The sequence below is a fragment of the Bradyrhizobium sp. 195 genome, from assembly GCF_023101665.1.
GTDB lineage: Bacteria > Pseudomonadota > Alphaproteobacteria > Rhizobiales > Xanthobacteraceae > Bradyrhizobium.
In genome coordinates this window covers 7,214,626-7,329,968 of the sequence record NZ_CP082161.1, presented here as the reverse complement: position 1 = coordinate 7,329,968, position 115,343 = coordinate 7,214,626, and the positions used below count along the sequence as shown (strand labels likewise).

Genomic DNA, 115,343 nt, shown 5'->3' with positions numbered 1-115,343 from the left:
TCGCAGTCGTGAAGAACACGCCGAGCGCCTGCACCAGCTCGTCCTTCTCCATGCCGATCGCCTGCATGAACGGCATCGAGGGGATCACCTGCACCCCGGTCGAGGCCGAGATCACGCCGGTGACGACACCGACCACGCCGCCGACCCATTTCTCGTTCTCAGGCGCGACGCGGAACTGGAACTTGTTCAGACCGATCACGGCATAGATGATCAGCAGCACGCCGAGCACGATCGTGCCATAGCGCGCATGCGGGCCGGTCAGCGCGCCGGCATTGAGCCAGCAGCCGATCACGGTGCCGATCATCAGCGGCCATAGCCGCCTCAGGATGTCGCGCAAATACGGGCCGACGAAGGTCTGCCAGATATTGGTGACGATGGCGGGCACGATCACGATGGCGATGGCGCGGCTCGGGGCCATGCTCACCGCGAGCAGGCCCATGGATACCGTGGGCAGGCCGAGCCCGACCACGCCCTTGACGAATCCGGCGAGCAGGAAGACGGCGGCGATGACGATGAGAAGCGGGTCGATCATGTCTGCACATTGACCGAAGCCGCGCGCCGGCACAATCTGGAGGTTACGGAGAGTACCTTCGCTCAGGACGAAGGCTGAGGAGAGACCTGCCATGCGCTTCGACCTCGTCGATCTCCAGCTCTTCATCGCGGTTGCCGACCAGCGCAGCATCACCCGCGGCGCGGAGCGCTCGCACCTGGCGCTTGCCTCGGCCAGCGCGCGCATCAAGGGGCTCGAGGACGCGCTCGGCGTCGCGCTGCTCAAGCGCGGGCGCCGCGGCGTCGAACTGACCGCGGCCGGCGAAAGCCTGCTCGATCATGCGCGGCTCGTCATCCACCAGATCGATGCCATGCGCGGCGATCTCGCCGGGTTTGCCAGCGGCGTCCGCGCCAGCGTGCATTTCCTCGCCAACACCTCGGGCCTGTCGGAGCATCTGCCGAAGGCGCTCGCCGGCTTCCTGCGCGAGCATCGCGACGTCGCGATCGACATCGAGGAGCGCGAGAGCACCGACATCGCAGCTGCTATCACCGCAGGTGCGGCAGATCTCGGCTTTGCCGCCGAGCACGCGCTGCCTGAGCATATCGAGCGCTTCGTCTTCAGCGAGGACCGCCTGACACTGGTGACATCGAAGCGCGGCCCGTTCGCGGGCCGCCGCCAGATCGATTTTCAGGAAGCGGGGACCTGTGACTTCGTCGGTCTGACCAGCGCCACCGCGCTCCAGATGCACATTTCGAAACATGCGGCCCGGCTCGGCATGCGCCCGCATTTTCGCGCGCGGCTGCGCGACTTCGACGCGATCTGCCAGATGGTTGCCGCCGACGTCGGCGTTGCGCTCATGCCCGAAGCCGCCGCCCGCCGCTGCGCAAAACTGATGCCGCTCGCCATGGTTCGGCTACGCGACGCCTTCGCCAACCGAAGGCTCGTGATTTGCGCGCGCAGCTTCAATGCGCTGCCAAGGCCGGCGAAAATGCTGGTGGAGCATTTAAGGGCGGTGGCGGTGTGAGGGATTGTTGCCGCTAGTGTGGGCCTACGCTGCGGCCGCATGCACAGCTGCGCTCCCTCCCCTTGCGGGGGAGGGCGGGGGAGAGGGGTAGCCCAGCAAAAGGTGTAACTGTTGCGAAGATGAAGCTCTTTGCGCAGTCGATGGAGTCCCCGTGTGGACCCCTCTCCCTAGCCCTCCCCCGCAAGGGGGGAGGGAACGTACCTGTCGTGTGGTAAGGGCGTTCGTCTATTGCGGCCCTACTTCGCCGTCTCGATCCCGGCTTCCTTGATCACCTTGGCCCACTTCTGGGTCTCGTCCGCGATGAACTGGCGGAAATGCTCGGGCTCGTCGCCGATCAGCGTCGCGCCCTGCGCGGCGAGCTTCTCCTTCACCGCCGGATCCGCCATCGCCTTGGTTGTCAGGCCATGCAGCGCCGCGACGATCTCCCTCGGCGTGCCCTTCGGCGCGACCATGCCGTACCAGTTCTCGATGTGGAGGCCGGCAAAACCCGCTTCCGCGGTGGTCGGCACCTCAGGCGCCGTCGGCGCGCGCGCGGCCGAGCCGATTGCGATCGGCCGCAGCGCGCCCGCCTTGACCTGCGGCAGCAGCACCGGCAGGTCGAGGAACGTCATCTGCACCTGCTGGCCGAGCAGATCATTCACGGCCGGCGCGGCACCGCGATAGGGCACGTGCACGATGTCGATCTTGGCCGTCAGCTTGAACAATTCGCCGGCCAGATGCGGCAGGCTGCCGGCACCGGATGATGCGAAGTTGAGCTTTCCGGGCTGCGCCTTGGCCAGCGCAATCAGCTCGCCGATGTCCTTTGCGGGCACGTTGGTGGCGACCACGAGCATTTCGGGCACGGTCGCAACCAGCGTCACCGGCGTGAGATCGGCCAGCGTGTCGTAGGCGACTTTCTCCATGCTCGGACTGATCGCGAGGGCGCCGGCGCTGGAGATCGCGATGGTGTAGCCGTCGGGCGTGGCCTTGGAGACGGCATCGGTGCCGAGCACGCCGCCCTGGCCGCCGCGATTGTCGATCAGCACCGGCTGGCCCGAGAGCTCCGACATGCGTTGGCCGATCACACGCGCGATGATGTCGTTGGGACCGCCGGCCGGGAACGGCACGATCAGCTTGATCGGTTTCGCGGGAAAATTCTGCGCCGACGCAATTGATGGCAGCAGCAGGAACAAACCAAGGAGCAGCCTGCGTGAGATGGTCATGCAAGCCCTCCGCCCGCGTTGTTATTGGTTGAGAAGCCTCAAGGCTTCTTCGTGGACCCTGGCGTCGCCGGCCGCGATGATGCGGCCGCCGCCCTGGGCCGGCTTGCCTTCCCAGGTGGTGACGACGCCGCCGGCGCCGGTCACGATCGGAATCAGGGCTGCGATGTCGTAAGGCTTCAGCTCGGTCTCGACCACGAGATCGACGTGGCCCGCCGCCAGCATGCAGTAGGAGTAGCAGTCGCCGCCATAGCGCGACAGCCGGGCGCCCTTTTCGATCCGGCCGAAGATGGCGCGGTCGCGCTCATTCATCAGCAGAGGGCTGGTGGTGTAGGTCGTCGCCTCCGACAGCGAGGCGCAGCGGCGAACCTGGAGCCGGCGCTCGCCGGAAGGACCCTTGTAGTTGGCCGAGCCGTTGTCGCCGGAGAAGCGCTCGCCGATGAAGGGCTGGTGCATCATGCCGTAGACCGGGGCGCCCTTGTGCAGCAGTGCGATCAGCGTGCCCCAGATCGGAAAGCCGCCGATGAAGGATTTGGTGCCGTCGATGGGGTCGAGCACCCAGACATAGTCGGCGTCCTCGCGCTCATTGCCGAATTCCTCGCCGACGATGCCGTGCTGGGGGAAGCTCGCCTTGATCAGCCGCCGCATCACCGCCTCCGCGGCGCGGTCGGCCTCCGTCACGGGGTCGAAATCCCTGGTCTTGCTCTTGTCGTCGATCGACAGCGAGGTGCGGAAGAACGGCAGGATGGTTTCGCCGGAGGCGGTGGCGAGCCGTCCGATGAAGGCGGAGAAGTCGATCACCGTCATAGGCCGAATCCTCAAAGCGAAAGTTGGATGAAGCTCGCCTCTTGCCTAGCTCAATTCGGCAGGATCTTGCAGCGCTGTCTTGGTTTGCTCCCTGGTATTTTGAATGCCGCGGCCGGCTGCCTCATCTCAGTCATCTCCTGGCCAAATATCGATCACGGCGTTGAATACTTAGTTCCGACCATGCCTCGTTCGTATGCAAACACCTATCAACCCATTGAATTTCCTTATCAAAGAAACTGAATCTGGGTTTCCGTGGAAGCAACTGAGCCATGTGCGTATTGCATGGGAAACGGCTCAAAAGCCCTTGCACTTTGTGCGTCGCGGTCGCATATTGTTGCGGTGCGGTAGCGCTTGGCGTTACCGCTGCCCTCCTTGGGCGTTTCCTCCCTAGACTTGGGCCGCTGGCGTCATTCGCGAGCGGCCCTTTTTTCTTGCGGCCTACTGCACCCTTGGCTTTCAGTTCAGCGCGCGCAAATGGGCGAAGCGAAGACGCGTTCGCGCCAACCGCAGACCACACGATCTCAAGAAGAAAAGCCGGAGCCTATTCCGCCGCGGCCTGGAACGGGCCAAGGTCGCCGAATGGAATCGTCGTCGCCAGCACGTCGGCGAGAACGCCGAAGTCAGTCGCCACTTGCGCAAAACGTGGACTGCGCTCGCGCCGCCGCTCGTCCATGTAGATCGCGCGGTTGAGCTCGAGCTGCACCGCGTGCAGGCCGCTCGCGGGATTGCCGTAATGCTCGGTGATGAAGCCGCCGGCGTAGGGCTTGTTGCGGCCGATCGAATAGCCGAGGCCGGTCATGGTCTCCTCGACCCGGTCGGGCAGAAGTGGCGTGCAGCTCGTGCCGTAGCGGTCGCCGATCACGACGTCGGGGCGGCGCGGCTCGTCGCGGGATACGCCGACCGAGGGCATCGAGTGGCAGTCGACCAGCACCACCGTGCCGAACATCTGGTGCACCTTGTTGATCAGTCGGCGCAGCGCGCGGTGATAGGGCTTGTACAGCGTCTCGATCCGCCCCAGCGCATCGTCGACCAGGATGCGGTCGCGGTAGATCTCCTGGCCGTCGCCGACCACGCGCGGAATTGTGCCGAGGCCGCCGGCGACCCGCATCGAGCGGGTATTGGCAAAGCTCGGCAGCCGGCCGGTGAACATGCGCGGGTCAAGCTCATAGGGCTCGCGATTGACGTCGACATAAGAGCGGGGAAAATTGACCCTGACGGTCGGAAAGCCGCGCTCGCTCAAATGGCCGATCAACTCGTCCATGAACGAATCTTCGGACCGCCGCAGCGTCGGCAAGTCGATCCGCGAGGCCGCCAGAAATTCGTCCGGATAGGTCGAGCCGGAATGGGGTGAGTTGAAGATGACAGGCGCGCGCCATTGCGCGGGCTCCACGATCTCGAAGGCTGGCGACACCTCGCCGTCAAACCGGGTCATCTTCTCAGGCTTCGTCCCTTCGCCGCAGGATCCGGGCCTCGGATCGCATGATTCGGCCGATGGATGCGGCTCTTATGTGTCGTCATTGTCCGGAATCGCAACCATTCTGCCAAGCGAAAAGATGTGATCGGCACTGGAACATGTCTTAACCGTCTGGGCAGGGAAGCGGGGACGCGCCGGCGGGGCTCGATTGCTTCGAGCCGCATTCCGGTTCACAAAGAGCCGGCAGCGGGAGCCCGCTTGGGTTAAGATTTTCACCCCAAATTTACCCTCTGTCGGGCTTAGTAACCTCTGCTGATATCCTCTGGGGATCGACGTTTCCTGCCATGCCAAAAATCCTGCTCGCCGAAGACGACAACGACATGCGCCGTTTCCTGGTCAAGGCGCTGGAAAACGCCGGTTTTCAGGTCTCGTCCCATGACAACGGCATGGCCGCCTATCAACGGCTGCGGGAAGAGCCGTTCGAGATGCTGCTGACTGACATCGTGATGCCGGAGATGGACGGCATCGAGCTCGCCCGCCGGGCTTCGGAACTCGACCCCGACATCAAGATCATGTTCATCACCGGCTTCGCCGCGGTGGCCCTGAACTCGGATTCGGACGCCCCCAAGAACGCCAAAGTGCTGTCCAAGCCCGTGCATCTGCGCGAATTGGTCAGCGAAGTGAACAAGATGCTGGCGGCCTGAATCGGCCCCGTTCCGTCCTTGCGCCGGCTCCCCTGAGCCGTTATAGGGACCCCACCCGATCTAGACGACCTCTAGGGCACGTAGCTCAGCGGGAGAGCACTACCTTGACATGGTAGGGGTCACAGGTTCGATCCCTGTCGTGCCCACCATCTTCTTCAAGGGTTTAGCCATCATCTGGCTGACCCTTGAAAAGATTATTCCCACGAACTTTCCACGAGACTCGTCGTGGATGGGCGTCGGATGTCGAGCGAGACGAATTGGATTCCCCATCAAGCCCCCCGTTACTCCGATGGTAACGCTGGCCCGTTCGTAATCCCCACGGCTCATACACTAGCCCGTCATCTTCTCTCTTACGGCCCCGCGACCAATGATCCGCTTGCCTGAACGCTCTCCTTAGCGAGGAGTAGGAGGTCCTATGGTCTGCGAACGACGGAAGCCGAATTGCTCTGAGTCATAGTCCAAGCGCGATCTCGGCCCAATTCAACATGCGATCGCTATTGAGGAAGGCCAGCACCGCCGGCTCCAGTGACGCGGGCGCGCCCGGTCCAACCAAAACCGTCGCGGCCACCATGTCGCAGCGCTGATTGAAGGCGAGTGAGAGCGCGGCGTTGCGATTTCCCTCGACGCGATAGGCCCGGCTGCGGCCGCGCATCCGACCGACTACGATTTCTCGGCCGGCACCGATCGGCGTTACCTTGCCAATCAGCGCCAAGTCGCCCATTTGCTCGAGGTCGCCGTCTTCGGCGACGCCGGTGACGCAATTGCAAAAGCCGAGCTTGGCGCGAACGTACAGCTGGACCTCGCCGCCGCAATCGTGGGGCTTGCAGCGGAACGCCTTTCCCTTCCCCCAGGGATCTGCGCCGAAAGGCCAGTCGGTCTCCGTCCACACCGGGCGGACCTCGCCGGATGCCGCTGTTGCGCGTGCCGGTTCGTCAGATCGCAATATCCAGACCACAGCGGCTGCGCAGAGCAGTGCGGTGGCTGCGCTGATCGCAACGAATTTGCTTGCCAGGCGCATGGCAGATGCCGCTGAACTTTTGCTAATTTTGAGCCATGAACTTCCGTGCGGCCGCGAGGTCCTCCCGCGAGGAGTCGCCATTGCGCGCCATGTCGACGACTTTGGCGTAGTATTGGCGTGCCTTCGCGATGTCACCCGCCTTCTCGGCCGCGTGAGCGGCGCCGATCGTCGCGCCAAAGCGGTTCGGTTCCTTGCGCATCGTGGCCTCGAACGCGGCCAATGCCTCTGTCGCCATGCCGCGCTCGAGCAGCATGGTGCCGTAAAGCTCGCGTGCCGGCGCAAGCGGTCCCGGCGTCACGATGGATTTTTCGGTCTTGTCTTCGGCATCGGCGGCAAGGCGCATTGCTTCCAACGCATCCGCCTGTTTTTCCCGGGCGTTGAGCTGCCAAGCGGTGGCGACCTGCCGCTGAATGTCGACGATCTCGGCCCAATAGGCGTCCTTGTCCTGCTGCAGCTTGTCCCGCAGTTCCGCCAGCTTGGCGATGTCCGCCGTCGCTGCGTCTGCGTTGCCGGAGCGCGCCGCGCCAAGGGCGCGGGCGAAATAGGAGATCGCATCGACATAGGCAAACCGGCTCGGCTCGACCTTCAGCGCGGCCGCGCCCTGCCAATCGCCTCGCTCGACCATATAGCGCGCCTGGCTGGCCGCTAGCGCGTAGGGACCGGCGCGGACGGCCGGCGCATACGCCGTGGTCGCGACCATGTCCGCGATGACGTCGCGGGCTCGGCTGTCCTGCGCAAGCTGGAGCAGGGCGTAGACCATATAGTCGTCGGCATGCAGCTGCTCGCTGGGGTCCTTGCCCTCCTTGGCAGCCTTAGCGGAACGGCTATTGGCTTCGATCGATTCATTCCAGTAGCCGACGCGCGTAAAGATGTGCGACGGCATATGCAAAGCGTGCGGCGCCGCAGGCGCGATCTCGGAATAGCGCTTGGCAGCGTCGAGACCTTGCTCTGCGATCGCCGGATAGTCGTAGAGGTGGATCAAGTAATGCGCGACGCCCGGGTGCCGCGGCTGTCGCTTGAAGATCGGCTCCAGGATCGCAGCGCCCTTGAGCCGGTTGGCGTAGGTTTTGTCGTTTGGTGACGCCGTGACATTCAGCGTGATGGCATAGGCGATCTGCGCCTCGTCATCATCGGGATAGCGCGTGGCGACGGCTTCGGTGGCCTTGAGATAAGCCTGCGCGCGTTGGCCAAACGTCGTCTTCTCGTCACCCGAATAGAAGGCAAGCAGCGCGTCGATATAGTCGCGCTCGCGTTCGCTCTTGGTGCCGAGTGCCTTCGCCTTCTGCAGCGCGGCGAGGCCCTCAGTGAGGTTTTCCTTCGGCGCGGGAAAATGCGGATTGTACAGCAGGCTGAGGGCAATGCCCCAATAGGCGATCGCGCATTCGGGATCGGCCTGCAACGTCTCCTCGAAAATCTCTTTCGCGGGCCGGTACCAGAACGAGTGCTGATAGCGCATCCCGCGGTCGAAGCGGCGCTGCGCCACCTCGTTGCAGGAGGTCTGGAAGTGAACCCTGCCGAACTGCTCGTCGGTCCCGTTCTCCGCGTGTGCGGCAGGCGTGGCGGAGATCGAGCACAGGGTGGCGAGGGTGAGAAGAGAGACGGTCCTCAAGGCGAGCGTGCGCATCGGCCCCTCCGTTTCTGTTCAGAAAAATTTGTTCAGATGACCGATAAGGCCAAGGCGCCTAAGTTCGCAGTGCTGAAATTGGCGGTGGCAATTGCGTTGTTGGAAGGATTTGCCCATTCGCGATGCGAGTCAATAGGAGCGGGCAGAATTGCATTAGGGAAGCACGGCTGTCAGGCTCCAACTTCCCGTGCGCGAAATCGTGGTGCGGATAGCGAGGCCTAGGCCGCCAAAGACATGCACACCAAGTCTGAGGATGTCTGCCCATGGTGGAAGACCGAAAGCTCCCGGGTAAAGGGCCCACTGACGTGAATGATCCATTGCGGTATGCGACATCGCGCCGCTTCGCGACGGAGAATTGCACTTCACTGAGTGCGACGAACGTCAAGCACTGATACTCTGCACCCCATCGTCCTCAAGCAGCCATGAGGAACGAATGAAGCGGCGGGACATCATAGCGGCTACTGCGGCGGTGCTCGTTTCACCTCGGCATTCGCTCGCGCAAACAAAACCTCGCCGAATTGGCTTCCTTGGCCGTTGGGCAGATGATCCGGCCCGCGATCCAAGTCATGCTGCATGGCTGCGGCTTGCGAGAGAAGGGCTGGATTGAGGGCAAGAACCTGCTTGTCGAATATCGTATGCAAGCAGGACAAGCCACATTGGGGCGCGCCGAGATGCGCGAGCGGCTGGCCCGGCTTTATCCGGATATCCACACCCCGGCGACCCGATGCCGGCGCTCTTCAGCGGCCCAGGCCCGCGCCCGACGCCCACGCCACCCTGCTGAAGCTGCCACCCCTTCAAATTATTTTTTGTGCCGCGACCCCGGCGCCGGGTTTGCGCCCTCTTGTCTGGGTGAATGCGCCATAGCGGCGCGTCACGAACCGGAGCACAGAACCATGTGGTATAGGAAGAACGTTGGCGGGTGGGAGCGCGCGGCCAGGCTGATCGGCGGGGGCTTGATGCTCATCTGCGGCGTGGTTGCGCTGCACGCTTCGCCGCTCGGGCTACTGCTCAGCGGCACGGGTGTCGTGACGCTGGTCACCGGCGTGTTCGGCTATTGCCCTGCCTGCGCCATCGCCGGGCGCGAGCCACTGAAGGGGTGACTGCCTTGGCGCGCGTATCAGACGATCTCTTGTTCGCGGCACAGTCGGGTGACCGGCACGCGCTGACACAGCTAATGGTGGCGCTGCAGCCGGACATTCGACGCTACGCCCGGCGCCTTTGCTACCGCGCCTCGGTTATCGAGGATGTGGTGCAAGAAGCACTCATCGTCGTGTACCGGCGCGTGGGCACGATCCGCAGTCCAGCCGCACTCGCCGGCTGGCTGCTGACCGTCATCGCGCGCCTTTGCATGCTGCCGGCGCTGATGCTGATGCGCGGAGTCGAGGAGCTCGCCAGCCTGGAAGCGTCACGCGAGCTCGCAAAGGTCCCGCCGGACGAGTTGCGCATAGACTTGGTCAATGCGATCGAGTCGCTTTCGCCGTCGCATCGCGAAGTGCTGCTGCTGCGAGATCTCGAAGATCTGACGATTTGGGAAATCGCCGGGCGGCTCGGCGTGACGCGCGAAGCGGCCAAAAGCCGCCTGCGCCGCGCCCGCGCACTGGTGCGCGAATACCTGCTCGGCACAAAGGACAGCGGACGAGAGAGCACATGAATTACTTTCGTGGAGTCGGCATGTTCGGGAGCGCCTTCCTGGGCGCACACCTGATGCGCGGCGCAGCTGCGGCGGCGCTACTCGCTTGGGCCATCGTCCACCAGACCGCGCACCCTTGGCTGTCCTTGGGCGCGGGCATTGCCGCCCTCGTCGCGCTACGCGGATGCCCGATGTGCTGGACCGTGGGCCTGGTCGAGACGTTTTCGCAAGGCCATCGCGATTCAACCGCTGAACGCGCTGACCGGACATGGCCGCATTAACATTGCGACAGGACGGGAGGACGCATGTCGAAGATCACAGCAATCCTGGGATCCGCGCTGTTTTTCATCGTTGCACCGGCGATGTTGGCGGGCGTCATCCCATGGTTGATCACGCATTGGGAATTTCGGCCACCCTTTTTAGCCGCCGAGGCGACACGCTTGGCTGGGCTCGCGTTCATTATTGCCGGCGTGCCTGGATTGTTAGATTCGTTTGCGCGCTTTGCATTACAGGGTCTGGGCACGCCCGCGCCGATCGCGCCACCACGCAATCTCGTGGTGAGCGGATTATATCGCTATGTGCGCAATCCGATTTATGTTGCAGTGGTTGCCGTCATTCTTGGTCAGGCGGTGTTATTCGCTGACTGGCATCTCCTTGGCTACTGCGCGTTGATCTGGCTCTTTTTTCACATTTTCGTAATTGCCTATGAGGAGCCGACGCTCCGCCAAAGCTTCGGAGCCGAGTATGAAAGCTATTGCGCCAACGTGCCGCGCTGGCTTCCCCGACTCACTCCGCGAGCCATCTAACCGATTTGATGCTCGGTGAAGTCGAAACGTCTGAATCTGGCGCGTGGCCGCCGTTCGCCTAACCGGTCGCGATGTCCGCTTGGGGGAGGTGAGCCGAGCAGGCCATCTAGCGAGCGCGGGCATGTTCTCTTTCTTGTGTTGTAGGTTGGCGATCTCGAATGCAGAGTTTGCCGCCGCCGTGCATGCCCTTAGTGGCGGACTAGCGGCCGCCGAAGGGACGCGGCCGCGAGGGCGGCGATCGTCCGCCGCGCATGGCTCGACCGGCTGATCGCATAACCGACCACCCGGCGCGACACGCGTCGAGAATGACGGCGACGTAGACGAAGGCGGCCACGATCGCGATGCAGGCAATGTCGGCGACCCACAGCTGATCGGGTCCGTCACGGTCATGTCCTTCGCTCGGTCGGGGAAGATCGGCTGGTCGTAATCGCAATCAGTCGTTGCAACATGGCGGCTGACGCTTGAACTCGATGCTGTGAATGCGGTGCTTGGCCATGGGCCTTCGTCCTCGAAAGCCCGATAGCCGTCAAATCGTAAATTCGCCCCTATCCGGCCCCAGGGCCCACTCCAGATTGACACATCGGAACTGGCGTGAACGCCGGAGCGGGATCTCAAAAGCGACCGTGCGGGATCGTCACGACGCGATGCCCGGATGGGCTGGCACCGTGAAGTGGAAAGTCGCGCCATGGGGCGCATTGGAGGTCACCCACAAGCGCCCGGCATGCGCTTCGATGATCGAGCGGCAGATCGACAGTCCCATCCCCAGACCGTCAGGCTTCGTCGTGTAGAAGGGGTCGAATATGCGCTTGAGAGCGTCTGGGGCCAATCCTGGTCCCGAATCCTTCACCGCGACGATAATGCCGTCAGATTCCGCCCGAGCGGTCGTAATGAGCACGCTTCTCGATCCCCTCGCGACGGTGGCCATGGCTTGGATGGCATTGACCATCAGGTTGAGGATCACCTGCTGCAATTGGACGCGATCACCTTCGACGAGTGGCAAACCGTCTCCGAGTTCCGTCTGCATCGCGACGTCGTTCTTCAACGCTTCGCTGCGGGCGAGCTCAATCACGTCCCGGATCGCCTCGTTGATATCCAGGCGATCCTTCAGTGGCGGTGCTTTTTTGATGAGATCACGTATCCGCCCGATGATGTCGCGGGCTCTATCATTGTCGTTCACAACATAACCGAGCATGTCCCTGGCTCTCCCAACATCCGGCGGGTTTCTGTTCAAGTAACGCAGGGCGGCATCGGCATTCATCGATGCTCCAGCGATCGGCTGGCTTACTTCATGGGCGATCGAGGCCGTGAGCTCACCCATGGTGGCGAGGCGGTTCGCATGCGCCAATTCCCCTTGCGCCTCCCGCAAGGTCTCTTCGGCCTGCTTGCGCGCGGTGGTGTCCCGTCCGACGCCGCGGTAACCGATGAAGCGCCCTGCATTGTCGAGGACCGGCAGTCCCGAGATGGACACGTAGCGTTTGCCGCCGTCAGACGTAGGCCGCGCCAGCTCGAAATCACGGAACGGCAGGTGGGCATCGAGCGTCTCCCGGTGCTTGCGCCAGGCCTCCGCGTCAGGCTCCAAATAGGGCGCTTCCCACCACGTCTGCCCAATTTCAGAGCCAGGCGCCGGCGCGTCGGCAAGACCTTGGCCGAACTCCTGGCGGGTGAAGCGATGCTGCGCATCGGATTCCCAGTAGACGTCGAAGGAGAATTGTACAAGGGTGCGAAAGCGCTCCTCGCTCTGCCGCAGTGCTTCTTCCGACCGCTTGCGCTCCGTCAGGTCGACGACAAAAGAGACGCCGTAATCTCGTCGTTCGTCGAATGCAGCCATGCCGATCAATACGGGCACGCGGCTGCCGTCCTTGCGGAAATATTCCTTCTCGAACGGCTGCACGCTCCCCATCATCTTTAGCTCCGGAATCCACAATTGCACGTGGCGGTCGAGCCACTCCGGCGGTGTAAGGTCAGTCCAGCGCAGGCGGCCCGAAATGAGATCCGCGCGATCGTATCCTACGATGCGGAGAAACGCATCATTCGCCTCCAGAATCCGACCTCCAAGCTCCCAGATGATAATCCCGATGATGTTGGCCTCGACCAGACGCCGAATCCTAGCCTCGCGATCTGCGAGATCCTGGTACAAGTGAGCATTCTCCAGCGCGATTGCCGCCTGCGAGGCGAGCAGCTTTAGCACCGCGATCCGACCCGGCGCGAAGACATGCGCAGCCAGATTGTTTTCCAGGTACAGCACGCCGATGAAATTGGCATGAGCGATCACCGGCAGGCCGAGAACAGAGCGCGCTTGTCGCTGAATGATGTAGGGATCCCCTGAAAACGGTTTCTGGGCTGCGGCATCATCGAGGATGATGCTCTCCCGCGTACGCAAGATGTAGTTGAGGATCGCCTCCGGCAGGAGCGCTGCAGTCACGGGCTCGTCGCGCAGTTGCACGACAACCGTGTCGCCGTCGGTGGTCGCTTCGGCGGCAATTCGCAACTCAGCACCGTGCGACAGAATCAACAGGCCGCGCTCGGCGCCCGCGTGCTCGATAGCGGTGCGCATGACGGTGCTGAGCAGCTTCTCCCGGACGATTGCGCCCGAGACCGCTTGCGACAACTTGATGACTGTGGCGAGGTCGAGCTGCTCCAGGGGGGCCCCGATCGTGCTCGTCGGGCCGGGCGCCGGTGTTTCCTCTGCCAGGTGGGCATAGACGCGGTCGAGTTGCCGCACCTTGCCATCAGCTCCCCACCGCAAATAAGCACGCCGAGCGTCGGCCAAGTACGCACGAGCGATTCTCTCAAACCCGCGCGCCGCGTAGAAGCGTGCGGCGAGTTCGTTGGCAAGCGCGTCGTTTTGAACAAAGCCATTGGCGCGGGCCGAGCGGATAGCTTGTTCATAGAGGCGCTCGGCATCGAGCTCGCGGCCCTCCAAGCGGGCGACCTCCGCCTCGACAAGAGCAGCGCGATTCTCGAAATTCTCCGGACAATTCTTTGCCCAGGTTTGGATCTGTCTCCGGTGCGCCGCCAGTGCCGCGAGATACTCCCGGTGCTGGGCAGGCGCGGCGGAAGCGCAGGCCATCGCGAGCGACAATGCACCATAGAATTCGTATTCGGCGGTTTCGAGCTGGGATATAGACGTCCACAGCAGCCGCTGCGCCCTTTGTGACGCCTCAATCGCAGCCGCGTAGTCGCCTGCAAAAAAGCGCGCCTGCTGCTTTCGGATCCAATACCAGCAATCCGCTCGCATGAGGTTGGCATTCTCGGCGAACCGGCGCTCCGTCTGAAGCTCTTCAAACTGCTCATCGTCGAAAGAGCCGAATTTCGACGTCAGCCCCCGCAGGGTTCGGACGAGCTGCAGTTGGCTGACGACAACATCAACGACCAGCCCGAACTGTGCCGTTTTCGCAAACGCGAGGCCACTCTCGACTTCGCGTTGCACCTCGGCGAGCGGGTCACCAGCCGCGAGCAGATTCGAATTCAGATTGACGCGGGCGTACGCGGCGAACGTGAGGTCGCCGGTTTTTTTTGCGACATCGAAAGCCCGAAGCAGCGAATCACGCGCAGTCCGGACATGTCGCGTCCATGGCGCGAGGTGCGCTCCGAAGAGCATGTAGGTCTGCGCATGAAATCGCGTCAATCCGCGCCGTTCGACCAATTCATATCCGAGCAGACCAAATTGAAATCCCGCCTCGTAGTCGCCGAAGCGAGGACCGGCAATCATCCCAAGCCTCATATAGGCAACGCACGAGGCATCGCAGTTTCCGTGCTCAAGGCTGAGATTAACCGCTCGACAAACGGTCAAGGAAAAGAGGTTTAAATCCGTGAATAGTGCAGGCGGCAGCAGCCTGGTCAGCACGCCCAGAGTCGCGAGAGACACCGGATCACTCATTATGGGCAGATCGATCAGAGCTTCGATACGGCGCCCGCCAAGTTGGGACCGGACGCGGTCGTATTCACTTCGCGCCTCCTCCTCCGTGGGATGGGGGGGCCAATCGATGGTCAGGTGGCGGAGGTAATCGAGAGCAACAGCAATTGCATCGCTACTCCGATCGAGCCTGGTGTACAGGTCGATGCGCAGGCATGAGACTGTGGCTAACTCGACAGGACCGGCCGCACAGGCTGAGAGAGCCATCAGGCGTCGTTCCGCTTCCGCCAGCGCGCCGGTCAGAAACTCGCATTCTGCCCGGTTGATCTCCAGCGAGAAGGCAAGTTCATACCTGCTCTCCCAGCAATCCTCCGGCAACAGGGCCGCGCCGGCATTGAGATAGGTCAGTGCCGAGTCATAGGCGGTGGACGCTTTGGCGCGCTTGGCTGCGAGCAGGTTGAGCTCGGTCAGCTTCGCTTGTTCGTCTTGTGAGGTGATCAACGCAACGCCGCGGTTGAGCTGATTGACAATGTCGAAGATCACGTCCCCGTGCTGTTCTGTGGGACTATTCGCCGCGAGCAGCCGGCCGATGGCGAGATGGGCTTCCGCACGCTCGGCTTCCGGTTTGCTTGAATAGGCGGCTTCCTGCACGCGGTCGTGGGTGAATCTGTAGGAGCCTTGCCGTCGCTCGACCAGCTCCTCGTGCGCGGCTTCCCACAGCGCCGCGTCGACTTCAGCCGCCGATCTCCCCAGAACAAGGACCAACAGCGGGATCGTGGCGGTGTTACCGAGACAGGCTAGCTGCTGCAACGCTGCCTGCGTGTTGGCCGGAAGGCGTGCGAGTTTGCCGACCATGAGGTCCACCACATTATCGGTATACTCCTTGGCGCGAATGAGATCGAGATCCCACGTCCAGCACGACGACGTATGATCGAACGCAAGCAAACGCTCCTCGACGAGTTCGTAAAGAAACTGGATGGCGAAGAACGGATTGCCGCCCGCTTTCTCCTGCACTAACTGCACCAGGGACGCGGCATAACTCGGCTCGCAACGCAAGGAGTCGGCGATCAGCTGCCCGACATGCTCGGTGGCAAGCGGCGCCAGCGCGATCTCCTCAACGATGCCGCTGCGGTTCTTGATGGCGGCGATCTTGCGCCGGAGAGGATGCGCGGCGTCGACCTCGTTATCGCGGTAAGCGCCGATCATCAGCAGATGGCTCACATCCGCCTGAGTCAACAGATCCTCGAGCAGGTCCAGCGTCGCTGAGTCGAGCCATTGCAGGTCGTCGAGGAATAGCGCCAGCGGATGCTCCGGTCGCGCGAACACGCCGATGAACTGCCGCACCACTTGGTGGAAGCGTCTTTGCGCATCCTGCAGAGCCAGGTCGGGTACCCGCGGCGGCTCGCCGATGATGAGCTTCAACTCGGGGACGAGGTCGACCAATAGCCCGCCGTTCGGGCCTAACGCCTTGTGCAGGGCATCGCGCCAGGGCGCCAGCTCGACCTCGCTCTTCGCCAGAAGGCCTCGGAGCAGGCTGCGGAAGGCCTGCGCCAGTGTGGCATAGGGAATGTCGCGCTTGTATTGGTCGAATTTGCCGTCGGCGAACAGGCCGCGCGAGGGCACCAGCACCTTGTGCAGCTCGTTGACGACAGCTGACTTGCCGATGCCGGCGTATCCCGAGACCAACACCAGCTCAGGCGTGCCGCTCTGGACCATGCGGTCGAAGGCCGCAAGCAAGACTTCGATGTCTCGCGCGCGCCCATAGAGCGTCTCGGGGATGAGCAGCCGGTCCGGGATGTCGCGCTCGCCCAGAGGGAAGTCGTCGATCCCCTGCCGAGCCTCCCAGGCGGCGAGGCAGCGCCGGAGATCGCTCTCCAGACCGGTCGCGGTCTGATAGCGCTCCTCGGCGGTCTTGGCGAGCAGCTTCATGATGATGGCCGAAAGGGAATTGGGCACTTGCTTTCGACGCTCGCCGGGCGGCACAGGCCTCCTGGCGATATGGCAGTGCACCCATTCCATCGGATCGGCTGCGGTAAACGGGGGCGCGCCGGCGAGCATCTGATAGAAGGTGACGCCCAGCGCGTATAGATCACTGCGCGCATCGATCGAGCGGTTCATTCGTCCGGTCTGCTCGGGTGCCATATAGGCGAGGGTGCCGGCGATGGTTTCAGGCGGTTCGGGTAATTGGCGCTCGCGCGGGAGTCGCGAGGCAATGCCGAAACCCGTGAGTTTGACTCCGCCGGTCGCGCGATTCACGATGATGTTGTGCGGCTTAATGTCTTTGTGCACGAGCCCACGCTGATGGACCTTGCCAAGAGCCGCCGTGATGTGGAGGGCGAGATGCAAGAATGTTCCCACTTGCATGGGCGCTTGGAGCTGGCGCTCCAGCGGCTCGCCGCCGGGATCCTCGAGCAGCAGCACGGGCCGGCTGCCCTCACTGACAAGTTCGAGCGGCCGCAAGGCCCACGCGCCGTCGAGTTCGTCCTTTAGTGCATATTCGTGAGCCAGGCGATCCCGGCTCGTTGATGGGGCGTGCTCGGCGGGAAGCACGGCTAGCACAGTTTTGCGGCCACCATCGGAGCCCTGGCGCGATGCCCGGCAAAAGATGCGGTCGTCGTCCTCCCATAACACCTGGAAGTCGCTGTCCATGCGCGCCGAACCGAAAGACTGGGTTCAACTGCTGGCCTCTACGGCACCCGATGTCGGGTGGCTAGATACCTGTTGAGCTCGTTGGATAAAATCGAGCTTGCCACAGATGGAGCGGCGTGGCCAGCCGAGTTAAGCTCGACTACCAACGGAGCGGTCCTGAATTCTGGCTGCCGATCAAGTGCGGCGAGGTCCTACGTCCGGAATGAACGCGTTGCCGCAATGGGGCGCCCGCTTTCTTCAGGAGCTGCCGTCATTCGGATATCCATTGTTATGGAAGAAATCTGCGAATGGCCGATTGGTGTCCGGCCTAGAAACCGAACATGCATGAGAGTCAGAAGCGGAAGCCCTAGCTGGCCGCCTTAGCCGCGAGAGCGGACCCCGGCGAATCCAGTTATTATGTCTACGAGGCGTCATGCATGAGAGCGATCATGCGGCCAGCTCGTGGAGGAGGGCCTTCGCCCGCTTCAGGTCCGGCGTGTCGAACCCCTCGGTGAACCAGCCGTAGACTGAAGCGAGGAGCTTTCGCGCCTCATCCCGCTTGCCTTGCTCGCTCCACAGGCGCGCCATGCTCGTCGCAGCGCGCAACTCCCAGGATTTCGCCTGCTGCGTACGCGCGACGGCGAGCGCTCGCTCGAAGTAGGCTTCTGACTTAGCTACATCCGGCACCGGCGACATAAGTGCAATTTCACCAGCAATTCGACAGGTTTCTGGCTGCCACCAGTATGACCTTGTCGTCGCGGACGCTGCGAAGGCCTCGTCGACACAGTCCCAGGCTTCTTCAAACTGACCAAGCGCAGCGTGTGCGAGCGCCAAATACGATAGATCCACTTGCATAAATACCGTTGAGCCGGTCGATCTTGCAACCCCGACACCGGCGGTGACCATCTGGAGGGCGTCTCGGGCTCTGCCGGTTAGCGCGAGCACATAGCCTTTATCGATTGTAGCCAGAGCCCTCCAGAGCGAGGCTCCTTTTTCATCGGCCAAAGCGATCAGTTCATCGATTTGCGCGCTTGCTGCCTCGTAGGCACCACACTGAATACAAGTCACCGACACGTGCCTCAACGCAAACATCAGCGTCGTGGCTTGTCCAATCGCGCGAGCAGTCCTGAGTGCACGCTCTGTGTCTGCGAGAGCAGCCTCCGGATAGCCCTGCAACCACTGAGCCAACGATCGAAATGACAAGCATGCCACTTCGGTGTCTTGGCCGAACCGCATCGCTAGCGGACGATGCTCATCAGGAACATATGCCGCGATAGCCCAATCGTAGTGCATCCTGGCTTGCGCAATCTCCCCCGTAAGCAGCAGAGCGCTACCCGTTAGCCGATGCCCAATCATTTGCATCGCTTTCTCGTCTTTGTTCTCAGCAAGCGATAGAAAGTCTCTGGCCAGGCGACAGCAAATATCGCCTTTGAACGACACGAAACTCGCGACCCATGAGCCGTAAAGGACAGAGAACAGCAGCAACGGATCTTCGGCAGGTTCTCCGAGCGTCTCCGCTCGGTCGATATACACGCGCGCTTGATCGACAGAAGCCTTCGTCTCAGGAGCGGCGTAGCCTTTTGTGTGCATCATCACGTTGGCGAGTGCGACCTGGAACTTGATTTGTTCACGGCGCAGCGCGGCTGTCGTCGGCAAACTGGCGAGCTGGTTGAGAGCCCGCGTGATCTGAGCCGCAGCTTCGAGCAGAGCTGATCGAGCAAGCGACCGTTGTCCCGCGGCCCCCCAAAGCCCCGCGGCCTTCTGGATCAGCCCAGCTTCGGTGCAGTGGTGGGCCAGCAACTGCGGTTGGTTTGCTATCACCTCCGCAAATTGCGTCTCGAGAGCGTCGGCTATGCGGGCATGAAGGGCTCTTCTCGGGTCCCGTAACAGCGTGCCATACGCGGCATCCTGGACCAGGGCATGCTTGAACAGGTAAGCCACATTTGGTGATATTCCCTGCCGGAACAGCAAGCCAGCCGCAATGAGACGATCTAATGCCGATCCCAGCTCCATGTCGGTCTTGCTGGTTACCGCACTCAACAGCGCGTGTGAAAACACTCGACCTATTGCTGCGCCGATCTGTGCAAGCTCCTTGGCGGAGCCGAGGCGATCGAGCCGGGCCATTAAAGAAGCATGCAAACTGGCGGGCACCACGAGCGCTGGAGAGGGGACCGCAGCTGCAGTCCGCATTGCTTCCAGCTCGCCCCCAGTCTCCAGCACGGCCTTTGTCATCTCTTCGACGAACAAGGGGATGCCGTCGGTGCGCTCGATGATGTCTTTTCTGACGTCCGCGGGTAGCGCTTTATTGCCGACGACGCAGTCGATCATGCTGCCGACCTCGCGATGACCCAAACGATTGAGCGCGAGAGCCGTGACGTGCGGCTGTCCGATCCAGGGGGCCTCGAACTCGGGCCTATATGTCACGATCATGAGAACGGGAACACTTGGGACGAGGTCTATAGTGCGACCGAACGCTTCCAGGCTGCTGGGATCACCCCAGTGCGCATCCTCGACGTGCACCAGTAGGGGGTTAGAGCATGCCAGAGTCTGCAACTGAGCGCCAAGCGCTTCCAACGTCTTCTGCCGCCGCTGTTCGGGACTAAGCTCCAGAGCGGGGAAGCGACCGTCGTTTCGAAGTGACAGCATTTCGGCCATCAGGGCCGCGTCTTGCTGGGAGGTCCGCGTGTGCGCAAGCAGCCCATCGAGCTTGTCGAGTCTTGCTGCCTCGGTGTCGCCCACCGCAAATCCGGCAGCGCGTTCAAACTGCCCAATGATTGGATAAAACGCGCTATCCGTGTGCTGTGGGGAGCAGAAATACCGCAAGCGCGTGTGTGGTTCGGCTGCAATCGCCTCCGTCAACCCTGTCACGAGCCTAGATTTGCCGATTCCGGCCTCGCCGGATATCAGCACCACCTGCCCGTCGCCGCTTTTTGCTCTCGCCCAACGGCGCAACAGCAGTTCTAGTTCTTCTTCTCGCCCGATTAGTGCCGTTAGGCCGCCGGGATGCATCGCCTCGAAGCGGCTGGCGACAGAGCTGGCCCGCAGCGCCACGAAAGCTCGCACCGTACCGGCGATCCCCTTGAGCTTCTGTGCTCCAATGTCTCGGAGCTCGTAGAGATTGCCGAGTAGCTTGCGGGTGGCGTCAGCAATAACGACCGTGTTTGGCTCGGCAATGGCCTGAAGACGTGCGGCGAGGTTTGGCGTCTCACCGACAATACCGCGCTCCTGCGCTTCGCCTGTCCCAACGAGATCTCCGACCACCACCAGGCCGGTGGCAACCCCAATCCGCACTTGTAAGGTCTCGGCCGTGGGAAGCGTAGAAACCGCATAGATCAGTGCGAGGCCGGCGCGAACTGCCCGCTCGGCGTCATCCTCATGCGCGGCCGGGTAGCCGAAATAGATCAGGACCCCGTCGCCCATGTATTTCGCGACGAAGCCGCCGAAGCGGCGTACGGTATTGGCGACGCACCGCTGGTATGCTGAAATGATCTCCCGCAAGTCCTCTGGGTCCATCCGCACCGAGAGCGCCGTTGAACCGACCAAGTCCGAGAACATCACGGTGACCTGACGGCGCTCGGCGATGAGGTTGGCTTCGAAGGCTGCTTCGGGAGTGTCGGATAAGCGCTCCGGAGTGCCAGCTTTAGTGCGCAGGGCGGCGATAGCATCGAGCAACTTACGGCGATGCCCGACCAGCCCGATACCAAGGTCCTTCAAATCTTCAGACGTTAAGGTAGGCAGCACGGCATCATCGATCTGATGATCGCGGAACGCCGCCACATATTGTTCGAGGCCAAGCCTCTGCAGCCAATCTCCGAGGTCCATTACGGCACCCCAGTTTGCCTAGTCCCATCTTTCTCCCAGCGAGGCAGCCTGTCCAGGGAAATGACCGGTTTGGGTCAAAGTGCGACATCTGAACCACGAGTGTCCGCTTCGCTCTTCGCCACGCACGGCAGTTGATGGCAGCCAAGTGGTCGCAGCCGCTCCGGCCAAGGTGATGAGAGTCACGCCGCGTCATTGCCGGCCGTCAGGTCAGAGCATGTATTCAAACGCATAATCGGATCAGCGGAAGAGGCCGATGCAAGCGTCGGGTCAACAGCACCGAAATTGCCGATGCGCACCGAGGTCCGGTTTACCCTAATCAACCGACGGGCCGATGAACGCCGGGTTCATCGGTATGGGCCACACGTGAGCGGATACAATAGTGTTGGAAACTTGAACGGTCAGTCGAAATCATGATTTTTGGAAGCGCCTATAGCTGCGGACCAGATAATCCGACCTCTCGTTCAGCGCGGAGGACATTGCCATAGAGACTGCTGATCCATTGTCTTCCGCTCGAGGTTACATTCAAAAAGCGGATGGCAGTTTGGATGTGCGGTGCGACCTTGGTCCAGTAGAATTGAGGATATTTGTACACCACGTCCGCGGGCGTGGTGTACCCGAGCGATTTGTTGAGTCCTATCTCCTCGAACTCATAGAACAACGCATTTGATTTTTTCATGTAGTTAGGATCGCCGAGCTGACCAATCAGGTCGGCGGCGCGAAGCAACAAACCTTCCTCTTCGTCAAGATCATCCTTGAGTTCGTTGGCTGATGCGTCTGCATAAGGAAAACGAGTGTATTCGATGGCTCGGGCAACGCGAGCGGCGTCGATTTCGTCGATTGGGTCAAGACGCTCGACGGCGAACAATTTTGAGCGGTCGACATGATAGGGCGCAAGAGCGGCATCGGAGGAGCCGATCGGTAAATCAACCGTTTGGCCGGTACCATCAACAACATAGGCTCCGTCCTGGTCTCCCTGAACTATTCCCCGAACGTAGCCGATGTCGTGAAGCAGGCACGCCAGGATAAAGTGAGCATAGTCGCTGGCAGTCGTTGGTCTCAGAAGAGAGCGCCCGATCAGGATGTCGTGCCCCACCAGTGTCACCAACAATGTGTGCTCGACGTTGTGGTAGAGTGCACCGCTGTTACCGATACATTCCAGGGCCAGTTTTGCTGCATAGGGGAGCAATTCCGGCAAGCTGGCGTGGGAAGAGCCGAAGCGGCCGCTGGTCTCCGAGATCAGGAACGCACCGAGCGCCTGGGACGTCAGTTCTGGAATAGTTATCATGAGCAAGCTCTCACTTTTCATCGCCAAACCTGCACTCTGCAGGATCGGGAGGAGAGTACCATCCTAGAAGTGTGAAGCCACATGATGGGTGATGCTTGACCTAGATCAACAGCAACGACGCAGGGCCACGGTGCCCGGCAGCAACTTCCGCTTAGGGGCACAAACGGTCCTCGACCGGATGTACAGGGCAGGTCGGCAATGGGCCAACAAGGAGACAAAGTTGTGGTTTGCCTCTTCGGCCCGGATGATCAACATCGGATGGCACGATAGAGGCCGTACGCCAGTTCGCGGCAGTGGCGCCACTCGAGACTTGGATGGGCCAGAACGTGAGCCGGAGACTGACGTCGCCGAATACCAGTGCCGTCGGGGCTGGCATCGGTCGACAACTTAGCCACACTCCCACCGCGTGACTATTCCGCTCTAAAAGCGCAAAACGTTGCACCCGTGCGCGTGGGGAATTTGAATGAGCTCCGCTCGACGGCGGAGCGACATGTTATTCTGGGCCATCGTACCTGTTATAATTGTACAGGAGACCGCATCATGATTGCTCAAGATCGGTTTCGCAGCCTCTTTCATAAATATTTGCTCGCACTTTTCGTAGCTGTCGCAATCCCACTGGCATTCAACGGCGTTATTGAAGGGTGGTTCGGCTATCGCGATCAGCGCGCGAGGCTTGATCAGTCGCTTGGTCTTCAATCAGCATCCGCGGCCGCCGAAATACACGATTTCATCCACGGTATCACAACTCAGCTTGGCTGGCTGGTCCAGCTTCCGTGGACCGAGGAGCCCGACGACCGCCGGCGGACCGACGCGTTGCGCCTCCTTCGACAGGCGCCTGCCATCGCCAGTCTCACGCTCCTCGACGGCAACGGTCTAGAGCGTCTCTATATCTCGCGGATCGGCCTGAATCGGATCGAGAGCCGCGCGGACCGATCAGCCGATCCCACTCTGGTCGGTGCCCGGGCAGCTCAGATCTGGTTCAGCGAAGTCAGCTACAATCGAGGCTCCGAACCGTACCTGACCGTTGCGACTGTGGGCAACCGACAGGCTGTCGGCGCAGTCGTGGCCGAAATCAACCTTAAGCTGATTTGGGACGTGATCTCGGCGATCAAGTTCGGAAGGACCGGCTACGCCTTCGTCCTGGACCGATCGGGTCGCCTTATCGCCCATCCGGACATCAGCCTCGTTCTCCGCGGGGCAGAAGAAGCAACCTCCGAACCATTTCGGGCTGTGCGGGACGCGATAGGGACTAAACGGGGTTTCGCAACGAGCCGGGATGCACAAGGACAATATATTGTTGCCAGCACGGCTCCCGTGCAGGGCCCCGATTGGACAGTCGTGGTCGCGCAGCCGCTATCTGAAGCTTACGCGCCGATCTATGCCGCCCTTTGGCGGACCGCAGTGCTTCTCGCAATCAGCATCATACTAGCAGGGGTTCTGGCCTACGCGTTCGCGGACCGGATGACGGAGCCAATTAAACTGCTCGAGGAGGGCACTGAGAGGATTGGTGCCGGGTTCTTTGAGCACCGCATCTCAATCCACACCGGGGACGAGTTCCAGCGCCTTGCAGAAAGCTTCAACAGAATGGCTTCCGAGTTGGCGCTGGCGCAGCAGCACCAGGAGCGCATAGCCAAGCTCAAGCGGTTTCTTGCCCCCCAGGTCGCCGATCTCGTCGATAGAGCCGGGGACGACAGCGTGCTGGACGGCCGCCGCACGGAAGTCGTCGTAGTCTTCTGCGATTTGAGGGGTTTCACCGCGTTTTCAGCAGGAGCTGCGCCTGAGGACGTCATGAGCGTACTGTCCGAGTACTATGAGAGCCTTGGCAGGGTCATCGCGGAATTCGAAGCAACTCTGATCAATTTCTCCGGAGACGGACTGATGGTTCTGGTGAACGCACCTGTCCCAGTCGAAGAGCCTGCATTGAGAGCTATCGATCTCGCCATCGACATGCAGAAGAACGTGCAAGCCCTTATCGCTGGCTGGCGATCGAATGGCTACCACGTTGGTTTCGGAATCGGCCTAGCCAGCGGGCCCGCGACTGTCGGCCGGATCGGATACAAGGACCGGCTCGACTACACCGCCATTGGCAGCGTTGTGAATCTCGCCGCCCGACTGTGCGCATCTGCCGCAGACGGGGAAATCCTGATCGACGCCAAAGTCGCCGTTGGCATCAAGGGCAAGCGGCCCGTCGAGGATCTTGGGGGCCGAGAAATCAAGGGATTTGATGAAGCTATTCCTGTCTTCGGGATAAACTTCAATACTCTCTAGCCGAGGCTGGCCGCCGGATGCCTGGCATAACCCTGTTGAAGACTGTTTGAGCATCCCGGGCTATGCTCCGCAAATTAGTTTTCGGTAGCGGATGCGTATGCATGAGGTCCGCCCGTTCAGTAGCAGCAGCGCCACGAAGCGCCAAGCGGCGTGATTTTCTGCTTTTGATGGCAGGGGCTGCGACGTGCACGACCGCCTCGTATGCGCAGAAGTCCTCCATGCCAGTCATTGGCTATCTTTGTCCGGAGTCGCCCGAACTCTTTGCCAGTCGACTTGAGGCTTTCCACCAGGGACTAGGAGAAGCTGGCTTTGTCGAGGGCCGCAATGTGGCAATCGAGTATCGATGGGCCAACGGACAATATTCTCAATTGCCTGCCTTGGCTACCGAACTGGTCGCCCGCAACGTGGATGTGCTCGTAGCGCCTGGGGGCGCCCCCGTGGCACTGGCCGCGAAAGCGGCGACTACGACCAAGACAATCGTTTTTGAGATGGGCGGCGACCCCGTCCAGCTACACGTGGTCGACAGCTTGTCGCGGCCGGGCGGAAACATCACGGGAGTTTCGAGCCTGAGTGTCGACGTTTCGCCAAAGAGGCTTGAGTTTATGCGCGACCTGATGCCCACAGCGCCGAAGTTGATGGTTGTCGCCAACCCGACAAGTCCGACCGCACAATCACAATTACAGAAGCTTCACGCAGCTGCAGACACCCTGCGGGTTCAACTGGAAGTCTTAGCCGCAAGTAAGGAGGATGAGTTTGAATCTGTATTCGCCGCCGCGGCCAAGGACGGGGCAAGTGGGCTTGTTTTTACCTCGGATCCCTATTTTGCATTTCGCAGTTCGCGGTTGGCTGCTCTCGCAATAAAGTATCGCGTGCCCGCAATCACACAGACCCGAGACTTTCCCGTTGCCGGAGGTTTGATGAGCTACGGTGGAGACTTCATGCAGTCGCACCGCCGCGCCGGGATCTATGCCGGACGGATCCTGTTGGGCGAGAAGCCTTCCGATCTTCCAGTCCAGCTCGTAACAAAGGTAGAGCTCGTTATCAACTTGAAGGCTGCCAAACTGCTCGGTTCTGCGTTCTCCTCAGTAATCGTTGCCGGCGCAGATGAGGTGCTCGAGTAAACTACGCTTCCGAGGGTGCACGACGGTCGAACCCATCGAGCCGAGCTAGACACTGACGGAAGCGCAACGACGTTCGCGGTGATTCCTAGCCAGTATTTCTGACCGCATCAGCCAGCATGTCGTAAAGCTGCTGCCTGCTGAACTCCTTGGGCTGCGGCCTCTCCGATGTGTTTCGCGACACCTTCTTTGCGACTGGATGGGCGCAAGCTGCCGACGACGGCGGCCGCAGCTTCGGGGGCGGTCGTATCTTGGGCCTTGCCGTAGGCGGCTTGTGGCCGCGCTTCAGGCCCTGACGGCTCAGCATGCCGCAGACCGCGTTACGACTGCATCCGAGACGACGCGCTATCTGCGCCGCGCTCTGTCCTGCGGACCAGAGCCTAGTGAGGAGCCCTATGTCTTTCGCATCCCAACCCATGGGAGATATTATAGCGCCGACTGCCGAACACGGACTAGTCTAATCTTCGTCCGGCTCGCGCACGACCGCCGGTTCGTCAGTGTCATCTTCCCTTTCCTCATCTTCGTCCTCCTCATCTTCTTCCTCGTCCTCTTCATCAGGATCTCTTGGCGGCATCGCAGTGCCCATAAGCGTAAGCGGTGTCGAGCAGATCGCTGCGATGGAAAATGTTGCGAAGGTGTTTTGCTTCATGGCGTTGCTGTTCCTCGTAAAGCACCCGCGATTTAATCCCTGACCGGCGGCCCGCGTAAATCCACGGCGCGATCATCGCAAATGCGATGGTGACATCATGTCGACTACACGAGCAAGGGCAGACCTTCGTGTACTTGCGAATGACCATGTACATGGGGCCACCACGCGCCATACGCTCCCTCGCATCAGATCATATCGGTCCCAGCCGGACTAGTGCCGACTTCCGGGATGGGCAACAGCGTCCGGTTGCTGGACTGCGCAACGCGCTTTTTCAATGAGCCATCCTCGCCCGCAAAGGGGCGAGGTGCTGAGGCTCAGGAGCCCTCGAACTTGAACGATACGTTGAGCTTGGCGCGATAGACCTCGACTTTTCCCTTGTCATCTAGTTGCATATCGAGCTTGACGACCTCTGCGATGCGAAGATCTCGGAGAGATTTAGCGGCTTGCTCGACCGCATTGGCGGCCGCTCTCTCCCAGGAGTCTTTGCTGGTGCCGATCAATTCAACGACCTTGTAGACGCTCTCGGGCATGTCGTTCTCCTATTCGGTAGGGGCCTGAAATCTAGCATCTGAATCTCGATGCTGATACGTGGCCGGGGATGCCGCGGAAAGGGTCCGATTGGCTGTCACTTTCCTGATCGACCCCAAGAGGAACTCGGGCGCTCGTCGACGTGGCTGTAACGTCAGCACTTCTCGCCCGCAGCGACGAAGTGATCGAGTGAGGACACCTCACTTCCGCTGATGCCCTGAGCCGACGTGCAGCGGAAACTGTGGCATGTCTGCTTTCGGAGACAGAGCGGATCGAGGCTTGGGCAACACAACATTCCGCTTTTGACCCGAAACAGACCTCCACGGCTACCCAACAGACGTAACGAAAATAGCCCCGCTTCTCTCAACGTGCTATGATCTATGACGACAAGTCTCCCTCTCCTGAGCCCGGGGGTGGACACATGAGACGACGCGAGTTCTTGACTCTATTTGGCGGCGCAGCAATTGCGTGGCCGTCCGTCGCACGAGCCCAGGCCCCGAGGAAACGGCCCGTTATCGGCACATTTGGATCGGGTACGCCAGCTCAGCGCAAAGGTTACGGAGCCTGGCCATCGTTCTTGAAGGGGCTGCAAGAACTCGGATACATCGAGGGGCGCGATTTCGACATAACGTTCCGACTTGCCGCGTCTACCGAGAAGTTACCAGAGGTGGCGAGGGAGGTGGTTCAGCTCAACCCCGATGTCATTTTTGCCGCCGCCAGCGCCAATGCGCTTGCCGCCAAGCAGGCAACATCAACCATCCCGATCGTTGTTGCAGCGTTGGGAAACCTGACCGCGCTTGGATTGTCGGAAAACGAAGTTCGCCGCCCGACTGGCAACCTGACCGGCATCATGCCCTACGTGCGTGGGTTGCCTGCAAAGCAGCTTGAGATCGCGCGGGAAATCGTTCACGGCGCGCAAAAAGTTGGAATCGTAAATGACACGAGCGACATCAAAACAGCACCGCAGTGGGACGAAATCAACGCCACCGCCGCGAAATTTGAAATCAAGATCGTAGATGCGGATGTTCAGAGAACCGAGGATGTTGAACCCGCGTTCAGAAGGTTTAAGGCGGAGCGTGTTGATGTCGTCATCGTTCTGCAGGCTAACTTCTTACTCTTGGATAGGGCTCAGATCACCGCTGCCGCAGCGGCAACTCGGCTCCCGACCCTTTACGGATACCGCGAACTCGTGGATGCAGGCGGACTCGTTAGCTATGGAATTGACCTTCGGGCATGCAATTATCGCGCTGCGACCTACGTGTATAAGATACTCAAAGGCACCCCCGTGGCCGATTTACCCTTTGAGTTTCCCACCCGGCTCGACCTCGTCATCAATGTAAGAACTGCAAAGGCACTCGGTCTTGCGGTGCCCGACATGCTGCTCGCCCGCGCCGACGATGTAATTGAATAACGTCGCAAGAGTCGCCGCGGCTGCTCACGACCTGATATGGCCCATCAGCGAAGCAACGGCGTTGACGGTGGTCCGCTCATTGCGTGATGGCGGACTAGATTTGCTTATCCCGAGCTCTTCGCATTTGACCCGAAGCGCGGATGCGCCATCTCGCCGCATTTGCGACTCAGCATTTGCATCCGCAGTGACTGCGGAGACTGCTACTCTGCACCTGTCTCCCCAAGCTGCGATGAGGATCGAATGAAGCGGCGGGAGTTTATGGCGACTGCTGCGGCGCTGCTCGTTTCGCCCCGGCGTTTGCGGGCGCAAGGGATGCCTCGCCGCATCGGTTTCTTCGGTTTCTTAGATCCGATATCTCGCGAAGCATGGAGCACTGGCTTGCGCGAAAGGGGTTGGATCGAGGGCAGGAACCTGCTCATCGAATACCGTAGTTATGCCGAAACTTCGGATCGCTTGCCAACCTTCGCTGCGGAGTTGGTGGCTCTAGCTCCCGATCTGATAGTTGCCGCCGGGCCGCAAGCGGCCTTAGCCCTGAAATCCGCCACTATTCCGATTGTCTTCGTGGTTGTTGCCGATCCCGTCGGACTAGGCCTCGTCCAAAGCCTCTCGCGTCCAGGCGGCAACATGACCGGTCTTACGTCGTGGGTGCCGGGAGATTGGTTTGGAAAACAAATAGAAATTCTCCGGGAACTGATACCAGGTGCCGCGAGAATTGCGCTTTTAGTTAATCGCGAGAACCCAATGCACAGGCTGTTGTTAGCTGATGAGGTACCAAGCACAGCCCGGAAGCACGACGTGGCTCTGTCTATGGTCGAGGCGACTAAGGCCGAGGAACTCGACACCGCCTTTGCTTCGGCAGCCGCCCAGCGCGTCGATGCAATAATTATTTTTGGCGACATTCTGACCATTCGCCAAGCCCCGCGAGTTGTCGGGCTCGCGGCGGAGTATCATTTGCCGGCGATTTACTTCTTCCGACAATTCGCCCATGGCGGATTGGTCGTCTACGGCCCCGATATAGCCGATTTGTTCCGCCGTGCGGGCGGTTACGTCGATAAGATCCTCAAAGGCACCAAGCCTGCCGATCTGCCGGTAGAGCAGCCGACCAAATTCGACCTAGTCATCAACATGAAGACGGCTAAAGCGCTCGGCCTCACCGTGCCGCCCTCGTTACTCGTTCGTGCCGACGAAGTGATCGAATAGAGATGGTGTTTTGCTGCGATGCATGAGTCCGGTTATGGCCCGAAGCGGTGCCGGCCGGGCGCGGAGAAAGGAGGCCGCTTTCAAAGCGAGAACAGACGTCGCTGATCTAGCTTCGGTTCGTCAGCCTGTGACCTGCACCTGGTTCCGGTAGGCTCCCGAGTAGTCGCATTTGCAGGAACGGTTAGCCTCGTCCCGACTTTGGGTTGAATGAACGAGCTACTGAAACGAGCCGACAGAGCTATTCGGGATAACGAGTTGATCCGGCGCGAGGTGGAAGGAAGTATCGCGCTCGCTCGCTATTGGACTGCGCACCTCTTGCGGACCATGAGCCGGAGGCGCGAAGAGTCGCTCCGGAGCGAGCAGTCTCCCACGCAGAAAAGGTCATGAGGCGGAGGCCGCACAGGAAATTTGCCGCCGACAAACCTCCAGACTCTTGGGAGGGATTGAAGCAGTGCCTGTGTCCTAAGCCGACCTTAGCCCGTGAAGGAAAGCCATCGTGGGGAGTTGGCGACAAGCTCGGCCTCGGATTTCTGAACACCTTGTAAGGCTTTCCGTGCAGCTTGGGATCTCCGCGCGTAGATCAGCCCTAGCTCGTCCAGAACCTGCCTGCGCTCCGCAATGAGGAAGCGAGACTGCTCGATCGCGCGGGCTGCGCGGTCTTCGGGAGTACAATTGCGCTAGGATGATCTTAGAACATCTGGCGGAAGCCAAGCGGCATATCGCCCTCGGTGAGAGACATATTGCCCGTCAAATCGAGATCATCGACATGCTGGGGCGCCACGGTCATCCTACAGAACTGGCAACGCAGGTATTGGAAACCTATCGCGAGTTACAGATAACTCACCTCACGCACCTCGACCACATCCACAAAGAGCTAGAGCAGGAAGTCGCTGAGCCCCTTCATTTTGCTAAGTCTGCTGTTGCTCATCTGCGAAGTTGCAGCGCGTCTGACGGAGGTCCGCTCATCGCGGCAGAGCGGACAAGATTGCTCAACCTGCGTACTTCGCATTTTGACCCATAGCGGCCTTCGAGGGATTGATCTACACTAACGCTGGAACCAACGTCCTGTGGCATCATCAGATGGGTCAGCAAGGACAGTGGCAAGTCAGCGGTAGCGCACCCGAAGTCTACGAGCGGGAACTGGTGCCGGCTGTTTTTGGGCTGTGGGCTCCCATCCTGGTTGATATGGCTCAACCAAAGGTAGGCGAGCGCATACTCGATATCGCCTGTGGCACCGGTATAGTCGCTCGCGTTTCGGCCGCAAGGGTAGGTCCAACCGGGACCGTCGCCGGTGTTGATCTCAATCCCGGCATGTTGACCGTTGCACGAGCCCTGGGGACCACCGACGACGCTGCCTCCATACAGTGGCACGAAGCCACTGCGGACAGGTTGCCGTTCCCCGACAGATCATTCGATATTGCGTATTGCCAGCTCGGCCTCCAGTTCTTCGCTGACCGGGGGGCCGCTGTGCGCGAGATGCGCAGGGTTCTGTCTTCAAAGGGACGGCTCGCGCTCATGGTGTGGTGCGGCATAAATGAAAGTCCCGGATTTCAATCGTTCGCTGAAGTACTGGAGCGAAACATCAGCCTGGCGGCAGCAACAATCATGCGCGCGCCATTTGGATTAACCGATGCCAATGAGCTGAGCGGACTCGTCACTGCTGCCGGTTTTCAGAATATCACAGTGCAACGGAGGGTCGGCACCGTCAAATTTCCATCGGTCGAACGATTTGTGTTGAGTTATGTCGCCGGTTCGCCACTAGCTGGTCATGTGTCACAAGCGAGTGATGTGGCTCGCGAACGTCTCACACTCGATACCAAGTCGGCTTTGGAGAAATACGTGAATAGTCGGGGGTTGTCGTTCCCGATAGCAGCTCACCTGCTCACCGCCACAGTTTGATATGTTCGCATACGGCCCATCGGCAAAGTGGCGGGATCGCTCCATTAGGTCCGCTCACTGAGGCACCGCGGACGAGATTTCCTCAAGCTGAGTTCTTCGCATTCTGACCCACAACAGACATTGGAGACGTTGTCCGGTGTCTGGACCAAGATAGGCTCAAGCGTTGACGATCATGAGGAGTTTGCCGTCACCTGCAAGGCGATCGGCACATTCTGAAGATCGTCATGGGGTCGCCGCGAACAAGTCCCACCGCCCAGGCAACCCCTTGAGCTTGTGTGCCCCCCGGTGAGTGAACTTCAGTCCTGCACCCGCAACCAAATCCATTACTACTCTCGAAACCAGAACTTCGCCCGGGTGAGAAAGGGCCATGACGCGTGCTGCCGCGTGAACTGCGATGCCGCCGATATCCTGGTGCCTGATTTCAACTTCCCCCCCGCATGGAGGCCAGCGCGCAATGGCAAATCGATTTGCGCAGCCGCCGCTTCGAAATCCAACGCACAGTGGATGGCCCGCCCCGGACCATCGAACGTGGCCAGGATACCGTCTCCAGTCGTCTTCACCAGCTGCCCTCGATACCTTTCGATGATCCGGCGCGCCATCCGGTCGTGCTCGTCGAGCAGGCTACGCCATGAATGGTCGCCCATCTGGACGGCGCGGTTCGTCGAATCGACGATATCGGTGAACAGCACGGTTGCCAGGACCCGCTCAAAGTTGTGCTGCTGACTCTCCCGCTTGCCGGTGACGAACTCCTCTATCTCCCCGCACAGCTTGGGCACATCGCACTCGAAGAAGCCGTGAGCCCCGTCCGGGTACTCGATATACTTCGCGCCGGGAATTTGCGAGGCCAGATAACGGCCGTTCTCTACAGGTACCAGACGGTCCTTCAAACTGTGCAGCACCAAGGTTGGAACACGAACGTTCGCGAGAATTGGCCGCACGTCGATGAGCGCGTTTTGTTGTAGCAGCGCCTTGAATGCTCCGGGACTGGCGCTAAGGCGTTCGAATTTGGCGAATTGGCTGACGAGTACGGGATCATGTGCCCCGCTCGGCATGACGGCCTTGATGAAGGCGCCGGTTCCATAATGCTTCACCAACCGAAAAATGGCTTCCTCGGGGAACATCAATGAAAAATCGCTCGTGTTGGTGAATCGCGCGAACCCGCTCCAGAGCACAAGATGAGAAACACGCTCGGGATAGGTTGCTGCAAACAGAGCGCTCATCGGCGCACCTTCGGAAATCCCAACCAGCACGGCACGCTTCGACCCAATTGCCTCCATGATTGCGCTCACGTCATCCATCCGCTCTTCGAGCAATGGCACGCCGGGCATGCGATCAGAGAGGCCCTGTCCGCGCTTGTCGAACGTTACGACACGCGCAAACGCTGCCAGGCGGCGCAACAAATCCGTCCAGCCCGGAAAAATCTCGTGCATGAACTCGACGTGGGAAAGAACGCCAAGGATAATAATCAGATCGACCGAACCGTGGCCCATCGTCTGATAGGCGATGCTGATATCTCCGCTGCGGACATAACGCGTGGTTGGAAGTTCCACATCACTCATGCGCTTTGCCTTCTATCCGGACGGCAAATGACCTTATGCAATATTACGGTTGTGCGTCTGCAGCTTCCATTCGCCTCATCGTAGCGGGCCTTTTCATTTTCCCCCGCTATCGGGTGCGGCTGTCGGCGCATAATATCAAAGCGAGATCAACACCAACAGCATAACTGAGCGGCCCCTTGCCGTCGCCTCGCAGCCTGCCTGACAGAAGTACCGCGCCTCCGCGAGAACGCCGGTGCCCCTCGATGTCGCCTGTTGGCCCATCGCGTCAGTTGGCGCAGTGCTGCGACATGTCCGGAGCCGGAGGTGGACCGGAAGTCCCGAACTCAGGTGCAGACCGACGCGATTGACCCGCAGCGGACTTGCCACCCAATGGTCATGTGACGAGTGAGGACGTTGAAGCCTTCGCTTTAACGGAGCCGATATTCTTTGTGGAGAGGCACGTCCGCTTACAAGCGATGAGCCGATCTTGGTCTAGCGACCCCTCTAGGCAGCTCTTCACTCTTTGAGAAGCGAACCGCTATCAGAACGTCGCCCTTCGCGACGCTCCCCGGGCTGGCAAGCAAACCAACCCGCCGATCCGTTGCGCTGCTGCGACCTGTATGACGAAGGACTATCGCATCCGCAGCGAGGATGCGTTTGAAGCCGTGAACTCCTGCCTGCGCAGCGCCCGCTTCGAAAAGCGACGTGGTTCACCCCTGTTCCGAAGGCAGACTAAACTGAAACACGGCCCCCCGTGGTTCATTCGCACCGGTCCAAAGTCGTCCTCCGTGCGCCTCGATGATCGATTGGCAAATCGACAAGCCCATGCCGGTCCCGTCCGGCTTGGTGGTGTAGAAGGGCTCGAACAGGCGGTCAACGATTGCCACGTCAAGTCCGGGTCCGGTATCCCGTACGGCGACAACAACGAGATTTGGGGCATCTGCAGCCGTGCTGATCCGCAGCTCCCGTCTGCCAACGTCGAGGCAGTTCATTGCCTCGATCGCGTTGAGGATCAAATTGAGAACAACCTGTTGCAGCTGGACGCGATAGCCCTTCACGAGCGGCAAGTCCGGAGCGAGGTCGGTCTGGATCAAGACATCATGTTTGAGCAGCTCGCTCCGGGCTATAGTGATCACGTCCTGGATTGCACCATTAACGTCGATGTTCTCCTTCGGCGCCGGAGTTTTCTTGATGAGGGAACGGATCCAACCGATGATCTCGCCGCCTCGCTCGGCTTCTGCGACAATGGATGCGAGCGCATGCCGTGCCTTTTCGAAATTCGGAGATTGCGTTCCTAGCCAGTTCAGTGCGGCCTCCGCGTTGCAGAGCATCGCGGTGATTGGTTGGCTTAATTCGTGTGTTACCGAAGCGGTGACCTGGCCCAGCGCCGCCGCGCGATTGGCGTGTGTAAGTTCAGCCTGCATCTCGCGGAGCGTCTCGGCAGTTCGCTTGCGTTCGGTGATGTCGCGGCTCAGACAAATGATCCGTGACCGGCCGCCCTCGCAGAATTCCCGCATACGGACTTCGACAGGAAACACAGTGCCGTCCTTTCGGCAATACCGCCTCTCGAGCGTAGCGATTCCGCCAGCCTTGAGGCGCTCGCGGTTGCTACGCCAAGTGGCGTCATCCATTTCCAGATCGAACAAGGCCGCAGCTGCTCCCACCAGTTCGGCCCGGCTGTAGCCGAGACTTTCGCAGGCATTCCGATTCACATCGCGAACGCGACCGTCTTCATTGTGGAGCATGAACATATCGGTTGCGTGATCCACGAAGGTACGGAAACGGGCCTCGCTCTCGATCAGCGCCTGTTCGGCTCGCTTGCGCTCCGTGATGTGGCGCCCCACACCGCGGTAGCCCATGAAGCGCCCCGTCTGGTCAAAGATGGGCATCCCAGAGACGGAAATATAGCGCTTGCCGTCGTCGGGCGTCGGCCGAGCGAGCTCAAAATCGCGAAACGGGAGGTGAGAATCGAGTGTCTCCCTGTGCTTGCGCCAGCCCTCTGCGTCAGGCTCCAGATACGGGACCTCCCATCGTGTCCTGCCGATCTCGGAGACCGGCGGCTCGGGAAGTGTCTCAGCGAACTCCTGGCGGATGAAGCGATGCTGCGCGTCCGTTTCCCAGTACACATCAAAGGAGAATTGTACCAGCGTGCGAAAGCGCTCCTCGCTCTCGCGCAGTGCCTCCTCGGGACCCTTGCGCTCATTCGAATCGAGCGCGACCGACGCCGCTTGAATCGGATGTTGCATTATCACCTCTTGCTCACGCGCGATGGATCAATCGAGGCGTTGTTCTGCCAGATTGCGGCCAGTTTCTCGCCCGGCGTGGCAAATAGCGCCCGCGATCACCAACGATGCGCGAAGGGGCGAACCTGGCCTCGCCACGGCCAATATTCGATTAAATTTGCCTCATGACGACTATACTCGCGTATACAAGCCTTCTCTATAGCCCTGTTGCTGCGACGACCCCGATCCGAAAAAAACGCGACAGCGTCATGAGCTTGCCGTGCGTAGCCTCTTTGTCCCCGTGCATAAGTCGAGAATAACGGGACACGTCGGCCCACCCATCCTTCGGAGAGATCTCACGACGAAGCCCACCAGCCGTCCGGGAAGGGTTCTAGTGGCTCGTGATCATCATTATCGTTCGCAGGCGTGCGAAGAAGCACTTCGAAACGTAGGTCGAAAACTCGGCATGTGCTCAACACCGGCCTTTTCGATGGCCCAAAATGGTGCGCAGCAAAGCCATGTAGAAGCCTCGGATCGGTTGGCCAGGCGATCGCCCACCTATGAGCGGCAACCTGCCAACCATGATCTCCGTTTTGCTGCATGCTTCCCTATCGGTTACCGGCCCCTACTGAGCTTCGTGAAACTTGGGTTGTTCCCGTAGTCGCACCCTTGTGGAAGCTACGAAAATCGCGGCCGGAGACGATTGCCGCCAATATAAACGCCAGCACGCATGCAGCGGCCAAGGACCAAAGCGCAATTGCGACCTGCTTCTGCATGGCCATTCAATCAATGAGCTAATAGCCACAACTTGTTTTGAACCACTTCAACGGCAATCTGAGGAGGTAGCCTCGCTTTTTCAACTCATCTTCGGTTCTGTTCAAAATCTGGGCGATAGAGCTCGGTGATGCTCGAGAATTCACCAGCTTTCGAAAAATCTCGTCCTCGCCTCTTGTCCAGCGAGCAGAGGGCAGCTCACCTCCAATATCCTCACCTCAGCACTCGAAGAAACGGCTCCTGCATGGGGGGCGGGCAGGAGATGCGGGAGCCGCCTCATTCGAGATCCTTGTGCGTCCGTCCGGCACAATTGGCCGATTATAACGCACATTAAATTTGTTTTTCTACATTTAATTTATTTAATTATTAAAAAGTTCATGGCCCGAACGCAGCGAACGCCGAACAGGCGAGGATCCAAGCCGTACCGGCAGGCCACGCCGATAACGGCCGCGCAAATTGCCGCGTGCCAGGCTGCAACCGGGGGCCTCGACCGTCGGTGAAGGAGCGGTCGCCCGGCTTCTTGCCGGTCGCCCACAGGTAGTCATGGATGGCTTGCCGAGTGGATTTACTAAGTTCGAACTGGACCGGCTCTCAGCACTCCGGTGACAGCGAAGATACTCGTGGCAAGGTTCGGAACAACGGCCTCGCGGTTGCCTGTTTCCCCCGGCATGCAGCCGCTCTTTCAACCCGCATCGCGCGCGAGGGAACATTCCCATCAGGCAACCGGTTCGCCCGGTGGCGGCGCGCACTTGCAGTCCAAGCAGGCGTTTGTTTGTTTAGCGGGGTCAGCTGATGCCACGGTCCGATCCAGTCAGGAGTGCTCCCGATCGACGCCAACGAAGGCTGTTGATCCTGCTCGCGTTGGGGTGTGCCGTCTTTGGTGCCGCTGCGGCCGCCCTCTTCTACGTGCTGCAGCCCGAGGTGCTCCGGATCGCCGTCGGTCCCTCCGGCAGCGACGACCATCAAGTGGTCCAAGCGATAGCCGAAGCCTTCCAGGAGGAAAGTAGGACGGTCAGGCTCTCCCCGATTACGACCGCAGGGGCGGCCGAATCCCTGGGCCTCCTGGGCGCCGGCAAAAGCGACCTGGCGGTCGGTCGTGGCGACCTCGCGATGCCGGTCGACGCGCAGACACTGGCAGTCCTTCGGAAGAACTACGTCGTGCTGTGGTCGACCTCCGGGCGAGCGGGCAAGGACTCCAAGAAAAAGTCCACCGGGAAAATCGGAGAGATCGCCGATCTGGCGGGTCGCAAGGTCGGCATCATCGGAAGGACCGGGGCCAACCTCGCGCTGCTGCGGATCATTCTCGCCGGCTCCGGCCTCGATCCGGACAAGGTAGCGACGGCCCAATTCGGAACCGAAGACGTCGAAAAGCTCGCGCAAGACGCCACTCTCGATGCGTATCTCGCCGTCGGTCCGCTGGACAGCAAGATCACGGCCGACGCGATCGCCGCGACTTCGCGAGCGCGTGGAGCTCCGAAGTTTCTTCCGGTCGAAACTTCCGAGGCCATCGCCCTAAAGCACGCCCGCTACGAAGCGGAGGAGATTCCTGGCGGCGTGTTCAACACGAAGCCGGCTTGGCCGGAGGACAAGGTCGACACCATCAGCGTCAACCATCTCATCCTGGCCAGAAAAGAACTCTCCGAAGCCAAGGCGGCGGCCTTCTACCGACAGCTCTTCGCCGTTCGAGATACGATCACGCAACGTGTCGCCGGCGCTGCGCACATCACCAAGCCCGAGACGGAGAAGGAAGCGGAGCCCTCAGTGCACCGAGGCGCCGCAGCGGTCATCAACGGGACCGAGCGGACCTTTCTGGACAAGTACAGCGATTACTTCTGGTTCGCCTTGCTTCTTCTTTCCGGTATCGGTTCGGCCGCCGCCTGGCTGCGTCGCTATCTGAACCGGGACGAACGGGATGATAACACCAGCCACCGCACCCGCATTCTCGCCCTGGTCACGGAGGTTCGAGAGGTCGAGTCCGAACAGGACCTGCTGACATCGCAGCGCGAGGTCGATGCAATTATCGGTGAAACCCTCAGGTGCTACGATGATGGAACGATCGAACAAGAGGACTTGGCTGCATTCGGGCTCGTCCTTGAACTGTTCGATCATGCCGTCGCCGAAAGGCGAGCAACGCTGCAGAGCGGGCTCGCAGATCAGGCCGTCAGGCCGCTCTCGCAGGTGGTACCACGAAGGGAATATTGATGTTCCCGGGCCGACCGCCGAGCGATCGATCCGGTGGCGGAAGCGGAATTCCACGCAGAAGTAGTGGACTACTTTCTATCCTGGTTCGAGGCCGGGTCTCCAGTCGATCGTGTTCATCGCTTCCGCAATACCGCCGACAGTGTCGAACTGTCGTTCAATATCGAAAAGACCTCCCGAGAGGACAGATGCGCGGCGGCCTCCTCGAAAGTATCGCTCGCGTCGACCTTGGCGCGTCCGACGGCCAGGCTCGCGTCGATCGCGTCGGGCCGCGCGGCGCGGCGCGAGCAGGCGGCAGCTGCGCGATGTGGAAGGCTAAAAGCGCGGCGTCCTCGCGCAGCTCCACCAATGCGGGTTTGGTTGCTACACCCGCCGACGCGCTCAATTCGTTCGCCCGATGCAGCACCGCAGGCGGCTCTCGTTCCTCGGGGGTGGCAAACAATTGCCGGACGCGGGCTTGGCAGTCAGCGCCCCAATGGGAACGGGGCCTCCCGGCCGATCATGATCAGCTCGTTTCGCCGGTCGGGCGGGAAGGCGATCGATGAGGGGGATGCCGGCCTTGGGCGGCGTTTCCGGCGCTCATGATGAGCCTCCGGTCGGACCACCGCCGTTTCCACGAGAGTTCCACAAAACCGCGAAAAAGCGTGAAAACGGGGCTTTACGAGCCGTCACCGGCCTGATCGAAGGCGGATAGAAATCGATGAGATGCGCGGATGACCCCCACGTCGACATGGTAGGGGTCACAGGTTCGATCCCTGTCGTGCCCACCATCCTTCGCTCGCAAAGCGAGAGAAGATGCCACGCCGAAGCCCAAAGGGCGAAGGCGGGCTGCCGCCGCGAGCTTCGGCTCGGCAAGCCACTCATCTGAATGCGAAGCTTGTCCGGCGTAGCTCGCAGAGCGAAGACGGACTGGGGCATCTTGCTCGGTCTTCTTGGAACGCGCCCCCTCGAGCGGGCATTATTCCATCATGCCGAAGCCCTCCACAAAATCCTTCAAGCGCGGCGATCACGTCAGCTGGAATTCCGAGGCCGGCCGGGTGCGCGGCCATATCCTGCGCGTTCACACGGAGGACGTCGACTACAAGGGCTACACGCACCACGCCAGCCCGGACGATCCGCAATACGAGATCAAGAGCGACAAGACCGACCACGTCGCTCTGCACAAGGGCCGCGCATTGCGGTTGTTGAAGAACTGATGGCCTGCGGGCCGAGCTGACGAGGCGTCCCCATGGCTCATCCCTTCTTCACCATCGGCCATGCCACGCGTTCGATCGAGCAATTCGTCGAATTGTTGCAGGACAGCTCGGTCACCTTCGTGGCTGACGTTCGTACGGTGCCCCGCTCCCGCACCAATCCGCAGTACAATCGCGAGACTCTGCCGCAGTCGCTGGCGGCCGTTTCGATCGGGTACGAGCACATTGCCTCGCTCGGCGGCCTGCGCAGCCGCAAGCGCGAGGTGCCGCGCGAGACCAACGCATTCTGGCAGAACGGCAGCTTCCACAATTACGCCGACCACGCCATGAGCGCGGCCTTTCATGAAGGGCTCGCGCATCTGCGGGCTCTCGGGCAGGTCCAGCGCTGCGCGATCATGTGCGCAGAGACCTTGTGGTGGCGATGCCACCGGCGGATCATCACCGATTACTTGCTCGCGGCCGGCGAGACGGTGTTTCACATTCTCGGACCGGGGCAGGTCAAACAGGCCGAAATGAATTCGGCGGCGCGGGCCGTAGTTGGTGGCCGCCTGACGTACCCGGCCGAGAGTTAGCCAACCGTCGTCGGCGAGTTTAGCTCGGGCTTGTCCCTAGCCGTAGGGACAGACTTTCGCCGCGACCGGAGCGACATTGCGCCGGCGAAATATAATACAACGGAGGACATCATGATCCGGCGCTGTCTTGCCGCATTGTGCGTTTGCACCGCGATGGCTCTCGCCATCCCCGGCGCACATGCCGATATCAAGGTGGGAATCGTGGTTTCTGCTTCGGGGCCAGGCTCGGCGCTCGGGCAGCCGCAGATGCGGACGGTTGCTGCCCTCCCCAAGGAGATCGGCGGCGAGAAGATCGTCTATATCGCCCTCGACGATGAATCGGATTCGACCAAGGGCATTCAGAACGCGCGGCGGCTCGTCATTCAGGACGGTGTGGACGTCCTCATCGGTTCCTCGCTGACGCCGGTGACCATGCCGATGCTCGATGTCGCCTGGGAGGCCAAGACACCGATCATCTCGCTCGCCGCGGCGACAGCCATCGTTCAACCGATGGACGAACGGCGCAAATGGGCCTTCAAGGTCGTTCCCAACGACGACCTGATGGCATTCGCGATCCTCAAGCATATCGCCAAATCGGGCGCGAAGACCCTCGGCTACATCGGCGTCTCCGATGGATATGGCGAGGGTTATTACAAGGAAGTGAGCAGGCTTGCTCCCACCCTCGGCCTGACCCTGACCACGCACGAAGTCTATGCGCGCGCCGACAGCAGCGTGACCGGCCAGGCTCTCAAGGTGATGGCGACAAATCCAGACGCCGTCTTCATCGCCTCGGCGGGCACGCCGGCGGTCCTGCCGCAACAGGCGCTTCGCGAGCGAGGCTATTCCGGCAAGATCTACCAGACCCACGGTGTGGCCACTGAGGAATTCATCAAGCTCGGCGGCGCCAGCGTCGAAGGCGCCGTCTTCACCGGCGAGGCGTTCACGATCGCGGACGATCTGCCGGCGGAGGATCCGTTCCGCAAGATCCGAGACCAATTGCTGTCCGCCTACGAGAAGGCGAATGGACAGAAGCCGAACATCTTCGCAGCACACCTGTGGGATTCAATGGCGCTGCTCCAGACGGCGATACCAACTGCCTTGAAGACCGCGAAACCCGGCACGGCAGAGTTTCGCACCGCCCTTCGTGACGAGCTCGAGCGCGTCAAGGAGGTGTATCTCAACAACGGCCTGTCCACGATGAGCGCAACCGATCACAATGGATACGACGAGCGCTCGGCGTTCTTGATCAAGGTGGAAGGAGGCCGCTTCAGGCTGATGAAGTAGCTGCAGAGCAGGCCGCACCTATTCCTTCGCATGACGTGTGTCGCGTCCGGCAATGCAAGGCGCCGCTTACGCAGGGCTGTCCTTTGCCGCTCCCTGCAGCAAACCCTTCAGCCCGGTCGGAAACAGGCTCGGCGCGCCGTCCGCATCGAGATCGGCCAGGTCGAACCAGCGCGCGACGATCTGCTCCCCGTTATCCTCCCTGACGTCGATGCGATCCTGACCGCGGAATGCGGCATCGGGAAACTCGACTTCGGAGATGAACATCACCTCGTGCCCGGTCGCGCCCTCATGCACGAAAATGTTCTCCAGCATGAACGGCTCGCCCTTGAGCGTGACGTCGATGCCGAGCTCTTCGTTGAATTCACGCACCAGCGCCGCCCGCCAGCTCTCGCCGAACTCGATCTCGCCGCCCAGCGGACGCACGCCCTTGATCCGCCCGGCATCATCGCGAACCTCGGCCGCCAGCAGCCGACCGTCCCGCCAGTGCAGGCCGATCGCGACGACGCGGATGTGGGCATGAGGGCGCCAGGTGGTCATGGGGCATCGTTATCGCGCGCGTCACCGCTGCGCAATGCATGGAAGCGAAGCCTTTCGGGCCGGATCCGCACCGGCTTCGGCATGCAAGAGCTTGGCCGCCTTGATCCATGATTTGTCGCCTGCCATTGTCCAGTCGTCCCCACGGCGACGATGCCGGTGCATCGTTTCGCCGGATGTGAAAGAGAAGGCAGGCCAACGAAATGAGCAGCGTGAACAAGCCCGGCGGCAATTACCTGCCGGTTATCATCCAGGGTGGAATTGCGTATGTCAGCGGCCAGTTGCCGCGTCGCGGCGAGGACCTGCTGTGTGCGGGCAAGGTCGGCGCTGGCGTCGATCTGGCGGCTGCGCAAGAGGCTGCCGCCCTCTGTGCCGATCTCTGCATCTCCGCCATCAATCACGCAACGGGCGGAGAGGACAGGATCGTCCAGGTCCTGCAGGTCGTGGGATACGTCGCTTCAGTGCCAGGATTTACCCAGCAGTCGCAAGTCATGAACGGGGCTTCCGACCGGCTGATCGAGCGCCTCGGTGATCGCGGCCGTCACACGCGTACGTCCGTCGGTGTCGCCGAGTTGCCGCGGGGGGCGCCGGTCGAGTTGAATATGATCGCCGCCGTTCGGTCGTAGCAGGTCGTCTTATTTGACGAGATATTTGGCGACCGCTGCCTCGTCCCACGCGATGTCGTTGCCGGGCTCCTCGCTCGGCAACGCAAAGCCGTCCTTGACGGTCAGCCGCGTCGCCAGCACGGCATCAGCCCAGTCGACATATTCCAGCCAATGCGCGGTCGGTGTCACGCAGAGCAGGTGCGCGCTGACTTCCGAGAACAGATGCGAGGACATCTCGATGCCGGCGGCATGCGCGAGCGAAGCGGCACGGAGCCAGCCGGTGACGCCGCCGATGCGCTGCACGTCGGGCATCACGTAGTCGCAGGCTTCCGCCGACAGCGCCGTCTGCATCGAGAACGCGCTGTCGAAATTCTCGCCGATCTGGACGGGTGTATGCAGCGCGTCGGCGATCCGGGCGCAGCCGGCATAGTCGTCGTGGCGGATCGGCTCCTCGATCCAGCTCAAGCCCTCGTCGTCCAGCATTTCGCCGCGGCGGATGGCCTCGGTCACCGTCAGCGCCTGATTGTAGTCGCACATCAGCGTCACCTGATCGCCGACGGCCTTGCGCACTGCGCGGACGACGGCGAGATCCTCCCGCGCATCGGGGCGGCCGACGCGGATCTTGGCAGCTTGAAACCCCTCGGCCAGCAGCTTGTGCGCCTCGTCGACCGCGGCGCCCGCCGGCATGATGCCGAGCCCCTTCGAATTGTAGGCCCGGACCGGCTTCGGCGCGCCGCCGAGCAGGCGGGCCAGCGGCAAGCCGCGTGTGCGGGCCAGCGCATCCCAGGCCGCCATGTCGATGCCGGATTGCGCCAGCCGCTGCAAGCCGGCGAGGCCCAGCAGCGTGAAGCGCTGGGTCAGCTTGCGCTCGATCTCGAACGGAAGCAGCTCGGCGCCGGCGATAAGCTCTGACATTTCCGTGACCATCGCCGTCAGCGGCTTCAAGGCCGACGGCGTGATCGAGAACAGATAGGCATGCCCGATGACGCCCTGGTCGGTCTCGCAGTCGATCAGCACCAGCGGCGCTCGGGCGACCGCGCCGGTCGAGGTCTGGAGCGGCAGGTTCATCGGCACGATCACGGGCCGTACCTGGAAGCGCTTGATGCGGATGGTCTCGGTCATTTGAAGCTCTCCCGGCGGGTGAATGCTGGTCAATACCGATCTTAAACATTCGATATGAAACGAAAAGATGCCCGCCGCCACTCCTCCACATCGCCGGCGGGGCATGTCGCGCATCAACAACACGGCGGCGGAGAGCGGCGCCGCCGTGCGCTTCATCTCTCGTGCGGATATTACCCTCGTGAGATGTCGATGTCTTTTGTCTCGCGGGCAAATATCAGGCTCAGAACCATGCATCCGGCCGAAATGCACACAGGATAATATAGCCCCGAGTAGATATTTCCGGTCGCGGCCACGATTGCGAAAGCCGTCGCCGGCAAAAATCCGCCGAACCACGCGGCGCTCATGTGGTAGGGAAACGACATGGCGGTATAGCGAATCCGCGATGGGAACATTTCCAGCAACGACGTCGTGGTCGGGGCGAACGTGATGGTCCCGAAGCTGAGCAGGACGGATAGGAGAAGCACGATCACGGGAGCGTTGATGTCTTCGCTGGCGGCTGCCCCGAGCGGATATTTGTTGTCGTTCAATGCGGCTTTCAGTTCAGCATCGAAGCGTCCCTTCTCCGCCACCGCATCCGTAGCACCTGCCGCGTAGCCTCGGATCAATCGGTCTCCGATTTTGACCTGGGCGACAGACGCGCTTGCCGAATTCTGCGTACCGTAGTTGAGACCGAGCTTGGCGAGTGCGTCGGTCACGACGTCGCACGATGAGGTGAATTTGGATGTGCCAAGTGGATTGAATTGCACCGAGCAATCCTCGGGTGCTGCGATGATGGTGATTGGAGCGGCGAGCTGAGCTCGTTCGAGCGCGGGATTTGCGTAGTGAGTCATCCCTTTGAAGATCGGAATCGTGAGCAGCGCCGCGAGCAAATATCCTGTCACATACACCCGACGACGGCCGATCTTGTCGGAGAGGCTGCCGAAGACGACATACAGCGGCGTGGTTATGATGGTGGCCGCGATCAGCATGTAGTTGGCTGTAAGATTCTCGACCCTTAGCACCTTCGTGAGAAAGAACAGAGAATAGAACTGCCCCGTGTACCAGATCACCGCCTGGGCCGGCAGGATGCAAAGGGCTCCTACGAGGATCAGCTTGACGTTGCTCCAGTTCTTGAATGTCTCCGAAAGCGGGGCTTTCGAGGCCCGCCCCTCGGCCTTCATGCGGTTGAATTCGGGCGACTCGTCGAGGCGCAACCGGATCCAAAGTGAGATACCGAGCAGAACGATCGAGATCACGAAGGGAATGCGCCAACCCCACAGCGTAAAGGCGTCAGTGCCGATCGAGAGCCGCAGCGGGATGATGACGGCGACAGCAAGCAGAAAGCCGAGCGCAGCCGTGAGGATGACCCAGGCCGTCCATGCCGCTCGCTTTCCTGGCGGAGCATGTTCTGCCACATAGATCATCGCGCCGCCGAACTCGCCCCCGAGGGCGAGGCCCTGCAGCATGCGCATGCCGATGAAACCCACGGGAGCTGCAATGCCAATCGTCGCATAGGCCGGCAGCAGTCCGATCACGAAGGTTGAAAGTCCCATCAGCATGATGGTCACCAGGAACGTGTACTTCCTGCCGACGAGATCGCCCAACCGTCCAAAAATGATCGCGCCAAAGGGGCGGAGCATGAATCCGGCTGCGAAGCCGAGCAGCGTGAAGATGAAGCCCGCTGTGGGGTTCACGCCGGAGAAGAATGTCTTTGCAATTTCCGTCGCCAGAAGGCCGATCAGAAAAAAGTCGTAAAATTCGAAGATGGTGCCGAGCGATGCGCCAAGGATGACGCGCCTGTCCTTGTCCGTCATTCCGGCCGTGCTTGGCATGGTATCGACATAAGTCATGTTTCCCTCCCATTTTGAGACAGCATTTTTCCGTCGGCGCATCGTTCGGATGCGTCGTTCTCCAGACCCTGGCTTTCCGTCCGTCTGGCCGTCGGACGGTTAGGTGTGTCGCTCCCTCAACGCGCTGCCGCGATGCGTCTCATCGGTGGAAGACGGCGAACTCGTCGATGTTGACGCGATCGCTGATCAGGGTGTTTTCGGGCGCGTTTGGATCGGGATGACCAAGCGCCATCCCGGATAGAACGATGTGGGTGTTGGGGATACCGAGCTGTTGGTGCACGATGCCCCCGTACTCGCACCAGGCCTGCTGCGCGCAAGTCTCGAGCTCATGTGCTCGGGCGAGGATCATCACGTTTTGCATGAACATCCCGCAGTCGAGCCATGAGCCGAACAGCAGGTGTTTCTCCATCGTGAAGAACAGGCCGACCGGCGCGCCGAAGAATTCAAAGTTGCGCAGCATGGCAGTTTTGCGTGCCGCGAAATCATCGCGGGCTATGCCGTACAGTCTGTACAAATCGTAGCCGACCTTCCGGCGCCTCGAGAGATATGGCTCTCCGACCGGCACAGGGGCATACGCATATTCATCGCAGCGTTCTCCCGCCGCTGCTGCCTGGATCACGGCGCGCGTCAGCGCGGCGCGGGTTTCGCCGGTCACGACATGGACGTGCCAGGGCTGGAAATTCGTGCCGGATGGAGCGCGCGAGGCAGCGGACAGGATCGCCCTGACCACGCTCGGATCAATCTCGGTCGGCAGGAATTGTCGCACCGAGCGCCGGTTCACCACGGCGTCAATCACGGGAGTGGCGCCGTGCCCGTGCGGCTTCTCCCATGGCGAGCCGGACAATTCCGAGCGTGACGTATCGAGGTTCATGTCAGCGAATCCCGGCGGGCGCGGCGGTCAACTCGTCCCGTCGGCGTTGACGCAGGATGAACCTTTGCACCTTTCCGCTGGGCGTCTTGGGCAGCGCGGCGGCGAAATGCACCTGTCGGGGAAAGGCATGTGCCGCATATCGTGTCTTGACCCAGTCCTGGATGCTCTTCGCGACGTCCGGCGACGGGTTCTCGCCGGACCGCAACACGACGTAGGTTTCCAACACCTCGCCGCGCGTGCTGTCGGGCACTGCGATGACGGCGCACTCGCTGACGGCCGGATGGGTTGCGATGATCGATTCGATTTCGAATGGTCCGATCCGGTACCCCGCCATGATGATGACGTCGTCATCACGCGAGGAGAAATGGTAATAGCCATCCTCGTCGCGACGACCCGCATCGCCGGTCAGGTACCATCGGCCATTCCCGGCGAACTTTTCGGCGCTCTTTTGCGTATCGTCGATGTATCCTGTGAACCAGGCGAGGGGACTGTCTTCCAGCTCGATCGCAACCCGCCCGAGTTCGCCGTCGGCGGCAGGAACATCTTCCTTTTCCTTCAAGACCAGGGCTGACCAGCCGGGCAGGGGTTTGCCCATGGAGCCAGGCTTCAGGGGGCCCGCAAGATCGGGATGATGATGATTGTTGATCAGCATGCCGGCCTCGGTCTGGCCGTAGTGGTCATGTACGGCAACGCCCAACGCATCGACGGCCCAAAGATTGACCTCCGGAGTGAGTGGTTCGCCGGCGCTCGAAGCGCAGCGCAGCTTCGTGATCTCTGGTCGCGAGCCATCGAATGCGCGCATCGCGCGGTAGATGGTCGGCGCCGCAGTGAAATTCGTTACGTCGTACCGTGAGAGAACTTTGAAAGTGGTGGCCGCATCGAACCCGGCCGTCAGGAGCAGGCTCGGCACGCCGGTGGTGAATGATCCGAGGATGCCGAAGTAGAGGCCGTAAGCCCATCCAGGGTCTGCCGCGCACCAGTAGAGATCGTCGGCAACCAGGCCAAGGCCAAATTCTGCGTAGGCTCGGAAGCCCGCGAGAGCCTTGGTCGGGACCAGGACCCCCTTTGGCGTCCCAGTCGTTCCGGACGTATAGATCTGTATGATCGGAGCATCGCCTCCGAGCCGCGCTGCGGGCCACCCCGGCGTCTGTGCACTCATCATTGTGGAGAAGTGCAAAGCGCCTTGAATGCCTGCGCCTTCTGCTGCCGTCGTGATGATCCTCCACGATGCGTCAGAAGGCATGTCGTCGCCAGGCAGCAATTTCGCCTGCTGGGTTTCATCGCAGACGACCACTTGCGCGTTGCTGCGGGTCAGTCGGAACGCGATGCCTGCGGGGGCAAAGGCTGTGAAGATCGGTACGTGCACAGCTCCCAGCCGCCAGATTCCCATGACGGCAACGAGGTATTCGGAGCTCTTTCCCATCAGGGTTGCGACGCGATCACCCGGACCAACGCCGAGCTCCGCGAGCGCGGCTGCGAATTTCTCCGACTCTCGGCGCAAGTCTCCATATGTGATGTCGGTCGCTTCCAGGTCTGCACCGACCACTCTGTAAGCCAAGGCGCCTGGCGGATGACGGTCGCAAAGGAGATCGGCCACGCCGGCCTTTGGATCGGCGTAGAGTGCGACCAGTTCGTGGACACGTGCGATGGCGGCAGCATGCTGGTGAGACGACACGAGATTTCCTCCGATGGATTCCATGCTTTGGCGTGACGGCCGCAACCGCCCCGCTCATCCGCGACGGCTCTGAAGCAGCTAGAGCCGGAATGACCGGTTGGCGGCTGCGGCCATTCTTCGGCTGATCTGGATATCAAATTAGATTGAAACTAGAATTCTAATTCTAGTTAGTCAAGCCTGCTTTGAATGGCGGGTTGGCGACAGTCTTGTCGTCTAATTGCGGTTTGTCGCGCCGATTCGGTGCAAGGCGAGAAGGGTCGGCGAGCGGATGGCGATAGTAGAATGGCGCTTGCAGATCGACGATAACGGCGCTCTATCTGGGAGGGCCGGAGTCTTCGCGCTCGGCGAAACGATTTCGGACGGGACACATGTCAGGTGCAAGCAAGCCGGTGCGCAACGTGCGGCCTCGAACTCCATCCCCAGGTAAGCGTGCATCCATTCTGCGCGCTGCGCGGGAGTTGGTCACAGCCGTCGGCTTCCGCGATACCCAAATGAACGCCGTTGCCGAGGCGGCCGGTGTTGCCTTGGGAACGCTGTATCGCAACTTCCCATCCAAGGCCGAGCTCATGGTGGAAGTTGTTGCGGAAGTCGCTCAGCGCGAAGTTGATGTCGTGGCGAAGGTCGCCGTTGGCGACGGCACGGCCGCCGAGCGCCTGTCAGCGTCCGCGTGGCAGTTTGCGAGCCGGGCCCTGTTGGGACGCAAGCTCGCGCATGCCCTCGTTGCCGAGCCGGTCGAGCCGGAAATCGAATCGGCCCGGCTGAAATATCGCAGGAAGCTTGCGCGTGTGTTCGAGGGGATCATCGAGCAGGGAATTCGCGACGGGGAATTTCCTGCCCAGGACGTACAAGCCTCTGCGGCGTGCATCGTCGGTTCGCTTTTTGAAGGTCTGGTCGGCCCCTTGGCCCTGGACAGCCTGTCCACGGCGCAGCGCCAGCGGCAAGCACAGGCAATCGTCGCGTTTTGCCTGCGGGGCACGAGCGGGAAGATGGATTAAAATCCGGCTGGCGCCTGCACCCCTCCGGCACCGGCTTCGCTCAAGCCAGCGTGAAGCGCCGTCACCGCGCCGCACCTTCCGTGAATGCGGTTTCGATCACCTCGCCGAACGGCTGCCACGACCGGCCGTCAAATTGCACCAGCCGCATCTGCTTGATCGGCAAATAGCTGCTGGGCGAGGTGTTCATCCTGATGTCGGGCAACGCAACGGAGGGCTGATAAGACCTGAGCGACGTCGCCTGCCGCATGATGTTCTCGCGCGAGACGTCGTCGCCGCATTGCTTCAGCACCTGAGTCAGCGCCTCGGCCGCCGCGTAGCCATAGAGCGCGGCGCTGTTGTTCGTGCTTTCGACCTGATGGTACTTGTCCATGAAGCCGAACCAGTCCTTCATGGCGGAATCGTCCTTCCAGGCGGGATCGCTCGGATCCTTCAGAAAAGCTGCCGAGATCACGCCGGCCGAGTTCTCCAGGCCCGCCGGCGCCATCGCATTGGCGATCGAGGCGGAGGCATCGTTGACGATGAACACCGGATGCCAATTCATTGACGCCGCCAGCTTGATCACCTTGGCTGCCGTCGAGGGCACGCCGAGAAAGACGAAGATGTCGGCGCCCGCGCGCTTGAGGATCGAGACGTGCCCGTCGAGATGCTCGTCGTTGATGTCGAAGGCGATGTCGACGAGGACATGACGGTTCAGGTCGCCAAGCCCTTCCTGAATGCCCTTGTAGAGCATGCGTCCGAACTGGTCGTTCTGCCAAAGCACGACGATTTTCTTCCTGGGGTAATAGGCCTGGATGTAGTTGGCGTAGATCCGCCCCTCCGATCGGAATGATGGCTGCCAGCCCATGGTCCAGGGAAATGCGCTTGCCCGGCTCAGCTCCTCGTCGCCGGAGACCACGAACAGCTGAGGAATCTTCTTCTCGTTCAGATACCCGCGCGTGGCGAGATTGCCGGGGGTGCCGAACGATCCGAACATCAGGTGCACGTCGTCCTTCTCGACCAGGTTGCGCGTCAGCTCCAGCGCGGAAGCCGGATCGGAATTGTCGTCGCGCGTGATGAAGCGGACCTTGCGGCCGTTGATGCCGCCACGCGCGTTGATCATGTCGAAATAAGCAGCTTCCGCCTGTCCGATCGCGCCGAATTCAGAGAGCAGCCCCGAATACGGCATGACATTGCCGATGCGGATTTCCTTGTCGCTCGTGGGTTGGTCTGGGCGTTGCTCGGACATCGCGCCGAGCGACGCGATAGCGGCGATCAAAACGAACAGCACTCTGCCGGTGACGCGCATGCTCGACACCTTGTCGTTGGCCCCCAACGAAGTCGGCTCATTCCGCACCTAGGTGAGTTGATCTACGTCAAGCGTTTGGCGATCGTGTGGCTTGCGGTTCGCTTTCAATGCAGCGAGGCTCGAACGAAATGGCAGGAGTGCTGAGATTTTCCGATCGAGAGAGTCCTCGTGTGGCACTCCCTCCCAAACCCTCGCCCATAAGGGGGAGGGAACACACCTGCGCGTGGCCGATGACTCGATTCACCAGGGTGCTTTCGATGAGCCGCAGTGTAACCGCGCACTCCGCTGCGCTCCCTCCCCCCTTGTGGGGCCTTGTGAGGGAGGGCGGGGGGAGAGGGGTTGCCCAGCAAATGGTGTGAGTGGTCGACAACGGAGCAGCGCCTCGCTACGGCAGCCCCCGCGCTTCCAGCTGATGCACCAGCAGCAGCGTCGGCTCGGCGAGGCTGTCGCCGGAGCCGTCGAGGCCGAACGCCGCGGCGATGCCGTCGCGGCTGCGCAGCAGCGCGCTGCGCGGACAATGACCGGCACCGCAAAGCGTCTTCTTCAGGGTCTCGCCCTGCGTCACGAGGGCAGGGGAATCGTCCGCCGCCCATGCCAACACGATCGGCACATCGACGTTGAGGATGCCGGGGAAGACCGAGCGCTTGTTGTACTGGCTGGCGTCGCTGCCGAGATAGGCCTTCTCGCTGTCGCTGGCATCCTTGCCGGCGCGGTAGACGCCGGACACCAGCACGACGGCGGCGACATCGGCGCGGTCGGCCTGGAGCTCGGGATGCGCCAGCAGGGTTGCAACGTGAAAGGCGCCGGCGCCGTAACCGACCGCGACGATCTCGCGGGCGTCGCCGTTGAACAGGTCGATATTGCCGTGAACCCAGGACAGCGCCGCCGCCACGTCGGTCGCCCCCATCGGCCAGGTCGCCGAAGGGGCCAGGCGATAATTGACGCGCACCCCGATCATGTCGTTGCGGGCGGCAAAGCACATGGCCTGGTCCTGGATCTGGCGCGACAGTTCCGGCGCGGCGCGGTCGCCGGCAAAAGTGTCGCCGACCACGAACAGCAGCACCGGCCGCGGCGTATCCGCCTTGGTCGCGCTGACGGCGACATCAAGCACGTTGGCTTCGCTCTCGCCGTAGCGCAGGCCCCGCGAGAAGGTAACCTGCTCACACAGCCGCGCGGTGCCGCCGGCCGTGGTGTCGGAATCGGTCAGGCCCACTTGCACGAGATCGGACGACGGCGAGAGCCGCGCCGGCAAAGGTCCGTGCGCGGAGGCCGTGGTCATGGTCAGAAGCAGGAAAAATGTCAGATAGTTCTTCATGGTGATGCCGGCTTTGCGGGTCTCATATTGGCTCGCAGATATGGCCTGTCTTTTCAATTCGCCTCATTACTCAGCTGGCCTTGAGGCGAATTCGCGGCACCCTTGGCCGGCACGCCGCCGCGGAACGGGCGTCCGGCTTGGCATGTGGCCGCGTTTGAACGCACGTTCGCGGGTCCCGGGACGACCCGCGCGGCGCCGCCGTTTTGTCTCGATCCGTCAAGCCGTTGTGCGGCGCCGCCAAGGCTTGAGCCCGACACGGCGTTCTACTGTGCATGGGGTTGTTTTCGCGGTTTTTGTTTGGACGACCGGTCAGGCCCGCTTCATCGTCCGGAACGTGATGGAGTAACGGCGTGCCTCGACCGGCGGGATGCTGTGCTCCCATTGCGAACGCGCCTCGCCGTCCATCAGGTAAAGCGAGCGCGGCAGAGCCTCGAGCGTGTGGCGCTGCCATTTGTCGCCGCTCCGGCGGCGGAAGCGGAACTTGCAGGCCGCGCCGAGCGAGAGGCCGAGGACTTTGTCAAAATGAGGCTTGTCGCGGTGCCAGCCGATGCCGACGCCGACCTCATATTCGGTGCAGAGCACCTGGCGGACGGTAGCCTCCGGCAGCCCCGCCCATTGCTCGACCTGGCGCGCGACCGGCGCCACCCAGTCCGGGATCGGCTCCGCCTCGGCCAGCCGCTGCAGCGAATAGTCGTAGCGATAGCCGAACGAGGCCACCCGGCGATTGCCCTCGAAGGCGCCGAACTGGAAGCGCTGGAGCGGCAATGCTGCGATGCGGCCGATCAAGGCCTGCTCGAGGGCGGCATCGATAAAATTGCCCGCATGGCAAAGCCCGGAAGGGCCGGCTTGCGGTTCGGCGAACAAACCTAGTTGCGTCATTCCTCGCGTGTCCGTGATGGAACCTAATGGCGGCTGATGCGACTTACATATGACGCGGGAAGAAACGTGCGAGGCTGTCATGGCAGAGAAGCATACCGCCGATCCGGCAGAGATCATGCGGGCGACCGGTCATCCCGAGCTGGAATATGCCGCCGGCTGGACCATCGCGGGATTGGTCACCATCGGCACCATCGTTGCCGCCTGGGTGTTCGCGATCTAGGCTACAGGGAATTGGAGCTCGAAGGCGGCGCCCGCCTCGGTCGGCTTCAGCTTGATCGAGCCGCCATGGCTCGCCATCACCGCACGCGCGATCGCAAGCCCCATCCCGGTGCCGCCCTGGTCGCGGCGGGTGGTGAAGAACGCGTCGAAAATTCTGTCGCGGTTCGGCGCCGAGATCGGCTCGCCGTCATTGCTCACCGTCAGACGCACGGTCGTGCGCTCGAAGGCCGCCTCCAGCCTGATTGACCTCGCCTTGTGCCGCATCGCGTTGTCGGCGAGATGCGACAGCACGATCAGCGCCTTTTCGCCGGACATGCCGATGGGGCGGTCGAGGCTGCCGCTGGCCGAGATGTCGCTTGCCGGAAAGAGGCTCCTCAGGTCGGCGATCACGGGTGCGAGCTCGGTGCGCTCGTTCTGCGGCAGGCTTTCGGCACGGGCCAGCTCGCGCAGCCGCTGCGCCATCGCCTCCAGCCGCTGCGTGTCGGACAGGATGTTGGCGATGAACGTGTTCTGCTCGGCCGGCGTCAGGCCCTCGGATTTACCTTGAACCGAGTCCTGCAACAGCTCGGCCGCGCCCTTGATCGAGGTCAGCGGCGATTTCAGCTCGTGGGTGAGGTGGGCCGAGAACGTCGCGATATAGTCGGAGCGCCGCGCCAGCTGCTCGGCCATGCCGAGGAAGCTGTGCGAGAGCTGGGCGAACTCGCGCGTGCCGTAATGCCGGAGCGGCTGAAATGCCTCGCGATCGCCGCGGCCGATTCGCGCGGCGCGGTCGATCAGCTCGCGCATCGGCAGGGTGATGGTGCGGGAGAACACGAGGCCGATCGCGATCGTGCCGAGGATGACGGCGAGGCCGGCCAGCACGAACTTGGCTCGCTCCTGGTAGAGATGATCGAAAATGTTGCTAGGCGTTCGCGTGGTATAGATCACGCCCGCGACGCGGTTGTTGACGATGACGGGCATCGCCGAGAACACGTGTACGCCGAGGCCGCGGCTGAAGGAGTAGATCGGCGGCGGCGGCTTGTCCGGTACACGGTTGCGCAAGGTGGCGCGGTATTGCCCGTGCAGCGCGTCCGCCACCTCCTCGATATGGGCGAGCGACTGCCCGACCTCCTGCCGGCCGGCGATGACGACGCCTTGCGGATCGAGGATACGAAAGCCCGCCAGCGTCACCTTCTGGGTCTCGCGGATGATCGGGGTCAGTTTTGCGCCGATCTCGACATAGGCGGGCTGCGCGGGCCGGGGCGCGGCTTGCGCATCCGGACGCCGCCTCAGCAGGTCGTTGGCGGTGAGATCGAGCGCGGGCCGGATCGGGGTGACCTGGTCCCCGGGGTCGGGCAGCACGCCCGGCGGCACCTCGGCGCCGAGCGTGAGCCCGCTGTCGAGCCTCGTCGTGACCTCCTGCGCATAGATCGTCGCCAGCACGCGGCTTTGCGCGATCAGCTCTGCCTGGGTCTGGCGGATGAGCTGGTTGTCGTAGAGGCGGAAGAAGAACAGGCCGACCAGCGGCAGTACGGCGACGGTCGCCAGCACCGTGAAGATCACGAGCCCCAGGGATGGCCGCCATTTATCGGGCGCCGCGCTCATGCCGCTTTCTCGCAGCGGCCAAGCTTGAAGCCGACGCCGTGGATGGTCTCGATGACATTCTCGCAATTCAGCGCCGCCAGCTTGGCGCGGATGTTGCGGATGTGGCTGTCGATGGTGCGGTCGGAGACCTGGATGTTGAGCTGATAGGCCGCCCGCATCAGCTGTTCGCGGTTGAACACCGAAGTTGGCCGGGTCAGGAACGCGCGCAAAATGCCGAACTCGATCGCGGTCAGTTTCAGCGGCGTGCCGGCAAAGGACGCGACATGTTGCTCGGGATCGATCAGGAGACCGCCCTGGGCAAGCGCGGTGGGACCAGCCTTGATCTCGCCATTGCGCGGACTGAGCCGGCGCAGGATGACATTGACCCGCGCCACCAGTTCGCGCGGGCTAAACGGCTTTGTCACGTAGTCGTCGCCGCCGATCTCGAGGCCGAGGATGCGGTCGATTTCCTCGTCACGCGCCGACAGGAACAGGATCGGCACGTCGGAAGTCTTGCGAATCTCGCGGCAGACGTCGAGGCCATCGAACTCAGGCATGCCGATGTCGAGCACGATCAGGTCGGGCTTGTCGGCGGCAGCGCGGCTGAGCGCCTCCCTGCCGTCGCGCGCTTCGATCACGTCCATGCCCGCCTTCTTCAGGGCGACCCGGATGACCTCGCGGATGTGGCCTTCGTCGTCGACGATGAGAATGCGATGCGCCAAGAAACTCTCCGCTCACCCGGCCGGCCGGCTGCCGGACTGATCTTTCGCCAGCGCGTCCAGCTTGCGCTGCAGCCGCCAGCTTCGAAAGCCCCAGCTTCGCCAGGCCAAGTCCTGACGCTGCTGTTCTACAAGGCGGTCGCGGCGTGACACAAGGCAGCTCTCGGGGTTGCCGGGCCGGAGCATGATCGCCTTATCGATGGCGGGCAATGCCTGCGGTCCGAGCGTCAGGAGATAGTTCATGTCGATCTGCGCGCCGTTGCCCGATGCTTCCCGGCTGTGGGCGACATTGTAGTCGGCAATGAAGGCATCGAAGTTCACGAGCGAGCAGCCGTAGAGCACGATCGCGAGCACGATCAGATTGACGCCGATCAGCCATTGGTTGGACCGGTTGAGAGCGATGCGGGTCACGATCAGGATCAGTCCGAGAGCGACCAGCCCCATCCAGATGAAGGCGGCGATGCGCCAATACGTCAGCATGTAGATGTCGACATAGAGGTCGAGCCGGAGGATGGACGAGGCCACCAGAAGCACGTTCTGCCCCACCCAGAGATAGACCAGCGGCCGGATCACCCTCGATTTCTCGGCCGGTCCGCCCGGGCGCATCGCCACCAGCACGAAGGCGGCGGCCAGCAGCGCGGTTACGATCAGCGGATAGGCGCCGCGATGGGCGTAGGCGGCATAGGTCAAGTTGTCGGGCAGCGCCGCGTGCCCCCAGAGATAGATGCCGTCGAGAATCGACTGCGCCGCGAACAGCAGATTGAACAGGATCAGCGAGCGCAGGATGGTGGCGGGGCCCAGGAATTCAGCCGAGACGAGGGACGGGAGCGGCGGTGGCACCGGGACGTCGGCGACGGCGGCGGTGACGACCGTCTTGCGTCGCCAGCGCACGTGGATGAACGGCCAGACCAGCGCCAGCATCAAGGCCCAGAACAGGACGCGCGGGATGCTGACATATTCGAGGATGAGTTTGGGATTGAGCAGGGACAGCCATTGCTCGATCACCGGATTGGCCGCGGCGAAGAGTGCGATGAAGACGGCGCTGAGCGCAGTAGGCAGCAGCCACATCGCAATGCCGCGGGTAAACGCCGACGCGTTGAGGGCCTGGGGTGCATCGAGGAAGAACCTGAAGGGACCGAGCAGGACGAAGTTGCGCAGCGCACGGACGCGGTCGGCGAGCCCGGTCGCTTCCGCATTGGTCACGAGCAGCAACGCAATCATCAGCGATGCGACCAGGATCAGGAACGACAGCGTGTTGAGCTCCTCGATAACAGGCACGAGACCGGCGGCGAGAACGACCGATCCTGTCATGGCGCGGCGCAAGCCCAGTGGGGCATGATTGAAGAGCGCCGACACGCCAGCGAGCGCGATCGTAAAGAGCGTCAACGACAGTCCGATCCGCTGCCCGTAGAACAGCCAGTCGGCGAGTGCGGCCAGCAGCAGCGCGAGCCCGACCTTGGCCGAAATCGAGGAATGACCGATCGGCTTGATCTCTTCTACGATCGTCGACGCCAGGCTTGTCATATCCGGAGGACCTTTCGTGATGGTTGGCATCACGAAGTCTGAAGGGTGCTTGTGCAGAAGGCGGGATCAACGTCTGCATGGTTTCAGGAGTCTTTTGCAGATTTCGTGCAGGCGGCCTTTTGCCTCTCGCCCGGCGCAAATCGCTTTGATAGGTGCGAAGCATTCGCCACTCCCAGCACGTGATGCATCATGCAATTGCTCCGCCGTATCGGCCTCATCCTGCTCTGGCTTGCCGCGCCTGTCGTCGCGTTCGCGGCCGCGAACAAGAACGATCCTTATCTGGTGCCGTTGCGCGGCGCCGGAAACATCGCGCTTGTCGTCGCAAGCATCGTGATTGTCGTCCTCCTGCTGCGCAGAGGGCGTTGGCACAGCATCGCGGGCAAGCTGCTCGTCATGCTCTGGTGCCTGCCGCCGGTCCTGATGTCGGCCGCGCATCTGAAGTTCGAGCTGCGCAAGAACGATGTCCTCGGCGTCAGCGCGGCGGAAGCGCGTCAGCTCGGGCCGCACTTCATGGTCGGCTATTCCTCGTTTCCCGAGGTCGCGCGCCTTGCCGGGCAAGGATTGATCGGCGGCGTCTATGTCACCCGGCACAACATCCGCGGCAGGACCGTCGAGGCGCTGCGGACCGAGATCGCCGCGCTCCAGGATATCAGGCGCGCAGCGGGCCTGCCGCCGCTGGTTGTTGCTGCGGATCAGGAGGGCGGCATCGTTGGGCATCTCGCGCCGCCGCTGACGAAAGTGCCGGCGCTGGCGACGCTCGCCGGGCTTGCTCCCGACGACCAGCAGGCCAAAGCCGAAGAGTTCGGCCGCATCCACGGCCGCGAGCTCGCGGACCTCGGCGTCAACCTCAATCTCGCCCCAGTGCTCGACCTCAAGCCACCGGCGCGGCGTAACCGGCTCGATTTCCACACGCTGATCGGCCAGCGCGCGATCGCGACCGATCCGGCTGTCGTCAGCACGATTGCGAGCGCCTATGTGCGCGGGCTGGAGCAATTCGGCGTCGGTGCCACGCTCAAGCATTTTCCGGGCATCGGCCGGGTGCGTGCCGACACGCATCATTTCAGCGCCAATCTCGACACGCCGGTGAGGGAGCTCGAGGCATCCGACTGGCTCCCGTTCCGCGACGTGCTATCGCATTCGCGCAGCGCGCTCATGGTCGGCCATGTCACGCTCACCGCCGTCGATCCCGATCGCGCCGCATCGCATTCGAAACGCGTCGTCGAGGGCATCATCCGCGAGACATGGGGTTACCAGGGAGTGGTGATGACCGACGACCTGGTGATGGGCGCGATCTACCAGAACGACGTCTGCAAGGCCGTGGTCGAGGCGATCAATGCCGGCATCGATCTGCTGCTGGTCGCCTATGACGGTGCGCAGTTCTATCGCGTCTTCGCCTGTGCCTTGGACGGGGCGCGGCAGGGCAAGCTCGACGCAGCGATGCTGGGCGCGAGCGCGGCGCGGCTGGATCGGGGCTTTCCGTCGGAGAAGACGGGAGCTGCGTCACTCAATCGAAGCAATATTCGGGGCTAGTCGCTGGGTGGCGGCAAGCTTTCCACGACCCCTGCTGCCGCGCGCTTCTACCCCGCTTGCGCGATCAATCCGTCAATCATCGCTCGCACGAGGCGAGCGATTTCTTCGCGCAGCGCCGGCAGCGGCACGGCAACCAGCTTCTGCTCCAGTCCCAGCGCCACCATGCCATGCACCGCCGAGAACAGGCTGCGCGCCGTGATGCCAAGCTCCTCGGAGCTACGCTTCGGAAACAGCGTGGCCAGCGGCTGGTAGATGTGGCGGAACAGTTGCATCTGGTCTGCGACGGACCAGTCGGGGACGGTCTTGTCGGACTGCATGCGGTGCTCGAACAGCGCGCGCCAGAGCTGGAGATTTTCCGCCGCGAAATCGCAATAGGCGATGGCGATGCGGACCAGGCTCTCTTGCGGCGGCGGTTCGCCCGCGCTTTCCGCTGCGCTGAGCGCCTCGTCGAGCCGGAGCAGCGTGCGCGAGCCCACGCGCAGGATCAGCTCGTCCATGTCGGCCACGAGATTGTAGACCGCGCCATTGGCGCAGCCGATCTCGCGGGCGAGATCGCGGGTTTTCAGGCCGGACAATCCGCGGTCGGCGATCATCCGCTCCGCCGCCAGGATGAGGTCGGTTCGAAGTTTCTCTCGACGTTCCAAGGCTTTAGACATAAGTCAGCCAAATTTTGAGCGTTGCTCAAATTTCTCTTGAACATTGTTCAAGTTCTTTGCTACAAAGAGTTTGTGAGCAGCGCTCATAACAGGGAGTAGCCAATGTTCAAGACCGTAGTGACACTTTTCCGCGGCAGCGTGGCCGCCGCGGGCGAAGAACTGGAAGACCGGACGGCCCTTCTGATCCTCGACCAGCAGATGCGCGATGCGGCCGCGGCCGTCGAGCGCAGCAAGCGGACGCTGGCCTTGGCGATCGCGCAGGATCAGCAGGAGGGCCGCAAGCTCGAGGCAACCGTCGCGCGGATCGCCGATCTCGAAACGCGCGCGGTTGCGGCGCTCGACGGCGGCCGTGAGGATCTCGCCAGGGACGCCGCCGAGGCCATCGCAGGCCTTGAGGCCGACCGCGATGCGGCGATGACGGCTCGTGCGCTGTTCGCGACCGAGATCGCCCGGCTGAAGCGGCACGTCGCAGCCGCGCAGGCCCGCATCACCGAGCTCGATCGGGGCCGTCGCGTCGCCCGCGCCTCGGAGGCGGTGCGCTCGCTTCGCCGCAGCGGCATCGAGGCCGCGCGTCCTTACGAATCCACGCTGCCGGAGGCGGAGAGCACCCTGAGGCGTCTGCGCGATCGGCAGATGGAAGCCCAGGCTGCCGACGACGCGCTGGTCGAACTCGATGCGGCCACGGGCCCCCTCGCTACCGCCGAGAGACTCGCCGAGCAGGGCTTTGGCCCGCGGCTGAAGACGACTGCGGACGACGTGCTGGCGCGGTTGAAGTCCAACCGCACGCCGACTGCCTGATCCCCAACCCATCATCATTCAAGCCAACAGGAGACCATCATGAACCAGAACGGCCAGCCCCATAGCAGCGCCTGGGTGACCTTCACTTACGCGTCCTTTGCAGCCTCCGCGTTCCTCGTCGCTATCGGCGTCTTCTTCCTGCCGATCGACTTCTGGATGAAGGGCTATCTCACCATGGGTATAGTCATGCTGATCCAGACCTGCATCACCTTGACCAAGACCGTGCGTGACAATCACGAGAGCAGCCGGCTGGTGAACCGCATCGAGGACGCGAAGGCCGAGCGGCTGCTGATGGAGGTTTCCAAGGCCGCTTGAAAAAAAGATGCCTGGAGCCGATCCGGACGAAAAGCAGGAGAGCCGCGGAGCAGCTCGCGCCGCGGCTCTCGCGTCCGCAACCATCCGGAACGACGTCTTGATGGTCGTGATCCGCATCACGCATTGTGCTTCGGCTGCAGGTGGGATATGGCTCTCGCGCTTTTCAGAGGCGGAGACGAGCTTTGTCGAAACAATCGCTGCGTGAAGAGGCCGAGCGCCTGATCCGCGAATCGATGGAAAAGAAGACCATCGTCGTCAAGCAGGGCGCGACCCGCATCGAGGCCGTCTGCGGCAAGTGCGGCGCGCCGAACCGGGTCCAGGCGGAGAAAGGCCAAACCCGGGTCAAGTTCGCTTGCAAGAATTGCGGGCATCAGCAAGAGACGCTGTAGGCTCTTCCCCTCTCCCCCTGTGGGAGAGGGTGGCTCGCCGCAAAGCGGCGAGACGGGTGAGGGGACTCTCTCGGCGAGCACCTTCACGCAGTTGAATTCGCGGATGCATACCCCTCATCCGGCGCTTCGCGCCACCTTCTCCCGCAAGGGGAGAAGGAAGGCGGCCACTCCTCTTTCGCCCCTACTTCCCCTCCACAAACCTCTTGAACGCATCCGCATAGTCCGGGTGCCAGCGCGACAGTGGCGGGCGGTTCTCGATGATGTCGCCGGCGGCCCATTCCATGCGCTTCTCGTCGAGCGCGCGCGGTACGTCATTGTCCGGGCAGAGAATGTAAAAGTCGCCCACCTCCAGCCGTGCCAGCATGAAATCGATCGTCTGTTCCGGCCTCCAGGCGCCGGCCGGCTTTTCGGTGCGTCCCTTCGCGGTGAGGCCGGTGAAGACGAAGCCGGGGATCAGCAGGTGTGCCGTGACGCGACAATCCTTTGTGTTGCGCAGCTCGTGCTGGAGCGCTTCGGTAAATGTTTTCACCCCGGCCTTGGAGACATTGTAGGCGGGATCGCCCGGCGGCGTGGTGATGCCCTGCTTCGAGCCCGTGTTGATGATGAGGCCGTCTTTGCCGCGCGCGATCATGTTGGGCGCGAAGGTGCGCGAGCCGTTGATGATGCCCCACATGTTGATGGCGATGATGCGCTGCCAATTGTCGGGCTCCTCGAACAGAGTGCTGCCTGGCTGGATGCCGGCATTGTTCATGAGGATGTCGGTTCCGCCGAAATGCGCGCCCACGGCCCGCTCCAGTTCCATCACGCTGTCGGCCCTGCTGACATCGACGGCGAAGGTCATCACCTTTGTGGCATCGGTGACGGATGACAGTTTTGTTGCGGCCTCGGTCAGCCGAGCCCCGTCGACATCCGCGATACACACCTTCATTCCAGCGCGCGCGAAGGCCATGGCCGCGGCCAACCCGATACCAGACGCGCCACCGGTGATCACGGCAACATTGTCTTTGACGATGGCGGAATGTGGCATGGGATGTCTCCGGAGGGGGCTTGCTCGAGTTATAACATGGCGGTGCGCGACCCCGCACAAGTCGGCATGGGAGGTCTTCGTTCCGCGCTGCCTTTACGCCTATCCGGCACCGCTGTATCCTTTGACGCAACGATCCCGCCCAGATCGAACCAATCAATCACCTGACAGGGAGTGCAGCCATGGCTGTGTCGCAGGCTATTCCGATCACGCGTCATCCGTTCGCGAACGGGTCCTACAAGCAGATGCTGATCGACGGGAAGTGGGTCGATGCAGCCTCGGGCAAGCGCTTCGAGACCCACAATCCCGCGACAGGCGAGTTGCTCGCAACGGTCGCCGAGGGTGACAAGGAAGACATCGATCGTGCGGTCGCCGCCGCCCGCCGCGCCTTCGAAGGACCCTGGAGCAAGGTCAAGCCGTTCGAGCGGCAGAACCTGCTTCTGAAGCTTGCCGATCTCGTCGAGAAGAATTTCGACGAATTGTCGCAGCTCGACACGCTCGACATGGGTGCGCCGCTCAGCCGCACCCGCGCCTATCGTCTGCGCGCCGTCGGCATGCTGCGTTACTACGCCGGCCAGACCACGGCGATCCATGGCGAGACCATCGCGAACTCGCTTCCTGGCGAAATCTTCTCCTATACGCTGAAGGAGCCGATCGGCGTCGTCGGCGCGATCATTCCCTGGAACGGTCCGCTCACCGCGACGATCTGGAAGATCGGTCCCGCAATCGCGACCGGCTGCACCGTGGTGCTCAAGCCCGCCGAGGAGGCGCCGCTGACCTCGCTGCGCATCGCGGAGCTCGCAATGGAAGCGGGTATTCCGCCCGGCGTCATCAACGTCGTGCCCGGCTACGGCGAGACCGCGGGCGCCGCGCTCGCCTCGCATCACGACGTCGACAAGGTCGCCTTCACCGGCTCGCATGTCACGGGTCAGTCGATCATCCGGGCCTCCGCCGGCAATCTCAAGCGCGTTTCGCTCGAGCTCGGCGGCAAGTCGCCGGACATCGTGTTCGCGGATGCCGATCTCGATGCCGCCGTGCCCGGTGCCGCGATGGCGGTGTTCGCCAATTCCGGACAGATCTGCAGCGCCGGCACCCGTCTGTTCGTCGAGCAGGCGATCTACGAGGAATTCGTTGGCCGCGTCGCCGAGTTCGGCAAGAAGCTGCAAGTCGGCAACGGTCTCGATCCCAATGTGCAGATCGGCCCGCTAGTGTCCGAGCAGCAGCTCGAGCGCGTCACCGGTTATCTCGACATCGGCCAGAAGGAAGGCGCGAGGGCGCTTGCCGGCGGCGGCCGTGTCACCGAGGGCGCGCTGTCGAAGGGCTTTTTCGTCTCGCCGACCGTGTTCGCAGGCGTCCAGGACAACATGCGCATCGCGCAGGAGGAGATTTTCGGTCCCGTCATCTCCGCGATCGCGTTCAAGGACATGGACGAGCTCGTCAAACGCGCCAACAACACCACCTTCGGCCTCGGTTCCGGCCTGTGGACGCGCGACGTCAGCAAGGCGCATGCGGTTGCGAAGTCGCTGCGCGCCGGTTCGGTGTGGGTGAACTGCTACCAGGCGATGGATCCGGCCGTGCCTTTCGGCGGTTACAAGATGAGCGGCTACGGCCGCGAGTCCGGCAAGCAGCACGTCGAGGAATATCTCAACGTGAAGGCCGTCTGGATCAAGACGGCGTAACATCTGTTCTCTCCCGCCTTCCGCGAGAGGGAATATCTGCTTTTCTGTGGGGCGGCGACTTTTCCGGTGGCCGCCCTTCGATATATGATCCGCATCCTTTCATAGCCAGTCGGTGCCCCCCATGAAATTCGAGGCGTTGTTCAAGCCGTTACAGGTCGGTCCGTACAAGCTCGCGATCGCGTCGCGATGGCGCCGCTGACGCGTATGCGGGCCGCGCGCGAGAGCTTTTCGCCGCGCCCGCTCAACGCCGAATATTATGGCCAACGCGCCACAAAGGGCGGCCTGATCATCGCCGAAGCCTCGCCGGTGCTCTCGCACGGTCGCGGCAACCCGGCAACGCCCGGCATCTATTCGGAGGCGCAGATCGCCGGCTGGCGCAAGGTGGTCGACGCGGTGCACGCCAAGGGCGGCATCATCTTCCTCCAGCTCTGGCATGTCGGCCGCGTCTCGCACTCCTCCTTCCATGGCGGCGAGTTGCCGGTTTCCGCTTCGGCGATCCCGATCAAGGCGGAAGGGATGAAGGCAATGACGGCCGACGGCAAGATCTCCGACTATGAGACGCCGCGCGCGCTGGAGACCGAAGAGGTCAAGGATATTGTCGAGGCGTTCCGGCAAGGTGCCAAGAACGCGCTCGCGGCCGGTTTCGACGGTGTCGAAATCCACGGCGCCAACGGTTACCTGCTCGAGCAATTCCTGCAATCGCGCAGCAATCAGCGCACCGATCAATATGGCGGTTCGATCGAGAACCGCGCGCGACTTCTGCTGGAAGTCACGCACGCTGCGATCGACGTCTGGGGTGCGAACCGCGTCGCCGTGCGGCTGTCACCCCACGGCATCGCCAATGATTCCGGCGAGCCCGACCCGATGCCGCTCTACACGCATGTTGTGAAGTCGCTCGACAAGCTCGGCCTCGCTTACCTGCATTTCATCGAGCCGCGCTCGAGCGGTGCGGGCCGCGCCGACGTCAACTGGCAGAATGTGCCCTCCGCAATGGTGCTGTTCCGCCCGCACTACAGCGGCGTGCTGATGACCGCTGGCGGGTTTGTCGGCGAGACAGCGAACGCGGCGATCGCCGAGGGCCATGCCGATATCATCGCCTTCGGCCGCATCTTCATCTCCAATCCCGATCTGCCGCGCCGCCTGCAGCACGACTATCCGATCACGCCGTACAACCGTGCGACGTTCTACGGCGGTGAGGAGAAGGGGTATACGGATTATCCGGTGTACGACGAGCTGACGCCGGCGTAGGTTCCTTCGTAGCCCGGATGGAGCGCAGCGAAATCCGGGTTTTTCGTTCTGCGAGGCAAAGACCCCGGATTGCGCTTCGCTCCATCCGGGCTACGGATCTCGTGTAGCTCCGACCGCGCTACAAACTCCGTCATTGCGAGCGCAGCGAAGCAATCCAGACTGCCTCCGCGGAAACATTCTGGATCGCTTCGCTACGCTCGCGATGACGATGAGGAGAGACTATGGCCAAAGCCGCAGCCGCCGCAGGTACAGCCACCGGCCAATGCCTCTGCGGCAAGGTCACCTTCGAGATCGACATCCCCGCGCGCTGGGCCTGGCACGATCACTCCGTCGCCAGCCGCCGCGCTCACGGCGCGGCCTACGCGACCTACGTCGGAAGCTGGAAGAAGCGGTTTCGCATCATGTCAGGCAAGACCGCGCTCACCCGCTACGAGGACAAGGCCACCAGGACCGCGCGCAGCTTCTGCTCGCATTGCGGCACGCCGATCGCCTATGAGCGCCCGCGCGGCCCGCACATGGTCAACATCCCCCGCGCGCTTTTCAACGAGCGCACCGGTCGGCAACCGCTCTACCACATCGCGATCGAAGAGCTGCAGGAATGGGCTTATACCGGCGAGCCGCTGGTGCCGCTGAAGGGTTTTCCCGGCGTGGTCTGGCAACGCTCGAAAAAGAAGAAGCGCGCAGGTGGCGAGGATCCGTTCGAATTGGGACGGGAGGAGATGTAGCTCCGCTCTCGTGCCCCGGACGCAGCGCAGCACCTCCCCGGCGATGCGCAGCATCGTCCGGTTCGGTGATGCGCTGCTGAGCCGGGGCCCATGCATCGGCGAGCTCGTCGCGAATCTGGTCCCGGCTCTGCGTCGCACCGCTAACGCGCTGCGCCGCGTCCGGGACACGAGACCGTCACGCGCAACGCAGCCATGACCGCACTTCCTTGCGCGTCTAGCAAGATTTCGGCCATCATGCCGTTCGTCCTTGCGGCAACGTCCGCTCTCGGAGGAAACATGAAGAACAACATCACCGGCCGCTCCGCCTTTCTCGCGCTGCTCAAGGACGAGGGCATCACGCATCTGTTCGGAAACCCCGGCACCACCGAGTTGCCGATCATGCATGCGCTGAAGGACCATCCCGACCTCACCTATGTGATGGCGATGCAGGAGAGCCTGGTGGTCGCGATCGCCGATGGCTATAGCCGCGCCTCCGGCAAGCTCGTCGCCTGCAACGTCCATGTCGCGCCGGGGCTCGGCAACGCGATGGGCTCGCTCTACAACGCCCAGTTCACGGGCACGCCGATGATCCTGACCGCGGGACAGCAGGAGCAGGGCCACGGCCTGATGGAGCCGGTTCTGTATGGCCCCTTGGTGCGGATGGCCGAACCACTGGTGAAATGGGCGGTGGAGGTGACGCGGCTGGAGGATTTGCCCCGTATCGTCCGCCGCGCCGCCAAGGTCGCGACCACGCCGCCGACCGGGCCGGTGTTCATCTCGCTGCCCGGCGACATCCTGAACAGCGAGGCCGGGATCGACCTCGGTCGCTCTACCCGCATCGACGCGCGGACAAGACCATCGGACGAAGCGTTGAAAGCCTTTGCGGCGCGGCTCCTTAGGGCGGAGCGTCCCGTCATCGTTACCATGGACGAGGTGGTGAAGAGTGACGCCCTGAAGGAGGCGGCCGAACTCGCGGAGCTGCTCGGCGCGGCCGCTTACCAGTCCTCGACGCCCTTTGGCTCGCACTTCCTCTCGGAGAGTCCGAGCTTCGTCGGTACCCTGGCGCGCGTGCAGAAGGTCGCGCGCGATACGCTTGCGTCATATGACCTCCTGATCGCGCTCGGCGGCGATCCCTTGCGCATGTCGGTTTACAGTGAGGTCGATGCGCTGCCGGAGGGTCTCGGCATCGTCCAGATCGGTCTCGTCGATTGGGAGATCGCCAAGAACTACGGCGTCGAGATCGCGCTGAAGGCGGATTTGAAGGAAACGCTGCGCGCGCTGATCCCGGTGCTGAAGGAGATGGGCGGTGCAGCACTTGCGAGCCGGGCGAAGCAGCGCCTCGCCGAGCTGGCGCCGAAGAACTGGACCGCGCGCCGCGCCGTGCTGGTTGAGCAGATCGGCAAGAGCGCAGGCCGCAGCCCCATCGATCCGGACTTCCTGGTGCTGCAAATGGTCGAGGCCATGCCGGAAAATGCCATCCTGGTCGACGAAGGCCTCACCTCGAGCCGCCAGATCACGGCGCTGCGGCCGCATCGCGATCGCTACGGCTATCACGGCCTCGCGTCCGGCGGCATCGGCTGGGGCCTGCCGGCATCGGTCGGCGCCAGCATCGCCAATCCGGATCGCCCCGTCGTTTGCTTCTCGGGCGACGGCAGCGCGATGTATTCGATCCAGTCGCTGTGGACCGCGGCGCATCACAAGCTGCCGCTCAACGTCGTCATCGCCAACAATGGCGGCTACCGCATCATCAAGCAGCGCCTGCTCGCCTTCCACGGCGACGACAATTATGTCGGCATGGATTTCGTCGATCCACCCGTGGATTTCGCCGGCGTCGCGAAAGCGCTGGGGTGCGAGGCGATCAAGGTCAGCGATCCCAGCGAGCTGAAAGCGACGCTGGCGTCGGCGTTCAATCGGCCGGGCACGAAGCTGATCGAGGTGATGGTGGACGGGAAGGTGTAGGGCGGTGGCAGAGCTATTGCGCCGAGGCCGCCACATACTCAGTTGTCATCGCCCGACTTGATCGGGCGATCCAGTATTCCAGAGGCGGCGGTGATTGAGCCGAATGGCCGCGGCGTACTGGATGCCCCGGTCAAGCCGGGGCATGACAGCGAGGGGGTGGCGCGACTTTCCGTCTATCCCTTATTTCCCACCCGATATCCCGCCGCGGGATGCGGCGCATCGAGCCTTGCGCGGCCGCCGCCGAACAGCTTCTCGCGCAGCGTGCCCTTCGCATACTCGGGCTTATACCGCCCGCGCTTGGTCAGCTCCGGCACCAGCATGTCCGAAATGTCCTCGAAATCGCCTGGCGAGATCGCAAACGCAACATTGAGGCCGTCGACGTCGGTCTTCTCGAACCAGTCCTCGATCTTGTCGGCGACGCTTTCGGGCGTGCCGACGACGACGGGGCCGGCACCGCCGATGCCGACATGCTCGATGACGTCGCGCACGGTCCAGACACGGTCAGGATCACCCCGTGTAACGTTGTCGAGGGCACTGCGGCCGGCATCGTTCTGGACGTGTCGCACTTGCTGGTCGAGCTCATAGCCGGAGAAGTCGATGCCGGTCCATCCCGACATCAGCGCGAGCGCGCCTTCCGGATTGATGTGCGAGCGGTAGTCGGCATATTTCGCAGCCGCTTCGGCCTCCGTGTTGCCGAGGATGATCGTCATCATCGAGAACATCAGGATCTCCGCCGGATTGCGACCAAGAGCGGCGGCTTCCTGGCGGATCGCCGACACGCGCGGCGCAATGATCTTGGCCGATGGTCCCGACATGAAGACGCATTCGGCGTGCTTGGCCGCGAACTGCCGGCCGCGCGGCGAGGTGCCGGCCTGGTACAGCACCGGCGTGCGCTGGGGCGAGGGCTCACTGAGATGGATGGTGTTGTTGATGCGGTAGTTCGCGCCCTCGTGGTTGACGCGATGAACTTTTGTCGGATCGGTGAAGATGCCGCGCTTGCGGTCGCGCAGCACGGCGTCGTCCTCCCAGCTTCCTTCCCAGAGCTTGTAGACCACCTCCATATATTCGTCGGCGATGTCGTAGCGGTCGTCGTGTCCGGCCTGCTTGTCCTTGCCGGCGCCGCGGGCGGCGCTGTCGAGATAGCCGGTGACGACATTCCAGCCGATCCGGCCCTCGGTGAGATGATCGAGCGTCGACATTCGCCGTGCGAACGGATAGGGCGGTTCGAACGACAAATTGCTGGTCACGCCGAAGCCGAGATTTTGCGTCACCGCGGCCATGGCCGAGAGCAACAGCAGCGGCTCGTTTGACGGCGTCTGTGCTGCGTTGCGCAACGCCGCGTCAGGGCTGTTGCCATAGACGTCGTAGACCCCGAGCACGTCGGCCAGGAACAGCCCGTCGAAGCGGCCCCGCTCCAGCGTCCTGGCGAGATCGATCCAGTAGGGCAGGCGGTTATACTCGGCGGTGCGGTCGCGCGGATGGGTCCACAGGCCGGGTGACTGATGTGCGACGCAATTCATCGCGAAGGCGTTGAGCCTAATCTGCTTGGCCATGATGGTCCCTCGGCGCCCTGTACTGAGCGCTCTTCGAATGATAGACGTGCGCCCCAACTTGACGCCCAACTTGGCGACGTTCTTGCATATGGTTTGCGCTTGGCAAGGCCAAAATTGGCGGTACGCCCGCCCTTGGCAAGCCAATCTCAAGCGAGCAAGAACGAAATCGCAAGAGAACACAAGAGAACTGCAAGCGAACTACAAGAACAATCCACTCCCCGCCACTTTCGAAGGGCACTCTTTCTCGGGTAGGGTCCTTCGCGCGAAGTCCGAAAAGTGAGTCATGACCAGAGCCGACGCCATCTCCCGCGCCCGTGAGGATTTCAAATCCGGCGCATTCCTCACCGAGCTCGACCGCCGCGTCGCCTATCGGACCGAAAGCCAGAATCCGTCGCGCGGGGCCGAGCTGCGTGGCTATCTGGAACAGGAGATGATGCCCTCGTTTGCTGCGCTCGATTTTTCCAGCCGCATCGTTGAGTCCCCGAGCGGCAAGGCGCCGTTCCTGTTCGCCGAGCATCATGAGAGCGCGTCAGCGCCGACCGTGCTGATCTACGGCCATGGTGATGTCGTCGACGGCATGGAGGGCGAGTGGCGCGACGGCCGCGATCCCTGGCGCACGACGGTTGCGGGCACGCGACTCTACGGCCGCGGCACCGCCGATAACAAGGGCCAGCACAGCATCAACATGGCGGCGCTGCGCGCCGTGCGCGAGGCCCGTGGCGGCAAGCTCGGCTTCAACGCCAAGTTCATCGTCGAGATGGGCGAGGAGATCGGCTCGCCCGATCTCGGCAAGGTCTGCGATCTCAATCGCGACGCGCTCAAGGCCGATCTGTTCATGGCCTCCGACGGGCCGCGCCTGTCCGCCGACCGTCCGACGCTCTTCCTTGGCTGCCGCGGTGGCATCCGCATCCATTTGGATGTGAACTTGCGCGATGGCGGTCACCATTCCGGCAATTGGGGTGGCGTGCTGGCCAACCCCGCGACCATTCTGGTCAACGCGATCTCCACGCTGGTCGACGGCCACGGCCGCCTCCAGCTTGACGCGCTGAAGCCGCCGCGGCTCACCAACCAGATCCGCAGCTATCTGGCCGATGTGCAGGTGGTCCCTACCGAGGACGAGCCGGCGCTGGCCGAGAACTGGGGCGAGGAGGGGCTTTCGGCCGCCGAGCGGCTCTACGCCTGGAATACGCTGGAAGTGCTGGCGATGTCCTCGGGCAATATCGAGAAGCCGGCCAACGCCATTCCGGGCCATGCCAATGCCGTGCTGCAACTGCGTTTTGTGGTCGGCACCAAAATTGATGGGCTGATCGAGGCCATCCGCGCGCATCTGGCCGGACGCGGTTTTCCCATGGTCGAAGTGCGGGCGGCCCAGAGTTTTGCTGCATCGCGCACCGATTTCGACAGCCCCTGGATCAGATGGGCGGCGGATTCGGTGCAAGAGACCACCGGCAAGCCGCCGGCGGTGCTGCCGAACTTCGGCGGCTCGCTGCCCAACGACGTGTTTTCCGAGATCCTGGGCCTGCCGACGATCTGGGTCCCGCACTCCTATCCCGGCTGCTCCCAGCATGCGCCCAATGAGCACATCCTGCTGCCTTTGACCGAAGAGGCCTTGACGGTCATGGCCGGGCTGTTCTGGGATCTCGGGGAATTGCCCAAGCCGCTAACCTGAGCCGTTAACCTGCGCCGCGATCCAGCCGAAAGTCACATTCTAATCCGGCCCAATCTGTGCTTGCATCCGGGCCGCATCATCCTGAAAGGGGACCAAAAAAGTGAAACACTTCCGTAGCATCGGCCTCGCGCTCGCCGCGACCTTCGCCGTCAGCCAGGCCGGGGCCCAGGAGCTGACCGGCACGCTGAAGAACATCAAGGACACCGGCGCGATCACGCTGGGCTTCCGCGACTCCTCGATCCCGTTCTCCTATCTCGACGACAACCAGAAGCCCGTCGGGTTCGCGATGGACATCTGCTACAAGATCGTCGACGCCGTGAAGAAGGAGCTCAAGCTCGACAAGCTCGAGGTCAAGCTCAATCCGGTGACGTCGGCGACCCGCATCCCGTTGATGGCGAACGGCACGATCGACCTCGAATGTGGCTCGACCACCAACAATGCCGAGCGCCAGAAGCAGGTCGCCTTCACCAACACCCACTACCTGACCGCCAGCCGCTACGTTTTCAAGAAGTCGAGCGGCCTGAAGTCGATCGACGATCTCAAGGGCAAGACGGTGGTCTCGACCGCCGGAACCACCAACATCAAGCAGCTTACCGAAGCCAACGTCGCCAAGAGCCTCGGCGCCAACATCATTCCGGCCAAGGACCATGCCGAAGCCTTCCTGATGGTCGAGACCGACCGTGCGGTCGCCTTCGTCATGGACGACATCCTGCTGGCGAGCCTCGTCGCCGGCTCGAAGTCGCCGGATGACTACGCCATCTCCAAGGACGCTTTCTCCAAGCCCGAGCCCTACGGCATCATGCTGCGCAAGGACGACGCCGCCTTCAAGAAGGTGGTCGATGCCGCGACCGCCGCGCTCTACACCTCCGGTGAAGCCCAGAAGATCTACGAGAAGTGGTTCACGGCCAAGATCCCGCCGAAGGGCCTCAATCTCAACACGCCGATCTCGGCCGAACTGAAGAACGAGTTCGCCAAGCCCACGGACTCACCGAACCCGGACGACTATAAGTAAGCAAAACCTCGATCTTTCGATCGAAATCATGTCCGGCCACTCTTGACACTGGGGTGGCCGGACATTTGCATAGGCGCCGGGACAAAGGGCGCGTTCGCGCGGGGGACACGTGAACTATAACTGGAACTGGGGAATCTTTTTCCAGCCGAACCCGATGGGGACCGGCACCTATCTCGACATGCTGCTGTCGGGTCTGGTGCTGACCCTCAAGACCGCGGCGCTGGCCTGGGTCATCGCGCTGGTCACCGGCTCGTTGGTTGGCGTGATGCGTACGCTGCCATCGAAGGGGGCGAACTGGTTCGGCTTTGCCTATGTCGAATTCTTCCGCAATATGCCGCTGCTCGTGCAGCTCTTCCTGTGGTTCTTCGTGCTGCCGGAACTGCTGCCAAAAGGCGCCGGCATCTGGCTGAAACAGCTGCCGAACGCGCCGTTCTGGACGGCGGCGATCGGCGTCGGCTTCTTCATGTCGGCGCGCGTGGCCGTGCAGCTGCAGGCCGGCATCGGCTCACTGCCGCGCGGGCAGAAGATGGCCGCAACCGCGCTGGGCCTGACGACCGCGCAGGGCTATCGCTACGTGCTGCTGCCGATGGCATTCCGCATCATCCTGCCGCCGCTGACGTCCGAGTTCCTCAACACCATCAAGAACACCGCCGTCGCGATCACCATCGGCCTGCTCGAGCTGACCGGGCAGGCGCGCTCGATGCAGGAATTCTCGTTCCAGGTGTTCGAGGCCTTCACCGCCGCAACCATCCTTTATCTTCTCGTCAACGCCGTCGTCGTGACCGCCATGCGCTTCCTCGAGCGCTGGGTCGCGATCCCCGGTTACATCACGGGGAAATAAGCGATGTTCGCCAATCTCGATTTCGACGTCATCCGCCGCGCACTGCCTTATCTGTTCTTCGAGGGCATGACGTTCACGCTGACGCTGACGGGCCTCGCGGCCCTCGGTGGCCTTGTCTTCGGCACCGCGCTCGCGCTGATGCGCCTGTCCGGCCTCAAGCTGCTCGGCCGGATCGCCGGGGTCTATGTCGACTTCATGCGCTCGCTGCCGCTGGTGCTGGTGATCTTCTGGTTCTACTTTCTGGTGCCCTATATCGGGCAGTGGCTGACCGGCGCCTCGCGCCCGATCAGCGTCGGCGCGTTCGCGTCCTCACTCATCACCTTCATCATGTTCGAGGCGGCGTACTTCTCCGAAATCATGCGCGCCGGCATCCAGTCGATCTCGCGCGGCCAGCCGGCCGCCGCCAGCGCGCTAGGGCTGACCTACGCCCAGACCATGCGCTACGTCGTGCTGCCGCAGGCCTTCCGCAACATGCTGCCGGTTCTGATCACGCAGACCATCGTTCTGTTCCAGGACACTTCGCTGGTCTACGTCCTGTCGATTACGGATTTCCTGGGAGCGGCGAGCAAGGTGGCGCAGCGCGACGGGCGCCTGGTCGAAATGTATCTGTTCGCAGCGGTCGTCTACTTCACCATTTCCTGTATCGCGTCCTTCGGCGTCCGCCGCCTGCAGGCGCGCATCGCCATCATTCGCTAGGGCTAGCCGCTCATGATCGAAATCAGCCACGTCAACAAATGGTACACGCCGAGCTTCCAGGTGCTGACCGATTGCACCACCAGCGTCACCAAGGGCGAGGTCGTGGTGGTCTGCGGCCCCTCGGGCTCGGGCAAGTCGACGCTGATCAAATGCGTGAATGCGCTGGAGCCGTTCCAGAGCGGCGACATCAGCGTCGACGGCACCAAGGTCAACGATCCCAAGACCAATCTGCCGAAGTTGCGTTCGCGCGTCGGCATGGTGTTCCAGCACTTCGAACTGTTTCCGCACCTGAAGATCATCGACAATCTCTGCCTCGCGCAAGAGAAGGTGCTGGGTCGCCCGCACGACAAATCCGTCACCAAGGGCATGCAGCTGCTCGAGCGTGTCGGTCTCAAGGAGCAGGCGCAGAAATTCCCGGCGCAGCTCTCCGGCGGCCAGCAGCAGCGCGTCGCCATTGCACGTGCGCTCGCGATGGATCCGATCGTCATGTTGTTCGACGAGCCGACCTCGGCGCTCGACCCCGAAATGGTCAGCGAAGTGCTCGACGTCATGGTTGATCTCGCCCGCGAGGGCATGACCATGATGGTCGTCACCCACGAGATGGGCTTTGCCCGCAAGGTCGCCAATCGCGTGATCTTCATGGACCGCGGCGAGATCGTCGAGGACGCCGCAAAGGACGATTTCTTCGGCAAGCCGCGCAGCGACCGCGCGCAGAAGTTCTTGTCCAAGATTCTCTCCCACTAACCACCGCGTCATCCCGGGGTGCGCGCAGCGCGAGCTATGGTGCGCAATTGCGCACCTGAGGATCGATTGGGCGGCAGGCGAGAGGTGAGATGGATTCCGGGCTCATTCGCTTCGCGAATGCCCCGGAATGACGGATCGAGGGTTTATCGCGCTCGCCAAATCTCCTATACCGAGAGCCAAATCCCCTTCCTCCCCAGGAGACCTGCCTTGGACCCGATCGCCTACGTCAACGGCTCATTCGTCCCGCTCTCGGACGCCAAAATCTCGGTCCTCGATCGCGGCTTCCTGTTCGCCGACGGCATCTATGAGGTCTCGGCCGTGCTCGACGGCAAGTTGGTCGACAACGCCTCGCATCTGGCGCGGCTTGAGCGCTCGGTCGGCGAGATCAGCTTGAGGCTTCCGGAGACGGTCGAGCGGATCACCGAGCTGCAGAAGGAGCTGATCGCGCGCAACACGCTCACGAACGGCCTCGTTTACCTCCAGGTGACACGCGGCGCCGACAAGGGCCGCGACTTTCCGTTTCCCAAGGGCGACGTCAAGTCGAGCCTGGTGATGTTCACCTCGGAGAAGGACATCATCAACGCCGCGTCGGCGAAGGCCGGCATTAACGTCATCACCGTACCGGACATCCGCTGGGAGCGGCGCGACATCAAAAGCGTGGCCCTGCTGGCGCAGGTCCTGGCGAAGCAGGCCGCGGCCGAAGCCGGCGCGGGCGAGGCCTGGATGCTGGAAGACGGCTACGTCACTGAGGGCGGTTCGTCCTCGGCGTTCATCCTCACCAAGGACGACGTCATCGTGACCCGCAAGAACTCCAACGCGATCCTGCCGGGCTGCACCCGCAAGGCGGTGGTGGCGCTCGCCGAAGAGCGCCAGCTTCGCGTCGAGGAGCGCTCGTTCACGGTCGCTGAGGCGCTGGCTGCCAAGGAGGCCTTTGCGACCTCGGCGTCGCTGTTCGTCCAGCCGGTGGTTGCGATCGACGGCAAGAAGATCGGCGACGGCAAGCCCGGCCCGATGGCCACGCGCCTGCGCGAGATCTACGTGGAGTTCGCCAAGGCGACGGCGGTTTAGCCGCGCACTCCGCGGTCATCGCCCGGCTTGACCGAGCGATCCAGTATTCCAGAGACGGAAGTCGTATACGGATCCGCCTCAGCGTACTGGATGCCCCGGTCAAGCCGGGGCATGACAGTTGAGATTGAGGCGCGGTCCGGTGCGCATCACGCCCAAGGCGCGCGCCGCAGCTCACGCCACCGACGCTTTCACCTTCACTGGATGGACCGCACGGAAAGCGATCGCGATCCTGTTCCAGGCGTTTATCGCGCCGATCAGCATGGTCAGGTTCACCGTCTCGGCATCGGAGAACTGTGCGCGGACCTGCTGATAGACATCGTCGGGCGCGTGCGTCTCCGAAATCAGTGTCACCGACTCGGTCCAGGCCAGCGCCGCGCGCTCGCGGTCGGAATAGAGCGGAGACTCGCGCCAGGCGTTGAGCAGATAGATGCGCTGTTCGGTCTCGCCGCGCTTGCGGGCGTCTTCGGTGTGCATGTTGATGCAGAAGGCGCAGCCGTTGATCTGCGACGCCCGGATCTTGACGAGCTCGATCAGTGATTTCTCCAGTCCGGTAGACTGGATCTGCTCCTCCAGCGCCATCAGTGCTTTCATCGTATCAGGGGCGGCCTGGTAGAAGTTCATGCGGGGCTTCATGGTCGTTCTCCTTGCTTCCTACGGTTGATGTCAGTGGGCTCCGCCAGCCGAGGTCTGGCCGGGCTTCTTCAGGAAAAGGACGGCAGCCAAAGCCACGATCAGCGCCATGCCGAGCAGGTAGAATGTGTCGCTGAACGCGAAGATATAAGCCTGCTTCTGCACGATATGGCCAATCGCGACATAGGCACGATGCGCGGCGTCTGCACGGTCGAGGATGCCGTGATTGACGAAATACTGAGTGAGCTGTTCCAGCCGTGTACGGGTGGCCTGCTCGAACACCGAGACCGACTGCATCAGCACGTTGGAGTGATACTGCTCGCGCTTCGTCAGCACGGTCTGGAGCAGTGCGATGCCGACGGCGCCGCCGAGATTGCGCATCATGTTGAACAAGCCGGAGGCCGAACCCGCGTTCTCCGGCTCGATGCCTGCGGTTGCGACGGCCGACAGCGGCGCCATCACCAATGCTTGGCCGATGGCGCGAACGACATTTGGCCACAGCAGCTGGTCGGCGGCATAGTCGTTGGTCATATAGATGTTCATGAAGTTGGAAGCAGCGAACAGCACGAAGCCCACGCCGATGATCATCCGCGCGTCGAACCGCTGCATCAGGCGCGGCACGAGAGGGATCAGGAGGAGCTGCGGCAATCCGGTCCAGGCCAGCACCATGCCGATCTGCTCGGCATTGTAGCCCTGAATGCGAGCCAGATATTGCGGCAGGATGAACACGGAGCCGTAGAGTGCGATACCGAGCAGGAAATTTGCGAGCATGCCGAAGCCGAAGTTGCGGCGGACGAGCAGGCGCAGATTGAGCAGCGGCTGCTTCACCGTCAGTTCGATGATCAGGAAGGCGGTCAGTGCAACGGCTGCGATCACTGACAGCTTGACGATGAAGGGTGAGCCGAACCAGTCGTCCTTGTTGCCTTCCTCCAGCACGGTCTGGAGCGCCGAGAGCCCGATGGCCATGGTGATGATACCGGCCCAGTCGCCCTCGCGCAGGAGCGACAGCTTCACGGGCTTTGCGTCGAGCGCGTACCAGAGCATGCCGACCATAATCGCGCCGGGAACGAGGTTGACGTAAAAGATGTACTCCCAGCCGAAATTCTCGGTGAGATAGCCCCCGATGGTCGGACCGATCGCGGGCGCGAAGGTCGCCGACAACGCGAACAACGCAAGGCCGACCGGTTGTTTTCCCCGCGGTAGCAGCGTGATGATCAGCGTGAATGCCATCGGAATCAGAACGCCGCCGGTGAACCCCTGCACGGCGCGCAGCACGATCATCTGCGGCAGGTCCTGCGCCAGCGCGCACGCTGCCGACAGGACCAGGAACAGGATCGCGTTGGTGAGCAGATAGATGCGGATCGAGAACACCTGGGCGAGCCAGCCGGAGAGCGGGATCACCACGATCTCGGCGACCAGATAGGAGGTGGAAATCCAGCCGCCGTCGTCGATGCCGGCGCCGATCGCGCCCTGAATGTCGGCGAGCGAGGCGTTGACAATCTGGATGTTCAGCACCGCCATGAAAGCGCCGAGCGTGGCGCCGATCACCGCAATCCAGGTCTTTGCGGACACCGCCGGCGCGGCGGGCGCAGCGGAGGCGGAGAGACCGGTGGCGTTGACGGTCGGTTGCAGCGTGCTCATGGATTCAGCCGCCGTTCGCGCGAGACGTGGTGTCGGCCAGTCGCTTGGCCGTCTCGCGCTCGGCCAGCACCGCCTGCTTGGTGTTCACGGTCGGCACCGCCGACATGCCGGGGCGCAGCAGGCCGGTGAGGTTGTGGTCGTCGAGCACGATCTTGACTGGAACGCGCTGCACGATCTTGGTGAAATTGCCGGTGGCGTTGTCCGGCGGCAGCAGCGCGAATTCGAGCCCGCTCGCCGGCGACAGGCTGTCGACGTGGCCGCGCAGGGTCTTGTTGCGGAAGCTGTCGACGTGCAGTTCGACCGGCTGTCCCGGCCGCACATGCGTGAGCTGGGTTTCCTTGAAGTTCGCAACGACATAAACCGCATCGAGCGGCACGACCGCCATCAATTGCGTGCCGGCTTGCACGTATTGGCCGACCCGCAAGCTCCGGGCGCCCACCGTGCCGTCGACCGGCGCGGTGATCTCCGTATAAGACAGGTTCAGCGCCGCCTGCTGCGCGACCGCGCGGGCCCGTTCGAGCTGAGCGGTGGCCTGCGCGCGCTGGGTGGTGAGCACGTCGATCTTGCGCTGTGCGGCCAGAAGGCCGAATTTCGCGTGCTGCAATTGCGCGCTGCTGGCGCGCAGCGCCGCGTCGGTCTGCTGCGCGCGCTGGATGGTGCCGGAGCCCGACTTCATCAGATCGTCGTAGCGGGCACGCTCCTCCTGGGCGAATTTCAGATTGGCGTCGGCAGCGGTGACATCGGCCGTGCTTTGCTCGATGATCGGCTGCTGCAGTTCGAGCTGGGCATCGATATTGCGCACCGAAGCTTCGCCGGCGGCGACATCGGCGCGTGCCTGGTCGAGGGCAGCCTTGAAATCGCGGTCGTCGATCTTGGCCAGCGCCTGGCCTGCCCGAACCGTCTCGTTGTCGCCGACCAGCACCTTTGCGATGTAACCGGACACCTTTGGTGCGATGATCGTGGAGTCGGCCTTCACATAGGCATCGTCGGTGGATTCGAGGTAGCGGCCCGTTTTCAGGTAATCGTAGCCATAGTCGCCGGCCACCGCGATGCCGATCGCCAACGCCAGTCCGATCGCTGCTCGTCTGATCGCCTGCCGGGATGGGTACAGACCGATTTTGTTATTAGTTTCAGAGATATAAGAAGCGTTCGACATGGCATCCTCGGATTTCCCAGACGCCCGCTCAGAATCGTGCGCTGTTAACCCCTGAGATGCGCTGTCCCGGTCGTTGTGATAATCTTGGAATTTGTGGAAGCATTATCCAGCAATAGCGGATAATCTGAGCCTGTTGCCATGGATCGCTTCACCAGCCTCACCGCCTTCGTTCACGTGGTCGAAAACGGCGGCTTTTCCGCCGCCGCCCGCCGGCTCAACATGTCGACGACCATGGTGAGCAATCACGTCCAGGCGCTGGAGGACCGGCTCGGCGTGCGCCTGCTCAACCGCACCACGCGGAAGGTGAGCCTCACCGAAATCGGCAAGGCCTATTACGACCGCTCGACTCAGATCCTCGCCGATCTCGAACAGGCCGACGACATCGCGAGCGAATTGCAATCGATGCCGCGCGGCACTTTGCGCATCCACGTCGCCACGCACATGGTACCCTTCGTCGCGCCCGTTGCGGCAAAACTCCTGTCGGCCTATCCGGAGCTCAAGATCGATCTGCGCATGGGCGAAGCTGAGGTCGACCTCATCGAGGAGGGCTATGACGTCGCTCTGCGTATGACCTCGCCGCCGGACTCGAGTCTGATCGTTCGTAGCCTCGCCACCTGGCGCCACGTGCTGTGCTGCTCGCACGACTATCTCGAACGGCATGGTCGTGTGCAGAAGCTCGACGAGCTCGCAACACACAATTGCGCTCGGCATCTGAACTATCCCTTCGGCGACGATTGGAGCTTCTTCGATCGCAAGGGCTCGCCGGCATCGGTGCGCGTTTCCGGCAGCTTCATCACCAACAGCGGCGAAGCGTTGCGGAAGGTGGCGCTGGAGGGCGCGGCCGTCTGCCTGATGGCCGGCTTTCTTGTACAGGGCGATCTCGACGCTGGGCACCTCGTTCGGCTGCTGCCCGAATATCGCCCGGTCGAGATGTCGATGAACGCGGTCTATCCGCACCGGCATCATCTGTCGGCGAAGGTCCGGACCTTCATCGACATGCTCGTGCACCACAGCGCCGAGCAGCAGAAGCTGATCAACCCGTATTCATGAGCACTTTCGCCGGCGACTCCATGTCTCTCACAAAGTGAGTTGACATCGCCGGGGTATTTGGAACAATACAACCTAAGATATGAGTGATCCATTTTGGACCGAAGTGGTTCGGGCCCGATCCTGTTTCTTCGATGTGACGTTTCGTTCAGGCCGGCTTTGCGGCCTCCGCTTCTCCAGCTCTTGCTTTTCCATGTTTGACGCATCGACAGGCGGCAGGCAGATCGACGTTCGATTGCGTGAGAACTTCGTAGGGTTTGGCGGCATCATATTGCGGTGAAGCTGGACGGCTTGGCCATATCTGAACCGACAACCGCTGAAGGGAGCTTCGATGATTCTCGCCAGAACGGGATGGATTGCGGCTTTCCTGCTCGGCCTCATGGCAGCGGGCGGCGTGCAACCTTCTCTTGCCGCGGCCGACGATGAGTGGCCGGTCAAGAAAAGGCTGATCGGTGAGGACGGCGACAAGTCCAAGGATGTCAGTGGTATCGCCTGCACGACCGCAGATGGGTTTCCCCGTTCGTGCCTCGTCATCGACGACAATCTTCAGGGCGCCCAATACGTCGAATTGACCGAGGGCAAGCTTGTCGCCGGCAGCCCGGTCAAGTTGATCGACAACACGTTCAAGGACAAAGCGCTCGAGCTCGATGGCGAGGGCGTCGCCTTCTCCGGAGGGTACTTTTACGTCATCGGCTCGCATGGCCATCCGCGAGACAAGGACCACAAGCTCGATCCCAAGAAAGATGCCGACAAGATTCAGGCGAAGATCGCCGCAAGCAGCCAGATCGTCCGGTTCCGCACGACCGGTGAAGACGGCAGCGCGTCAGGCCTCGAGCGCACGCCGAGACTGAGAGACGTCATTGCGAGCGAACCGGCTCTGCTCCCCTTCGTGGACATGCGGCTGGAGGCCAACGGGCTGACGATCGAAGGCGTGGCGATCAAGGACGATCGGACCCTGCTCGCAGGTTTCCGGGGCCCCGTGCTGAACGGTAAATGCGCCGTCGTTCTGTCGGTCGAGGTGGCTTCCTTGTTTGGCAATGGAAAAAGCCCGGACCATCGCCTGTACCGGCTGCCGCTCGGCGACGGCCGCGGCGTGCGCGATCTCGCACCATTCGGGGATCGCATCCTCGTCCTGGCAGGTCCGGCTGCGGACGGACCCGGGTTCTATGCCGTTTACGCCTGGGACGGCGCGTCAGAGTCTGTCGAACTGTTGAAGGACTTGCCGTTTGATCCGAAGCGAAAGCCGGAGGGGCTCCTGCCGCTGGACAAGACGTCAACCGGACTACGAGTCCTGATCGTGTTCGACGGCGACAAGGAAGGTGCGCCCACCCCGATCGAAATATCGGGATCGGGGCCGCGATCTTCATCGTGTCCCGCCGTATAGGCGTTTTGAAAGCCCGCGCCCCCGCACTGTTCTTCAACCGGTGGCGCGCATCTTTGCCGGCGATGGCGTGTGGAGTTCATTAAACAGCCGCTCGACCTCTGTCTTCACCTTCCCGATCGCGGTGTCCTTGACGGGGCCGTAGCCGCGGATCTCCATCGGCGCCTTTGCAATGGCGATGAGATCTGGAAGAGGCGCCGTATCGAGCGCGCCGAGCATTCGTTCGATCAGGCCTTCATACCACGCGATCAGTTCGCGCTCGGTGCGCCGTTCCGCGGTGTAACCGAACGGATCGAACGGCGTTCCGCGCAGCACCTTCAGGCGCGCGAGCATGGTCAGAGGGGTCTGGATCCACTGACTGAAGGCGCGTTTGCGCGGGCGTCCACGGGCGTCGCGCCGCGATGGCAGGAACGGCGGGGCGAGGTGATATTGGATTTTGAAGCCATCCTCGAATTCGCGTTTCAGTTCATCAAGGAATCCGGCTTGCATGTGCAGCCGCGCCACCTCGTATTCGTCCTTATAGGCCATCAGCTTGAACAGGGCGCGTGCGACTGCCTCGGTCAGAGCCTCGCTGTTCAGAACAGCTTCGGCACCGCGGACCCTTGCGAGGGTCGTCCGGTAGCGTGCCGCATAGATGCTGTCCTGATAGGCGGTGAGAAAGTCGGCGCGACGGTCGATGATCTGGTCGAGCGTCTCGGCTGCGAGCGCTTCGTTCACCTTCGGCAGGAAGGCCGGATCGGAAGCCGCGATCCGGCCCCAGGCAAAGGCCTGCTTGTTGTGCTCGACAGCGACGCCGTTGAGCTCGATCGCGCGCAGCAGCGCCTCTAGCGAAATCGGGACCAGCCCACGCTGCCAGGCAAAACCGAGCATGATGATATTGGCATAGACGGCATCGCCGAGCAGCCGCTCGGCCAGCGCGTTGGCATTGATCGTGCCGAGATTGTCTTCACCGACGACCCAGCCGATCGCGCGCAGGCGGGCGGGCGAGGCGAGGTCGGCGTCGCGAAACCGGACGACGTCGCCGGTCGGCATTTCCGCAGTATTGACCGCGGCCCGCGTGCCCTTCCGGAAGGTGCCGGACGCCTTTGGCGAAGAGCTGACGACGAGATCGCAGCCGATCAGCGCGTCGGCCGCGCCCTGGTCGATGCGCACCTGGTGCAGGGCCTCGGGACTTGGTGCAATCCGGATATAGCTCAGCACAGGCCCGAACTTCTGCGCAAAGCCGGTGAAGTCCAGCACCGAGACGCCGCGACCTTCGAGGTGGGCGGCCATGCCGATCAGCGCGCCGACGGTGATCACGCCGGTGCCGCCGACGCCGGTCACCAGCAGATCGTGGGGACGCTCGAGCGTTGCGGTCGCGGGCAGAGGAAGCGTTGCGGCGTGGCCGACCGCGTCGATCTGGCTCGCAGTCTTTTTCCGACGCGTCGCGCCTTCGACGGTGACGAAGCTTGGGCAGAAGCCGTTGAGGCAGGAAAAATCCTTGTTGCAGGATGAGAGGTTGATCTGGCGCTTGCGGCCGAACGCTGTCTCCTTCGGCTCGACGCTGAGGCAGTTGGATTCCACCGAGCAGTCGCCGCAGCCTTCGCAGACGAGATCGTTGATATAGGCGAAACGCTTGGGGTCGGCCATCTGCCCGCGCTTGCGCCGGCGTCGCTTCTCCGTGGCGCAGGTCTGCTGATAGATCAGGACCGAGACGCCGGAGACCTCGCGCAACTCACGCTGCACGGCATCCATCTCCTCGCGCGGATGGATGGTGACGCCGGCTGGCAGGTCGGCAGGCGAGAACTGCGCGGGATCATCCGAGACCAGCGCGATGCGCGTCACGCCTTCGGCGCGGACGCTGTGCGCGATCGCCTGGACACTGACGGGACCGTCGACCGGCTGGCCGCCGGTCATGGCGACGGCATCGTTGAACAGGATTTTGTAGGTGATATTGGCCTTGGCCGCGATCGCCTGCCGGATCGCCATCGAGCCGGAGTGGTAGTAGGTGCCTTCGCCGAGGTTCTGGAAAATGTGCTTGTGGCCGGTGAATCTCGACGAAGCCGCCCAATTCACGCCTTCACCGCCCATCTGGATCAGAGACGAGGTCTCGCGGTCCATCCAGCTTGCCATGAAATGGCAGCCGATGCCGGCCAGTGCCTTCGATCCCTCTGGCACTTTCGTCGAGGTGTTGTGCGGGCAACCCGAGCAGAAATAGGGCGTGCGCGTTGCGCCTGAGACATTGATGGTGCGTGCGGCCTCCGGCAGGAGCGCGGCTGCGCGCGCGGCGAGATTGAGTCCCGGGAACATCGGATCGAGCCGGCGCGCCAGCACGCCCGCCAGCGCGCGCGGCGACAATTCGCCGATCCAGGAAATCAGCCGCGCGCCGGTCTCGTCGTGCTTGCCCACCATGCGTTCGGGTTTGCTGCCGGGATAATCATAGAAATATTCCTTGAACTGGCTCTCGATGATGCCGCGTTTCTCCTCGACCACGAGGATCTCGCGCTTGCCCTTCACGAAATCCATGGCGTCATGCAACGCCAGCGGCCAGACCATGCCGACCTTGTAGACGTCGATGCCGATGCTGCGGCAGGCGGCTTCATCGAGGCCCATCAGCCGCAGCGCTTCCATCAAATCGAGATGCGCCTTGCCTGTCGTGACGATGCCGTAGGTTGCGTCCGGGATGTCGTAGATGTGGCGATCGATCGGGTTGGCCTTGGCGAAGGCATAGACGGCGTGCTTCTTCGCCTCCAGCCGCTCCTCGATCTGCGGGCCCGGCAGGTCGGGCCAGCGATAGTGCAGGCCGCCTGGCGGCGGCGTGAAGTCGGGCATGCGGAAGCTTCGGGGCGAGCCCAACTCGACGGAGGCGCCCGATTCGACGATCTCCGAGATCGCCTTGAAGCCGACCCACATGCCGGAGAAGCGGCTGAGCGCGTAGCCGTATTCGCCGAATTCGAGATATTCGCCGACGCTTGCAGGATGCAGCGTCGGCATGAACCAGCTCATGAAGGCGACGTCGGACTGGTGCGGCATCGAGGAGGAGACGCAGCCATGGTCGTCGCCGGCGACCACCAGCACGCCGCCATGCGGCGACGAACCATAGGCATTGCCGTGCTTGAGCGCGTCGCCGGAGCGATCGACGCCCGGGCCCTTGCCGTACCAGAGGCCGAACACGCCATCGACCTCGCGGTCGCCTTGCGTTTCGACCTGCTGCGAGCCGAGCACCGCGGTCGCGGCGAGGTCCTCGTTCACGGCGGGGAGGAATTCGATGCGGTCCCGCTTCAAACGTTCCTGGATGCGCCAGAGTTCGAGATCGATGCCGCCGAGCGGCGAGCCGCGATAGCCGGAGATGAAACCGGCGGTGTTCAGCCCACGCGCGCGGTCGCGCCTCGCCTGATCGAGCGCGATGCGAACGATGGCCTGCGTCCCCGTGAGAAAGACACGGCCGTGCTCGCGATCGTAGCGATCGGACAGTTCATAGGGGTCGAGTGACGGAATGGCGTCCATGCGGACCTCCCGCGGCACCTGCATGGGGGAAGGTTAGGCCCGGGCGGCTGGTAGGTCTTACCTATCTTTCCTGACAGGCTGGCCATTCTGGTAGATTTTCCCGATTTGTCCTATAATTCGGTAGAACGATCCGATTTGGTGAAATCCATGATTGAAGAGCAGGACACGCGGATTCTTGCGCACCTCCAGAAGGACGGCCGCGCCACCAACCAGCAACTGGCGGACGAGGTCGGCATGTCCACCTCGGCCTGCTGGCGCAGGGTACGCGCGCTGGAGGAGGCCGGGGTCATTCAGGGCTACGCGGCATTGGTCGCGCGCGAGCAGGCGGGCTTTGCGATGTCGGCCATCCTCCACGTCTCACTTGAGCGGCACGATGCCAAATTCGTCGACGAGTTTGTGTCCCGCGTCACCAAACGTCGCGAGGTGCTGGAGTGCTTTGCGACCACGGGTGATGCTGATTATCATCTGCGCGTCGTCGTGCAGGACATGGCCGCCTACAACCGCTTCCTCGACGAGTTCATGTTCCGCATCCCCGGCATCCGTTACGTCCGCAGCAATGTGGTGCTGAAGGAGATCAAGACCGGCGTGGCGCTGCCGTTTTGAAGGAGATTGTAGGATGGGTAGAGCGATAGCGAAACCCATCGCGCTCTTTCCGCGACGAACTGACGTGATGGGTTTCGCTGCGCTCTACCCATCCTACGTCAAGATCACCGCCCCTCCCGCACAAACCTGTTTCGCAACGTCCCGACACCGCTGATGTCGATCTCCACGACGTCACCATGCTTGATATCCGGCGAGGCGCCGTCGGTGCCCATCCAGATCACGTCGCCGGGCCATAGCGTGAAATATTTGGTCAGCTCGACCAGGAACGGCACCACGCCGAAGATCATGTCGTTGGTCGCGAAGCGGTTGGTTTCCTTGCCGTTGACCCGGACGGTCGTTTCCATCTTGTCGAGATCAGCCTCGGTCTCGATCCACGGTCCCATCGGCTTGAACGTGTCGGCGTTCTTTGATCTCCACAGACCGCGATCGACCTTCTGCCAGCTTCGTTCGCTGACGTCGTTGCCGACAGTGTAGCCGAACACGCAATCCATCGCGTTCGCTTCGGTGAGATGCTTCACCTTCTTGCCGATGACGACGACGAGCTCGCCTTCATAATGGATCTTCTCCGTCGCAAAAGACGGGATCACCACGTCCTCGTCATGCGCGATCAGTGCGTTCTGGGCGCGATAGCCGATCTCGGGACGGTCTGGCACGGCCGGCACGGTGCCAGCCTTGTCGGCGGCTTCCTTCAAGTGCTTGAGATAATTGAGACCGACGCAATAGAAGGTGCGGGGGATCAGCGGCAGCTCGATCTTGACCTCTGACAGAGGATGCGTGCGCGAGCTGCGCTGCCATTCGCCGAAGGGATCGCCGTCGACCGCGATCACCCGGTCGCCTTCGATGATTCCCCATGACGTCTTGCTCGAGGCGGTGAATTTCAGCCAGCGCATCTCGTACCTCGTCGTTATTCCGCGGCATCGCGCGGCTGCGCCTTCCAGGCGCCGGCAGCCGGTCGCTTGAGCCCGAGATTTTCCCGCAAGGTCTTGCCGCGATAGTCCTTCTGAAACAGGCCGCGGCGCTGCAGCTCCGGTACGACATGCCGAACGAAATCGGCGTAGGAGCCGGGCACATAGGTCGCGGCGATGACAAAGCCGTCGCAGCCGCGCTCGACGAACATTTCTTCGAATTTGTCCGCGATCTCCTTGGGGCCGCCGACCATCGCGTCCTGGACCTGGCCGCGGCCGGAGAAGGTGACGAAGTCGCGCGCACTGGGATTGCTCTTGCCGGAAGCCTTCAGCACGCCGTCGCGGATGCCCAGAATGCCTTGCATACTCTTCAGCTCTTCGGTCGTCAGCGGCTCGTCGAGGTCCTTGGAGGCGAAATCGTAATTGAGCGCTTCGGCGAGCAGCGACAGCGCGTCGATCTGCAGCGGCAGCTTGTTGATCAGCGCCATCTTGTCCTCGGCCTCGGCCTTGGTCGCGGCGCAGACCGGCGTCGTCAAATTGCAGAGGAACATCTGGTCGGGATCGCGGCCAGCCTTGGCGGCTTCGTTACGCACGGACGCATAGCCTTCCTTGGCGGCAGTGAGATTGCGCGCGGCGGTGAAGATCACCTCGCCCCATCGCCCGGCAAAGCGCTGGCCGCGACCGGATGCGCCGGCCTGGATGATCACGGGATGGCCCTGATCCGAGCGCGGAACGGTGAATGGCCCGCGCGACTTGAAGGCTGGTCCCTTGTGGTCGAGCCGCTTCACCTTGGTCGGATCAGCAAAGCGGCCGCTTTGCTTGTCCATGATGAGCGCGCCGTCTTCCCAGGTGTCCCAGTGACCGAGCACCACTTCCATGAACTCGTCGGCGCGGTCATAGCGGGAATCGTGTTCGGGATGCGAATCCCGGCCCATGTTGAGAGCTTCACCGTCATTGAGCGAGGTGACGACGTTCCAGCCCGCGCGTCCGCCCGACATCAGGTCGAGCGTTGCGAAGCGGCGGGCGACGTCGAACGGCTCGTAATAAGTGGTCGAGCAGGTCGCGCCAAGGCCCAGCTTCTCGGTGACCATGCCCATCGTGGTCAGCACGATCAGCGGATCCATCTTCACGCAGCGGATGCCGTATTCGACCGTGTGGGCGTGCTCGTTGCCGTAGCGGTCCGGCATTGCCAGGCGATCGTCGAAGAAGGCCATGTGGAATTTGCCGGCTTCGAGGATCTTGGCGATCTCCTGATAATAGTCCGCCGACATCGAATCGTCGCGCGAGTCCGGATGGCGCCAGGAGCTCGGCAAATTGGTGCAGTTCTGCGCCTGGAGGAAGCCAACCAGGATCATCTGTCGCGTCATGCTGCTGTTCTCCAAATTCCGTCAGGCCAGATCGAGCACTGTTTCGAGCCGGTACTCCCGCGCCAGCACGCGCAGCTTTTCCCAAGTCGCATCCTCGACCTCGATGCCGTCGCGCAGGCGCTGCAGTTCGCGCAGGCCCTCGATCTCGCCGGGATAGAACACGCCGTTGCTGCCCTCGGACGGCGGTGTCGATTTCAGATAACGCGCGAATTCGGCGACCTCGCGCTTGAAGTCCTTCAGCGGGCGGAATGCGGCGACGTTGAACACCGCCATGAAGCATCCGTCGTTGTGTCGCCCCGTGGGCTCGACGCCGAAGCCGAGGCCGGTGAGCAGGCCGCACAGCACCTCGACCATGGCGGCAAGACCGCTGCCCTTGTAACCCTCGGTGCCGCCGAGCGGCAGCAGCGCGCCGCCCTTGCGGTATTGGGCCGGGTCGGTGGTGTGACGTCCCTCGGCATCAATGATCCAGCCCGTCGGAATCTCCTCACCGCGCGTGACCGCAAGCTGGATCTTGCCGGCAGCGACCGCCGAGGTCGCCATGTCGAGATAGAACGGCGCATCGAGATCGGACGGCACCGCGATCGAGATCGGGTTGGTGCCGAGTCGCGCCTCCTTGCCCCCGAACGGAGCCACATGCTTCGGCGAGCGGCCGGAATCAGCGGTCGCGATCCCGATCATCCCTGCGCGCATCGCCATCAGCGGATAGGCGGCGAGGCGGCCGACATGGCTCTGCCGAAACACCGTGCAGGCGGCGACGTTCGCCGTCTTCGCCTTCTCGATCGTCAGCGCCATCGCTTTGGCGTTGACGTGGAAGCCAAATCCCCAATGGCCGTCGATCACGGTCGTGGTCGGCGACTCCTGGACGATGGTCCATTCGGCGCCGGGGACGATGTGCCCGGCCTTGATCCGGTCGATATAGGTGGGAACAGCGATCACGCCGTGCGAGTCATGACCGGCGAGATTGGCGTTGACGCAGCCGGTCGCCACCGCGTCGGCCTCTTCCTCGGAAGCTCCGGCAGCACGGAGCAGGGCGGCGCTGATGCGCGTGAGGCGATCGGCTCTGACGACCGGCATGGCGTTCCCTTGGCCTGGTGCCCTTAACGGGCTTGCTTGTTGGCTGCCATCGTCTCAAAGCGCCGCCGCGATATCAATCTCCCGTAAACCAATACAGGGCTGCAAATTCGTAAAGAGAGCGCGCCTTTGGTCGAACATTCGTCCGGTGCGGCGGTATTTTCGACAGTTTGGCGCCCCTCGTTCGCAGCTCGTTCACTTTGATCGACGGTTTGCGGCGCGCAATAACGACCACTTAGGCGATCGCGCTTCATAAGGGCAGCCGGGAGAAATAGGCAGAAATGCCCGGGAGCTGAGATCGTGCCGACGACACTCGCGCGCACCTTTGCGGCGTTGAGCGCCATTAACGAAGCGATCCTCTACGCGAAATCGCCGGACGAGCTGTACCAGAAGGTCTGCGACGCCGGGTTTTCGAGCGGGGATTTTTTGGCGGTCGCCGTGTTCCTGGTGGGACCGGATGGGCGGCGGCTGTGCTTTGCGGCCGGTCGCGGCGACGACATTCCACGGCTGCGCTCCCTCGTGATCACGACGGAAGCCGGTACACCTGAAGGCTCGGGTGTCGGTGGCGAGGCGTTTCGCGATCAGAAGCTGTGCGTCAGCAACGATTATCTGAACGACCCGCGCTCGCTGGCATGGCGCGCGGGCGCGGCTTCGGCCGCCATCGGCGCGGCTGCGGCGCTGCCGCTGCTCTGCAACGGCAAAAGCGTCGGCGTGTTGTTGGTGACCCGTCGCGAGGCCAATTCGTTCAACGACCCGATGGTCTCGCTGTTCGAGCGCATGTCGGCCAACATTTCCTATGCGCTGGATAATTTCGCGCGCGAGACCGCGCAGCAGGCCAGCGAACGGACGGCGCGGCGGCTCAACCGCATGTTCGGCGCCCTCAGCGCCACCAACGAAGCAATCCTGAGTGCCAAGACCGAGCAGGAGCTGTACCAGCTCGTATGCGACGCGTCCGTCCATGGCGGCAAGTCGCTCGCAACGGTCGTCCTGCTGAAGGAGCAGGAATCCCACTGGCTGAAACCCGTCGCCGGCACGGGCCAGAATCTGGAGCTCGTTGCCCAGACCCAATATTCCGTCGATGCCGCCAATCCCTATGGCCGTGGAATCTCCGGCACGGTCTTTCGCAGCCAAAAAGCCCCTCGTCGAGGACGACCTCGTCAGCCGCACCAAGGGAACGCTGTGGGAGCAAGCCAATATCAATACGGGCGTCGCAGCCCTCGTCGCGGCTCCGTTGATCAAATATGGCAAGAGCGTCGGCATTATTCTGTTCTTCATCAGCAAGTCCTGGGCCAAGGACGAGGAAGTCGTCGCGCTCCTGATGCGCATGGCGGAGAACGTCTCGTTCGCAATCGAGAACTTCGACCGGGAGTCCGAAAAGGCCAGAATCGCCGCGGAAGAGGAACGGCTGGCGCGCATGTATGCGGCGCTCAGCGCTACCAACGAGGCGATCATCCGGGCGACGTCGCGTGCCGAGCTGTTCGATCTCGTATGCGAAGCTTCGTTCCAGGGCGGCAAGTTCGGCTCTGCGACGATCGCGCTCGCCGAGCCTGCCTCCGAAATGCTGCGCGTCGTCGCTTCCGCAGGACCGAACTCCGACGAAGTGCGCAGGCTCAAATTTGCAACGACGGACACGGTGCCGGAAGGGCGAGGCCTGACCGGCACGTGTTTCCGCACCAGAAAGCCCTGCCTGACCAACGACCTGCTGTCCGATGACCGCCTCAAGCCGTGGCACGACAGCGCGCGCCGGACCGGCATCAAGTCCTCCGCTGCGTTGCCGTTGCTCAACGGCGATCGTGCCGAAGGCGTGTTCCTGTTCAATTCCCTCGAGATCGGCACGTTCACGCCCGAGTTGGTCGAACTGCTGGAACGTCTTGCGCGCAACGTGTCGTTTGCGATCGCAAATCTCGACCGCTCCGAGGAGAAGGCGAAGGCCGACAAGCAGCGAGACCGGCTGAGCGGCATGTTTGAAGCGTTGAGCGCCACCAACGAAGCCATCATGCGCGCCGAGACTCGCGAGGAGCTGTTCGACGTCGCATGTCAGGCGGCCGTGCTCGGCGGTATGTTCGCCTCGGCGACGATTGGAATCATCGACGAGACATGTGATCTGGTCCGGGTCGTCGCCGTGAAGGGGCGTCTCCAGGAGCGAATGGTCGGACGCAGCTGTGCGATTTCCCCGGATCACCCCGAGGGCCAGGGAATCATCGGAATCTCGGTGCGGACGCGTCGGCCCAGTGTCATCAACGACTATATGCACGATCCCCGCTCGGCACACTGGCACTCCAAGGCAGTCGAGGACGGGACCCGTGCCGCTGCAAGCTTCCCGCTTTTGCGCGCCGGCCTGGAGCCGATCGGCATCCTCCTGTTTCTTGCTCCGGAGGAAGACACATTCACGCCCGATCTGGTCGAGCTGCTGGCCCGTCTCGCGGAAAACGTCTCGTTTGCGCTCGACAATTTCGATCGCGCTGAAGAAAAGGCCCGCACCGAGGCGCAGAAGGAGCGGCTGACGCGCATGTTCGCGGCCTTGAGCGCGACCAACGAGGCGATCATGCGGGCGAAGTCGCGCGCCGAGCTGTTCGACCTCGTGTGCCTTGCGGCGTCGAACGGCGCCAAGTTCACCTCGACCACGATCGCGCTGGCCAGGGCCGGCACCGACCAGCTCGAGATCGTGGCCGCCGCCGGTCCGTCCGCCGACACGACACGCAACGTCCGTCTCTCCATCGATCCCGAGCGCCCCGAAGGTCGGGGGATGGCCGGCACGGCGTTCCGCACGCGCCAGCCCTGCATCAGCAACGACTATCTCACCGACCAGCGCGTGAGTGCCTTCCACGCCGTCGTTCGGGGCGATGGTGCGCGCTCGGGCGCGGCGATCCCGCTCATTGTTCACGACATGGCCGTCGGCGTCATGATCTACATGTCGACCGAAAAGGATACCTTCACGACTGAGTTCGTCGAGCTGTTGCAGCGCCTCGCCGACAACGTCGCCTTCGCGATGGAGAATTTCGATCGCGCGGACGAGAAGAACGAGGCGGACGAGCGGATCGAGTACCTCGCCTCGCATGACAGCCTGACGGACCTTCCGAACCGCGAAACCTTCAACGGGCTTTTGCGCAAGGCGATCGACGTGGCCGAGCATCACGACCACCGCTTTGCGGTGCTGTTCATCGACCTCGACCGTTTCAAGGTCATCAACGATTCGCTGGGGCATGAGGCCGGCGACCTGCTCTTGCTCGAAGTGGCGAACCGCTTGCGCGGCGCGTTGCGGACCAGCGACGTGGTGGCGCGGCTCGGAGGCGACGAGTTCGTGGTGATCCTCGATCAATGCGGCGAGATCGATGACGTCCAGCGGATCGCGACCGGGCTCCTGACGGCACTGGCCGAGCCCATGGAGCTGGCCGGGCACGAGTGCCACACCACGGCTTCGATCGGCATCGCGATGTATCCGGCCAACGGTTCCGATGCGCAGACGCTGACAAAGAACGCCGACATGGCGATGTATCTTGCCAAGGAAGACGGCAAGAACGGCTGCCGCTTCTTCTCCAAGGAAGTGAAGACGCAATCGATCGAACGGCTCTCGCTGGAGAGCGCGCTGCGCCGGGCGCTGGAGCGCGGGCAGTTCTCCTTGAACTACCAGCCCAAGGTGGAGATGGAGACCGGCCAGATCACCGGCGTGGAAGCGTTGCTGCGCTGGACGCATCCTGACCTCGGCAGCGTCTCGCCGGCGCAGTTCATTCCGCTTGCGGAGGAAACCGGGCTGATCGTGCCGATCGGCCGCTGGGTCCTCAACGAGGCCTGCGCCCAGGCCATGGCCTGGCAGCGCCGCGGCCTGTTGCCGCTGTCGATGGCGGTCAACCTATCGCCGCGTCAGTTCGCCGACGAGCATCTGTTGCAGGACGTCGACGAGGCGCTGGCCGCCAGCGGCATGTCGCCGGCGCTGCTCCAGCTCGAGGTCACCGAGAGCATGATGATGCGCAATGTCGGCCGCGCGCTCAAGGTGCTCGACGCCATCCAGAGCCGCGGCATTCGTCTTGCCATCGACGATTTCGGTACCGGCTATTCGTCGATGTCGCTGATGAAGCATTTCCCGATCGACACCATCAAGATCGACCGCTCCTTCGTGCGGGACCTGCCGCAGGATTCGGAAGACCAGGCAATCGCGCAAGCGATCATCAGCATGGGCAAGGCGCTCGGCATGACCGTCGTCGCCGAAGGCGTCGAGAACGTCGAGCAGGAGGCGTTCCTGCGCAGCCATGGCTGCGATGAGATGCAGGGCTTCCTCATCTCCAAGCCCTTGCCGGCGCGGCAGATGGCCGAGCTGCTTCGGCCCATGGTTCTGCCTGTCGCGCCGCCGCTCCAGCCGGAGCCGGACGCTGCAGTCACGGAAGCTGCGGCGTCACGGCTGAAACGCGCTGTCGTCTGACGGCTGAGGATGCAGCTCGCGGACGTCTTGTTCGCCGCCCTCGAGCTTGCTCGGAAAGTCCTGAGGTCCGGTCAGCGAGGTCTGCTCGACGAACAGCGCGAGAATCGTGCGCGCGCCCTCGGCGAAGCTCGACCCGTCGTTCAAGCCGAGCTCGGCGCACCATGCGCAACCCATCGGCTCATTGTCGTCAAACACCGCCATCGCAGGACCCCACCACCAGGCAGGCGCGGGCGAGCGCTCGTCCGCGGGCACGACCTGCCAGCGGGCGAATTCTTCCATCACGCGCTCGAACTCCAGGCGTGCAGCCTGATGCATGCGGTCGATACTCCCTAAATCCACGCCCGATGGACGGGCCGACGGGCGGATGTGATAGTGGTCTTCGTTCGGAAAAATCGGCTCGCGCCAATGAGCGCGGCCATGCAAGCCGACATCGTCGTCGGCTATGCGAAAGGATGCGGCGGTCAGCAATGCGCTGGCGGCGGCAACGAATATGCATTCTAGCCGTGTCGAGGCACGGCAGGCAAGCTGCGGGTGCGCCGATTGCCTAACGCGGCCTGAACGGATGCGCCTTCTGGTGCCAGGCCCAGGCGGTGCGGATGACCGTAGGCAGGTCGGAGTGACGCGGCACGAAGTTCAGCACCTTCCGTGCCGCGGAGGGATCGGCGACCAGATAAGTGGGATCGCCCGCGCGGCGCGGCTTGACGGTGTGGGGCACCTCGCGCCCGGTCTCCTGCCTGATGGCGTTGAGGATCTCGCGCACGGAAAAACCCGAACCGGTGCCGAGATTGAAGCTGCCGCCGGCATGCCCGTCTTCGAGAAGCTTCAGTGCCGCGACATGCGCCGCTGCAAGGTCGGTGACGTGGATGTAGTCGCGGATCGCGGTTCCATCGGGCGTGTCGTAGTCGTCGCCGAACACCGCGAAGTCGACATGGCCCTGCAGCGCCATCATGGCGCGGGGAATCAGGTGGGTTTCGTTGTCGCGCAGCTCGCCAATGCCGCCTGAGGGATCGGCGCCGCTGGCGTTGAAATAACGCAGGCAGAACGCGCCGAAGCCATAGGCTGAGCGGTAATCAGCAAGCATCCGCTCGATCATCCATTTCGATGCGCCGTACGGGTTGATCGGTGCGCAGGGAAAGTCTTCCGGCAGCTCCTTGGAGTCGGCGTTGCCGTAGACGGCGCCGGTCGAGGAGAACACGATGCGATGGCAGCCGGCGTTGCGCATCGCCTGGAACAGCGACAGCGTTCCCTGCACATTGTTGACGTAATATTTCTGCGGATCGGTCATGGATTCGCCGACGAGGCTCGCCGCCGCGAAATGCATCACCGCCGTGATCTTGTGGTCGGCGAAGGCGCGGGCCAGCGCCGTGCCGTCGAGCAGATCGCCGGTCACCAGGGGGCCGGTCACGAAGCTGCGATGGCCTGTCGAGAGATTGTCATAAACGATGGGCTGATAGCCGGCAGCGGTCAATGCGCGGCAGGCATGCGAGCCAATATAGCCCGCGCCCCCTGTGACGAGGACGGTCGGTCGGTCGGTCATGTCGTCTTCTGCTCTTCTCTTAGCGGAGGGGTCGGTTGCGGCCGAAGAGAAGATAGAGCGCGCGGGGGTTGGTGGTCAAATAGCGCCAGAACAGGCGGCGTGGCTCGAGCCAGGTGCGCCAGACCCATTCGAGCCCCATCTTCTGCATCCATTGCGGCGCGCGCGCGCGGCTGCCGGACAAGAAATTGAACAGGCCGCCGGATGTCTTGATAACGCCTACATTGGTGAGATGCGGCGTGAATTCCTCAACGAATGCCTGCTCGTTGGGCACGCCGAGCGCGACCCACAGATAATCAGGCGCAAGCGCGTTGATCTCCTCGATCTTCGCACGTAGCGCGTCGCCTCGCAGATAGCCGTGGCTGTGCCCGACGATCTTGAGATTCGGATACATCTTCTGGACGTTCTCGACCGCCACGATGTTCTCGGCCTCGCTGGCGCCGAACATGTAGAAGGTGCGGCCGACCGCTTCCGCCTTGCGCGCGACGACGTGGAACAAATCCGTGGTCGCGACGCGCTCGGGCAGCGGAAACCAGGATTGCAGCTTCGAGGCCGCCACCAGCGGCTGGCCGTCGGCGTTGATCAGGTCGGCAGCGCGGAACAGGCGCTCGGTCTGCGGCTCGGTCGAGCAGCGCGCCAGGACCTCGCCATTGGCCGAGGTCAGGAACAGGGGACGGCCGATGCGATGATTTGGATCGGTCGCCTCGATCATGAAATCGGCGGTGGCTTCCAGGTCGAGCGCGGCCATGCGAAGCCCGCCGACGGTAATTCGCGGCACGTCGGCAGTCGCTGCCCGTCCGTCGAGGTTGACGCGGCGCTCAAGCATATTGTCTGCCTCGCTGGCGCGTTTCAATTGCAGGGGTGAGTTCGTCGAGCACGACGCCGACGAGCTTGCGCTCGGCGCGGCCGAGCGCGGTCAGGATCTCTTCCAGGCTGTCGTTGATGTCGAGGCTGGTCGGCAGCACCGCCACCAGCGCGTCGGTGTCGTCGAGCAGCTTGCGGCCGGCGGCCGAGAGCGGCATCGCAGGGCCGTCGAGGATCACGAGGTCATAGCCGCCGGCGGCGCGCGCCTGCGCAATCGCCTTGCGGATCGCGTCGGCAGCCTTGCCGGCATCGCCCTCGCTGGCCGGCAGCACCGAAATGCCGTTGACCGTCTTGATCTCGCGTGCGGCCTTGCTGCCGATCGAGAGCCAGCCGAGCCTGCTCGGCTCGCTCTTGCCGGGGCGGCTGACCCTGTTCGAGAGCGGGTGGAGCTGATGGTCGGCGTCGATCATCAGCACGCGGACGCCATCGCGCGCAGCCGCGAGTGCGAAATTCAGCGCGCTCACGCTGCGCCCGGTCTCGCCGCCGCCGACGAGCGCGATGACGGGCATCGCCTTGCCGCCGGCACGCCGGGCCACGGCGATGCGCATGTCGCGCCAGGCATTGAGCAGCCTCGTCAGGGGAAAGCCGGGCCGCAATGTCGGCCAGCCCAGCCGGGTGAGGTCGACGCCGCTGCCGGTGGCGAGTATGGCGCCGAGCGTATGAATGACGTCGGCCTCCTGGAGGCGCGCGATCAGCGGCTTTTCCATCAGGGGCTTTTCGACCATCGCGGGCTGAAGCGAAGGCGCGGCAAGTTCGGGCAGGGCCGGCGCCGCTTCCGGAACTTGCGAGACCTGCTGGGGTCGTGGAGCTTCCGAGGCCTGCAGGAGCTCGGGAGTGCGCGCTTTCTCCGGCATCGGCTTGCGCTCGCGGCGGGCTGGCGCGGGTGCCGGTGCGGCTGCGCCGGCAAACAGGAGTTCGGCCGCGACGAACCAGCCCGACGCTGCGAGCGCACCGAAGATGAAGCCGATCATGGCGAACATGCTCATCGCCGGCGGGAACGAGCGCCGCTGCGGCACGGTCGCCTCACCGATGACGCGAGCCGCCGAGGTGTTGAGCGTCTCCTGCTCCTCGGTCTCGCGCGAGCGCTTCAGGAAGGATTGATAGACGTCGCGGCTGGCGTCGGCCTCGCGCTCGAGCTCGCGCAGGCGTACGGCGGCCTGGCTGAGCTGCACGCTCTGCCGCTTCTGCGCTTCCAGCGCCCGGTTGAGCGAGGCTTCGAAGTCGCGGGCGCGCGTCAGATCGTTCTTGGCGGACTGCGCGAAGCGGTCGATCTCTTCGTTGATGGTGCGCTTGAGATCCTCGACCTGCTTTTCGGTCTGGCGCAGCGCCGGATGGCGCGGCCCGAGCTCGCCGGCCTGCTCCGCATACTTCTTGCGCGCATCGGCATATTGCGCGCGCAGGTTCGCGATGGTCGGCGATTGCAGCGCTTCCGAATTCGCGCCGGCATCGGCCGCCGTGCGGCGGCTGGCCTCGATCTGATCGAGCCGCGCCTGCGCGTCCATCGTCGCCGCGCGGGCCGCGGAAAGCCGCTGGTTGCTGGCGGAGAGCTGCTGGTCGCTGATCAGCGCGTCCTGGGTGCCGACAAAATTGTTCTGGGCCTTGTAGGTGGCGAGCGCGGTCTCGGCGCTGCGCAGCCGCTCGCGCAGCTCCTTGAGGCGGCCGGAGAGATCGTTGGTGGCGCGCCGTGCGGCCGAAGCCTGCGAGCTGCGGGATTCGGCGAGATAGGCGCTGGTCAGGGTGTTGGCGAGCATCGCCGCCTTCGCCGGATCGGTCGACCAGACTTCGATGTCGACGATGAAGCTCTTCTCGGTTTTGCGGATCGTAATGTGCCGGTTCAGCGCCTCGAGCGCCGCAAGCTGGACTTCCTTGTTGTCAGCAGCGGAGGGCGCGCGGGGCTGCAGGCCGATCAGGCCGAGCAGCGACGACATCAGGCTCCTGCCGTCGCCGCCGCCGAATTCCGGGTCCTTGTCGAGACCAGCCTGCTGGATCACCTTGAGCAGGACGCTGTTGGAGGTGATCAGGCGCGCCTGGCTCTCCACCACCATGGACATGCCGGAGACATCCTGCGCGCGCGGCGTAAGCTCACGATCGACGAGCTGAAGTTCGCGCGGATCGACATAGAGCTGGGCGGTGGCGGTGTAGCGGGGCGTCAGGCTCTTGCCGATGGTGACGGCAAGCGTTGCGCCGAGCAGCGCGGCCGCGGCAATCGCGATCTTGCGCCGCCAGAGCAGATTGGCGAGCTCGAGAACGTTGAAGCCGGCCTCAGTCTTCTGTTGTGGGGGCTCGGGTCTCGCCCGATCGATCGGCTGGTTATAGTCAAGCATGATCCCCAGCTTTCATTCCAATTGCCGTAGGCCGAGGGGCTACTCTTCGCTCGCCATGCCCCCGGGATGTAGGGGCCCAATCAACGCAACAGGGAAAATTAACCATACTCATTGTGGGACTATTCACCGAAATGGCAAACAAAGCGTTTAAGCGCATGCCAATCCGCGCTGCGTCCGCGTGACGCCGGCTATGCGGCGGCTCGCCGGAGATTAACGGTTCGTTACCGCGCACGGCTCGGCTGCGGGTCTCCGCATGTCCTGTGATGAGCCGCGAGCGCGCCATGATGGTCAGCTTTTCCGCAGGATGACGTGATAGTCGCCGCGGCGAACGTCGGTGCCGCGCGACAGCATGGTATTCAGGAGGGCGGCGCCGGCGTCCACGAGAGCTGCGAACAGCGGCTTGCGCCGACGCATCTCGGGATAGCGCGGGCTCTCGACCTCACGGCGGTAGATCATCTCGAGGCCGTTGGCGGCAGCGAATGCCTCGAGCCGGGGCAGCGTCACCAGCGGATGAAAGAAGGTCGGGAATGGCGGCTCGCCAGGCAGACCGGCGTCCTTGATGCCGCGGACGTGCCGATAGAACCAGACGTGAAACCAGTGCGGCGAGTATTTGGTGACGACGCCGGACAGCGAGCGCGGATTGGGCGCCCCGATCAGGATCATGCCGCCGCGCTTGAGCGCATCGCGGAAATTCAAGAGCGCAGCATCGACATGGGGCAGATGCTCGATCACGTTGTAGCAGATCACGAGATCGAAGGTCTCGCGGGTAAAACGGTAGGCTTGGACGTCGCCGAGGATCGCCTCGTCCGCGTAGGTGTTGTTGCGGACCTGGTCCTCGTCGATATCGACGACGGTGACCTTGCTGCGGTCAAGCATTTCCGGTGGCAGGACGCTGCATGAACCGCCGCCGGCTTCGTAGATGGCGAGTTGGCCTTTCGGCAGTTCGCGGCGCAGCACGTCGTGAACGGCGAGCAGGCTGTCGCGGGCTTCGCCGGGGACGAGATCGTGGAGCGCCTGGGTATATGCCGTGACCGCGGGGATATGGATCGCCGTGGCTGTCGCAAAATCGATCGTGGCTGGCTTGTTCATGTTTTTTGACCGCGCTTGTTCTATTCAAATTTACAGGAAAAATCTCGCAGGCCCGAAGAGCAAATCTGATGCCGCGTCGTCTCACCGGTCGCAGTGCTTACGGTCGGGTTAATCCGCATACGCATTAACTACGGCATTGTTCATGTTGGGTCGTCGTCGGCGCATGGACCGCGAATTGCAGTATCACGCGCGCATGATTTCGCGGGAGAAACGAGCGAAAGCGGTTAAACGCGTGGTATTGCCTTGGGACGAGCGGGAGATCGGCGGGCGAGGTGGGCTTGCGCTTTCGACCGGCCGTCCGTTTTGGGACGGATCTGCCCCGCGGCGATGTGCCGTCGCGGGACGCGGGATTAAAGCAGGGCTTTTTCAACATATCTCGGACATCTAGAACGTCATGACCTTGATCCCGACAGACCTGTCCACCATGCGTATCTCGGATGCCGTGCGCGATCCCAACCGGGAGATCGTGGCGAGCTCTGGGGTCATCGACCTCTCAGTCGGCATCGTCGTCTGCATCCCCTGCTTCCGTCGTCCGCAGCACCTGCGGCTGACGCTGGACTCGCTGGTGAACCAGCGTACCCCACGTTCCTTTGCCGTCGTCATGGTCGAGAACGATGCCGCGCAGCGCGAAAGCGCGCCGGTTGCTGCGGAGTTTCTGGCTGCCGGCAGGCTGCAGGGCGTCTGCCTCGTCGAGACGCGTCAGGGCAATTGCCAGGCGATCAATGCTGCGTTCGAGACGGCGCAGGCGCTATTTCCCGCCGCGACCCGCTTCCTGATGATCGACGACGACGAGATCGCGTCACCCGACTGGCTCGAGCTGATGGTTCGCACCGCGGAGGCGACCGGCGCCGACGTGGTCGGCGGGCCGGTGTTGCCGGTGTTCGAAGACGACAGCAAACCCTGGCTGTCGCGCCATCCCGCCTTCTGTCCCGCCTACGACTATTCCGGCGCGGTGCCGCTGATCTATGGCTGCGGCAATTGCCTTATTACGCGCGCGGCCTTCGAGCGGTTCGAGCGTCCCGCCTTCGACCTGCGTTTCAATTTCCTCGGCGGCGGCGATTGCGACTTCTTCGTGCGGTGCCGCGATGCCGGCATGATATTCCATTGGACGGCGGAAGCGGTCATCACCGAAACCGTGCCGCAGAGCCGCACCAGTCTCGGCTGGATCGCAAAGCGTGGCCTGCGCATCGGCGCGATCAATTATCGTGTGCAATACAAGGCCGCTCAAAGCGCAAGCGCGCGCGCATGGGTGTTCGCTCAGATGCTCGGACGGCTGCCGCTGTCGCTGGTCCGGTCCGCTCGCATGCTGGCGACGTCGAAAGCCGTCGTCGCCATGCATCCGGCGCTGGTGGCGCTCGGCTCCATGCTTGCGGCGTTCGGCTTCGCGCCGAAGCCCTATGAGGCCTCCAAAATCGTGTCGTGACGGTTAGATGCCGAAGCGGGCGAGGGCGGTCCTTGCCGCGGCGCGCGGCAACGCCTTGAGCGAGCGCCGGCCGACCATTCCGAGATAGCCTAGGGCTTGGCGATATCGCCCGAATCGGACGGCCTGCATCGCCGCATAGGTGATGAGATGAAGTTCGGCGGCAAGGCGCAGCCCGGACGCGGTGCCTACGGGCAATCTCGCCAGGATCAAACCGTCGTCGAACACCCGCGCGATGGCCGGGAAGAAGTCCTTCGGTGTCCGGACCGCGGCGTTCATGGTGTTGGCTGTGTGCAGGCGATAATCGAGCAGCAGCTTTGGCGCGAATTCGAACTCGCCGATCGCAGCGAGACGGCACCAGCAATGCCAGTCCTCGCAATATCTGAGCGACGTATCGAAGCCGCCGATGGCGCGGAACGCCTCCGCGCGCGCGAGAGCGATACCGCCATTGACGATGAAATTGCCGGCCGCAAGCCGCGTCAGCACGTCGCCGGATGGCTTGCGACGTCTCTTCAACAGGTCGCGCCGCCCGATCTGGCGTCCCTCGCTGTCGATCGTATTGTAGTCGCCGTAGACGACAACGGCGCGAGGCGCGCCGCGTGCTGCCGCGAGCAGCGCAGCCACCGCGCCGGGGCGAAGGCGGTCGTCGGCATCGAGGAAGAGCAGCCATTCGCCGCTTGCATGACGTGCGCCGAGATTGCGCGCAGCCGACACGCCGGCGGAATCATTCGTCATCAGGCGCAGTCGCGGGTCGCGAATGGCACGGACGATCGCGATGGTGTTGTCAGTGGAACCATCGTCCACGACGATCACTTCGCCGATCTCACCCTGCGCCAGTGCGCTGGCGAGAGTTTCGCCGATATAGGCCGCAACGTTCTTGGCGGGGATGATGACGGACACCGACGTGGTCGGACTCGACGTCAGCGGCTGGCGCACCGCCGGAACGATGCGTGTCGTAGCCGGCAAATCGAGAACGTGTTCGGCAGTGATCTGAGCCACGGCTCGCCTTTAAGAGTCTGTTAACCAGGACGCGGCTGCTGAATGAACGATGCGATCATTCGCAGCCTTGGCTGTTTGCAAATGATACTCGGATTGCGGCCCGATCGTTGCCGCGAAGGCGTGTGTCGGCGTGGTTTCGTCAATTAGCGTTAAGCCACTGGCATTAAGCCTGTGGCAGATTTGGAGGAGAGCGACAGCCGGTCCCATGCGAGAATGCGCATCCGGCTGCCGCGGATGGACCCAGTGCCCGCAAAGACATTCGAACACGACCCCGATGCGATGATCCTCAACCTCTTTTATGAGGACAAGGACGACCGCTGGTTTCCCGGCGACCGGCATCTGCGGCGCATGGCTCGCCGCCTGCTGCTCGGCGAACCGCGCATGAGCGGCCAGCTTCGCGTGTTCCTCAATCTCTGTGCCGGGCTCGATCGGCTCGGTATCCGCTACCGGGTCAACGATTACGGCTACATCGCGCAGCATCCCGACGAGCTCGCCTGCATCATCGGCCGCACCTTCCTGCTCGACAAGTTCGCGTGGAAGAACCCGATCCTGCTCGGCGTCGCCGCCCACAATCATCCGCTCGACGATCCTGATCTGTTCAAGCGTCTCCCCGTGAAGAAGGTCGTGGTGCCCGGCCCGTGGTACGTCGACATGTACCGGCCGTACTGGCCCGAGACTGAGGCATGGCCGGTCGGCATCGACACCGACCTCTGGGCACCGACACGCGGCTCGCAGAAGACAGTCGACGTGCTGATCTACGACAAGGTCCACTGGGACCGCGAGCGCTATGCGTCGGAGCTGATCGAACTTGTCCGCGCCCGTCTGCGACAAGAGGGGCGCTCGTTCACGGAGCTGCGCTACGGCAGCTACAAGGAGGAAGACTATCAGGCCGCGCTGGCGAACTCGCGCGCGATGATCTTCCTCTGCCAGAACGAAAGCCAGGGCATCGCCTATCAGCAGGCTCTGTCTTGCGGCGTGCCTGTTTTCGCCTGGGATCCGGGCGGGCCGTGGCGAGACCCCGACTACTATCCGCACCGCGTGCAGTTCGCGCCGGTGTCCTCGGTGCCGTATTGGGACGAGCGCTGCGGGGCCAGGTTCGTCGACCTCGCGGGGTTCGAGGCGGGCTGGGAGAACTTCTGGGCCGGCTGTGCCGCGGGCATGTTCGATCCGCGCGGTTTTATCCTGGACAGTCTCACGCTCGAGCAACGGGCCCTGCAATATTACGAGATTGCGCGGAGCATCGTGCGGCAGCCGGCGGCGCAGACGTCCGCCACGCCTATTGACGGACGCTCAGCAGGGTTGAGCCAGGACCTGGAGCTTCACCGGCGCCACCAAATGTCTTGAGCCATGGATCGCAGCATGGACCGCAGCGCCGCCGACATCACTGAGCTCGAGGCCCGATCGTTGGGCCGTGTCCTGCGCGATGGCCTGGCGCAGCTCAATGCCGTGCAGGCTGCGCGTTGTCTCGTCGCCATCGCGTCACTGCTGCTGGTGCTGGTGACGCTCGATCCCTTCCCGGACCTGAGCAATCCCGATGTCACCAATGTCGTCGGCGGGCGAATGGCGCTGGCCTATGTGTCCTGGGGACTCTTGGCTGCGGTCGCGGTGATGTTCGTCGCCGCGACGGATGGGCCGGCGCTGAAGAGCCTGGTGACGCCGCTTCATCTCTGTCTTGTGGGCTGGCTGCTGATCAACATTGTCCTTTCCGAGAGCCGCGGTGTGTCGATCCAGCGGTTCGTGCTTCTCGCAAGCGTGACGTCGCTCGCCGTCCTGCTGCCATTGCTGCCGCCGACGCAACGCAGCTTCAATTTGTGCCTGGGTGCCACCGCGTTGGTGCTGCTTGCGCTCTGCTATCTCGGCGTCTTCCTCGCGCCGCAATATTCGATCCACACCGCGCTCGATATTGCCGAGCCGCAGCTCGCCGGCGACTGGCGTGGCAGTTTTGGCCATAAGAACGTCGCCTCACCCGTGATGACGATCCTGGTCTATGTCGGCATCTATCTGTCCGCCGTGGGCTCGTTCGTGATGGGACCGGCGATCGCGGCGCTCGCCGGCATCTTCCTGATCTTCACCGGCGGCAAGACGTCGTCGGTGCTGTGCCTTGCGATCTACGTGCTCGCATCGCTGGTCTATGTCACGCCAGGCCTGTGGCTAAAGCGGATCATCTGCTTCGTACCGCTGATCGTGATGAACCTGCTGACGGTCGGCAGTGTCTCGAGCCCCGCGCTCGGGGCCATGACGCGGCTGCTTCCGCTCGATCCCACCTTCACGGGCCGTTCCGCCATCTGGGAGTTCGCGCTCGCGGCCCTCGCCGAAAAGCCGATCATCGGTCACGGCTATGCGGCTTTCTGGGACGACGTCACGGCACGGCAGACCGCCCAGGGCGCTGAATGGGCGACGTCGGCGGCGCACAGCCACAACAGCTATCTCGATCTCGCGGTCACCATCGGCCTGCCGGGGCTGCTGCTCGTGATCCCAGTCTTCGTGCTTGCGCCGCTCGGCAATTTCCAGTCAGCCCAGGCTCACAGCCGCAGTGGCGCGCTGGCAAAGCTGTTCCTGACTGTGTGGCTGTTCGGCCTGTATTACGGAGCGACCGAGACGTTCCTGCTCGAACGGCAGAATCCGATCTGGTTCATGTTCGCTCTGGCCGTGGCCGGCCTGCACTTCCTGGCGAGGTTCCAATGCGTCGCGGAGACGGAACCGGCGCAATGAGAGCTTTGGCATCTGTCAGCAGTGGCAATAGCTTAACGATAAGCCGGTCTGCGACAAAACATGATCTATCCGGAAACACTCAGGAATCGTATGCCCCGCCGATGTCGTTCGTCGGCGTCGAGCAACCAGATGGTCTTGTGTCCAGCACGCCGGGAATCGCGATCGATTTCGTGCGTGACTGGGGCCAGGCCGCAGCGCGCTTGAATGCCGGGCATCGCACCGCTTTCCAGCATGGCTGCTGGCTGGGAGCCTGGTACCAGGCGTTCGATGACGTCGCGCCGTTGATTGCCGTGATCTCCGATGCCGCCACCGGTAAGGACATCGCGATGGTGCCGATGATCAGCCATATCAGGCGCGGCATCCGCATCGCCGAATTCGCCGATCTCGGCGTCTCCGACAACAACGCGCCGATCCTGGCCCGCGATGCCGCGTCGGATGCGGTGGCGACGAATGCGATCGGCAAGGCGCTGGTCGAGGCGTTGCGCGCCTTGCCCGACGGCTTCGATCTGCTGCGCCTAAGGAAGATGCCGGTCGAGGTCAGCGGCAAGCCGAACCCGCTGGTGTCGATGGGGCGGATCGGATCCTCCTCGCTCAACGGCAATCTCGTGCTAATGGGCGACGACTATCGAGCGTATCAGGCTTCGATCAAGCGCATGCAGATGCCGCGCTGCTGGCGCGTCTTCAGCCGTCATGCCGGCGCGCGGTTCGAGATCGCCAAGGATGTCGCGCGCGCGCATGAACTGATGGACGTGATGGACGTCCAGCAGCAGGCGCGCATGCAAAAGCTCGGCTCGCCCTTCGTCCTCAACGACAAGAGCCATGCGCGATTCTATCGCGAGGTGGTCCGCCAAGGCATTGCGGAGGGCTATGCCGTTGTCTCGGCGCTGGTGTGCGACGAGGGTATCGTCGCCACCGCGCTCGGCGTCAGGCACGGTGCGACCTATTACCTTCTGCGCATCAGCCATGGCGGCGATTCATGGTCGAGCTGCTCGCCGGGGCTGCTCGTCGCCGAGCGCACCCTGGCGGCGCTGCATGCAGAGGGCGTGCGCCGTTTCGACCTCAGCATCGGCAACCAAGATTACAAGCGGCGCTTCGGCGCCGCGCGGGTGCCGCTGACCGATGTCAGCGTCGCGCTGTCCTGGCGCGGTCTGCCCTACGCATGGCGCGACCACGCCGCGCAAGGACTGCGCCGCCACCCCAGGCTCGCTGCCCTCGCGGCGCGGGCCATGGGCAAGGGGACACGCTGACACGGGCGAGCTTTGCGCGTGTCATCTTGGAAGGCCCGCACGAAAAGCGTCCAGCAGCGCGCGCCCCTGCGGCCAGTCGCCGAGCCCGCTCGACGCATTGATGTGGCCGAGTGCGCCGAGCACGACCAGGCCGGACTGCCAGCTGCGGGCTCGTCGCTGCGTGACCTCGATCGCGCCATAGGGATCATTCGTGCTCGCGATGATCAGCGACGGAAAGCGCAAGGCGCGTTCCGGCACAGGCTTGAACGCGGCGGCTTCCGCAGGAAAATTGGCACCGTCGGGATCGGGGACGGCGACCAGACATGCGCCGGCAATCGCGGTTGGGAAGCGAGCGGCCCAATGCGCCACCAGCAGGCAGGCGAGGCTATGGGCAACCAGGACAGGCGGCTTCGGGCAGCGCTCGATCGCTCGCTCCAGCGATTGCTCCCAGTCGTCGAGCTCCGGCCTGTCCCAGCTCGCCGGCTGAAAGCGCGTGAAGCGCGGCTCGGAGCGTTCCCATTGCGTCTGCCAATGGGTATCTCCCGAGCCGCCGAGGCCGGGCAATGTGATGATGTCGTGCATGATCGTCCCGTGATATCTGAGATGAGGCCGCAGTGTGACCGATCCCGGTCCTGCATCACATGGCAAGTCATCGGCGCAATCGGCTGTTTGCCGATGATCTCAAGGTGAAATGGAGAATTCGGTTGGATCGCTTCGGGAGCATCGATGCCAAGGACTTGAAGATCCTGGAGGCGCTGCAGGTCAACGCGCGCGTGCCGCTGTCCGAGCTTGGCCGTTCCGTAGGGTTGTCCCAGCCCGCAGTGTCCGAGCGCGTCAGACGGCTCGAGGAAGCCGGGATCATCGAAGGCTACGGCGCCCGCATCAATCCGCGCGCACTCGGGCTCGGCCTGATGGCGCTGGTGCGCCTGCGGACCACGCACGAGCACATCAAGACCTGCCTCAAGAGGTTCGCAGAGATTCCCCACATCATCGAAGTCCATCGCGTCACCGGCGATGACTGCTTCGTGCTCAAAGTGCTCGTTCCCGCTCCTGAGGACCTCGAGACGATCGTGGATCGCATTGCCGGATTTGGCGCCGTCACGACCTCGCTGGTGCTGCGGAGCGAGCCGGTGCGGCCGATCGGTCGCGAGCTCGTCAAGAAGAAGACCGAACGGGCCTGAGCCGTCGCGCCAAAAGGGGCGGCATTCCCGAACGGGAATGCAGCGATCGCATCAGCCGTGCCGCTCAGCCATGGAGTTTCCTGGCGGTTTCCGCGATCTGGCGTCCCTGATAGCGCGCGCCGGCGAGCTCGTTGGCGCTGGGCTGGCGGCTGCCGTCGCCGCCGGTGATCGTGGTGGCGCCGTAGGGCGCGCCGCCCGTGACTTCGTCGAGCTTCATCTGACCGGCGAAGGCGTAGTTCATGCCGACGACGACCATGCCGAAATGCAGGAGGTTGGTGATGATCGAGAACAACGTCGTCTCCTGGCCGCCATGCTGGGTCGCGGTCGAAGTGAAGGCGCCGCCAACCTTGCCGTGCAGCGCGCCCTTGGCCCAGAGGCCGCCGGCCTGGTCGAGGAAGTTCGCCATCTGCGAGGCCATGCGGCCGAAGCGGGTGCCGGTGCCGACGATGATTGCGTCGTAATTCGTGAGGTCCTCGACCTTGGCGATGGGAGCGGCCTGATCAACCTTGTAATAGGAGGCTTTGGCGACCTCGGCCGGCACCAGCTCCGGCACGCGCTTGATGTCGACGGTGGCGCCGGTCTCGCGTGCGCCCTCGGCGACGGCGTTGGCCATCGCCTCGATATGGCCGTAGGCGGAATAATAGAGGACGAGAACTTTGGTCATGGTGGGTCTCCGTTGGGATGACTTGATTGGTGGTTGTTGGGATCGTCATGCCCGGCCAGAAGCGCGTCTTCGCGCTAGATGTCCCGGGCATCCACGTTCTTGTTTGCTTGCAGGAAGGCGTGGGTGGCCGGGACAAGCCTGGCATGACGGAGAGCGTTGCTACGCTGCGTCGACGAGCACGATCTCCGAATCTTCCAGCGCGGTGATCGTCAGCCGGTCCTCGTCGCGGATCGCGGCGCCGTCGCGGGCGTTGACGCGGACGCCGTTGATCTCGACGGCGCCTGCCGCGGGCACGAGGTAGAGATGCCGCGACGTCTGCGGCGCGTACTCCGCGCTCTCGCCCGCCCTCAGCGTGGTGGCGAGCACCCTCGCATCGGCGCGAATCGGCAGCGCGTCGGTATCACCTTCGATCCCGCTCGCGATCGTCACGAGCTTGCCGGAGCGGTCCGCCTTCGGGAACGGCTTGGATCCCCACGTCGGCTGTCCCCCGCGCGCCGTCGGCTCGATCCAGATCTGGAATATCCGCGTTCTGGTCGGCTCGAGATTGTACTCGGAGTGGCGGATGCCGCTGCCGGCGCTCATCACCTGCACGTCGCCCGCTTCAGTGCGGCCCTCGTTGCCGAGACTGTCCTGATGGGTGATCGCGCCCTCGCGCACATAGGTGATGATTTCCATGTTGGCGTGGGGATGGGCGGGAAAGCCGGTGTTAGGCGCGATCTCGTCGTCGTTCCACACCCGCAAGGCGCCGTGACCCATGTTGTTCGGGTCATAGTGGCTGGCGAAGGAGAAATGATGCTTGGCCTTGAGCCAGCCATGGTCGGCGCCGCCGAGCTTTGCGAAAGGTCTGAGTTCGATCATCTGCGTATTCCTTGACTTGAAGAGTGGCGGCTCGGATCAGGCGCCGAAGCCGCCGTCGACGTTGAGCACCGTGCCGGTCACGAAGGAGGCTTCCGGGCTTGCCAAGAAGACGATTCCGGCGGCGACTTCTTCGGGGCGCCCGAAGCGTTGCAGCGCGTGCTGCTTGCGCTGGGTCTCGGCGAACTCGCCGCCATCCTTCGGGTTCATGTCGGTGTCGATCGAGCCGGGCTGCACCACGTTCACCGTGATGCCGCGCGGGCCGAGGTCGCGTGCCGCGCCCTTGGTGTAGCCAACCACGGCTGCCTTGGTGGCGACGTAGTCGGCAAGGCCCGGGAACGAGGCGCGGTCGGCCAGCATGGAGCCGACGGTGACGATGCGGCCGCCTTCACCCATCAATTGCGAAGCGGCACGGATCGCCGCGATCACGCCATGCACGTTGACCTGGTCCTGACGGGCGAAGGCTTCAGTGTCGGCATTGGCATCGTCGATCGCACCGCCGGCGGCGACGCCGGCATTGTTGACGAGAATGTCGAGCTTGCCGAATTCCTTGGCGACGTCGTTGACCAGTTGGGTGACGTCCTTCGCGGAAGCCTGGTCGGCCTTGAAGGCACGCGCCCTGACGCCCTTCGCCTTAAGGTCGGCGACGACGGCTTCCGCCTTGTCCGGCGAGGCGACATAGCTGATGGCGACATCTGCGCCTTCGTCGGCGAGTGCGCGGGCAGAGGCCGCGCCGATGCCGCGCGAGCCGCCGGTGACGAGGGCAACCTTGCCTGAGAGCTTCTTGGTCATTGGATTTCTCCATTTCCTGAATTTCTGATGACCCTTGGATAAGCCTCCGCCTGTGGTATATAAATAGAAACTATCGAAACACATTGTTTCCTAAAAATTCCGATCGGACCAGTTCCCATGGCAAAACTCCCCGACTTCGAGGCGCTCGCGGTTTTCGCAAAAGTCGTGGAATTACGGTCGTTTGCCGGGGCCGCGAGCGAACTCGCGATGTCCAAGGCGACGGTCTCGAAGGCCGTGACCCGGCTGGAGGAGCGGCTAGGGGCCCGCCTGTTCAACCGCACCTCGCGCCGGCTCGCGCTGACTGATGCCGGCCACAAGCTCGCCGACCGCGCTACGCGCCTGTTGGCCGACGGCGAGGCGGCGGAGAACGAGGCGCTGGCGCAGTCGGTGGCGCCGCGCGGCCTGGTGCGGCTTGCCGTCCCCATGACGTTCGGGATCAAGGCGGTGGCGCCGCTGCTGCCGGAGTTTTTCGAGGCCTATCCGGAAGTCTCGGTCGATCTGCATTTGAGCGATGCGACCGTCGATCTGATCGGCGAAGGCTTCGACATGGCAGTGCGGATCGCGCGCCTGCCGGATTCCTCACTGATCGCGCGGCAGCTCTTCACCATGCCGCGCTACACCGTGGCCGCGCCGTCCTACCTGAAGCAACACGGCCGGCCGACGCATCCGATGCATTTGGCCGAGCACAAATGCTTCAGCTACGCCTATCTCTCCACGCCCAACGTCTGGCACTACACCAACTCGGCCGGCGAGCAGGCCAGCGTGCGCCCGGGCGGACAGCTCCGCGTCAACAACGGCGAGGCGTTGATGCCGGCTCTGATTGCAGGGCTCGGCATCGCCGAATTGCCCGAGTTCATTGTGGGTGAAGCGATTTCGTCGGGCGAGGTCGAAGTCATCCTGAAGGACTGGAAGCAGGCCGAAGGCGCCGTGCATCTGGTGACGCCGCCCGGCGGCCCGCGCCCCGCCCGCGTCGAAGCGCTCGGCGATTTTCTCGCGGCCAAGCTGCCGGGCACGTGCAAGCGGCGGACAAAGAAGGGTGGCAAAGCCTGATAATAACTTTTTGGTGGGCACGCTTCGCTTTGCCCACCCTGCAAGACCTCGCTAGTCTCTCCTGCAACCGGCGATCGTAGGGTGGGCAAAGCGAAGCGTGCCCACGGCTTCGCCTGAGGGGATCACAAGTGTCTCGATATCGGCGCGCACACGGCAGCACGTTCTTCTTCACCGTCGTGCTCGCAGATCGGTCGAGCACGTTGCTCGTCGAACAAGCCGATCGCCTGAGGCAAATTTACCGAACTGTCCAGCAACGCCGCCCATTCGAGACCGTCGCAATCTGTATTTTGCCCGACCACCTCCACGCGATTTGGACGCTGCCGGAGGGCGACGTTGATTTCTCGTCGCGCTGGAATCTCATCAAAGGCGGATTTTCGCGAGGCTTGGAGGCTGCGCCGCCTCCAATGAGCAAATTGAAGAAACGCGAGAAGGGCCTCTGGCAACGGCGTTTCTGGGAGCACACAATTCGCGACGACGGAGACTTGGAGCGCCACGTTGATTACATCCATTTCAATCCCGTCAAACACGGCCTCGTTCCGCGTGTGCGCGATTGGTCGCTCAGCAGCTTCCATCGCTATGTTGAGCAGGGCAGCCTTCCCCTCGACTGGGGAGGGGATATGCGGGACAACCCAGGTCATTTCGGAGAGTGACCGTGGGCACGGCGCGCGAAGAGCGCGCCTTTGCCCACCCTACGAGATCTCGCCCGTCGATGCTCCGGAAAGACTCTTGTAGGGTGGACAAAGCGAAGCGTGCCCACGTCTTTGCCTGAGAAGATTACAAGTGCCTCGATATCGGCGCACGCAGCAGGATGCTCTCCTTCCGGTTTATCGCTCTATGTAGCAGGGCACTCTTCCATTGGATTGGGCGGATATGCGGGACATCGCGGGGCACTTCGGCGAGTGACCGTGGGCACGGCGCGCGAAGAGCGCGCCTTTGCCCACCCTACGAGATCTCGCCCGTCGATGCTCCGGAAAGACTCTTGTAGGGTGGACAAAGTGAAGCGTGCCCACGTCTTTGCCTGAGAAGATTACAAGTGCCTCGATATCGGCGCACGCAAGGCAGGATGTTTTTCCTTACGGTCTATCGCTCTATGGAGCAGGGCAGCCTTCCCCTCGACTGGGGAGGGGATATGCGGGACATCGCGGGGAAATTCGGAGAGTGACCGTGGGCACGGCGCGCGAAGAGCGCGCCTTTGCCCACCCTACGAGATCTCGCCCGTCGATGCTCCGGAAAGACTCTTGTAGGGTGGACAAAGCGAAGCGTGCCCACGTCTTTGCCTGAGAAGATTACAAGTGCCTCGATATCGGCGCACGCAGCAGGATGCTCTCCTTCCGGTTTATCGCTCTATGTAGCAGGGCACTCTTCCATTGGATTGGGCGGATATGCGGGACATCGCGGGGCACTTCGGCGAGTGACCGTGGGCACGGCGCGCGAAGAGCGCGCCTTTGCCCACCCTACGGCACCGATCATTTGCGCAAGCTATCGTAGGGTGGGCAAAGCGCAGCGTGCCCACCATCTTGGACTAAGCCACCTTCACGCCGTCGATCGCGACGATGCGCAGGCTTGGCTTCAGCGTTTCTTCCAGCTGCGACTTCAATTCGTGAACGCGGGGGTCGTTCGAACGCTTCGCACAGACTGCATATTGATGGACCGATTGCGCCAATGCGCGCCGCGCTTCCGGCGTCCGCGTCAATTCGGGCTTTGAAAGCCGCAACACGATCGCTGCGAGATTCACCAGCATCTCGTCCAGCGCAACGTCGATGGTCGCCAGATTTCGCATCATCCACTCTCCCTGAGAGGGCAACAGCGGGTCCAGACATGCGTTCCTGGCGGAGCCGGACATGGCTAACGCTTCGTAAACGTCTTGTTCTTGCCGCCTGGCGCGCTAGGCTGGCAGCGAAATAAGAAAAATCGGGGGAGGGCACCATCATGGATCGACGCGATCTCTTGCGCGCCGCTGCGGCATTGCCGTTGTTGCGGGTTGCAGCACCAGAGCCGGCCTTCGCGCAAGCCTATCCCGTGCGCAACATCACTCTGATCGTGCCGTTTCCGGCCGGAGGCCAGGCCGACCTCGCGGCACGGCCCGTCGCCATGGCGCTGGAGCGGATTCTCGGCAAGCCCGTGATCGTCGACAACAGGGCCGGAGGCGGCGGCGGCTCGGTCGGCAATGCCGCGGCGGCACGCGCCGAGCCCGACGGCTACACGCTGCTGATGACGCTGTCCTCGCTCGCGGTGCTCCCCGAGGCCGACCGTCTGTTCGACCGTCCCGCCGCCTACGAGGTCTCGCAGTTCATGCCGATCGCGCGCGTGCTCGCCGATCCCACGCTATTGGCAGTGCCGGCCTCCGCGCCTTGGAAAACGGCGCAGGATTTCGTCGAGGATGCGAAGAAGCGTCCGGGTCAGATCACCTATGGCTCGTCGGGGCCCTACGGCACGCTGCATGTGGCGATGGAGATGTTCGCAAGCAGTGCCGGCATCAAGCTGCTGCATGTGCCGTTCCGCGGTGCAGGTCCGGCGCTGACCGCGATCCTCGGTGGCACCGTGCAGGCGATCGCCGCCGCACCTGGCACGCTGAAGCCGCAGGTCGACGACGGCAAGTTGCGCGTGCTCGGCAATTGCGGCGCACAGCGCATCGCGAGCTTCCCTGACGTGCCGACCTTCCAGGAGCTCGGCTACAGGGATGTCGAGATGTACATCTGGGCCGGGCTGTTCGCACAGAGCTCTCTTCCTGCGCCGGTGGCGACCCGCCTGCGCGAGGCGATGGCGCAGGTGATGACGAGCCCCGACGTGCTCAAGGCTTTTGAGACCTCGGGCAGTCTCGTCGCCTATCAGGACGCGCCGGCTTTCGCCGAATTCGTCGCGGTGGACAGCAGGCGGCTGATCGCGGCGGTGAAGAAGATCGGCAAGGTGGAGTAGGTTCCAGTCCCGATTTCACATTTTTTTGTTGGTCCAGAACCGGCTGCCGCCTCATTGATTGATGAGAATTCGCAGGAAATCGAGAAGGACCGGGACATGCGAACAGAGCGGATTGCGCTGGGTATGGCGCTCGCAATCGGCGGCATCGTCGCGCAGGGCGCAGCATTCGCCCAGGAATATCGCGGAACCATGGAACAGCAGATGGCCTGCACACCGGATGTGTGGCGCCTGTGCAGCGACCAGATTCCGGATGTGAGTCGCATTACGGCTTGCTTGCAACAGAACACGCCGCAGCTCTCAAGCGGCTGCCGCGCCGTGTTCCAATCCAACAACCAGATGCCGCCGCAGCAACAGGTTCCGCGCAATCGCGTCGCACCGCCGCCGCGCTATAACAATGCGCTGCCGCCGCCGCCGCCACCGCGTCCCTATGACGACTACGACGATTAGGCTCTGACGAGAGCATGATCCGGAACTGCGCGCCGCCGTAGGCGCGAAGGTTCGGTCGTGTCGGCTCGTTCAGCGCTCTGTCCTGCTGTCCGATTCAGGGCGGTTTCCGAGCACCATTCGCAGGGCCACACCGAAGAGAATGGCTGCGACCGGCCAATGGAACCAGATCCTGTGGCTGGTGAAAAGATTGATCACAATCAGAAAGGCCGACACTGTGAGGGCCGCTGCGACCGGGCGGGGCAGCTTTGTGAGCCACTCCGAGACGACATTCGTCGCCGAAGCTGGCGCGCGCCTGTCGTTCACTCGCGGAGTACGCGCCCTCTCCGAGGGATTTGTGCTGTCCTCGATCGCGAAGCTCCCCGGCGCGGCGGCCTGACCCAGGGTCAACCGATAGCTGGTCAGGGGAGCAATGTTCTTCATCGGGCGCTGGCCGAGGCAGTCGAAGCCAACGGATAATTTGTTGTGCACCTGATCGTAGACGGAGCTCGAGATCACGACGCCGCCGGGCTCAGCAAGCTCTTGCAGGCGCGATGCGATATTGACCCCGTCGCCATAGATGTCGGAGCCGTCCACCATCACGTCGCCGAGGTTGATGCCGATGCGAAACTGCATTGGGCTTGCCTGGGACGCGTCCGAAGCCTGGTTGGAGATTTCCTGCTGAATCTCGACCGCGCACTGCACGGCCTCGACGACGCTGGCGAACTCGGCGATCACGGCATCGCCCCAGGTATTCACGATGCGGCCGTCATGACGCTCGACCAACCGCGCAATGGCCGTGCGGTAGCGGCGGAGCGTCTCCAACGTTCCGGTCTCGTCTGCTTCCATGAGCCGAGAATAGCCGTACACGTCGGCGCACAGCACGGTGGTCAGTCGTCGTTTCACCTTGTCGTCGGTCATCGTCGCTATGCTAGCGTGCCTGACCGGCAAATGCATCAGGCATCGTAATCCTGTGCCGCCGGGGTCAACGACCGGTTGTGGCGCCTGCCGTCACAGCGGCGCAACAAAACGCTGCCCTTATGGTTCTTATGTCCGGCCGCTGGAGCTGTATCAGGCTTACGGCCTGACCTCGCAGACATCGATCCATTCGGCGGCGGTGAGCTCAGCCATCCGTTCCGGCGTGATCCGCACCGCGCTGTGGGTCGAGCCCGCGGCCGGCACCACGACGTCGAACGCCTTCAGCGACACGTCGCAATAGACCGGCAGCGGCGATTTCAGCCCGAACGGGCAGACACCGCCGACCTCGTGGCCGGTGATCTCGGCGACCTCCTCCAGACCCAGCATCTTCGGCTTGCCGCCGAACTGCGCCTTGACCTTCTTGTTGTCCATCCGGGAGGTGCCGGCGGCCACGATCAGGATCACGCGTTCGCCGACGCGCAAGGACAGCGTCTTGGCAATCATTCCGGGTTCGACGCCATAGGCCTCGGCGGCCAGCGGCACGGTTGCCGAACTGATCGGGGATTCGATGACGGAGATGTCGGGGGCTTTCTCGGCGAAGAAGGCACGAACGGATTCCAGGCTCATTCCAGTCAGCTCATTCCAGACTTGCGGCGATGCTAAGCGATCGCTGGGTCATCCCTTGATGATCCCTGGGTCATCTCTTGATGATCCCTGGGTCATCTCTTGATGATCCCTGGCAACTCGGAGAGCGAACGGACGCGGTGGTCCGGCGCAAAGCCGAGCTCGTCCATCTGGGTGCGGATCGCCCTGAACATGGTGAGCGGTGCCACGAGTTCGTTCTCGACGCAAGCCAGCGCCATCGCTTCCGGCGTCACCCGCTCGATCCAGGCGACGTTGAGCCCGAACGACTTCGCGCCCGCCACGTCCCAGGGATTGGAGGACACGAACAGGACCTCGTTCGGCGCCGTACCCAGCACCTCGCCGATCAGCTCATAGGCCTCTGGGCTCGGCTTGAAGATCTTCTTGGCATCGACGCTGATGGTGGCATCGAGCAGGTGGTCGAAGCCGGAGTTGCGCACGAGCGCGTTCAGCATGTCCGGGCTGCCATTGGAGAGGATCGCGAGCTTGCGCGGCTTCAGGGCCGCAAGCGCGGCGGCCGCATCGGGATAGGGGTCGAGGTGCAGATATTTCTCGATCACGAGCTCGAACGCCTCGCTCTCATAGGCGAGCCCGAGCACCCGCAGCGTATAGGAGAGGGAGTCGCGCGTGACCGCGGCAAAATCCTGGTAGCGCCTCATCAGCGAGCGCATCCAGCTGTATTCGAGCTGCTTGATGCGCCAGACCTGCGTGATGATCTCGCCATAGCCCGGAAACGCATCCTCGGTGACCTCTGCGACCGACTGGATGTCGTAGAGCGTTCCATAGGCGTCGAAGACGACCGCTTTGATGCTCATCGGCTGTCCTTCCAGGAAAGTGTGGTCACAAGAACTCCGCTTGGGGAGTGCGCATAAGCATCAGCTTACCAAAGTACGGCGGAGGTCCGCCACTGCAAGTGTGATTAGCGGCCTGTGACCCAAGGCCGACTACGAAATCGCTTCACATATTTCGGTCAAATTCGCAACGACGGCATCCGGTTGGGCGTTGCTTCCATCGTCTGATCGCGAAGACCTATTGACCCAGATGCTTTGCATCCCGAGCGCGCACACAGGTGTCGCTTCGCAGCGCCCCTCGGCTATATGGATGATCCTGCTGGGATGCTCGCCGATCAACTCGACGGCTCGGTCAAAAATAGCGCGGTTGGGCTTGTACGATTTAGTCTGCTCCGAGGTGACCAACACGTCAAACTGCACGGCAAATTGTTCTCTCGTTTGAGAGAGCAATCGATCGTCGATATTGGAAATCACGGCCAATCGGTAACGACGAGCGAGCGAGGTTAAACAGCTGTTGGTTTCTGCGAAGGGGGGCCAACTCGGGAGAGAACAGGCAAACGAAACTTCGAGCCGGGGTCCGACTTGACGGCAAGGCTGCTGAAGCGGACGTGGGAGTGACGTGGCCGAACCGACACGGATGAACGAAGCGGACATTGAGCGCAGTTTCGGATACCATTAATCACCATTCGCACTGGCCGTCTCATCGCAAAGTGCTAGGCTTTGGACATCGACCGGCGTTTACTCCGCGGTGCTCAATGAGACGACGCGAGTTCATGGGGCTGATCGGCGGCGCGGCAGCAACCTGGCCGCTCGGCGCGCGTGCGCAGCAACCAGCAAAATGGGTCTACAGGGTAGGTTATCTCGCGAGCGCGTCGCGGGAGCAAACACTCCGTAATGTTAGAGCCTTCGAAGTCGGCCTGCGGAGCCTTGGCTATCGCGTCGGCGAGAATGTCGTCATCGAGTACCGCTTTGCCGACGGAGACATAGGGCGGCTGGCGGCGCTTGCCGCAGAGGTGGTGGGGCTCGGCGTGGACGTTATCGTTTCCGGAACCAATGCGACCACGGTTGCGGCCATGAA

The 115,343-nt window shown here is 62.7% G+C and carries 95 protein-coding genes, 1 tRNA gene and 2 pseudogenes (2 of these 98 only partly in view); 48 read left to right on the top strand and 50 right to left on the bottom strand.

From position 1 onward, the window contains the following. Positions 1-532, bottom strand: the 5' portion of a protein-coding gene (locus IVB26_RS34160) for a sulfite exporter TauE/SafE family protein (protein WP_247969351.1). Its footprint begins 221 nt before the window's first position; the window shows 532 of its 753 coding nt (coding positions 1-532); the start codon lies at positions 530-532; its stop codon lies beyond the left edge, outside the window. A gap of 91 nt (positions 533-623) precedes the next feature. Here IVB26_RS34160 and IVB26_RS34155 point away from each other — a divergent pair, with 91 nt between their 5' ends. Further along, on the top strand, positions 624-1,514 hold the full coding sequence (locus IVB26_RS34155) for a LysR substrate-binding domain-containing protein (RefSeq protein WP_247969350.1): 891 nt from the start codon (positions 624-626) through the stop codon (positions 1,512-1,514). 236 nt (positions 1,515-1,750) lie between these two features. On the opposite strand, the gene IVB26_RS34150 is transcribed toward IVB26_RS34155, so the two are convergent. The 3 genes from IVB26_RS34150 to IVB26_RS34140 form a co-directional block, all read right to left on the bottom strand. Beyond that, a complete protein-coding gene (locus tag IVB26_RS34150; RefSeq protein WP_247969349.1) occupies positions 1,751-2,716 on the bottom strand; it encodes a Bug family tripartite tricarboxylate transporter substrate binding protein in 966 nt (321 codons plus the stop codon). Positions 2,717-2,737: 21 nt separating this feature from the next. Next, positions 2,738-3,520, bottom strand: coding sequence for a histidinol-phosphatase (hisN, locus tag IVB26_RS34145; protein ID WP_246926762.1), 783 nt, complete (start codon positions 3,518-3,520; stop codon positions 2,738-2,740). A 541-nt stretch (positions 3,521-4,061) separates the two neighbouring features. Next, entirely contained in the window at positions 4,062-4,952 is an 891-nt protein-coding gene (locus tag IVB26_RS34140; protein ID WP_246926756.1) for an N-formylglutamate amidohydrolase, read from the bottom strand. Between the two features lie 326 nt (positions 4,953-5,278). On the opposite strand from IVB26_RS34140, the gene cpdR reads away from it, so the two are divergent. Both cpdR and IVB26_RS34130 read left to right on the top strand, forming a co-directional pair. Next, complete coding sequence (gene cpdR, locus IVB26_RS34135) at positions 5,279-5,638, top strand: cell cycle two-component system response regulator CpdR (protein WP_007597092.1); 360 nt, start codon at positions 5,279-5,281, stop codon at positions 5,636-5,638. 74 nt (positions 5,639-5,712) lie between these two features. Then, positions 5,713-5,787 (top strand) — tRNA-Val (locus tag IVB26_RS34130). A gap of 302 nt (positions 5,788-6,089) precedes the next feature. On the opposite strand, the gene IVB26_RS34125 is transcribed toward IVB26_RS34130, so the two are convergent. Beyond that, positions 6,090-6,656: a hypothetical protein gene (locus tag IVB26_RS34125; RefSeq protein ID WP_247969348.1), complete on the bottom strand. Its 567-nt coding sequence runs from the start codon at positions 6,654-6,656 to the stop codon at positions 6,090-6,092. 22 nt (positions 6,657-6,678) lie between these two features. Then, positions 6,679-8,280 carry a hypothetical protein gene (locus IVB26_RS34120; protein WP_247969347.1) on the bottom strand — a complete coding sequence of 534 codons (1,602 nt, stop codon included), beginning with the start codon at positions 8,278-8,280 and terminating at the stop codon, positions 6,679-6,681. 527 nt (positions 8,281-8,807) lie between these two features. Here IVB26_RS34120 and IVB26_RS34115 point away from each other — a divergent pair. The 4 genes from IVB26_RS34115 to IVB26_RS34100 are packed head-to-tail and all read left to right on the top strand — an operon-like array spanning position 8,808 to position 10,716. Next, positions 8,808-9,380, top strand: coding sequence for a YgaP family membrane protein (locus IVB26_RS34115; protein WP_247969346.1), 573 nt, complete (start codon positions 8,808-8,810; stop codon positions 9,378-9,380). Between the two features lie 5 nt (positions 9,381-9,385). Continuing rightward, entirely contained in the window at positions 9,386-9,931 is a 546-nt protein-coding gene (locus IVB26_RS34110; RefSeq protein WP_247969345.1) for an RNA polymerase sigma factor, read from the top strand. Next, positions 9,928-10,191 carry a hypothetical protein gene (locus IVB26_RS34105; protein WP_247969344.1) on the top strand — a complete coding sequence of 88 codons (264 nt, stop codon included), beginning with the start codon at positions 9,928-9,930 and terminating at the stop codon, positions 10,189-10,191. The genes IVB26_RS34110 and IVB26_RS34105 overlap by 4 nt, the downstream gene beginning before the upstream one ends. 24 nt (positions 10,192-10,215) lie before the next feature. Beyond that, positions 10,216-10,716, top strand: coding sequence for a methyltransferase family protein (locus tag IVB26_RS34100; RefSeq protein WP_247969343.1), 501 nt, complete (start codon positions 10,216-10,218; stop codon positions 10,714-10,716). 634 nt (positions 10,717-11,350) lie between these two features. Here the strand turns inward: IVB26_RS34100 and IVB26_RS34090 are convergent. From IVB26_RS34090 to IVB26_RS34080, 3 genes are all read right to left on the bottom strand, one after another. Then, positions 11,351-17,221, bottom strand: coding sequence for an ATP-binding sensor histidine kinase (locus tag IVB26_RS34090; protein WP_247969342.1), 5,871 nt, complete (start codon positions 17,219-17,221; stop codon positions 11,351-11,353). 426 nt (positions 17,222-17,647) lie between these two features. Continuing rightward, on the bottom strand, positions 17,648-21,022 hold the full coding sequence (locus IVB26_RS34085) for an ATP-binding protein (protein ID WP_247969341.1): 3,375 nt from the start codon (positions 21,020-21,022) through the stop codon (positions 17,648-17,650). A gap of 427 nt (positions 21,023-21,449) precedes the next feature. Next, positions 21,450-22,307 carry an HD domain-containing protein gene (locus tag IVB26_RS34080; RefSeq protein WP_247973344.1) on the bottom strand — a complete coding sequence of 286 codons (858 nt, stop codon included), beginning with the start codon at positions 22,305-22,307 and terminating at the stop codon, positions 21,450-21,452. 540 nt (positions 22,308-22,847) lie between these two features. On the opposite strand from IVB26_RS34080, the gene IVB26_RS34075 reads away from it, so the two are divergent. Beyond that, on the top strand, positions 22,848-24,575 hold the full coding sequence (locus IVB26_RS34075; protein WP_247969340.1) for a cache domain-containing protein: 1,728 nt from the start codon (positions 22,848-22,850) through the stop codon (positions 24,573-24,575). A 167-nt stretch (positions 24,576-24,742) separates the two neighbouring features. Continuing rightward, the gene (locus IVB26_RS34070) at positions 24,743-25,696 is read left to right on the top strand and encodes an ABC transporter substrate-binding protein (protein WP_458309380.1); all 954 of its coding nucleotides are present in this window, start codon (positions 24,743-24,745) and stop codon (positions 25,694-25,696) included. A gap of 85 nt (positions 25,697-25,781) precedes the next feature. Here IVB26_RS34070 and IVB26_RS34065 read toward each other — a convergent pair whose 3' ends face one another. The 3 genes from IVB26_RS34065 to IVB26_RS34055 all read right to left on the bottom strand — a co-directional run bounded on the left by IVB26_RS34065 (position 25,782) and on the right by IVB26_RS34055 (position 26,872). After that, positions 25,782-26,111 (bottom strand): GcrA family cell cycle regulator, encoded by a 330-nt coding sequence (locus IVB26_RS34065; RefSeq protein WP_247969338.1) that lies wholly within the window; start codon positions 26,109-26,111, stop codon positions 25,782-25,784. A 39-nt stretch (positions 26,112-26,150) separates the two neighbouring features. Next, positions 26,151-26,342, bottom strand: coding sequence for a hypothetical protein (locus IVB26_RS34060; RefSeq protein WP_247969337.1), 192 nt, complete (start codon positions 26,340-26,342; stop codon positions 26,151-26,153). 314 nt (positions 26,343-26,656) lie between these two features. Beyond that, complete coding sequence (locus IVB26_RS34055) at positions 26,657-26,872, bottom strand: dodecin family protein (RefSeq protein WP_247969336.1); 216 nt, start codon at positions 26,870-26,872, stop codon at positions 26,657-26,659. Positions 26,873-27,447: 575 nt separating this feature from the next. Between IVB26_RS34055 and IVB26_RS34050 the strand changes: the two genes are divergently transcribed. From IVB26_RS34050 to IVB26_RS34035, 4 genes are all read left to right on the top strand, one after another. Next, a complete protein-coding gene (locus IVB26_RS34050) occupies positions 27,448-28,281 on the top strand; it encodes an ABC transporter substrate-binding protein (RefSeq protein WP_247969335.1) in 834 nt (277 codons plus the stop codon). A gap of 240 nt (positions 28,282-28,521) precedes the next feature. Continuing rightward, complete coding sequence (locus IVB26_RS34045; RefSeq protein WP_247969334.1) at positions 28,522-29,481, top strand: ABC transporter substrate-binding protein; 960 nt, start codon at positions 28,522-28,524, stop codon at positions 29,479-29,481. Positions 29,482-30,163: 682 nt separating this feature from the next. Continuing rightward, entirely contained in the window at positions 30,164-30,502 is a 339-nt protein-coding gene (locus IVB26_RS34040) for a hypothetical protein (RefSeq protein ID WP_247969333.1), read from the top strand. Between the two features lie 14 nt (positions 30,503-30,516). Further along, on the top strand, positions 30,517-31,380 hold the full coding sequence (locus IVB26_RS34035) for a methyltransferase domain-containing protein (protein ID WP_247969332.1): 864 nt from the start codon (positions 30,517-30,519) through the stop codon (positions 31,378-31,380). 326 nt (positions 31,381-31,706) lie between these two features. On the opposite strand, the gene IVB26_RS34030 is transcribed toward IVB26_RS34035, so the two are convergent. Both IVB26_RS34030 and IVB26_RS34025 read right to left on the bottom strand, forming a co-directional pair. Continuing rightward, positions 31,707-32,939 carry an adenylate/guanylate cyclase domain-containing protein gene (locus tag IVB26_RS34030; protein ID WP_247969331.1) on the bottom strand — a complete coding sequence of 411 codons (1,233 nt, stop codon included), beginning with the start codon at positions 32,937-32,939 and terminating at the stop codon, positions 31,707-31,709. 689 nt (positions 32,940-33,628) lie between these two features. Continuing rightward, positions 33,629-35,164, bottom strand: a complete 1,536-nt coding sequence (locus IVB26_RS34025) for a PAS domain-containing sensor histidine kinase (RefSeq protein ID WP_247969330.1) — start codon at positions 35,162-35,164, stop codon at positions 33,629-33,631. Positions 35,165-36,706: 1,542 nt separating this feature from the next. On the opposite strand from IVB26_RS34025, the gene IVB26_RS34020 reads away from it, so the two are divergent. The 4 genes from IVB26_RS34020 (at position 36,707) to IVB26_RS34005 (ending at position 41,141) form a co-directional block, all read left to right on the top strand. Next, positions 36,707-38,116, top strand: a complete 1,410-nt coding sequence (locus tag IVB26_RS34020) for a TAXI family TRAP transporter solute-binding subunit (protein ID WP_247969329.1) — start codon at positions 36,707-36,709, stop codon at positions 38,114-38,116. Positions 38,117-39,081: 965 nt separating this feature from the next. Next, positions 39,082-39,309, top strand: a complete 228-nt coding sequence (locus IVB26_RS34015; RefSeq protein WP_247969328.1) for a hypervirulence associated TUDOR domain-containing protein — start codon at positions 39,082-39,084, stop codon at positions 39,307-39,309. Between the two features lie 32 nt (positions 39,310-39,341). Beyond that, a complete protein-coding gene (locus IVB26_RS34010) occupies positions 39,342-39,878 on the top strand; it encodes a DUF488 domain-containing protein (RefSeq protein WP_247969327.1) in 537 nt (178 codons plus the stop codon). A 153-nt stretch (positions 39,879-40,031) separates the two neighbouring features. Beyond that, positions 40,032-41,141, top strand: a complete 1,110-nt coding sequence (locus IVB26_RS34005; protein ID WP_247973343.1) for an ABC transporter substrate-binding protein — start codon at positions 40,032-40,034, stop codon at positions 41,139-41,141. A gap of 66 nt (positions 41,142-41,207) precedes the next feature. On the opposite strand, the gene IVB26_RS34000 is transcribed toward IVB26_RS34005, so the two are convergent. Beyond that, positions 41,208-41,678: an NUDIX hydrolase gene (locus IVB26_RS34000; RefSeq protein WP_247969326.1), complete on the bottom strand. Its 471-nt coding sequence runs from the start codon at positions 41,676-41,678 to the stop codon at positions 41,208-41,210. 200 nt (positions 41,679-41,878) lie between these two features. Here IVB26_RS34000 and IVB26_RS33995 point away from each other — a divergent pair, with 200 nt between their 5' ends. Beyond that, the gene (locus IVB26_RS33995) at positions 41,879-42,301 is read left to right on the top strand and encodes a RidA family protein (RefSeq protein WP_247969325.1); all 423 of its coding nucleotides are present in this window, start codon (positions 41,879-41,881) and stop codon (positions 42,299-42,301) included. 9 nt (positions 42,302-42,310) lie between these two features. Here the strand turns inward: IVB26_RS33995 and IVB26_RS33990 are convergent, their stop codons facing one another. The 4 genes from IVB26_RS33990 to IVB26_RS33975 form a co-directional block, all read right to left on the bottom strand. Beyond that, positions 42,311-43,402 carry an enolase C-terminal domain-like protein gene (locus tag IVB26_RS33990; protein WP_247969324.1) on the bottom strand — a complete coding sequence of 364 codons (1,092 nt, stop codon included), beginning with the start codon at positions 43,400-43,402 and terminating at the stop codon, positions 42,311-42,313. Positions 43,403-43,572: 170 nt separating this feature from the next. Beyond that, a complete protein-coding gene (locus IVB26_RS33985) occupies positions 43,573-45,195 on the bottom strand; it encodes an MFS transporter (protein WP_247969323.1) in 1,623 nt (540 codons plus the stop codon). 175 nt (positions 45,196-45,370) lie between these two features. Next, complete coding sequence (locus IVB26_RS33980) at positions 45,371-45,961, bottom strand: nitroreductase (RefSeq protein ID WP_247969322.1); 591 nt, start codon at positions 45,959-45,961, stop codon at positions 45,371-45,373. A 142-nt stretch (positions 45,962-46,103) separates the two neighbouring features. After that, on the bottom strand, positions 46,104-47,801 hold the full coding sequence (locus IVB26_RS33975) for an AMP-binding protein (RefSeq protein ID WP_247969321.1): 1,698 nt from the start codon (positions 47,799-47,801) through the stop codon (positions 46,104-46,106). A gap of 467 nt (positions 47,802-48,268) precedes the next feature. Between IVB26_RS33975 and IVB26_RS33970 the strand changes: the two genes are divergently transcribed. Continuing rightward, a complete protein-coding gene (locus IVB26_RS33970; RefSeq protein WP_247321285.1) occupies positions 48,269-48,772 on the top strand; it encodes a TetR/AcrR family transcriptional regulator in 504 nt (167 codons plus the stop codon). Positions 48,773-48,833: 61 nt separating this feature from the next. On the opposite strand, the gene IVB26_RS33965 is transcribed toward IVB26_RS33970, so the two are convergent. From IVB26_RS33965 to IVB26_RS33955, 3 genes are all read right to left on the bottom strand, one after another. Beyond that, positions 48,834-50,057 carry an ABC transporter substrate-binding protein gene (locus IVB26_RS33965; RefSeq protein ID WP_247973342.1) on the bottom strand — a complete coding sequence of 408 codons (1,224 nt, stop codon included), beginning with the start codon at positions 50,055-50,057 and terminating at the stop codon, positions 48,834-48,836. Between the two features lie 385 nt (positions 50,058-50,442). Further along, on the bottom strand, positions 50,443-51,372 hold the full coding sequence (locus IVB26_RS33960) for an alpha/beta hydrolase (protein WP_346732893.1): 930 nt from the start codon (positions 51,370-51,372) through the stop codon (positions 50,443-50,445). A gap of 309 nt (positions 51,373-51,681) precedes the next feature. Next, positions 51,682-52,251: an alpha-ketoglutarate-dependent dioxygenase AlkB gene (locus tag IVB26_RS33955; RefSeq protein WP_247969319.1), complete on the bottom strand. Its 570-nt coding sequence runs from the start codon at positions 52,249-52,251 to the stop codon at positions 51,682-51,684. A 79-nt stretch (positions 52,252-52,330) separates the two neighbouring features. On the opposite strand from IVB26_RS33955, the gene IVB26_RS33950 reads away from it, so the two are divergent. Further along, the gene (locus tag IVB26_RS33950; protein ID WP_007597071.1) at positions 52,331-52,471 is read left to right on the top strand and encodes a hypothetical protein; all 141 of its coding nucleotides are present in this window, start codon (positions 52,331-52,333) and stop codon (positions 52,469-52,471) included. Here IVB26_RS33950 and IVB26_RS33945 read toward each other — a convergent pair. The 3 genes from IVB26_RS33945 to IVB26_RS33935 are packed head-to-tail and all read right to left on the bottom strand — an operon-like array spanning position 52,468 to position 56,276. Then, positions 52,468-54,054 carry an ATP-binding protein gene (locus IVB26_RS33945; RefSeq protein WP_247969318.1) on the bottom strand — a complete coding sequence of 529 codons (1,587 nt, stop codon included), beginning with the start codon at positions 54,052-54,054 and terminating at the stop codon, positions 52,468-52,470. The two genes, IVB26_RS33950 and IVB26_RS33945, sit on opposite strands and share 4 nt — an antisense overlap. After that, positions 54,051-54,755: a response regulator gene (locus IVB26_RS33940; RefSeq protein WP_247969317.1), complete on the bottom strand. Its 705-nt coding sequence runs from the start codon at positions 54,753-54,755 to the stop codon at positions 54,051-54,053. Before IVB26_RS33940 ends, IVB26_RS33945 begins: the two co-directional genes overlap by 4 nt. Positions 54,756-54,767: 12 nt before the next feature. Continuing rightward, entirely contained in the window at positions 54,768-56,276 is a 1,509-nt protein-coding gene (locus IVB26_RS33935) for a DUF4153 domain-containing protein (RefSeq protein WP_247969316.1), read from the bottom strand. A gap of 189 nt (positions 56,277-56,465) precedes the next feature. Here IVB26_RS33935 and IVB26_RS33930 point away from each other — a divergent pair, with 189 nt between their 5' ends. Continuing rightward, positions 56,466-57,806 (top strand): glycoside hydrolase family 3 N-terminal domain-containing protein, encoded by a 1,341-nt coding sequence (locus IVB26_RS33930; RefSeq protein WP_247969315.1) that lies wholly within the window; start codon positions 56,466-56,468, stop codon positions 57,804-57,806. Between the two features lie 47 nt (positions 57,807-57,853). Here IVB26_RS33930 and IVB26_RS33925 read toward each other — a convergent pair whose 3' ends face one another. Then, entirely contained in the window at positions 57,854-58,462 is a 609-nt protein-coding gene (locus IVB26_RS33925; RefSeq protein WP_247969314.1) for a TetR/AcrR family transcriptional regulator, read from the bottom strand. Between the two features lie 102 nt (positions 58,463-58,564). On the opposite strand from IVB26_RS33925, the gene IVB26_RS33920 reads away from it, so the two are divergent. The 3 genes from IVB26_RS33920 (at position 58,565) to IVB26_RS33910 (ending at position 59,964) form a co-directional block, all read left to right on the top strand. Further along, complete coding sequence (locus tag IVB26_RS33920) at positions 58,565-59,260, top strand: PspA/IM30 family protein (protein ID WP_247969313.1); 696 nt, start codon at positions 58,565-58,567, stop codon at positions 59,258-59,260. A 39-nt stretch (positions 59,261-59,299) separates the two neighbouring features. Then, positions 59,300-59,575 (top strand): YiaA/YiaB family inner membrane protein, encoded by a 276-nt coding sequence (locus tag IVB26_RS33915; RefSeq protein WP_063197515.1) that lies wholly within the window; start codon positions 59,300-59,302, stop codon positions 59,573-59,575. Positions 59,576-59,757: 182 nt separating this feature from the next. Then, positions 59,758-59,964, top strand: coding sequence for a hypothetical protein (locus tag IVB26_RS33910; protein WP_008145196.1), 207 nt, complete (start codon positions 59,758-59,760; stop codon positions 59,962-59,964). 181 nt (positions 59,965-60,145) lie between these two features. On the opposite strand, the gene IVB26_RS33905 is transcribed toward IVB26_RS33910, so the two are convergent. Further along, a complete protein-coding gene (locus IVB26_RS33905) occupies positions 60,146-60,991 on the bottom strand; it encodes an SDR family NAD(P)-dependent oxidoreductase (RefSeq protein ID WP_247969312.1) in 846 nt (281 codons plus the stop codon). A 179-nt stretch (positions 60,992-61,170) separates the two neighbouring features. On the opposite strand from IVB26_RS33905, the gene IVB26_RS33900 reads away from it, so the two are divergent. The 4 genes and pseudogenes from IVB26_RS33900 (at position 61,171) to IVB26_RS33885 (ending at position 66,578) form a co-directional block, all read left to right on the top strand. Continuing rightward, the gene (locus IVB26_RS33900) at positions 61,171-62,667 is read left to right on the top strand and encodes an aldehyde dehydrogenase family protein (protein WP_247969311.1); all 1,497 of its coding nucleotides are present in this window, start codon (positions 61,171-61,173) and stop codon (positions 62,665-62,667) included. A 121-nt stretch (positions 62,668-62,788) separates the two neighbouring features. Then, positions 62,789-63,915, top strand: a pseudogene (locus IVB26_RS33895) (alkene reductase). A 221-nt stretch (positions 63,916-64,136) separates the two neighbouring features. Next, positions 64,137-64,640, top strand: a complete 504-nt coding sequence (locus IVB26_RS33890; RefSeq protein WP_247969310.1) for a GFA family protein — start codon at positions 64,137-64,139, stop codon at positions 64,638-64,640. A gap of 276 nt (positions 64,641-64,916) precedes the next feature. Then, entirely contained in the window at positions 64,917-66,578 is a 1,662-nt protein-coding gene (locus IVB26_RS33885) for a thiamine pyrophosphate-binding protein (RefSeq protein WP_247969309.1), read from the top strand. A gap of 173 nt (positions 66,579-66,751) precedes the next feature. On the opposite strand, the gene IVB26_RS33880 is transcribed toward IVB26_RS33885, so the two are convergent. Then, complete coding sequence (locus tag IVB26_RS33880) at positions 66,752-68,131, bottom strand: LLM class flavin-dependent oxidoreductase (RefSeq protein ID WP_247969308.1); 1,380 nt, start codon at positions 68,129-68,131, stop codon at positions 66,752-66,754. A gap of 283 nt (positions 68,132-68,414) precedes the next feature. Between IVB26_RS33880 and IVB26_RS33875 the strand changes: the two genes are divergently transcribed. From IVB26_RS33875 to IVB26_RS33850, 6 genes are all read left to right on the top strand, one after another. Next, a complete protein-coding gene (locus IVB26_RS33875; protein ID WP_247969307.1) occupies positions 68,415-69,800 on the top strand; it encodes a M20 family metallopeptidase in 1,386 nt (461 codons plus the stop codon). Between the two features lie 100 nt (positions 69,801-69,900). Next, the gene (locus tag IVB26_RS33870) at positions 69,901-70,812 is read left to right on the top strand and encodes an amino acid ABC transporter substrate-binding protein (RefSeq protein WP_247969306.1); all 912 of its coding nucleotides are present in this window, start codon (positions 69,901-69,903) and stop codon (positions 70,810-70,812) included. Positions 70,813-70,921: 109 nt separating this feature from the next. Continuing rightward, on the top strand, positions 70,922-71,653 hold the full coding sequence (locus IVB26_RS33865; RefSeq protein WP_247969305.1) for an amino acid ABC transporter permease: 732 nt from the start codon (positions 70,922-70,924) through the stop codon (positions 71,651-71,653). A 3-nt stretch (positions 71,654-71,656) separates the two neighbouring features. Then, positions 71,657-72,349: an amino acid ABC transporter permease gene (locus IVB26_RS33860; RefSeq protein ID WP_247969304.1), complete on the top strand. Its 693-nt coding sequence runs from the start codon at positions 71,657-71,659 to the stop codon at positions 72,347-72,349. Between the two features lie 12 nt (positions 72,350-72,361). Then, positions 72,362-73,093, top strand: a complete 732-nt coding sequence (locus IVB26_RS33855) for an amino acid ABC transporter ATP-binding protein (protein ID WP_247969303.1) — start codon at positions 72,362-72,364, stop codon at positions 73,091-73,093. A gap of 207 nt (positions 73,094-73,300) precedes the next feature. Beyond that, positions 73,301-74,161 carry a D-amino-acid transaminase gene (locus IVB26_RS33850; protein ID WP_247969302.1) on the top strand — a complete coding sequence of 287 codons (861 nt, stop codon included), beginning with the start codon at positions 73,301-73,303 and terminating at the stop codon, positions 74,159-74,161. A gap of 171 nt (positions 74,162-74,332) precedes the next feature. On the opposite strand, the gene IVB26_RS33845 is transcribed toward IVB26_RS33850, so the two are convergent. Genes IVB26_RS33845 through IVB26_RS33835 form a run of 3 tightly spaced genes read right to left on the bottom strand, consistent with a single transcriptional unit; the run spans position 74,333 to position 77,588 of the window. Continuing rightward, entirely contained in the window at positions 74,333-74,794 is a 462-nt protein-coding gene (locus IVB26_RS33845) for a carboxymuconolactone decarboxylase family protein (RefSeq protein ID WP_247969301.1), read from the bottom strand. A gap of 30 nt (positions 74,795-74,824) precedes the next feature. Then, positions 74,825-76,432 (bottom strand): MDR family MFS transporter, encoded by a 1,608-nt coding sequence (locus IVB26_RS33840; protein ID WP_247969300.1) that lies wholly within the window; start codon positions 76,430-76,432, stop codon positions 74,825-74,827. A gap of 4 nt (positions 76,433-76,436) precedes the next feature. After that, entirely contained in the window at positions 76,437-77,588 is a 1,152-nt protein-coding gene (locus IVB26_RS33835; RefSeq protein WP_247969299.1) for an HlyD family secretion protein, read from the bottom strand. 138 nt (positions 77,589-77,726) lie between these two features. Here IVB26_RS33835 and IVB26_RS33830 point away from each other — a divergent pair, with 138 nt between their 5' ends. After that, positions 77,727-78,638 carry a LysR family transcriptional regulator gene (locus IVB26_RS33830; RefSeq protein ID WP_247969298.1) on the top strand — a complete coding sequence of 304 codons (912 nt, stop codon included), beginning with the start codon at positions 77,727-77,729 and terminating at the stop codon, positions 78,636-78,638. Positions 78,639-78,966: 328 nt separating this feature from the next. Then, positions 78,967-80,019: a DUF3616 domain-containing protein gene (locus IVB26_RS33825; protein WP_247969297.1), complete on the top strand. Its 1,053-nt coding sequence runs from the start codon at positions 78,967-78,969 to the stop codon at positions 80,017-80,019. 33 nt (positions 80,020-80,052) lie between these two features. Here IVB26_RS33825 and IVB26_RS33820 read toward each other — a convergent pair whose 3' ends face one another. Beyond that, complete coding sequence (locus tag IVB26_RS33820; protein WP_247969296.1) at positions 80,053-83,502, bottom strand: indolepyruvate ferredoxin oxidoreductase family protein; 3,450 nt, start codon at positions 83,500-83,502, stop codon at positions 80,053-80,055. Between the two features lie 147 nt (positions 83,503-83,649). Here IVB26_RS33820 and IVB26_RS33815 point away from each other — a divergent pair, with 147 nt between their 5' ends. Further along, the gene (locus tag IVB26_RS33815) at positions 83,650-84,105 is read left to right on the top strand and encodes an Lrp/AsnC family transcriptional regulator (RefSeq protein ID WP_247321235.1); all 456 of its coding nucleotides are present in this window, start codon (positions 83,650-83,652) and stop codon (positions 84,103-84,105) included. Positions 84,106-84,209: 104 nt separating this feature from the next. On the opposite strand, the gene IVB26_RS33810 is transcribed toward IVB26_RS33815, so the two are convergent. The 3 genes from IVB26_RS33810 to IVB26_RS33800 are packed head-to-tail and all read right to left on the bottom strand — an operon-like array spanning position 84,210 to position 87,451. Further along, entirely contained in the window at positions 84,210-84,995 is a 786-nt protein-coding gene (locus tag IVB26_RS33810; RefSeq protein ID WP_247969295.1) for a fumarylacetoacetate hydrolase family protein, read from the bottom strand. Between the two features lie 14 nt (positions 84,996-85,009). Continuing rightward, positions 85,010-86,377 (bottom strand): LLM class flavin-dependent oxidoreductase, encoded by a 1,368-nt coding sequence (locus IVB26_RS33805; protein WP_247969294.1) that lies wholly within the window; start codon positions 86,375-86,377, stop codon positions 85,010-85,012. Positions 86,378-86,398: 21 nt separating this feature from the next. Beyond that, positions 86,399-87,451, bottom strand: coding sequence for an Ldh family oxidoreductase (locus IVB26_RS33800; protein ID WP_247969293.1), 1,053 nt, complete (start codon positions 87,449-87,451; stop codon positions 86,399-86,401). 297 nt (positions 87,452-87,748) lie between these two features. On the opposite strand from IVB26_RS33800, the pseudogene IVB26_RS33795 reads away from it, so the two are divergent. Further along, positions 87,749-91,865 (top strand): annotated as a pseudogene (locus IVB26_RS33795) (bifunctional diguanylate cyclase/phosphodiesterase). On the opposite strand, the gene IVB26_RS33790 reads toward IVB26_RS33795, so the two are convergent. The 5 genes from IVB26_RS33790 to IVB26_RS33770 form a co-directional block, all read right to left on the bottom strand. Beyond that, positions 91,839-92,180, bottom strand: a complete 342-nt coding sequence (locus IVB26_RS33790; RefSeq protein ID WP_247973341.1) for a hypothetical protein — start codon at positions 92,178-92,180, stop codon at positions 91,839-91,841. The pseudogene IVB26_RS33795 and the gene IVB26_RS33790 overlap by 27 nt on opposite strands. A 229-nt stretch (positions 92,181-92,409) precedes the next feature. Then, a complete protein-coding gene (galE, locus tag IVB26_RS33785) occupies positions 92,410-93,402 on the bottom strand; it encodes a UDP-glucose 4-epimerase GalE (RefSeq protein ID WP_247969292.1) in 993 nt (330 codons plus the stop codon). Between the two features lie 19 nt (positions 93,403-93,421). Further along, the gene (locus tag IVB26_RS33780) at positions 93,422-94,225 is read right to left on the bottom strand and encodes a WecB/TagA/CpsF family glycosyltransferase (RefSeq protein WP_247969291.1); all 804 of its coding nucleotides are present in this window, start codon (positions 94,223-94,225) and stop codon (positions 93,422-93,424) included. Then, a complete protein-coding gene (locus IVB26_RS33775) occupies positions 94,218-96,587 on the bottom strand; it encodes an exopolysaccharide transport family protein (protein WP_247969290.1) in 2,370 nt (789 codons plus the stop codon). Before IVB26_RS33775 ends, IVB26_RS33780 begins: the two co-directional genes overlap by 8 nt. Positions 96,588-96,875: 288 nt before the next feature. Next, positions 96,876-97,676, bottom strand: coding sequence for a class I SAM-dependent methyltransferase (locus tag IVB26_RS33770; RefSeq protein ID WP_247969289.1), 801 nt, complete (start codon positions 97,674-97,676; stop codon positions 96,876-96,878). A 394-nt stretch (positions 97,677-98,070) separates the two neighbouring features. On the opposite strand from IVB26_RS33770, the gene IVB26_RS33765 reads away from it, so the two are divergent. Beyond that, positions 98,071-99,099, top strand: coding sequence for a glycosyltransferase family 2 protein (locus IVB26_RS33765; RefSeq protein WP_247969288.1), 1,029 nt, complete (start codon positions 98,071-98,073; stop codon positions 99,097-99,099). Positions 99,100-99,102: 3 nt separating this feature from the next. On the opposite strand, the gene IVB26_RS33760 is transcribed toward IVB26_RS33765, so the two are convergent. Beyond that, positions 99,103-100,095, bottom strand: a complete 993-nt coding sequence (locus tag IVB26_RS33760; protein ID WP_247969287.1) for a glycosyltransferase — start codon at positions 100,093-100,095, stop codon at positions 99,103-99,105. Between the two features lie 243 nt (positions 100,096-100,338). On the opposite strand from IVB26_RS33760, the gene IVB26_RS33755 reads away from it, so the two are divergent. The 3 genes from IVB26_RS33755 to IVB26_RS33745 all read left to right on the top strand — a co-directional run bounded on the left by IVB26_RS33755 (position 100,339) and on the right by IVB26_RS33745 (position 104,054). Further along, positions 100,339-101,439, top strand: a complete 1,101-nt coding sequence (locus IVB26_RS33755; protein WP_247969286.1) for a glycosyltransferase — start codon at positions 100,339-100,341, stop codon at positions 101,437-101,439. Positions 101,440-101,454: 15 nt separating this feature from the next. After that, on the top strand, positions 101,455-102,807 hold the full coding sequence (locus tag IVB26_RS33750) for an O-antigen ligase family protein (RefSeq protein WP_247969285.1): 1,353 nt from the start codon (positions 101,455-101,457) through the stop codon (positions 102,805-102,807). Between the two features lie 101 nt (positions 102,808-102,908). Then, on the top strand, positions 102,909-104,054 hold the full coding sequence (locus tag IVB26_RS33745; protein WP_247969284.1) for a GNAT family N-acetyltransferase: 1,146 nt from the start codon (positions 102,909-102,911) through the stop codon (positions 104,052-104,054). A 21-nt stretch (positions 104,055-104,075) separates the two neighbouring features. On the opposite strand, the gene IVB26_RS33740 is transcribed toward IVB26_RS33745, so the two are convergent. Beyond that, the gene (locus IVB26_RS33740; RefSeq protein ID WP_247969283.1) at positions 104,076-104,615 is read right to left on the bottom strand and encodes an RBBP9/YdeN family alpha/beta hydrolase; all 540 of its coding nucleotides are present in this window, start codon (positions 104,613-104,615) and stop codon (positions 104,076-104,078) included. Positions 104,616-104,737: 122 nt separating this feature from the next. Between IVB26_RS33740 and IVB26_RS33735 the strand changes: the two genes are divergently transcribed. Continuing rightward, positions 104,738-105,214, top strand: coding sequence for an Lrp/AsnC family transcriptional regulator (locus tag IVB26_RS33735; RefSeq protein WP_246931552.1), 477 nt, complete (start codon positions 104,738-104,740; stop codon positions 105,212-105,214). Between the two features lie 64 nt (positions 105,215-105,278). On the opposite strand, the gene wrbA is transcribed toward IVB26_RS33735, so the two are convergent. The 3 genes from wrbA to IVB26_RS33720 all read right to left on the bottom strand — a co-directional run bounded on the left by wrbA (position 105,279) and on the right by IVB26_RS33720 (position 107,525). Next, positions 105,279-105,878 carry an NAD(P)H:quinone oxidoreductase gene (gene wrbA / locus IVB26_RS33730; RefSeq protein ID WP_247969282.1) on the bottom strand — a complete coding sequence of 200 codons (600 nt, stop codon included), beginning with the start codon at positions 105,876-105,878 and terminating at the stop codon, positions 105,279-105,281. Positions 105,879-106,037: 159 nt separating this feature from the next. Next, on the bottom strand, positions 106,038-106,736 hold the full coding sequence (locus IVB26_RS33725; protein WP_247969281.1) for a pirin family protein: 699 nt from the start codon (positions 106,734-106,736) through the stop codon (positions 106,038-106,040). Between the two features lie 36 nt (positions 106,737-106,772). Then, a complete protein-coding gene (locus tag IVB26_RS33720) occupies positions 106,773-107,525 on the bottom strand; it encodes an SDR family NAD(P)-dependent oxidoreductase (protein WP_247969280.1) in 753 nt (250 codons plus the stop codon). A gap of 117 nt (positions 107,526-107,642) precedes the next feature. Between IVB26_RS33720 and IVB26_RS33715 the strand changes: the two genes are divergently transcribed. Then, a complete protein-coding gene (locus tag IVB26_RS33715) occupies positions 107,643-108,575 on the top strand; it encodes a LysR family transcriptional regulator (RefSeq protein WP_247969279.1) in 933 nt (310 codons plus the stop codon). 128 nt (positions 108,576-108,703) lie between these two features. Further along, positions 108,704-109,225: an REP-associated tyrosine transposase gene (locus IVB26_RS33710; RefSeq protein WP_247969278.1), complete on the top strand. Its 522-nt coding sequence runs from the start codon at positions 108,704-108,706 to the stop codon at positions 109,223-109,225. An 872-nt stretch (positions 109,226-110,097) separates the two neighbouring features. Here IVB26_RS33710 and IVB26_RS33705 read toward each other — a convergent pair. Continuing rightward, on the bottom strand, positions 110,098-110,355 hold the full coding sequence (locus tag IVB26_RS33705; protein ID WP_247973340.1) for a hypothetical protein: 258 nt from the start codon (positions 110,353-110,355) through the stop codon (positions 110,098-110,100). 149 nt (positions 110,356-110,504) lie between these two features. On the opposite strand from IVB26_RS33705, the gene IVB26_RS33700 reads away from it, so the two are divergent. Continuing rightward, positions 110,505-111,491, top strand: a complete 987-nt coding sequence (locus IVB26_RS33700; RefSeq protein WP_247969277.1) for a tripartite tricarboxylate transporter substrate binding protein — start codon at positions 110,505-110,507, stop codon at positions 111,489-111,491. 96 nt (positions 111,492-111,587) lie between these two features. Further along, positions 111,588-111,938 carry a hypothetical protein gene (locus tag IVB26_RS33695; protein WP_247973339.1) on the top strand — a complete coding sequence of 117 codons (351 nt, stop codon included), beginning with the start codon at positions 111,588-111,590 and terminating at the stop codon, positions 111,936-111,938. 69 nt (positions 111,939-112,007) lie between these two features. Here IVB26_RS33695 and IVB26_RS33690 read toward each other — a convergent pair whose 3' ends face one another. The 4 genes from IVB26_RS33690 to IVB26_RS33675 all read right to left on the bottom strand — a co-directional run bounded on the left by IVB26_RS33690 (position 112,008) and on the right by IVB26_RS33675 (position 114,739). Further along, complete coding sequence (locus tag IVB26_RS33690; RefSeq protein WP_247969276.1) at positions 112,008-112,835, bottom strand: adenylate/guanylate cyclase domain-containing protein; 828 nt, start codon at positions 112,833-112,835, stop codon at positions 112,008-112,010. 156 nt (positions 112,836-112,991) lie between these two features. Continuing rightward, on the bottom strand, positions 112,992-113,459 hold the full coding sequence (locus IVB26_RS33685; protein ID WP_247969275.1) for a YbaK/EbsC family protein: 468 nt from the start codon (positions 113,457-113,459) through the stop codon (positions 112,992-112,994). A gap of 92 nt (positions 113,460-113,551) precedes the next feature. Then, on the bottom strand, positions 113,552-114,289 hold the full coding sequence (locus IVB26_RS33680; protein WP_247969274.1) for a haloacid dehalogenase type II: 738 nt from the start codon (positions 114,287-114,289) through the stop codon (positions 113,552-113,554). 129 nt (positions 114,290-114,418) lie between these two features. Further along, positions 114,419-114,739, bottom strand: a complete 321-nt coding sequence (locus IVB26_RS33675; protein WP_247969273.1) for an HAD family hydrolase — start codon at positions 114,737-114,739, stop codon at positions 114,419-114,421. 299 nt (positions 114,740-115,038) lie between these two features. On the opposite strand from IVB26_RS33675, the gene IVB26_RS33670 reads away from it, so the two are divergent. Beyond that, a protein-coding gene (locus IVB26_RS33670; RefSeq protein ID WP_247969272.1) for an ABC transporter substrate-binding protein crosses the window boundary here: on the top strand, positions 115,039-115,343 show its 5' end (the start). It continues 667 nt past the right edge of the window; only the first 305 of its 972 coding nucleotides appear in the window; the start codon lies at positions 115,039-115,041; its stop codon lies off the right edge, out of view.

Coding starts and splice junctions, on each gene's coding strand:
- IVB26_RS34070 (WP_458309380.1), top strand. CDS start 24,743: ATGGCAGGGGCTGCGACGTGCACGACCGCCTCGTATGCGCAGAAGTCC.
- IVB26_RS34030 (WP_247969331.1), bottom strand. CDS start 32,939: ATGAGTGATGTGGAACTTCCAACCACGCGTTATGTCCGCAGCGGAGAT.
- IVB26_RS33805 (WP_247969294.1), bottom strand. CDS start 86,377: ATGACGCGACAGATGATCCTGGTTGGCTTCCTCCAGGCGCAGAACTGC.
- IVB26_RS33935 (WP_247969316.1), bottom strand. CDS start 56,276: ATGACAAGCCTGGCGTCGACGATCGTAGAAGAGATCAAGCCGATCGGT.
- IVB26_RS33995 (WP_247969325.1), top strand. CDS start 41,879: ATGAGCAGCGTGAACAAGCCCGGCGGCAATTACCTGCCGGTTATCATC.
- IVB26_RS34140 (WP_246926756.1), bottom strand. CDS start 4,952: ATGACCCGGTTTGACGGCGAGGTGTCGCCAGCCTTCGAGATCGTGGAG.
- IVB26_RS33810 (WP_247969295.1), bottom strand. CDS start 84,995: ATGCGCTGGCTGAAATTCACCGCCTCGAGCAAGACGTCATGGGGAATC.
- IVB26_RS33985 (WP_247969323.1), bottom strand. CDS start 45,195: ATGACGGACAAGGACAGGCGCGTCATCCTTGGCGCATCGCTCGGCACC.
- IVB26_RS33965 (WP_247973342.1), bottom strand. CDS start 50,057: ATGCGCGTCACCGGCAGAGTGCTGTTCGTTTTGATCGCCGCTATCGCG.
- hisN (WP_246926762.1), bottom strand. CDS start 3,520: ATGACGGTGATCGACTTCTCCGCCTTCATCGGACGGCTCGCCACCGCC.
- IVB26_RS33880 (WP_247969308.1), bottom strand. CDS start 68,131: ATGGCCAAGCAGATTAGGCTCAACGCCTTCGCGATGAATTGCGTCGCA.
- IVB26_RS33950 (WP_007597071.1), top strand. CDS start 52,331: ATGGCAGAGAAGCATACCGCCGATCCGGCAGAGATCATGCGGGCGACC.
- IVB26_RS34020 (WP_247969329.1), top strand. CDS start 36,707: ATGCCACGGTCCGATCCAGTCAGGAGTGCTCCCGATCGACGCCAACGA.
- IVB26_RS33875 (WP_247969307.1), top strand. CDS start 68,415: ATGACCAGAGCCGACGCCATCTCCCGCGCCCGTGAGGATTTCAAATCC.
- IVB26_RS33695 (WP_247973339.1), top strand. CDS start 111,588: ATGCGAACAGAGCGGATTGCGCTGGGTATGGCGCTCGCAATCGGCGGC.
- IVB26_RS34045 (WP_247969334.1), top strand. CDS start 28,522: ATGAAGCGGCGGGAGTTTATGGCGACTGCTGCGGCGCTGCTCGTTTCG.
- IVB26_RS33920 (WP_247969313.1), top strand. CDS start 58,565: ATGTTCAAGACCGTAGTGACACTTTTCCGCGGCAGCGTGGCCGCCGCG.
- IVB26_RS33680 (WP_247969274.1), bottom strand. CDS start 114,289: ATGAGCATCAAAGCGGTCGTCTTCGACGCCTATGGAACGCTCTACGAC.
- IVB26_RS33745 (WP_247969284.1), top strand. CDS start 102,909: ATGTCGTTCGTCGGCGTCGAGCAACCAGATGGTCTTGTGTCCAGCACG.
- IVB26_RS33860 (WP_247969304.1), top strand. CDS start 71,657: ATGTTCGCCAATCTCGATTTCGACGTCATCCGCCGCGCACTGCCTTAT.
- IVB26_RS33945 (WP_247969318.1), bottom strand. CDS start 54,054: ATGAGCGCGGCGCCCGATAAATGGCGGCCATCCCTGGGGCTCGTGATC.
- IVB26_RS34120 (WP_247969347.1), bottom strand. CDS start 8,280: ATGCGCACGCTCGCCTTGAGGACCGTCTCTCTTCTCACCCTCGCCACC.
- galE (WP_247969292.1), bottom strand. CDS start 93,402: ATGACCGACCGACCGACCGTCCTCGTCACAGGGGGCGCGGGCTATATT.
- IVB26_RS33800 (WP_247969293.1), bottom strand. CDS start 87,451: ATGCCGGTCGTCAGAGCCGATCGCCTCACGCGCATCAGCGCCGCCCTG.
- IVB26_RS33975 (WP_247969321.1), bottom strand. CDS start 47,801: ATGGAATCCATCGGAGGAAATCTCGTGTCGTCTCACCAGCATGCTGCC.
- IVB26_RS33750 (WP_247969285.1), top strand. CDS start 101,455: ATGGACCGCAGCGCCGCCGACATCACTGAGCTCGAGGCCCGATCGTTG.
- IVB26_RS33725 (WP_247969281.1), bottom strand. CDS start 106,736: ATGATCGAACTCAGACCTTTCGCAAAGCTCGGCGGCGCCGACCATGGC.
- IVB26_RS33955 (WP_247969319.1), bottom strand. CDS start 52,251: ATGACGCAACTAGGTTTGTTCGCCGAACCGCAAGCCGGCCCTTCCGGG.
- IVB26_RS34100 (WP_247969343.1), top strand. CDS start 10,216: ATGTCGAAGATCACAGCAATCCTGGGATCCGCGCTGTTTTTCATCGTT.
- IVB26_RS34055 (WP_247969336.1), bottom strand. CDS start 26,872: ATGCCCGAGAGCGTCTACAAGGTCGTTGAATTGATCGGCACCAGCAAA.
- IVB26_RS33990 (WP_247969324.1), bottom strand. CDS start 43,402: ATGACCGAGACCATCCGCATCAAGCGCTTCCAGGTACGGCCCGTGATC.
- IVB26_RS34040 (WP_247969333.1), top strand. CDS start 30,164: ATGATCTTAGAACATCTGGCGGAAGCCAAGCGGCATATCGCCCTCGGT.
- IVB26_RS33845 (WP_247969301.1), bottom strand. CDS start 74,794: ATGAAGCCCCGCATGAACTTCTACCAGGCCGCCCCTGATACGATGAAA.
- IVB26_RS34150 (WP_247969349.1), bottom strand. CDS start 2,716: ATGACCATCTCACGCAGGCTGCTCCTTGGTTTGTTCCTGCTGCTGCCA.
- IVB26_RS34005 (WP_247973343.1), top strand. CDS start 40,032: ATGGCTCTCGCCATCCCCGGCGCACATGCCGATATCAAGGTGGGAATC.
- IVB26_RS33705 (WP_247973340.1), bottom strand. CDS start 110,355: ATGCGAAATCTGGCGACCATCGACGTTGCGCTGGACGAGATGCTGGTG.
- IVB26_RS33890 (WP_247969310.1), top strand. CDS start 64,137: ATGGCCAAAGCCGCAGCCGCCGCAGGTACAGCCACCGGCCAATGCCTC.
- IVB26_RS33775 (WP_247969290.1), bottom strand. CDS start 96,587: ATGCTTGACTATAACCAGCCGATCGATCGGGCGAGACCCGAGCCCCCA.
- IVB26_RS34060 (WP_247969337.1), bottom strand. CDS start 26,342: ATGAAGCAAAACACCTTCGCAACATTTTCCATCGCAGCGATCTGCTCG.
- IVB26_RS34080 (WP_247973344.1), bottom strand. CDS start 22,307: ATGATAACTATTCCAGAACTGACGTCCCAGGCGCTCGGTGCGTTCCTG.
- IVB26_RS34025 (WP_247969330.1), bottom strand. CDS start 35,164: ATGCAACATCCGATTCAAGCGGCGTCGGTCGCGCTCGATTCGAATGAG.
- IVB26_RS34010 (WP_247969327.1), top strand. CDS start 39,342: ATGGCTCATCCCTTCTTCACCATCGGCCATGCCACGCGTTCGATCGAG.
- IVB26_RS33925 (WP_247969314.1), bottom strand. CDS start 58,462: ATGTCTAAAGCCTTGGAACGTCGAGAGAAACTTCGAACCGACCTCATC.
- IVB26_RS33815 (WP_247321235.1), top strand. CDS start 83,650: ATGATTGAAGAGCAGGACACGCGGATTCTTGCGCACCTCCAGAAGGAC.
- IVB26_RS34090 (WP_247969342.1), bottom strand. CDS start 17,221: ATGGACAGCGACTTCCAGGTGTTATGGGAGGACGACGACCGCATCTTT.
- IVB26_RS33840 (WP_247969300.1), bottom strand. CDS start 76,432: ATGAGCACGCTGCAACCGACCGTCAACGCCACCGGTCTCTCCGCCTCC.
- IVB26_RS34085 (WP_247969341.1), bottom strand. CDS start 21,022: ATGGACCTCGGAGATTGGCTGCAGAGGCTTGGCCTCGAACAATATGTG.
- IVB26_RS33825 (WP_247969297.1), top strand. CDS start 78,967: ATGATTCTCGCCAGAACGGGATGGATTGCGGCTTTCCTGCTCGGCCTC.
- cpdR (WP_007597092.1), top strand. CDS start 5,279: ATGCCAAAAATCCTGCTCGCCGAAGACGACAACGACATGCGCCGTTTC.
- IVB26_RS33715 (WP_247969279.1), top strand. CDS start 107,643: ATGGCAAAACTCCCCGACTTCGAGGCGCTCGCGGTTTTCGCAAAAGTC.
- IVB26_RS33885 (WP_247969309.1), top strand. CDS start 64,917: ATGAAGAACAACATCACCGGCCGCTCCGCCTTTCTCGCGCTGCTCAAG.
- IVB26_RS34015 (WP_247969328.1), top strand. CDS start 39,082: ATGCCGAAGCCCTCCACAAAATCCTTCAAGCGCGGCGATCACGTCAGC.
- IVB26_RS34155 (WP_247969350.1), top strand. CDS start 624: ATGCGCTTCGACCTCGTCGATCTCCAGCTCTTCATCGCGGTTGCCGAC.
- IVB26_RS33700 (WP_247969277.1), top strand. CDS start 110,505: ATGGATCGACGCGATCTCTTGCGCGCCGCTGCGGCATTGCCGTTGTTG.
- IVB26_RS33855 (WP_247969303.1), top strand. CDS start 72,362: ATGATCGAAATCAGCCACGTCAACAAATGGTACACGCCGAGCTTCCAG.
- IVB26_RS33915 (WP_063197515.1), top strand. CDS start 59,300: ATGAACCAGAACGGCCAGCCCCATAGCAGCGCCTGGGTGACCTTCACT.
- IVB26_RS34065 (WP_247969338.1), bottom strand. CDS start 26,111: ATGGGTTGGGATGCGAAAGACATAGGGCTCCTCACTAGGCTCTGGTCC.
- IVB26_RS33820 (WP_247969296.1), bottom strand. CDS start 83,502: ATGGACGCCATTCCGTCACTCGACCCCTATGAACTGTCCGATCGCTAC.
- IVB26_RS33835 (WP_247969299.1), bottom strand. CDS start 77,588: ATGTCGAACGCTTCTTATATCTCTGAAACTAATAACAAAATCGGTCTG.
- IVB26_RS33685 (WP_247969275.1), bottom strand. CDS start 113,459: ATGAGCCTGGAATCCGTTCGTGCCTTCTTCGCCGAGAAAGCCCCCGAC.
- IVB26_RS33720 (WP_247969280.1), bottom strand. CDS start 107,525: ATGACCAAGAAGCTCTCAGGCAAGGTTGCCCTCGTCACCGGCGGCTCG.
- IVB26_RS33690 (WP_247969276.1), bottom strand. CDS start 112,835: ATGACCGACGACAAGGTGAAACGACGACTGACCACCGTGCTGTGCGCC.
- IVB26_RS33790 (WP_247973341.1), bottom strand. CDS start 92,180: ATGCATCAGGCTGCACGCCTGGAGTTCGAGCGCGTGATGGAAGAATTC.
- IVB26_RS34000 (WP_247969326.1), bottom strand. CDS start 41,678: ATGACCACCTGGCGCCCTCATGCCCACATCCGCGTCGTCGCGATCGGC.
- IVB26_RS34125 (WP_247969348.1), bottom strand. CDS start 6,656: ATGCGCCTGGCAAGCAAATTCGTTGCGATCAGCGCAGCCACCGCACTG.
- IVB26_RS33740 (WP_247969283.1), bottom strand. CDS start 104,615: ATGCACGACATCATCACATTGCCCGGCCTCGGCGGCTCGGGAGATACC.
- IVB26_RS34075 (WP_247969340.1), top strand. CDS start 22,848: ATGATTGCTCAAGATCGGTTTCGCAGCCTCTTTCATAAATATTTGCTC.
- IVB26_RS33900 (WP_247969311.1), top strand. CDS start 61,171: ATGGCTGTGTCGCAGGCTATTCCGATCACGCGTCATCCGTTCGCGAAC.
- IVB26_RS33780 (WP_247969291.1), bottom strand. CDS start 94,225: ATGCTTGAGCGCCGCGTCAACCTCGACGGACGGGCAGCGACTGCCGAC.
- IVB26_RS33905 (WP_247969312.1), bottom strand. CDS start 60,991: ATGCCACATTCCGCCATCGTCAAAGACAATGTTGCCGTGATCACCGGT.
- IVB26_RS33960 (WP_346732893.1), bottom strand. CDS start 51,372: ATGAAGAACTATCTGACATTTTTCCTGCTTCTGACCATGACCACGGCC.
- IVB26_RS33770 (WP_247969289.1), bottom strand. CDS start 97,676: ATGAACAAGCCAGCCACGATCGATTTTGCGACAGCCACGGCGATCCAT.
- IVB26_RS33765 (WP_247969288.1), top strand. CDS start 98,071: ATGACCTTGATCCCGACAGACCTGTCCACCATGCGTATCTCGGATGCC.
- IVB26_RS33830 (WP_247969298.1), top strand. CDS start 77,727: ATGGATCGCTTCACCAGCCTCACCGCCTTCGTTCACGTGGTCGAAAAC.
- IVB26_RS33930 (WP_247969315.1), top strand. CDS start 56,466: ATGCAATTGCTCCGCCGTATCGGCCTCATCCTGCTCTGGCTTGCCGCG.
- wrbA (WP_247969282.1), bottom strand. CDS start 105,878: ATGACCAAAGTTCTCGTCCTCTATTATTCCGCCTACGGCCATATCGAG.
- IVB26_RS34105 (WP_247969344.1), top strand. CDS start 9,928: ATGAATTACTTTCGTGGAGTCGGCATGTTCGGGAGCGCCTTCCTGGGC.
- IVB26_RS33970 (WP_247321285.1), top strand. CDS start 48,269: ATGAACGCCGTTGCCGAGGCGGCCGGTGTTGCCTTGGGAACGCTGTAT.